General features: G+C 70.8%; 90 protein-coding genes and 1 pseudogene (2 of these 91 only partly in view). 49 read left to right on the forward strand and 42 right to left on the reverse strand.

What is annotated here, in order from left to right:
- From AB5J55_RS28985 to mce, 4 genes are all read right to left on the reverse strand, one after another.
- Positions 1–231 carry the beginning of an ATP-binding cassette domain-containing protein gene (locus AB5J55_RS28985; protein ID WP_369273439.1) on the reverse strand. It extends 732 nt beyond the left edge of the window, so 231 of the gene's 963 nt are visible here — the first part of the coding sequence; it begins with the start codon at positions 229–231; its stop codon lies beyond the left edge, outside the window.
- Positions 232–317: 86 nt separating this feature from the next.
- Positions 318–1,253, reverse strand: a complete 936-nt coding sequence (locus AB5J55_RS28990; protein WP_369273440.1) for a cellulose-binding protein — start codon at positions 1,251–1,253, stop codon at positions 318–320.
- A gap of 183 nt (positions 1,254–1,436) precedes the next feature.
- The gene (gene scy, locus AB5J55_RS28995) at positions 1,437–5,285 is read right to left on the reverse strand and encodes a polarized growth protein Scy (RefSeq protein ID WP_369273442.1); all 3,849 of its coding nucleotides are present in this window, start codon (positions 5,283–5,285) and stop codon (positions 1,437–1,439) included.
- 233 nt (positions 5,286–5,518) lie between these two features.
- Positions 5,519–5,959, reverse strand: coding sequence for a methylmalonyl-CoA epimerase (gene mce, locus AB5J55_RS29000; protein WP_234762212.1), 441 nt, complete (start codon positions 5,957–5,959; stop codon positions 5,519–5,521).
- A 147-nt stretch (positions 5,960–6,106) separates the two neighbouring features.
- Here mce and AB5J55_RS29005 point away from each other — a divergent pair, with 147 nt between their 5' ends.
- The 3 genes from AB5J55_RS29005 to AB5J55_RS29015 all read left to right on the forward strand — a co-directional run bounded on the left by AB5J55_RS29005 (position 6,107) and on the right by AB5J55_RS29015 (position 9,724).
- Entirely contained in the window at positions 6,107–7,309 is a 1,203-nt protein-coding gene (locus AB5J55_RS29005; RefSeq protein WP_369273444.1) for an acetyl-CoA C-acetyltransferase, read from the forward strand.
- Positions 7,310–7,343: 34 nt separating this feature from the next.
- On the forward strand, positions 7,344–8,300 hold the full coding sequence (meaB, locus tag AB5J55_RS29010) for a methylmalonyl Co-A mutase-associated GTPase MeaB (RefSeq protein WP_363046224.1): 957 nt from the start codon (positions 7,344–7,346) through the stop codon (positions 8,298–8,300).
- Positions 8,301–8,479: 179 nt separating this feature from the next.
- Positions 8,480–9,724 (forward strand): MFS transporter, encoded by a 1,245-nt coding sequence (locus AB5J55_RS29015; RefSeq protein ID WP_369273445.1) that lies wholly within the window; start codon positions 8,480–8,482, stop codon positions 9,722–9,724.
- 10 nt (positions 9,725–9,734) lie between these two features.
- Here AB5J55_RS29015 and AB5J55_RS29020 read toward each other — a convergent pair whose 3' ends face one another.
- Positions 9,735–10,454 (reverse strand): PepSY domain-containing protein, encoded by a 720-nt coding sequence (locus tag AB5J55_RS29020; RefSeq protein ID WP_369273446.1) that lies wholly within the window; start codon positions 10,452–10,454, stop codon positions 9,735–9,737.
- A gap of 161 nt (positions 10,455–10,615) precedes the next feature.
- Here AB5J55_RS29020 and AB5J55_RS29025 point away from each other — a divergent pair, with 161 nt between their 5' ends.
- Both AB5J55_RS29025 and AB5J55_RS29030 read left to right on the forward strand, forming a co-directional pair.
- The gene (locus tag AB5J55_RS29025; protein ID WP_369273448.1) at positions 10,616–11,335 is read left to right on the forward strand and encodes a response regulator transcription factor; all 720 of its coding nucleotides are present in this window, start codon (positions 10,616–10,618) and stop codon (positions 11,333–11,335) included.
- The gene (locus AB5J55_RS29030) at positions 11,332–12,789 is read left to right on the forward strand and encodes an ATP-binding protein (RefSeq protein ID WP_369273449.1); all 1,458 of its coding nucleotides are present in this window, start codon (positions 11,332–11,334) and stop codon (positions 12,787–12,789) included. Before AB5J55_RS29025 ends, AB5J55_RS29030 begins: the two co-directional genes overlap by 4 nt.
- A 249-nt stretch (positions 12,790–13,038) precedes the next feature.
- Here the strand turns inward: AB5J55_RS29030 and AB5J55_RS29035 are convergent, their stop codons facing one another.
- From AB5J55_RS29035 to AB5J55_RS29055, 5 genes are all read right to left on the reverse strand, one after another.
- Positions 13,039–13,515: a MarR family winged helix-turn-helix transcriptional regulator gene (locus tag AB5J55_RS29035; RefSeq protein ID WP_369273450.1), complete on the reverse strand. Its 477-nt coding sequence runs from the start codon at positions 13,513–13,515 to the stop codon at positions 13,039–13,041.
- Between the two features lie 101 nt (positions 13,516–13,616).
- On the reverse strand, positions 13,617–14,372 hold the full coding sequence (locus tag AB5J55_RS29040; protein ID WP_369276331.1) for an AIM24 family protein: 756 nt from the start codon (positions 14,370–14,372) through the stop codon (positions 13,617–13,619).
- Positions 14,373–14,416: 44 nt separating this feature from the next.
- The gene (locus AB5J55_RS29045; RefSeq protein ID WP_369276332.1) at positions 14,417–15,067 is read right to left on the reverse strand and encodes an AIM24 family protein; all 651 of its coding nucleotides are present in this window, start codon (positions 15,065–15,067) and stop codon (positions 14,417–14,419) included.
- A gap of 1 nt (position 15,068) precedes the next feature.
- Positions 15,069–15,701, reverse strand: coding sequence for an AIM24 family protein (locus AB5J55_RS29050; protein WP_369276333.1), 633 nt, complete (start codon positions 15,699–15,701; stop codon positions 15,069–15,071).
- A gap of 83 nt (positions 15,702–15,784) precedes the next feature.
- Positions 15,785–16,099 (reverse strand): DUF6191 domain-containing protein, encoded by a 315-nt coding sequence (locus AB5J55_RS29055; protein ID WP_369273451.1) that lies wholly within the window; start codon positions 16,097–16,099, stop codon positions 15,785–15,787.
- Between the two features lie 176 nt (positions 16,100–16,275).
- Here AB5J55_RS29055 and AB5J55_RS29060 point away from each other — a divergent pair, with 176 nt between their 5' ends.
- The 9 genes from AB5J55_RS29060 to AB5J55_RS29100 all read left to right on the forward strand — a co-directional run bounded on the left by AB5J55_RS29060 (position 16,276) and on the right by AB5J55_RS29100 (position 22,635).
- Complete coding sequence (locus AB5J55_RS29060) at positions 16,276–16,620, forward strand: DUF3817 domain-containing protein (RefSeq protein WP_369273452.1); 345 nt, start codon at positions 16,276–16,278, stop codon at positions 16,618–16,620.
- A complete protein-coding gene (locus tag AB5J55_RS29065; protein WP_369273453.1) occupies positions 16,617–16,910 on the forward strand; it encodes an MTH1187 family thiamine-binding protein in 294 nt (97 codons plus the stop codon). Before AB5J55_RS29060 ends, AB5J55_RS29065 begins: the two co-directional genes overlap by 4 nt.
- A 540-nt stretch (positions 16,911–17,450) precedes the next feature.
- On the forward strand, positions 17,451–18,563 hold the full coding sequence (locus AB5J55_RS29070) for a SchA/CurD-like domain-containing protein (protein ID WP_369273454.1): 1,113 nt from the start codon (positions 17,451–17,453) through the stop codon (positions 18,561–18,563).
- A 44-nt stretch (positions 18,564–18,607) separates the two neighbouring features.
- A complete protein-coding gene (locus AB5J55_RS29075) occupies positions 18,608–19,072 on the forward strand; it encodes a cupin domain-containing protein (protein WP_369273455.1) in 465 nt (154 codons plus the stop codon).
- Positions 19,069–20,340, forward strand: a complete 1,272-nt coding sequence (locus AB5J55_RS29080) for a beta-ketoacyl synthase (RefSeq protein ID WP_369273456.1) — start codon at positions 19,069–19,071, stop codon at positions 20,338–20,340. The genes AB5J55_RS29075 and AB5J55_RS29080 overlap by 4 nt, the downstream gene beginning before the upstream one ends.
- Positions 20,337–21,584, forward strand: a complete 1,248-nt coding sequence (locus tag AB5J55_RS29085) for a ketosynthase chain-length factor (RefSeq protein WP_369273457.1) — start codon at positions 20,337–20,339, stop codon at positions 21,582–21,584. The genes AB5J55_RS29080 and AB5J55_RS29085 overlap by 4 nt, the downstream gene beginning before the upstream one ends.
- A gap of 19 nt (positions 21,585–21,603) precedes the next feature.
- Complete coding sequence (locus AB5J55_RS29090; protein WP_369273458.1) at positions 21,604–21,870, forward strand: acyl carrier protein; 267 nt, start codon at positions 21,604–21,606, stop codon at positions 21,868–21,870.
- Between the two features lies 1 nt (position 21,871).
- Positions 21,872–22,327 (forward strand): SRPBCC family protein, encoded by a 456-nt coding sequence (locus AB5J55_RS29095; RefSeq protein ID WP_328879256.1) that lies wholly within the window; start codon positions 21,872–21,874, stop codon positions 22,325–22,327.
- Positions 22,312–22,635 (forward strand): TcmI family type II polyketide cyclase, encoded by a 324-nt coding sequence (locus tag AB5J55_RS29100; RefSeq protein ID WP_369273460.1) that lies wholly within the window; start codon positions 22,312–22,314, stop codon positions 22,633–22,635. The genes AB5J55_RS29095 and AB5J55_RS29100 overlap by 16 nt, the downstream gene beginning before the upstream one ends.
- Before the next feature lie 90 nt (positions 22,636–22,725).
- Here the strand turns inward: AB5J55_RS29100 and AB5J55_RS29105 are convergent, their stop codons facing one another.
- Positions 22,726–23,691, reverse strand: a complete 966-nt coding sequence (locus AB5J55_RS29105; protein WP_369273461.1) for an amidohydrolase family protein — start codon at positions 23,689–23,691, stop codon at positions 22,726–22,728.
- A gap of 40 nt (positions 23,692–23,731) precedes the next feature.
- On the reverse strand, positions 23,732–25,363 hold the full coding sequence (locus AB5J55_RS29110) for an FAD-dependent oxidoreductase (protein ID WP_369273462.1): 1,632 nt from the start codon (positions 25,361–25,363) through the stop codon (positions 23,732–23,734).
- A 157-nt stretch (positions 25,364–25,520) separates the two neighbouring features.
- Here AB5J55_RS29110 and AB5J55_RS29115 point away from each other — a divergent pair, with 157 nt between their 5' ends.
- The 5 genes from AB5J55_RS29115 to AB5J55_RS29135 all read left to right on the forward strand — a co-directional run bounded on the left by AB5J55_RS29115 (position 25,521) and on the right by AB5J55_RS29135 (position 29,838).
- Entirely contained in the window at positions 25,521–26,789 is a 1,269-nt protein-coding gene (locus AB5J55_RS29115; RefSeq protein WP_369273463.1) for a cytochrome P450, read from the forward strand.
- A gap of 10 nt (positions 26,790–26,799) precedes the next feature.
- A complete protein-coding gene (locus AB5J55_RS29120) occupies positions 26,800–27,105 on the forward strand; it encodes an antibiotic biosynthesis monooxygenase (RefSeq protein ID WP_369273464.1) in 306 nt (101 codons plus the stop codon).
- A 74-nt stretch (positions 27,106–27,179) separates the two neighbouring features.
- Positions 27,180–27,689 carry a MarR family winged helix-turn-helix transcriptional regulator gene (locus AB5J55_RS29125; RefSeq protein WP_369273465.1) on the forward strand — a complete coding sequence of 170 codons (510 nt, stop codon included), beginning with the start codon at positions 27,180–27,182 and terminating at the stop codon, positions 27,687–27,689.
- A gap of 43 nt (positions 27,690–27,732) precedes the next feature.
- Positions 27,733–28,065 (forward strand): DUF3817 domain-containing protein, encoded by a 333-nt coding sequence (locus AB5J55_RS29130; protein WP_369273466.1) that lies wholly within the window; start codon positions 27,733–27,735, stop codon positions 28,063–28,065.
- A gap of 72 nt (positions 28,066–28,137) precedes the next feature.
- Positions 28,138–29,838 (forward strand): methylmalonyl-CoA mutase, encoded by a 1,701-nt coding sequence (locus AB5J55_RS29135; RefSeq protein WP_369273467.1) that lies wholly within the window; start codon positions 28,138–28,140, stop codon positions 29,836–29,838.
- Positions 29,839–29,850: 12 nt separating this feature from the next.
- Here AB5J55_RS29135 and AB5J55_RS29140 read toward each other — a convergent pair whose 3' ends face one another.
- Entirely contained in the window at positions 29,851–30,471 is a 621-nt protein-coding gene (locus AB5J55_RS29140; RefSeq protein WP_369273469.1) for a TetR/AcrR family transcriptional regulator, read from the reverse strand.
- 210 nt (positions 30,472–30,681) lie between these two features.
- Between AB5J55_RS29140 and AB5J55_RS29145 the strand changes: the two genes are divergently transcribed.
- From AB5J55_RS29145 to AB5J55_RS29160, 4 genes are all read left to right on the forward strand, one after another.
- Positions 30,682–31,656, forward strand: a complete 975-nt coding sequence (locus AB5J55_RS29145; RefSeq protein WP_369273470.1) for a tetratricopeptide repeat protein — start codon at positions 30,682–30,684, stop codon at positions 31,654–31,656.
- A gap of 663 nt (positions 31,657–32,319) precedes the next feature.
- Positions 32,320–32,958: a DUF6230 family protein gene (locus AB5J55_RS29150; RefSeq protein WP_037886588.1), complete on the forward strand. Its 639-nt coding sequence runs from the start codon at positions 32,320–32,322 to the stop codon at positions 32,956–32,958.
- Positions 32,959–33,099: 141 nt separating this feature from the next.
- The gene (locus AB5J55_RS29155; protein WP_369273471.1) at positions 33,100–33,657 is read left to right on the forward strand and encodes a DUF6114 domain-containing protein; all 558 of its coding nucleotides are present in this window, start codon (positions 33,100–33,102) and stop codon (positions 33,655–33,657) included.
- Entirely contained in the window at positions 33,647–35,026 is a 1,380-nt protein-coding gene (locus AB5J55_RS29160) for a hypothetical protein (protein ID WP_369273472.1), read from the forward strand. Before AB5J55_RS29155 ends, AB5J55_RS29160 begins: the two co-directional genes overlap by 11 nt.
- Before the next feature lie 274 nt (positions 35,027–35,300).
- Here the strand turns inward: AB5J55_RS29160 and pyk are convergent, their stop codons facing one another.
- The 3 genes from pyk to pta form a co-directional block, all read right to left on the reverse strand.
- Entirely contained in the window at positions 35,301–36,731 is a 1,431-nt protein-coding gene (pyk, locus tag AB5J55_RS29165) for a pyruvate kinase (RefSeq protein WP_369273473.1), read from the reverse strand.
- An 82-nt stretch (positions 36,732–36,813) separates the two neighbouring features.
- Positions 36,814–38,043, reverse strand: coding sequence for an acetate kinase (locus AB5J55_RS29170; RefSeq protein ID WP_369273474.1), 1,230 nt, complete (start codon positions 38,041–38,043; stop codon positions 36,814–36,816).
- Positions 38,040–40,142: a phosphate acetyltransferase gene (pta, locus tag AB5J55_RS29175; protein WP_369273475.1), complete on the reverse strand. Its 2,103-nt coding sequence runs from the start codon at positions 40,140–40,142 to the stop codon at positions 38,040–38,042. The genes AB5J55_RS29170 and pta overlap by 4 nt, the downstream gene beginning before the upstream one ends.
- Positions 40,143–40,381: 239 nt before the next feature.
- Between pta and AB5J55_RS29180 the strand changes: the two genes are divergently transcribed.
- Entirely contained in the window at positions 40,382–41,407 is a 1,026-nt protein-coding gene (locus AB5J55_RS29180) for an ATP-dependent 6-phosphofructokinase (RefSeq protein ID WP_369273476.1), read from the forward strand.
- 192 nt (positions 41,408–41,599) lie between these two features.
- Here the strand turns inward: AB5J55_RS29180 and AB5J55_RS29185 are convergent, their stop codons facing one another.
- The 6 genes and pseudogenes from AB5J55_RS29185 to AB5J55_RS29210 form a co-directional block, all read right to left on the reverse strand.
- Positions 41,600–42,223, reverse strand: coding sequence for a helix-turn-helix domain-containing protein (locus tag AB5J55_RS29185; RefSeq protein ID WP_369276334.1), 624 nt, complete (start codon positions 42,221–42,223; stop codon positions 41,600–41,602).
- 487 nt (positions 42,224–42,710) lie between these two features.
- On the reverse strand, positions 42,711–43,550 hold the full coding sequence (locus tag AB5J55_RS29190) for a carbohydrate ABC transporter permease (protein ID WP_369273477.1): 840 nt from the start codon (positions 43,548–43,550) through the stop codon (positions 42,711–42,713).
- A gap of 6 nt (positions 43,551–43,556) precedes the next feature.
- Positions 43,557–44,492 (reverse strand): carbohydrate ABC transporter permease, encoded by a 936-nt coding sequence (locus tag AB5J55_RS29195; protein ID WP_369273478.1) that lies wholly within the window; start codon positions 44,490–44,492, stop codon positions 43,557–43,559.
- Between the two features lie 10 nt (positions 44,493–44,502).
- A complete protein-coding gene (locus AB5J55_RS29200; RefSeq protein WP_369273479.1) occupies positions 44,503–45,921 on the reverse strand; it encodes an extracellular solute-binding protein in 1,419 nt (472 codons plus the stop codon).
- A gap of 136 nt (positions 45,922–46,057) precedes the next feature.
- Positions 46,058–46,762 (reverse strand): response regulator, encoded by a 705-nt coding sequence (locus AB5J55_RS29205; protein ID WP_369273480.1) that lies wholly within the window; start codon positions 46,760–46,762, stop codon positions 46,058–46,060.
- A gap of 653 nt (positions 46,763–47,415) precedes the next feature.
- Positions 47,416–49,014 (reverse strand): annotated as a pseudogene (locus AB5J55_RS29210) (ATP-binding protein); the annotation flags it as partial.
- A 384-nt stretch (positions 49,015–49,398) separates the two neighbouring features.
- Between AB5J55_RS29210 and AB5J55_RS29215 the strand changes: the two are divergent.
- Positions 49,399–50,811 carry a cation:dicarboxylase symporter family transporter gene (locus tag AB5J55_RS29215; protein WP_369273481.1) on the forward strand — a complete coding sequence of 471 codons (1,413 nt, stop codon included), beginning with the start codon at positions 49,399–49,401 and terminating at the stop codon, positions 50,809–50,811.
- A gap of 260 nt (positions 50,812–51,071) precedes the next feature.
- Here the strand turns inward: AB5J55_RS29215 and AB5J55_RS29220 are convergent, their stop codons facing one another.
- Positions 51,072–51,956 (reverse strand): aldo/keto reductase, encoded by an 885-nt coding sequence (locus tag AB5J55_RS29220; protein ID WP_369273482.1) that lies wholly within the window; start codon positions 51,954–51,956, stop codon positions 51,072–51,074.
- A gap of 1 nt (position 51,957) precedes the next feature.
- Positions 51,958–52,872, reverse strand: a complete 915-nt coding sequence (locus tag AB5J55_RS29225) for an NAD-dependent epimerase/dehydratase family protein (protein WP_369273483.1) — start codon at positions 52,870–52,872, stop codon at positions 51,958–51,960.
- 45 nt (positions 52,873–52,917) lie between these two features.
- On the opposite strand from AB5J55_RS29225, the gene AB5J55_RS29230 reads away from it, so the two are divergent.
- The 4 genes from AB5J55_RS29230 to AB5J55_RS29245 all read left to right on the forward strand — a co-directional run bounded on the left by AB5J55_RS29230 (position 52,918) and on the right by AB5J55_RS29245 (position 56,589).
- On the forward strand, positions 52,918–53,436 hold the full coding sequence (locus tag AB5J55_RS29230) for an Lrp/AsnC family transcriptional regulator (protein ID WP_369273484.1): 519 nt from the start codon (positions 52,918–52,920) through the stop codon (positions 53,434–53,436).
- Positions 53,437–53,465: 29 nt separating this feature from the next.
- Entirely contained in the window at positions 53,466–53,852 is a 387-nt protein-coding gene (locus AB5J55_RS29235) for a MerR family transcriptional regulator (protein WP_369273485.1), read from the forward strand.
- 14 nt (positions 53,853–53,866) lie between these two features.
- Positions 53,867–54,190 (forward strand): thioredoxin family protein, encoded by a 324-nt coding sequence (locus tag AB5J55_RS29240; RefSeq protein WP_369276335.1) that lies wholly within the window; start codon positions 53,867–53,869, stop codon positions 54,188–54,190.
- A 167-nt stretch (positions 54,191–54,357) separates the two neighbouring features.
- On the forward strand, positions 54,358–56,589 hold the full coding sequence (locus tag AB5J55_RS29245) for a UvrD-helicase domain-containing protein (RefSeq protein ID WP_369273486.1): 2,232 nt from the start codon (positions 54,358–54,360) through the stop codon (positions 56,587–56,589).
- Between the two features lie 100 nt (positions 56,590–56,689).
- On the opposite strand, the gene glgB is transcribed toward AB5J55_RS29245, so the two are convergent.
- The 5 genes from glgB to AB5J55_RS29270 all read right to left on the reverse strand — a co-directional run bounded on the left by glgB (position 56,690) and on the right by AB5J55_RS29270 (position 66,164).
- Entirely contained in the window at positions 56,690–59,350 is a 2,661-nt protein-coding gene (gene glgB / locus AB5J55_RS29250) for a 1,4-alpha-glucan branching enzyme (protein ID WP_369273487.1), read from the reverse strand.
- Complete coding sequence (locus AB5J55_RS29255; RefSeq protein ID WP_369273488.1) at positions 59,347–60,828, reverse strand: maltokinase; 1,482 nt, start codon at positions 60,826–60,828, stop codon at positions 59,347–59,349. The genes glgB and AB5J55_RS29255 overlap by 4 nt, the downstream gene beginning before the upstream one ends.
- Positions 60,829–60,914: 86 nt before the next feature.
- Positions 60,915–62,615, reverse strand: coding sequence for a maltose alpha-D-glucosyltransferase (gene treS, locus AB5J55_RS29260; RefSeq protein WP_369273489.1), 1,701 nt, complete (start codon positions 62,613–62,615; stop codon positions 60,915–60,917).
- Positions 62,612–64,723, reverse strand: coding sequence for an alpha-1,4-glucan--maltose-1-phosphate maltosyltransferase (locus tag AB5J55_RS29265; protein ID WP_369273490.1), 2,112 nt, complete (start codon positions 64,721–64,723; stop codon positions 62,612–62,614). Before AB5J55_RS29265 ends, treS begins: the two co-directional genes overlap by 4 nt.
- Before the next feature lie 238 nt (positions 64,724–64,961).
- On the reverse strand, positions 64,962–66,164 hold the full coding sequence (locus AB5J55_RS29270; RefSeq protein WP_369273491.1) for a S8 family peptidase: 1,203 nt from the start codon (positions 66,162–66,164) through the stop codon (positions 64,962–64,964).
- Between the two features lie 321 nt (positions 66,165–66,485).
- Between AB5J55_RS29270 and AB5J55_RS29275 the strand changes: the two genes are divergently transcribed.
- The gene (locus AB5J55_RS29275) at positions 66,486–69,104 is read left to right on the forward strand and encodes a glycosyltransferase family 1 protein (protein WP_369273492.1); all 2,619 of its coding nucleotides are present in this window, start codon (positions 66,486–66,488) and stop codon (positions 69,102–69,104) included.
- A gap of 27 nt (positions 69,105–69,131) precedes the next feature.
- On the opposite strand, the gene AB5J55_RS29280 is transcribed toward AB5J55_RS29275, so the two are convergent.
- The 8 genes from AB5J55_RS29280 to AB5J55_RS29315 all read right to left on the reverse strand — a co-directional run bounded on the left by AB5J55_RS29280 (position 69,132) and on the right by AB5J55_RS29315 (position 83,344).
- Entirely contained in the window at positions 69,132–69,638 is a 507-nt protein-coding gene (locus AB5J55_RS29280; protein WP_369273493.1) for a DUF1990 family protein, read from the reverse strand.
- 70 nt (positions 69,639–69,708) lie between these two features.
- The gene (locus AB5J55_RS29285) at positions 69,709–71,373 is read right to left on the reverse strand and encodes a M4 family metallopeptidase (RefSeq protein ID WP_369273494.1); all 1,665 of its coding nucleotides are present in this window, start codon (positions 71,371–71,373) and stop codon (positions 69,709–69,711) included.
- Positions 71,374–71,584: 211 nt separating this feature from the next.
- Positions 71,585–73,642, reverse strand: coding sequence for a M4 family metallopeptidase (locus AB5J55_RS29290; RefSeq protein ID WP_369273495.1), 2,058 nt, complete (start codon positions 73,640–73,642; stop codon positions 71,585–71,587).
- A 272-nt stretch (positions 73,643–73,914) separates the two neighbouring features.
- On the reverse strand, positions 73,915–75,945 hold the full coding sequence (locus AB5J55_RS29295; protein WP_369273496.1) for an NAD(+) synthase: 2,031 nt from the start codon (positions 75,943–75,945) through the stop codon (positions 73,915–73,917).
- Positions 75,946–75,998: 53 nt separating this feature from the next.
- Complete coding sequence (locus tag AB5J55_RS29300) at positions 75,999–77,885, reverse strand: ABC transporter ATP-binding protein (RefSeq protein ID WP_369273497.1); 1,887 nt, start codon at positions 77,883–77,885, stop codon at positions 75,999–76,001.
- A complete protein-coding gene (locus AB5J55_RS29305) occupies positions 77,885–79,600 on the reverse strand; it encodes an ABC transporter ATP-binding protein (RefSeq protein ID WP_369273498.1) in 1,716 nt (571 codons plus the stop codon). Before AB5J55_RS29305 ends, AB5J55_RS29300 begins: the two co-directional genes overlap by 1 nt.
- 40 nt (positions 79,601–79,640) lie before the next feature.
- On the reverse strand, positions 79,641–81,518 hold the full coding sequence (locus AB5J55_RS29310; protein WP_369273499.1) for an ABC transporter ATP-binding protein: 1,878 nt from the start codon (positions 81,516–81,518) through the stop codon (positions 79,641–79,643).
- Complete coding sequence (locus AB5J55_RS29315; protein ID WP_369273500.1) at positions 81,515–83,344, reverse strand: ABC transporter ATP-binding protein; 1,830 nt, start codon at positions 83,342–83,344, stop codon at positions 81,515–81,517. The genes AB5J55_RS29310 and AB5J55_RS29315 overlap by 4 nt, the downstream gene beginning before the upstream one ends.
- 206 nt (positions 83,345–83,550) lie before the next feature.
- On the opposite strand from AB5J55_RS29315, the gene AB5J55_RS29320 reads away from it, so the two are divergent.
- The 4 genes from AB5J55_RS29320 to AB5J55_RS29335 are packed head-to-tail and all read left to right on the forward strand — an operon-like array spanning position 83,551 to position 87,125.
- Positions 83,551–84,486 carry an ABC transporter ATP-binding protein gene (locus AB5J55_RS29320; protein ID WP_369273501.1) on the forward strand — a complete coding sequence of 312 codons (936 nt, stop codon included), beginning with the start codon at positions 83,551–83,553 and terminating at the stop codon, positions 84,484–84,486.
- On the forward strand, positions 84,483–85,217 hold the full coding sequence (locus AB5J55_RS29325; protein WP_369273502.1) for an ABC transporter permease: 735 nt from the start codon (positions 84,483–84,485) through the stop codon (positions 85,215–85,217). The genes AB5J55_RS29320 and AB5J55_RS29325 overlap by 4 nt, the downstream gene beginning before the upstream one ends.
- Positions 85,218–85,240: 23 nt before the next feature.
- On the forward strand, positions 85,241–86,494 hold the full coding sequence (locus AB5J55_RS29330; RefSeq protein WP_369273503.1) for a sensor histidine kinase: 1,254 nt from the start codon (positions 85,241–85,243) through the stop codon (positions 86,492–86,494).
- Positions 86,487–87,125, forward strand: coding sequence for a response regulator (locus AB5J55_RS29335; protein ID WP_369273504.1), 639 nt, complete (start codon positions 86,487–86,489; stop codon positions 87,123–87,125). Before AB5J55_RS29330 ends, AB5J55_RS29335 begins: the two co-directional genes overlap by 8 nt.
- On the opposite strand, the gene AB5J55_RS29340 is transcribed toward AB5J55_RS29335, so the two are convergent.
- Positions 87,122–88,546, reverse strand: a complete 1,425-nt coding sequence (locus AB5J55_RS29340; RefSeq protein ID WP_369273505.1) for a sulfatase — start codon at positions 88,544–88,546, stop codon at positions 87,122–87,124. The two genes, AB5J55_RS29335 and AB5J55_RS29340, sit on opposite strands and share 4 nt — an antisense overlap.
- 89 nt (positions 88,547–88,635) lie before the next feature.
- Positions 88,636–90,891: a glycogen debranching protein GlgX gene (gene glgX, locus AB5J55_RS29345; RefSeq protein ID WP_369273506.1), complete on the reverse strand. Its 2,256-nt coding sequence runs from the start codon at positions 90,889–90,891 to the stop codon at positions 88,636–88,638.
- 159 nt (positions 90,892–91,050) lie between these two features.
- Between glgX and AB5J55_RS29350 the strand changes: the two genes are divergently transcribed.
- The 6 genes from AB5J55_RS29350 (at position 91,051) to AB5J55_RS29375 (ending at position 97,745) form a co-directional block, all read left to right on the forward strand.
- The gene (locus AB5J55_RS29350; RefSeq protein ID WP_369273507.1) at positions 91,051–92,292 is read left to right on the forward strand and encodes an Ig-like domain-containing protein; all 1,242 of its coding nucleotides are present in this window, start codon (positions 91,051–91,053) and stop codon (positions 92,290–92,292) included.
- Between the two features lie 170 nt (positions 92,293–92,462).
- Positions 92,463–93,704 (forward strand): Ig-like domain-containing protein, encoded by a 1,242-nt coding sequence (locus tag AB5J55_RS29355; RefSeq protein WP_369273508.1) that lies wholly within the window; start codon positions 92,463–92,465, stop codon positions 93,702–93,704.
- 92 nt (positions 93,705–93,796) lie between these two features.
- A complete protein-coding gene (locus AB5J55_RS29360) occupies positions 93,797–94,564 on the forward strand; it encodes an enoyl-CoA hydratase/isomerase family protein (protein ID WP_369273509.1) in 768 nt (255 codons plus the stop codon).
- Between the two features lie 296 nt (positions 94,565–94,860).
- Positions 94,861–95,364 (forward strand): ATP-binding protein, encoded by a 504-nt coding sequence (locus AB5J55_RS29365; RefSeq protein ID WP_369273510.1) that lies wholly within the window; start codon positions 94,861–94,863, stop codon positions 95,362–95,364.
- A 478-nt stretch (positions 95,365–95,842) separates the two neighbouring features.
- Positions 95,843–97,030, forward strand: coding sequence for a YncE family protein (locus AB5J55_RS29370; RefSeq protein ID WP_369273511.1), 1,188 nt, complete (start codon positions 95,843–95,845; stop codon positions 97,028–97,030).
- A gap of 91 nt (positions 97,031–97,121) precedes the next feature.
- Positions 97,122–97,745 carry an ADP-ribosyltransferase gene (locus AB5J55_RS29375; RefSeq protein ID WP_369273512.1) on the forward strand — a complete coding sequence of 208 codons (624 nt, stop codon included), beginning with the start codon at positions 97,122–97,124 and terminating at the stop codon, positions 97,743–97,745.
- A gap of 25 nt (positions 97,746–97,770) precedes the next feature.
- Here AB5J55_RS29375 and AB5J55_RS29380 read toward each other — a convergent pair whose 3' ends face one another.
- Complete coding sequence (locus tag AB5J55_RS29380; RefSeq protein WP_369273513.1) at positions 97,771–98,406, reverse strand: GNAT family N-acetyltransferase; 636 nt, start codon at positions 98,404–98,406, stop codon at positions 97,771–97,773.
- A gap of 204 nt (positions 98,407–98,610) precedes the next feature.
- Here AB5J55_RS29380 and AB5J55_RS29385 point away from each other — a divergent pair, with 204 nt between their 5' ends.
- Positions 98,611–98,829 (forward strand): EF-hand domain-containing protein, encoded by a 219-nt coding sequence (locus tag AB5J55_RS29385; protein ID WP_369273514.1) that lies wholly within the window; start codon positions 98,611–98,613, stop codon positions 98,827–98,829.
- 72 nt (positions 98,830–98,901) lie between these two features.
- On the opposite strand, the gene AB5J55_RS29390 is transcribed toward AB5J55_RS29385, so the two are convergent.
- A complete protein-coding gene (locus tag AB5J55_RS29390; protein ID WP_369273515.1) occupies positions 98,902–99,459 on the reverse strand; it encodes a glycoside hydrolase family 25 protein in 558 nt (185 codons plus the stop codon).
- 241 nt (positions 99,460–99,700) lie between these two features.
- The gene (locus AB5J55_RS29395; RefSeq protein WP_369273516.1) at positions 99,701–100,081 is read right to left on the reverse strand and encodes a hypothetical protein; all 381 of its coding nucleotides are present in this window, start codon (positions 100,079–100,081) and stop codon (positions 99,701–99,703) included.
- 580 nt (positions 100,082–100,661) lie between these two features.
- Between AB5J55_RS29395 and AB5J55_RS29400 the strand changes: the two genes are divergently transcribed.
- The 8 genes from AB5J55_RS29400 to AB5J55_RS29435 all read left to right on the forward strand — a co-directional run.
- Positions 100,662–101,384: a Crp/Fnr family transcriptional regulator gene (locus AB5J55_RS29400; RefSeq protein ID WP_369273517.1), complete on the forward strand. Its 723-nt coding sequence runs from the start codon at positions 100,662–100,664 to the stop codon at positions 101,382–101,384.
- A 234-nt stretch (positions 101,385–101,618) separates the two neighbouring features.
- Positions 101,619–102,512 carry a hypothetical protein gene (locus tag AB5J55_RS29405; RefSeq protein WP_369273518.1) on the forward strand — a complete coding sequence of 298 codons (894 nt, stop codon included), beginning with the start codon at positions 101,619–101,621 and terminating at the stop codon, positions 102,510–102,512.
- 5 nt (positions 102,513–102,517) lie between these two features.
- Positions 102,518–105,274, forward strand: coding sequence for a hypothetical protein (locus tag AB5J55_RS29410; protein WP_369273519.1), 2,757 nt, complete (start codon positions 102,518–102,520; stop codon positions 105,272–105,274).
- A complete protein-coding gene (locus AB5J55_RS29415) occupies positions 105,267–106,895 on the forward strand; it encodes a hypothetical protein (RefSeq protein WP_369273520.1) in 1,629 nt (542 codons plus the stop codon). Before AB5J55_RS29410 ends, AB5J55_RS29415 begins: the two co-directional genes overlap by 8 nt.
- Positions 106,892–107,443 carry a Pycsar system effector family protein gene (locus AB5J55_RS29420; RefSeq protein ID WP_369273521.1) on the forward strand — a complete coding sequence of 184 codons (552 nt, stop codon included), beginning with the start codon at positions 106,892–106,894 and terminating at the stop codon, positions 107,441–107,443. Before AB5J55_RS29415 ends, AB5J55_RS29420 begins: the two co-directional genes overlap by 4 nt.
- 144 nt (positions 107,444–107,587) lie before the next feature.
- The gene (locus tag AB5J55_RS29425) at positions 107,588–109,870 is read left to right on the forward strand and encodes a VWA domain-containing protein (protein WP_369273522.1); all 2,283 of its coding nucleotides are present in this window, start codon (positions 107,588–107,590) and stop codon (positions 109,868–109,870) included.
- 69 nt (positions 109,871–109,939) lie between these two features.
- On the forward strand, positions 109,940–113,617 hold the full coding sequence (locus AB5J55_RS29430; protein ID WP_369273523.1) for a tubulin-like doman-containing protein: 3,678 nt from the start codon (positions 109,940–109,942) through the stop codon (positions 113,615–113,617).
- Positions 113,614–115,343, forward strand: the 5' portion of a protein-coding gene (locus tag AB5J55_RS29435) for a hypothetical protein (RefSeq protein WP_369273524.1). 1,081 nt of this gene lie beyond the right edge of the window; the window shows 1,730 of its 2,811 coding nt (coding positions 1–1,730); it begins with the start codon at positions 113,614–113,616; the stop codon falls past the right edge of the window. The genes AB5J55_RS29430 and AB5J55_RS29435 overlap by 4 nt, the downstream gene beginning before the upstream one ends.

Consider the following 115,343-nt stretch of genomic DNA (forward strand, 5'->3'; position numbering starts at 1 on the left):
GGCGCCGATGTACGTCAGCGGGTCCTTGAGCTGGTCGTAGCGCTTGCCGTCGATACGGACGCCGCCGGCGGTGGGGTAGTCGAGGCCCAGGATCATCCGCATGGTCGTGGACTTCCCGGCGCCGTTGGGGCCGAGGAACCCGGTGACGATGCCGGGTCTGACGGTGAAGGTGAGGTTGTTGACCGCCACCTTCTCGCCGTACCGCTTCGTCAGCCCCTCGAGCTCGATCATGCCGACCACGCTAAAACGCCGCAAAGCCCCCTGCCACCCGAGTGGCAAGGGGCTTCACAGATGTTCAGACGACGTACGCCGAACGGTTACCGGGTCTGCTGCGCCGGAACACCGCGGGAGATCGGCTCGTCCTCGGCCGGGGTGCCGGCGGCGGCCACCGCGGCGCCCGTGAGGGTCGCCAGCATCTCGCGGACGTTCGTCAGCTGAGCGTTGATGCTGTCGCGGCGGTTGGTGAGGGCCGCGAGCTCGCGCTCGGATTCCGAACGGATGCGGTCGGCCTTGGCGTTGGCGTCGGCCACGATGTCCTCGGCCTGACGCTGAGCCGTCTCCACCGTCTGGCGGGCCCGGCGCTCGGCGTCCGTGCGCAGCTTCTCGGCCTCCAGACGCAGCTGCTCCGCGCGGTGCTCGATCTCCGCGAGGCGCTTCTCCGCCTTCTGCTGGCGGGACGCCAGGTCGCGCTCGGACTGCTCGCGGCGCTTGGCGAGGTTCGTCTCGAAGTCGGCGGCGGCCTGCGCGGCCTTGGCGCGGGTCTCCTCGAAGAGGGCGTCGGCCTCCTCGCGCTTGGACTGCGCGTCCTTCTGGGCCTCGGCACGCAGCTGCGAGGCGTCACTCTTGGCCTTCTCGACGATGCGGACGCCCTCGTCCTCCGCCTTGGACTTGCGCTCAGCAGCGAACGATTCTGCGTCGTTGCGGACCTGCTGGGCCGCCGACTCGGCGAGCTCGCGGTGCTGCTCGGCGGCGCGGCGCGCCTCCTCGCGCAGATCCTTGGCCTCTTCCTCGGCGAGGCGGAGGATCTTCTCGACACGCGCGCCGAGACCGGCGTACGACGGCTCGGCGTCGCTTACCTGGGCCTGGGCGTTCTGCGTCTCGAGGTGGAGCTCCTCGATGCGCTTTTCCAGAGCGGTGATGCGGGCCAGAGCGCTGTCGCGGTCGGAGACGAGCTTCGAGATGCGTTCGTCCACCTGCGCGCGGTCGTACCCACGCCGCACAAGCTCGAAGCCGTAGGGGGAAGTGTCGCTCATGGGGTTCCTGTCGAATGAGACCGGTGAGGTGATAAGTGGAATCCTAGGGGCCGAAGCGGTGTGTCATCGAGCGGATACGTGTTTGATCTGGAGAATGAGACCCCTTTTGAGTGGCTAACCGCCGGACGGCTTGCCAAAAACTTGGTCAAAGGCCCCAGGAGACACCGGAACCCGCTCGCCCCGCTAGCTGTCTGACGACTTGCCACCCGATCGAGGGGCGCCGACCGTCGCACCGGCCTTGACCCCGTTGTCCTTGCCGCCGCCCGGTGTCTCGAAGGACTCCAACGCCTCCAGGACGTCCTGGACGCGGGAGATTTCGGCGTTGATGTCCTCCCGGCGCCGGACGAGGACCTCCAGCTCGCGCTTGCCCTCCTCGACCGTGCGCTTGGCCTCGCGGATCGCCTCGGCCTTGAGCTCCTCGGCCTCCTTGATCAGCGACGACCGCTTCTGCTCGGCCTCCTTCAGCAGGCCCTCGGCCTTCTTCACGGCGGCGATGCGGACCTTGCCCGCCTCGGAGTTGGCCTCCGAGACCAGTTCCTTGGCCTTCGCCTGCGCCTTGGACAGCTGCTCCTCGGCGGCCTTGATGAGGGCGTCGCACCGGTCGCCGGTCGACTTCATCGTCTCGGAGGCCTCGCGGCGGGCCCGCTCGTGCAGCTCCTCGATCTCGTTCGTGATGCGGTCGCGCAGCTCCTCGGCGCGCTCCCTTATCGAGGTGGCGTCCCGGCGCGCGCCGACGAGCAGCTCGTCCGCGTCCGTACGGGACTTCTCCACCCGCGAGTTGCCCTCCACCGTCGCCTCGGAGACCAGCCGCTCGGCCTCCTTGCGGGCGGCGCCCACCATCGTGTCGGCCTGCGCCTCGGCGTCCGCGGTCGTCTTGTGCGCCTGCTGCTGCGCCTCGGTGAGCAGCTTGTCCGCCTCGGCGGTGGTCTCCGTGATGAGCTTGTCGACCTGCTCGGCCGCGTCCTGGCGCCGCTTGCCCGCGTCCTTGCGGGCCTCGTCGAGGGTGCGCTCGGCCTCCTCGCGGGCGGCGGACACGAGCCGCTCGGCCTCCGCGGCCGCCTCGGCCTTGACGCGCTCGGACTCGCTGCGGGTCCGCTCCGCGTGCTGCTGGGCCGACCCCACCGTCTCGGCGGCCTCGGCGCGCAGCCGCTCCGCGTCCGACGTGGCGTCGCCGACCAGCTTCTCGGCCTTGGCGAGCGCCTCGGTGCGCACCCGGTCGGCCTCCGCGACGGTTTCCGACTGGAGCCGCTCCGCCTCGGAACGCGCCTCCGTGATGAGGGTGTCCGCCTGCGTCGCCGCGTCCGAACGGATCCGGTTGGCGTCGTCGCGGGCGTCCGCCCGGGTGCGGGACGCGGCCTGCTCGGCCTCGGCGATCTTGTCGGAGGCCTCGGTGCGGATCCGCTGCGCGTGCTCGGCCGCGTCCGACCGCAGCCGCTCCGCCTCGGCGATGGCCTCCCCGACGGTTCGCTCGGCGAGGGACTTGGCGGCGGCCGCCTCCTCGTTCGCCTCGCGCCGGACGCGGCTCGCGTCCTCGCTGGCCCGTTCCCGCTCGGCGTAGGCGTCGGCGCGGACCCGGTCCGCCTCCTCCTCGGCCTCCCGGCGGGTACGGTCCGCCGCGTGCTCGGCGGCGCTGCGCAGGCCGCTGATCTCCTCCTGCGCCTGCTCGTGCAGCCCGGACACGGCGTCGCGGACCTGCTGGGCGTGCTGCTCGGCCGCGGAGACCATCTCGGTGGCGCGCCGGTCGGCCTCCTCGACCAGCCGCACCGCCTCGGTCTGTGCCTCCTCCACCCGGCCCCGCGCTACAGCCAGCAGCTCCTCGCTCTGCTCGCGGGCCCGCTCGCGCTCCTGGTCGGCCTCCTGGCGGGCGGAACCGAGGAGTTCCTCGGCCTCGCGGCGGCGCCGGGTCGCCTCCTCCTGGGCGGCGGCCAGCGTCTCGGACGCCTCGGTGCCGAGCCGCTCGGCGGCGGCCTGCGCCTCCGCACGGACCCGGTCGGCGGTGTCCTGCGCCTCCGACTTCAGCCGCTCGGCCTCGGCCGCGGCCTCCGACCTGAGGCGTACGGCGACGGCCTCGCCCTCGGCCCGGGACGCGGACGCGTCCGACGCGGCCTCGTTGCGCAGCCGGTCGGCCTCCTCTTCGGCCTGCTGCTGGAGCGTGCGGATCCGCTCCGCCGCCTCGGTGCGCAGCCGGTCGGTCTCCTCGCCGGCCTCGCGCCGGATGCGCGCGGCCTCCTCACGGGCGTCGGTGAGCGCCTCCTCGGCCGCCGCGAGCCGCTGCTCGGCGTCGGCGTGAAGGCGCGTCAGCTCCTCGGCGGCCTCGGCCCGGCGGGCCTCGACGCGGCGCTCGGTCTCCTCGCGCAGCTCACGGGCGGCCTGCTCGGCGTCGGCCTTGATTCCCTCGGCCTGCTCGACGACCTCGTCACGGTGCCGTTCGGCCTCCTGGCGGGTGCGCTGGAGGGTCTCCTCGGCCTGCCGGCGCAGCGTCGTCGCCCGCTCGATGGCCTCCGTGCGGACCTTCTCGCTGTCCGTGGTGGCCTTCTGGCGCAGCTCGTCCGCGTCCTGCCTGGCCTTGGACAGCAGCTCCTCGGCGGTCTTGGCCGCCTCCTCGATCTGCTGGACGGCCTCCTTGCGGGCCTCCGCGCGGATCTTCTCGCCCTCGGCGACCGCCTCGGAGCGCAGCTGCTCGGCCTCGCCGCGCAGCCGTCGGGCCTCCTCCTGGAGCTCGACGGTCTTGGCGCGGTACTCCTTGGTGTCGTCCTTCGCCGAGCCCTTGAGCTGCTCGGCGATGTCGTGCGCCTCGGCCCGCAGCCGGTCCGCCTCGGCCTCGGCCTCCGTGCGGATCCGCTCGGCCTCCTCGGCCGCGGCCTTGGTGGTGTTCTGAGCGTCCTCCTGCGCCTTGTTGAGGACGTCCTCGGCGGTCTTGGCCGCCTTCGACAGCTGGGTCGCACTCTCCTCGGCGGTGATCGTGCGGGCCTTCTCGACGGCCTCGGCGACGATCTTCTCGGCCTCGGCGCGGGCGTCGGCGACGACCTGCTCTGCGTCCGACTTGGTGCTCTCGGCCTCCTTGGTGGCCTCGCTGACCAGCCGGGCGACCTGCTCCTTGGCCGTACGCATGCGCTGTTCGTTGGCCGATTCGGCGCTCGACAGGGCCTTCTCGGCGGCCGTGGTGGCCTCGGCGACCAGCTTCTCGGCCTCGGACTGCGCCTTGCGCAGCGCCTCCTCGGCCTCCGCCATACGCTGCTCGGCGGCCCGGCTGAGCTCGATCGCCTGGCGGCGGGCACTGTCCGACTCGGACGCCGTGGAACTGCGCAGCTGCTCGGCGTGGTCGGTGGCCTCCTGAGCCTGAGTGGACGCGGCGTTCAGCAGCCGCTCGGCGTCCGTACGGGCCCGGAGCAGGATCTGCTCGGCCTCGGCGCGGGCTTCCTCGGCCGCGCCCGTGAGGCGCTGGCGGGCCTCGCTGGTGAGCCGCTCGGCCTCGGCACGCGCGGCCGACATGGCCTGCTCGGCCTCGGCACGCGACTCGTCCAGGAGCCGGCGGGCCTGGGACTCGCTGCGGGCGCGCAGCTGCTCCGCCCACGCCACGTTCTCGTTGACGTGCGACTCGACGGTCTGCCTGCGCTCGGCCAGCTCCTGGTCCAGCTGCTGGCGGCGCGTGACCGCCTCCTGGTGCAGCTCGGCCTGCAACCGTGCCGCGTTCTCCGCGTGCTCCTGGAGGATGCGCTGAGTCTGTGCCCGGGCCTGGCTGAGCTCCCGCTCGGCCTCCTGGCGCAGCTGGTCCGCCTGGACCTGGGCGTTGCGCAGCAACTGCTCGGCCTGATAGCCGATGTCCCCGCCGTCGAAGGCGGGCCGGGACATGATGGTCCGCCGCGCCTCGTGCAGCTTGGCGCGCAGCACCTCGACCTGGTAGCCGAGGTCCTCGGCGTGCTGGATCGCCTTTTCCCGCTCGGTCTTCAGCCGATCCATCTCGGCCTCGAACCGAGAGAGGTGGTCGACGTCAGCCGCCGGCTCTCGCTCCTGGCGTTCGTAGCCCCGCACTGCGCGGTCCCATCCGTCCCCTGGTCGCAAGTCTCTCCATACGAGCACCGTCCATCCGCCGAACGGGGCCCCCGGGGAATGGTGTCAGATCAACGGCGGAGCACGGGCTGTTGCCCCACCCTCGCCCCCCGAAACCCGGACCCCGGCTCGGTCCCGCCGTCAAAAGGCAGGGCCGGGTCGCCCTGGACTGAGCGGCGACCGCCCCCAACCCTACCGGCCCATATGTACGAGGGTCAGTGCTCAGGTGACTCAACAGGCGCCGAAGTGACCAGTTCTGTCAGTACGCCGTGGCAATCCTTCGGGTGCAGGAAGGTGATTCGTGACCCCATGGAGCCGCGCCGGGGCTCTTCGTACAGAACGCGTACGCCCTTGCCCTTGATGTCGGCGGCGTCGCCGTCCACATCCGCCGTACCGAAAGCGATGTGGTGGACACCCTCGCCGTTCTTGTCGAGCCACTTGGCGACGGTGGAGTCCGGGCGGGTGGGTTCGAGAAGCTGCAGGTAGGAGGCGCCGCCGTCGGAGGTGTCGTTGATCTTGAGCATGGCCTCGCGGACGCCCTGCTCCTCGTTGACCTCGGAGTGGAACACCTCGAAGCCGTAGGTGGCCCGGTAGAACTCCACGGTCTTGTCCAGGTCGAAACAGGCGATCCCGATGTGGTCGATTCGCGTCAGCATGGAATTCAGTGCAGCGCGACGGCGATGGTTACGCAACGTGCCAGCGATCACACCGACGGCCCGGTGACGGCACGGAGTGCCATCAGTACATTCGAAGTAAACCCTCGTTCACTCCTCGGCAGTGCAGCCGGAAGGGGATCGCACCTCATGTCTGGAACGAACAGCAGTACCTCGGTGATCGTCGCGGGCGCCCGTACGCCCATGGGGCGGTTGCTGGGCTCGCTGAAGTCCTTCTCGGGAGCCGACCTCGGTGGCTTCGCGATCAAGGCCGCCCTCGACCGTGCGGGGATCGGCGGCGACCAGGTGCAGTACGTGATCATGGGCCAGGTCCTGCAGGCCGGGGCGGGGCAGATCCCGGCGCGCCAGGCCGCGGTCAAGGCCGGCATCCCGATGAACGTCCCGGCTCTCACCATCAACAAGGTGTGCCTGTCGGGCCTCGACGCGATCGCGCTCGCGGACCAGCTGATCCGCGCCGGCGAGTTCGACGTGATCGTCGCGGGCGGTCAGGAGTCCATGACCAACGCCCCCCACCTGCTGCCGAAGTCCCGCGAGGGCTTCAAGTACGGCGCGATCGAGATGCTCGACTCGATGGCGTACGACGGTCTGACCGACTCCTTCGAGGGCATCGCCATGGGCGAGTCCACGGAGAAGCACAACACCCGCCTCGGCATCCAGCGCCCCGCGCAGGACGAGATCGCCGCCCAGTCCCACCAGCGCGCCGCCGCCGCGCAGAAGAACGGCCTGTTCGAGGCCGAGATCACCCCGGTCGAGATCCCGCAGCGCAAGGGCGACCCGGTCCTCTTCAGCAAGGACGAGGGCATCCGCGGCGACACCACGGCGGAGTCCCTGGGCAAACTGCGCCCCGCCTTCTCCAAGGACGGCACGATCACGGCGGGCTCGGCCTCGCAGATCTCCGACGGCGCCGCCGCGGTCGTCGTCATGAGCAAGGCCAAGGCACTGGAGCTCGGCCTGGACTGGATCGCCGAGATCGGCGCCCACGGCAATGTGGCGGGCCCGGACAACTCGCTCCAGTCCCAGCCCTCGAACGCCATCCAGCACGCCCTGAAGAAGGAGGGCCTGGAGGTCGCCGACCTCGACCTGATCGAGATCAACGAGGCCTTCGCCGCCGTTGCGGTGCAGTCAATGAAGGACCTCGGGGTGTCATCGGAAAGGGTGAACGTCAACGGCGGAGCCATCGCCCTGGGTCACCCGATCGGTATGTCGGGTGCGCGGCTCGTCCTGCACCTGGCCCTGGAGCTCAAGCGGCGGGGCGGCGGCGTCGGCGCGGCGGCCCTGTGCGGCGGTGGCGGCCAGGGTGACGCGCTGATCGTGCGGGTACCAAAGGCCTGAGACCTCGTACGTTTCCTTTCTGAACGGAGCAGTGATGCAGGACGTCTCCACACTCGTCGCCCAGGCGAGGGAGGGCCGGCCGCGGGCCGTGGCCCGGCTGATCTCCTTGGTGGAGGGGGCGTCCCCGCAACTCAGGGAGGTCATGGAGGCGCTGGCGCCGCTCACGGGCAACGCGTATGTCGTCGGTCTCACGGGTTCGCCCGGAGTCGGCAAGTCGACATCCACGTCGGCGCTCGTGACGGCGTACCGCAAGCAGGGCAAGCGGGTCGGCGTCCTGGCCGTCGACCCGTCCTCGCCCTTCTCGGGCGGCGCGCTGCTCGGCGACCGGGTCCGGATGTCGGACCACGCCTCCGACCCCGGCGTCTACATCCGCTCGATGGCGACGCGCGGCCACCTGGGCGGCCTCGCCTGGGCCGCCCCGCAGGCGATCCGCGTCCTGGACGCCGCGGGCTGCGACGTGGTGCTCGTCGAGACGGTCGGGGTCGGCCAGTCGGAGGTGGAGATCGCCTCCCAGGCGGACACGAGCGTCGTCCTGCTGGCCCCGGGCATGGGTGACGGCATCCAGGCGGCCAAGGCGGGCATCCTGGAGATCGGCGACGTGTACGTCGTCAACAAGGCCGACCGTGACGGCGCCGACGCCACCGCCCGCGAGCTCAACCACATGCTCGGCCTCGGCGAGTCCCGCGGCCCCGGCGACTGGCGCCCGCCGATCGTCAAGACGGTCGCCGCCCGCGCCGAGGGCATCGACGAGGTCGTGGAGGCCCTGGAGAAGCACCGCGCCTGGATGGAGGAGCGCGGGGTCCTCACCGAACGCCGCCGTGCTCGCGCGGCCCGCGAGGTCGAGACCATCGCCGTCACCGCCCTGCGCGAACGCATCGCGGACCTGCACGGCGACCGCAGGCTCGGGGCACTGGCGGAGAAGATCGTCGCCGGCGAGCTGGACCCGTACCGGGCGGCGGACGAACTGGTGGAGGGGCTGACGGGGGCCTGACCTCCGAAGCGCCCGAGAGCTTTCCCCGTGGTCAACTCCCGCCCCCCGCTGCTAGGTTGATGCGCATGTACCTCCTCTTGGCATAGGGCACGCCTGCCCGCGCACGGTGAACGACCGCTCGGTCGTGACCGGCGCGGCGATAAGGCGTCCCCTTTTCCGCCTCGAGTCGAGGAACTCCCGTGTCTTCCACGCACGTCGTGCGGCCTTCGTATGCCGCCGTTCTCCGGATCCCCCACGCCCGCCGTACCTTCGCCGCAGCCCTGATCGGCCGGCTGTCGTACGGCATCGCCCCGCTGTCCGTGATGCTCGCCGTGACCCGGGCCTCCGGGTCGTACGCGGTGGCGGGCGTGGTGATGGCGCTGTTCTCCGCGACCAGCGTCTTCCTGTCGCCCGCGAGGGCGGCACTCATCGACCGGTACGGGCCGCGCGGGGCGCTCGTGCCGATGGCCGCGGCCCACGCCGGGCTGCTCGGGCTGCTGGCGGCGCTCCTGTGGCGTCCCGGTGCCGCCTCGCCGTTCGTCCTCGCTGCCGGCGCCGCCCTCGCCGGTGCCTGCACTCCGCCGCTCGGGCCCACCATGCGGGCCGTGTGGGGGCGGCTGGCCCCGGACCGGGCGCTGATGCAGCGGGCGTACAGTCTCGATGCCGTCGCGGAGGAACTGCTCTTCGTCTCGGGGCCGTTGCTGGTGGGCCTGCTCGTCGGGTTCGCTCCGCCGGCGGCCGGCATCGTCGTGGGCGCGGCGCTGATGGTGGTGGGAACCGCCGGGTTCGTGTCGTCGCCCGCGGTGCGTGCCGTGCCGGCGGGCGGGCGCGCGCCGGGGCCGGACGCGGCCGGGCGGCGGGTGTTGCGCGGACTGGGCCGGCCGGTGATCGCCGCGGCGGCGGTCGGCCTGGCACTGGGCGTGGTCGACCTGCTGGTCGTGGCCTTCGCGGAGGGGAACGGCCACGGTGCCGGCAGCGCGGCCTGGGTGCTCGCCGCCCTGTCCGCCGGAAGCGCCGTCGGCGGGCTGCTCAACGGGGCCGTCGAGTGGCGGGCGGCCGCCGGGACACGGCTGTCCGTGCAGGCGGCCGGACTGGGGCTGGCGCTGTGCGGTGCCGGGCTGGCGCAGGGGCTCGGCACCCTGGCCGTGGCGGTCGCCGTCGCCGGTGTCTTCGTGTCCCCGCTGATCACCACCGCGTACCTCATCGCCGACGAGTCCGCCGCGCCCGAGGCTCGCGTCCAGGCCGGGGCCTGGGTCAACACGGCTGTCAACGCGGGCATCACGGGCGGTGCCGCGGCGGCCGGCGTGCTCGTCGGGTGGCTGCCGGCGGGGGTGTGCTTCGCGGCCACCGGTGCGGTGATGCTGGTGACGGCGGTGGCCGTGGCCCGGGGCTCGGCACGCGAAAAGGGGCACGGGACACCCCGTACCCCTCGTATGACGCGCTGACGTCCCGACGTCAGTCGTCGTCGCCGTCGCGGTCGTCCTGACCGTTGCCCTGGGCGGTGTCGTCGTCGTGGTCCTGGGTGACCTTGCCCGTCTTGAGGTCGACCTTCCACTCGCCCCTGGTGGTCTCCACGCTCCAGGCCGCGGGGCCGTCGTCGTCCAGGTCGACGTCGGTGACGGTGCCCTTCGCCGCGCCGGCCTCGGCGGCCTCGCGGGCGTCCACGCTCGCGCCCTTCAGCGCGGCGAGGTCCTCGCGGCCGTCGTTGTCATCGTCGTCGTCGCGCTGGGCGCCGACGACCTTGGCGGTGTCGGGGGAGACCTGGACGCTGTACTCGGTGCCGTCGCCCTTGACGACGTTCACGTCCCAGGCGCCGGCGCCGTCGTCGTCCCGGTCGGCGGAGACGGCCGTGCCCGGCGTGTTCTTCAGCGCGGAGGCGATCGCGTCGGCGGACGTGATCTTGGAGGCGCGGGCCTCGGTGGCATCGTCGCTCCGGTCGTCCGCGTCGTCGTTACGGTCGTCGGCCGCGTCGTCCCGGTCGTCCGCGGCGTCGTTCCGGTCGTCGGCCGCTTCATTGCGGTCATCGGCGGCGTCGTCCCGGTCGTCGGCGACCCGGACGTTCGTCTGACGCTGGGTGGGCGCGTTGCCGTCGTCAGCCGACGCGTAGGCCGCGACGGTGCCGCCGCCGATCAGAGCCGCGGCGGTGACGGTGGCGATGACGATGTTGCGCTTCATGGGGTTTCCCTCCCAGAGTGTTGCGTTTCATGACGATTCACGACGCTTGGTGTCGTTTCATGTCGCTTGGTTTCGACGGGAACCAATCTGCCGAACCGACGCTGAGGGGAACCTGAAGCCCCCTGAAGAGATCTTCAGCTTCGCTTTGCCAGGCTGTACGCATGCGCCCGCCCGTCACCCACCACCCTGCTCGAGACGCTTCGCGTCACCCCTTTCGATTCTTGATCGTGGAGGACGAAAAGCGGCTGGCCCTGTCGCTCGCCAAGGGCCTGACAGCCGAGGGATACGCCGTGGACGTCGTCCACGACGGCCGGGAAGGGCTGTACCGGGCCTCGGAGGGGTCGTACGACCTCGTGATCCTCGACATCATGCTGCCCGGCATGAACGGCTACCGCGTCTGCGCCGCCCTGCGCGGCGCCGGTCACGACGTGCCGATCCTGATGCTCACCGCCAAGGACGGCGAGTACGACGAGGCCGAGGGGCTGGACACCGGCGCCGACGACTACCTCACCAAGCCGTTCTCGTACGTCGTCCTCGTCGCCCGCGTCAAGGCGCTGCTGCGGCGCGGCGGACAGGGCGCCGGGGCCTCGCCCGTGCACGTCCACGGCGACCTCAAGGTCGACACCGCCGCCCGCCGGGTCTTCCTCGGCGACGACGAAGTGTCCCTCACCACCAAGGAGTTCTCGGTCCTGGAGCAGCTCGTGCTGCGGGCCGGGGAGGTGGTGTCCAAGGCCGAGATCCTGGAGCACGTCTGGGACTTCGCCTACGAGGGCGATCCGAACATCGTCGAGGTGTACGTCAGCACCCTGCGGCGCAAGCTGCGCCCGGGGCTCATCAAGACGGTCCGCGGCGCCGGGTACCGGCTGGAGGCGCAACGATGAGACGGCTCTTCGGCTCGGTTCGGTCACGGGCCACACTCGCCGCCACCCTCGTGGTGGCCGTGGCGCTGGTCGCGGCCGGCGCGGCGGTGCTGCTGTCGCTGCGGTCCAACCTGATCGACCAGGCGGGCAACGACGCGGAGCGCACGGCGCAGAACGTCGTCGCCCAGCTCACCGCCGGGAAGCCGTACGACCGGCTGGACATCGACGACGACAGCCCGGTCCAGGTCGTCGACGCGAAGGGCACGCTCGTCGCGGCCACCGAGGACCTGGAGCGGATCAGCGGCACGGGCACCGACGCCGTGAAGCCGCAGGCGCGCCAGGGCGCCACGGGGGGCACGGGCGACACCGCCGGTTCGGGCGGCGAGGACGCCGACGACGACACGGACGACGGCAAGGGTGACGATTCGGGCGACGACACCGCCCAGGACGCCGGGGAGATCGGCGAGGTGAGCGAGCTCACCGACGGCTCCGCGACGATCGACGGCGACACCGCCGACTACCGCTTTGCCGCCGTCCCGGTGGACACCGACGACCGGGGCACGCTCACCGTCTACTCAGGCGGCTCGCTGGAGGCCGAGCAGAGCGCCGTGAACACCGCGCTCACCGTCATGATGATCGGCTTCCCGCTGCTGCTCGGCGTCGTCGCGGCCGTGACCTGGCTGGTCACCCGGCGCGCACTGCGCCCGGTCGAGGGCATCCGGCGCGAGATGGCCGCGATCACCGCGTCCGAGGACCTCGCCCGGCGCGTGCCGGAGCCGGACACGCACGACGAGGTCGCCAGGCTCGCCCGCACCACCAACGAGACACTGGCCGCGCTGGAGACATCCGTGGAGCGCCAGCGCCGGTTCGTCGCCGACGCCTCGCACGAGCTGCGCAGCCCGATCGCGTCCCTGCGCACCCAGCTCGAAGTGGGCGTCGCCCATCCGGAGTTGCTGGACGTGCCGGGCGCGGTGGAGGACACCGTACGACTGCAGCGCCTCGCCGCCGACCTGTTGCTGCTCGCCCGCCTGGACGCGGGGGAGGGGCCCGGCGACAAACGGGTCGACCTGGGTGAGGTGGCGCGGCGGGAGGCGCGGGGCCGGGAGAACGTGACCGTCGAGGCGGACGTCGTGGAAGTGGCCGGGTCGCGAGGGCAGTTGGAGCGGGTCCTGGGCAACCTGCTGGACAACGCTCAGCGGCACGCCCGAGAGGCGGTCACCGTGTCCGTCGGGCGGGACGGGGGTTGGGCGGTGGCGGCTGTGGCCGATGACGGGGACGGGGTGGCCGAGGCCGACCGGGAGCGGATCTTCGAGCGGTTCGTACGGCTGGACGAGGCCCGCACCCGCGACGACGGCGGCGCCGGGCTCGGACTCGCCATCGCCCGGGACGTGGCCGCACGCCACGGCGGCACACTCACGGTCCGCGACGCCCCGGCAGGCGGCGCCCTGTTCGAACTCCGCCTGCCGCTCGCCTAGGCCCTGTCGTTTGGATCATCTCGGCGTCGCGGGCCCCGGCACGCACATCTGCCGCGTTGTCGTCGGTCGCCGACTCCCCCACTCCCGACATCGCTCTAGCGGGGGTACCCCCATCGCGTCGACTCCCTCCGCCGCCTTGCACCTGCACGCACCAGACCCCGCTCGGGTCCGCCAAGAGGAACCGACCCTCACAGCCGAGCTGATCCAAACGACAGGGCCTAGGTCCGTCAGTCCGGACCTACCCGGGTGTCACGGACGTCCGCGCTGCCCGCGCAGGTGCTCCGCGATCGGCTTCAGGCCCTTGTCGAGCTCCGCCAGGGCGTCGGTGGACAGCAGGTCGATGAAGTGCCTCCGCACGGACGCCACATGGTGCGGCGCGACCTTCTTCATCGTCTCCATGCCGTGTTCGGTGAGAACCGCGTAGAGCCCGCGGCGGTCGGACTCGCAGTTCTCACGGCGGACCAGGTTCGCGTTCTCCATGCGGGTGATCTGGTGGGAGAGGCGGCTCTTGGACTGGAGGGTGGCCGACGCGAGGTCGCTCATCCGCATCCGTACGTCCTCCGACTCGGACAGGTTCACCAGGATCTCGTAGTCGTTCATTGTCAGGCCGAACGGCTGCAGGTCTCTCTCGAGCTGGTACGTCAACAGCCTGTTGACCTCCAGGTGGGTGCGCCAGGCGCACTGCTCCGCATCGGTCAGCCAGCGGGTGGCCGTCTCGGTCTCCATGAATGAAGTCTACCTAAAAAGTTGAAAGGCGAACTAGTGAGGGTTTTCTGTGACACGACCGTGTGCGCACACGTTCGATGTCACACTCCGCAGACTACCGCTCACAGCCCGAAGCGACGCTGGAGGTCTCCCAGCTGTCCGGGAAGGCGCGGTGCCCCGGCCTGTTGTGAAGGGCCTGTGTGCGTCCCCCCGGAACCAGGCACTCCGGGCTCCGGAGGAACCGCCCCCGTGGCCTGCTCGGCCATGAGGGTCTCGCTCGACTGGAGCAGGACCGTACCGGCTCCGACGAACTCGAACTGATGCTCCTCTCCGGAGGCCCCGCCGAGGCCTGTCAGTGCACGTAGACCGCCCATCACGCCGGTCATGTAGCCATGGTCGTAGTGGTGGCACGGGGAGGGGCAGTCGGCCCAGCCGACGAGCGCCTGTGGGTCCACCCGGATCGGGGGTTCCATGAACACCACCGGACCGTTAGATGCGGCCACGAACTTTCCGGTTCCGATGAGTGTCAGAAAACCCGGCACGATCGATTGCTTGAGAGCAAGAGTTGGCTGAAAAGCGAGCAGGTTGCCGGAGCGAATGGTCAGATTGCCGTCTTCGAGGTCGTACGAGTTGACGTCGAAGGCCCGGTCGGCCAGCAGCATCTTGCCGTTGCCCTCCGCCACGACCCAGTCGCTCGCGTGCAGTGGCGAATGGAAGGACGTACGGACAAGTCGGTCGAGTCGGCCGTGCCCGACCCCGTTGAAGTCCATCGAGCCGTAGTAGGCGATCATCTTCCCCTTCTGCAGGAACCACTGGCTCCCCTTGAGCTCCACGCAGAAGGTGTAGGCGTTGACGTTGTCGTCGGACGGCAGCGTCATCGGGTCGAGGACCGCGGGGCCGCCGGGGGTTCCGTAGGGGGCACTCACAGTTTCTCCTCAGACGCCTGGACGTACACCGCACCATTGCCGCTGAGCTCCAGCTGGAAGGCCTCGCCGGAGCCGCGGCCCACCATGTCGCGCCAGCCCAGGGCCGTGGACAGCTTGTTGCGTACGTCGCCGTGGTGGGCGACGTAGGCCTGGGGGTCGACGTGGACGGGCCGCTGCGGGGTGATCGGGATCTCGAAGACGCCCCCGTGCGCCATGACGGCCACGGCCCCGTGCCCCTTGAGGGTGGTCGTGAACAGCCCCTGCCCGCTGATCTGCCCGCGGACCATGCCCATGACCCCGCCCTGCGAGCCCAGGAACATCGTGCCCTGCTGAAGGGTGCCCTCGAAGGCGAGGAGGCGGTCCGCCTCGACGCACAGGGTGTCGCCGGCGAGGTTGATCACCTGGACATGGTGGCCGCCGTGCCCGAAGAGCACCGTGCCGTTGCCCTCGACGGTCATCAGCGGAGTGTCCTCGTTCGCCACCCGGCGCCCGATCATCGACATGATCCCGCCCTGGCCGCCGGCCGTGTTGGGGGTGAAGGACACCTCGCCCTTGTAGGCGAGCATCGCCCCGCGCTGACTGAACAGCCGCTGCCCCGACATGACGGTCGCCTCGACCATCTTGGAGTTGATCTCACGGAAGGTCATCTCAGACATCCCCCGCGATCGTGTTCCGCTCGCTCGGCTGTACGTACACCAGCCCGTCCCCCTCGAACCGGATCTGGAAGGCCTCGCCACCGCCCTCGCCCATGAGGGTGCGGAAGGTCACACCGGACTGGAAGGACTGCCGCAGATTCCCCTGGTGGGCCACATAGGCCCCCGGATCGACGGTCAGCGGGTACTGCGAGCTGACCCGCAGCACGACGGCCGGCCCGTCCGACATGATCGCCGCCTGCCCGTGCCCCTCGACAGTGGTCGTGAAGAGCCCGTTGCCCTGCGAGGCGCCGCGCATCCCGGTGAAGGACGTGCCGGTCCGCAGCCCTCCGTCGGTCGCGAGCAGATTGCTCGACTCCACGTACAGCTTGTCTCCCTGGAGGTTCACGAGATTGATCTCGGAGGCCCGGTCCGCGAACCAGCACGTCCCATGCCCCTTCACCTCCATCACCGTCATCTGCTCACCGGTGAGCCGCCGGGTCACCATGCCCCGGATGCCCTCACCGCCGCCGCTCATCTTCTTGAAGGCCATCTGCCCGTCGTACGCGACCATCGAGCCGTTCTTCGCCTTCACGGCATCGCCGGTCATGTCGACGGCGAGCACCTTGCTGCCTTGCAGTCGGAACATCGCCACGCAGCGAAGGTAGCCGCCGGGGCCTGCCGCCAACAGATCCCAGAGACGGACTTCACCCCTGATGGCTCCCTGAGCGGTCAGCGGTCCCGCCGCAGCCGTATGGCCGCCGTCCCTCTCCCCGGATCGACGGTCGACCTCGGCGGCGCCCCGTCCTCCTCGTCGTCCCGCATCACCAGCGCGCTGCGCCGCTCCTCCAACTCGCTCTGCTTCCCCGGCGATAAGGACGCGTGCAACTGCTCGAAGCCGGTCGCGGAGATCTGCCCCTGCCGCGCGACGTTCCGCCAGGGCAGCCACCCGGCCCGCCCCGCCCGCAGCGCCAGCTGATCGAGGAAGGCGAGCACGGTGAGCACCAGCACGAGGCCCGGCAGAGTCATGAAGAAGAGAAACCGCACGCGAACCCCCTCGCCCGTCGACAGGGACCAGCCTCCCCGGCGGCGCAGACGTTGTCACCCACCCGATGCCGACCCGGTGGCCGGCGTTTGCCACAATGGGTGAAGTTTGTGCTTGTGTTCACAAGCTGATCCGAGCCGACCGACGTCTCTCCCACCGAACCCACCGAAGGTGACCCGTGGACATCAAGACCGCCACCGCCCTCCGCCGCCTCCGCCTCGTCTCGGCCCCCGAGGCGGTGTCGTTCCTGCTCCTGCTCGTCTGCTCGGTGCTGAAGCGGACCACGGACTTCAACGCGGTGCCCGTGATGGGCATGATCCACGGCGTTCTCTTCATCCTGTACGTGATCTTCTGGGCGGACGCCTGGAACCGCGCCAAGTGGTCGCTGAAGACCGCCGCGCTCTACTTCGTCCTCTCCGTCCTGCCGACCGGCGGCTTCTTCGCCGAGCGCAAGCTCAAGCGCGAGGCCGAGAGCGCGGTGATCGCCACCCGCGCCCGCAAGGAAGGAATCGTCAACGCATGATCGTCGCGTTTTCCGTGACGCCGCTCGGCGTCGGCGAGGACGTGGGGGAGTACGTCGCCGACGCCGTCCGCGTGGTCCGCGAGTCGGGCCTGCCCAATCGCACCGACGCGATGTTCACCTCGATCGAGGGCGACTGGGACGAGGTCATGGACGTCGTCAAGCGCGCCGTGGCGGCCGTGGAGGCACGGGCCCCGCGCGTATCGCTGGTCCTCAAGGCCGACATCAGGCCCACCGTGACGGACGGCCTCACCTCCAAGGTGGAAACGGTGGAACGCCACTTGGCCGACTAGCCGCGGGGGAAGCCCCCGCGGCGCCGCACCCGCGTACGGCGGCAAGGGGACGTGCCGGGGGGTTCCGCCCGCAGTGGCCGGCGTCAAGAAACGGCACCTCTCTGCCCGACCCCCAGCCGCCGGTCCGAGGACGGACACCCCCCGGCGCGGCCCCGACCCACCACACACCGCAGGCGACACGCGAACCCCCACTCAGCGCCACGGGCCGCCGCAGGCACCCCGGCCCAACCGCCACGGGTCGCGCAGGCACCCTGGCCCAACCGCCACGGGTCGCCGCAGGCACCCCGGCCCAACCGCCGGAGGCGAGCCGCGCCTCCACGAACTGCGCCCCCACACCCCCTTCTTGGCCCCCACCCCTGCCCCCGCCTGACGCAGCGTCGGCCGGCGGACACGCGCGCGCGGCCAGTTCCCCCCTTTGGCCCGCATGGCTCGCGGACCCCAGAGCCCTGACCCACGATGAAGGCTCAGGGCCGAAACCCGCGTTCGCGCTGGTGGACACGGACGGCCGCCGCTTGCTCCCGCGAAGGAAGGGTCTGCCGGATGACCACTTCGCCCTTTACATCCCAGTCGGCGTTCGACGGCTCCAGGATGCGAGTCCTCCTTCTCGTCGACCTCCACGAAGGTGCCGAGCAACAGTTCCTGGACGCCTACGAGCACATGCGCGACCGAGTCGCGTCGGTCCCCGGTCACCTCGGTGACCAGCTGTGCCAGTCCCTGGAGAACCCGTCCCAGTGGGTCATCACGAGCGAATGGGCCACCGCCCCGCCGTACCTCGCCTGGGTGAACAGCGATGAGCATCTCGAGACGGTCCGGCCCCTGCAGAGCTGCGTCCGTGAGCTCCGCTCGATGCGGTACGGCATCGTCCGCGAGACCGGCGGCGCCCGCCCGGAAAAGGCCGGCGGGCTCCAGACGGCCGTAAGGGTGGGCGACGGTGTGATCCGCCACGCTCTGACCTTCACCGTCAAGCCCGGCTCCGAGTCCAAGGTCGCGGAGATCCTCGCGGGATACGCACCGCCCGAGGCCCGCGTCGACGACACCACGCGGCTGCGCCGCACCACCCTCTTCATGCACGGCAACCGGGTCGTCCGCACAGTCGAGGTGGAGGGCGACCTGATGGCGGCCCTGCGTCACGTCTCGCGCCAGCCCGAGGTGCGGGCCGTCGAGGAGGCCCTCAACCCGCATCTGGAGCAGCACCGGGACCTGTCCGACCCCGAGTCGGCCCGGACGTTCTTCATCCGCGCCGCCATGCCGCCCGTCCACCACGTGGCCCGCGGCGGCCCGGAGCCGGACGACATCAAGCGGCACGCCCTGTACTACCCGGCACGCAAGGGCTGCGGAATGGCGCTGGCCCGGTTGCTCTCGAAGCAGGACGAGACCGCGGCGGCCGACCCGGCCGGCCCCGTGCACCGCAGCACCGTCTTCCAGCGCGAGGACATCGTCGTCCGTCTCATCGACGTACGGGGTGATCCCGAGACCGACCCGGTCATGGCGCTCGGCATCCATGGCCCGAGGAAGGCCGCCGTGCTGGCCCGGCTGCTCGACACCGACGCGCTCGGCGTGGCCGGTCCGTTCACCGGCCAACGCGAGGCGACCCGCCTCCTGACGCACGCCGACATGGCGCTGATCACCGACCGCAGGGCTGCGCAGTCCTGACCGCGCAGGGACCATCACCCCACCGAACGACCTGGAGACAGACCATGGACAAGATGCGCCCGCGCGTCGTGGACCTGAAAGAGATCGAGCCCAACCGCAAGCGCGGCGGCGACCTGCGCACCCTGCTCACCCCGGTCACGGTGGGTGCCACGAGCGGCTTCATGGGCCTGGCCATCATGCGGCCCGGCGAACGCATCAGCGAGCACTACCACCCGTATTCCGAGGAGTTCATCTACGTGGTAGAGGGGAGGCTGGAGGTCGACCTCGATGGAGAAACGTTTTCCCTCCGTTCCGACCAGGGCCTGATGATCCCCATCGACATGCGGCACCGCTTCCGCAACGTCGGTGACGAGGAGGCCCGCATGGTCTTCCATCTGGGCCCGCTCGCGCCGAACCCCAAGCTCGGCCACGTCGACACCGAGGCGCCGGAGATCAGCGACGACCTCAAGCCGTACCCGCTCGTCCAGGAGGAGGGCGGGCAGCCCGAGCGACCCGGAGTGCTCTCGTGACCCGGCGCGTGGCGGTCACCGGCATAGGTGTGGTCGCCCCCGGCGGGATCGGCGTCCCGGCGTTCTGGGACCTCCTCTCCAACGGCCGTACGGCGACCCGCGGCATCACCCTGTTCGACCCCGAGGGCCTGCGGTCCCGGATAGCCGCCGAGTGCGACTTCGAGCCCCTCGCGCACGGCCTCGAACCCGGTATCGCCGAACGCGCCGACCGGTACATACAGTTCGCCCTGGTCGCCGCACAGGAGGCCGTCACCGACAGCGGTGTCGACTTCGCCGCCGAGAACCCCTGGCGCGTGGCCGTGTCCCTGGGCAGCGCGGTGGGCGGCACGACCCGGCTGGAGCACGACTACGTCCTGGTCAGCGAGCACGGGCAGCGCTGGGACGTCGACCACCGCAACGCCGAGCCGCAGCTGCACCGGGCGTTCTCGCCCAGCACACTCGCGGCCGACGTCGCCGAACGGTTCGGCGCCCAGGGCCCGGTGCAGACCGTGTCCACCGGCTGCACCTCCGGACTCGACGCGGTGGGTTACGCCTTCCACACCGTCGAGGAGGGCCGCGCCGACATCTGCATAGCCGGGGCCTCGGATTCGCCGATCTCCCCGATCACCATGGCCTGCTTCGACGCCATCAAGGCCACGTCGCCCAACAACGACGACCCCGAGCACGCCTCCCGCCCCTTCGACGCCCACCGCGACGGATTCGTCATGGGCGAGGGCGCCGCCGTACTCGTCCTGGAGGAGCTGGAGCACGCCCGGGCGCGCGGCGCGCACATCTACTGCGAGATCGGCGGCTACGCCACCTTCGGCAACGCGTACCACATGACCGGACTCACCAGTGAGGGACTGGAGATGGCCCGCGCCATCGACGACACGCTCGACCACGCGCGCGTGAACCCCACCGAGATCGACTATGTCAACGCGCACGGCTCGGGCACCCGCCAGAACGACCGGCACGAGACCGCCGCGGTCAAGAAGTCGCTGGGCTCCCACGCCTACGACACCCCGATGAGCTCGATCAAGTCCATGGTGGGCCACTCGCTCGGCGCGATCGGCGCGATCGAGGTCGTCGCCTGTGTGCTCGCGCTGGCCCGGCAGGTGGTACCGCCGACGGCGAACTACGAGACCCCGGACCCCGAGTGCGACCTGGACTACGTCCCGCGCACCGCTCGCCCCCGCAGGCTCGACAACGTGCTCTCCGTGGGCAGCGGCTTCGGCGGGTTCCAGTCCGCGGTGCTCCTGACGGGGCCGACTGGGAGGAGACGACGATGAGTGGTCAACGCACCCGGCGCACAGCGGTCACCGGAGTCGGTGTGGTCGCGCCCAACGGCCTGAACGCGGACACCTACTGGAAGTCCGTCAAGGAGGGCGCGAGCGTTCTGGACCGGGTCACCCGGGAGGGCTGCGAGCACCTTCCGCTCCGCGTCGCCGGAGAGGTCCGCGGATTCGACCCGTCGGCGCTGATCGAGGAGACCTTCCTCGTCCAGACCGACAAGTTCACCCACTTCGCACTGGCCGCCGCCGACGCCGCCCTGCAGGACGCGGGGCTCAGCAGCAGCGCCGCCGACTCGCCGTACTCGGTCGGTGTGGTCACCGCGGCCGGGTCCGGCGGCGGCGAGTTCGGCCAGCGGGAACTGCAGAAACTGTGGGGCAAGGGCTCCCGGTTCGTCGGGCCCTACCAGTCCATCGCCTGGTTCTACGCCGCCAGCACGGGCCAGATCTCCATCCGCAAGGGCTTCAAGGGCCCCTGCGGGGTGGTGGCCAGCGACGAGGCGGGCGGCCTGGACGCCGTCGCGCACGCCGCGCGGGCGGTGCACCGGGGCACGGACGTGGTCGTGGTCGGCGCCGCCGAGGCGCCGCTCGCCCCGTACTCGGGGGTCTGCCAGCTCGGCTACCCCGAGCTCAGCACCGTCGAGGACCCGGCCCGCGCCTACCGTCCCTTCACCTCGGCGGCCTGCGGTTTCGTGCCCGCCGAGGGCGGTGCCGTACTCATCGTGGAGGACCTGGACCGGGCGCAGCGCCGGGAGGCGGCCGTCCGGGCCACCGTGGCGGGGCACGCGGCCACGTTCACAGGCGCCTCGCGCTGGAACCGGTCGCGGGAGGGCCTCGCGCAGGCCATCCGCGGCGCACTGGACGAGGCCGGCTGCGCGCCGGAGGAGATCGACGTGGTCTTCGCCGACGCGATGGGCGTGCCCGACGCGGACCGTGCGGAGGCGCTCGCCCTCGCCGACGCCCTCGGCCGGCACGGCACCCGAGTGCCGGTCACCGCCCCCAAGACCGGCATCGGGCGGTCGTACTGCGGCGCGCCCCTGCTGGACATCGTGGCCGCGGTGCAGGCCATGGAGCACGGGCAGATACCGCCGACGCCGGGCGTCTTCGACATCTGCCACGACATCGACCTGGTGACCGGCACGGCACGCCCGGCCGAGCTCCGCACGGCCCTGGTCCTCAGCCGGGGACTGATGGGCTCCAACGCGGCGCTGGTCCTTCGCCGGGGCCCCGAATCCTCCGCATAGAACGACAAGGAGAACCCTCATGACCACCGGAGTGACCCAAGTGACCGTCGCCGAGCTGGCCGCGCTGATGAAGCAGGCCGCCGGCGTGTCCGTCGAACCGCAGGACCTCGAAGCGCGGGCGGAGACGCCCTTCTCCGAGTTCGGGCTCGACTCGCTCGGCCTCCTCGGCATCGTGGGCGAGCTGGAGAACCGGCACGGCCAGGCGCTGCCCACCGACGCGGAGCGCTGCAAGAGCCCCCGCGCCTTCCTCGACCTCGTCAACGGCAGCCTCACGACAGGAGCCTGAAGTGGCCGGACACACCGAGAACGAAATCACCATCGCCGCTCCCGTCGACCTCGTCTGGGACATGACGAACGACCTGGAGCGATGGCCCCAGCTGTTCAGCGAGTACGCGTCCTGCGACGTGCTGTCCCGCGAGGGCGACACGGTGACCTTCCGCCTGACCATGCACCCCGACGAGAACGGCAAGGTGTGGAGCTGGGTGTCGGAGCGGGTCGCCGACCGCGAGAAGCTCGTCGTGCGCGCCCGCAGGGTCGAGACCGGCCCCTTCGAGTACATGAACATCGTGTGGGAGTACGAGGAGACCCCGGCCGGCACCCGGATGCACTGGACGCAGGACTTCGCCATGAAGCCCGACGCGCCGGTGGACGACGCCGGGATGACGGACATCATCAACCGCAACTCGCCCATCCAGATGGCGCTCATCCGCGACCGTGTGGAGGCCGCATGCACCACGCACTGATCGTCGCCAGGATGGCCCCGCAGTCCGCCTCGGACATCGCGGGCGTCTTCGCGGCCTCCGACCGCGGCGAACTCCCGCACCTCGTCGGGGTGACCCAGCGTTCGCTGTTCCAGTTCGGCGATGTGTACATGCACTTCATCGAGGCCGAGCAGGATCCCGGCCCCGCCATCGCGAAGGTGGCCGGGCACCCCGAGTTCGTCGACATCAGCAGGAAGCTCGAGGCGTTCGTCAGCCCGTACGACCCGCAGACCTGGCGGAGTCCGAAGGACGCGATGGCGCAGCGCTTCTACCACTGGTCGAAGGACTGAACGCCGAGGGACCGCACCTCGCGGACCTGAACGGGGAAAGCCGCCGCCCGCGCCGAACAGGCGCGGGCGGCGGCTTTGTGGTGCGGCCGGTCACCGACGGGCGAGCCCCGGCATCAGCCGCAGCGCGTTCTCCCGGTTGATGCCCTGGAGCTGCTGCTCCGAGAGGAAGGGGTCGCCGTCCAGCGCGGGTGTCACGCTGTCGGTGATGACATGGGCGGGGGTGGGCGGCCAGTCCGTGCCGAAGAGGATGCGGTCGGGGTTCACCGTCGCCAGCAGGGTGGGCGTGGCGGACGGCGACATGGGGCCCGCCGTGTCGAAGTAGAACCGGTGCAGGTAGTCACGGACCCGGCCGGGCTCGATCGGGGGATTGATGCGTCCGCCGAACAGGTCGAGACGGGTGGCCATGTAGGGGAGGAAGCCACCGCCGTGCGGCAGGACGAAGCTGAGGTTGGGGTAGCGGTCCAGGGTGCCGTTGCGGATGAGGTTGATCGCCGCGCGGGTGGTGTCCAGCAGGAAGTCGCACACGAAGGGCGGCATCCCCGGCAGCCCCGCCTCGCCGTCCTTGCCGGCCTGCACCTCCATCGGGTGCGTGCTGATGACCGCCGAGCGTTCGTTCAGCTCCTGCAGGAGCCGGTCGTGCGACTCGTCGCCCAGGAAGACGCCGTTCACGCTCGTGCGTGTGCTCACCCCGATGGCACCGAGCTCGTCGAGACCGTGGCGCACGCTCCACGAGGAGAGCTCCAGGTCGTCGAGGAAGACGGGCGTGAAGAAGGCGAAGCGGGCGGGGTTGGACTCGACGACGTCTGCCGCCGCCCGCAGCGCGACGCGTGCGCTCTCCTGGCGCTCGGCGCGCTCACGGAACCGGCCCAGCATCGCGACGGTCATGACGGAGGTGCCGATGCCGTTCTTGTCCATGACCTCCAGCGCCGCGTTGAGGTCCCAGCGGGTCCACCAGGGCAGCTTCTCGCGGCTGACGACACCCCGTTCCTCGGCCCAGTCCAGCCAGGCCGGGGCGGTGAAGTGGTGGTGGACGTCGATGCGTCCGGCAAGGGTCATAACAACGTCCTCGGGGTGGGTTGCACAGGGGGATGGGGGTTCAGTCGCGGCAGAGCAGGGTCTGCAGCACGTTCGTCAGGACACGGTCGGCGTCCGGCATCGCGGCGTCCGCCCGCCAGGCGACGAAGCCGTCCGGGCGTACGAGGACGGCGCCGTCCTCGGCCGTGCCGTGCAGTTCCGCCCAGTCGGCGTCCCTGTCGGGGACGAGGTCGTGGTCGGGTCCCGTGCCCACGAGGTACGCCTCGACCGGGACGCCCAGGTTCAGGGAGGCCTTCTCCACCGCGGTCCGCCACTTCTGTCCGCCGGAGCCGGCGAGCAGCACGAAGGAGCGCTCGTACAGATCGAGCGTGGAGATCCTGGCGCCGCCTCGCATGACCCACATGTGCGGCGCACGGCTGCCCGGTTCGCCGCCCAGCTGGAAGGTGTCGGGGACGATCGGCTGCTCCGGGTGGGCACCCACCACGGCGTTCGACGCGTACCGGTAGCACAGGGCGACGGTCATCAGGTCCGCCGGATCGTTGTTGCGGCCCGCGGCGGGGCTGAATCCAGGGTGCTGTTCGTCGGCCGCCTGGACGCATGCTCGGGTGCCGGTCGCGAGGGCGACGGGCCGCCGTTCCTGCTCGTAGGAGTCGAGCAACGGCAGGCCGGCCCAGCCGCGCAGCACCGAGGCCAGCTTCCAGGCGAGGTTGTGAGCGTCCTGGATTCCGGTGTTGGAGCCGAACGCCCCGGTGGGCGGCATCTCGTGGGCCGAGTCGCCGGCCAGGAAGACCCGGCCCTCGCCGTAGCTGTCCGCGACCCGCTTCGACGCGTGCCACGGCGCCTTGCCGGTGATCTCGACGTCGATGTCCGACGCGCCGACGGCGGCGCGGATGTGGGCCGCGAGCCTCTCGTCGGTGAAGTCCTCCAGCTCCTCACCCCGGTCGGGATACCAGGGAACGTGGATCACCCAGCGCTCCTTGTTGTCCACCGGCAGCAGGGCACCCTCCCCGTCGGGGTCGGTGACATAGCAGACGACGAATCGTTTCTCTCCGACGTACTTCTTCAGCGCCCTGCTGCGGAACGTGACGCTGACGTTGTGGAACAGCTCGCCCGGCCCCGACTGGCCGATCCCCAGGTGGTTGCGGATGGGGCTTCTGGGGCCGTCGGCGGCCACCAGGAAGTCGGCGTTCACGGTGTAGGTCTCACCGGTCTCGCGGTGCCTGATCCGGGCCTGCACTCCGTCCGCGTTCTCCGTGAAGGAGAGCAGCTCCGAGCTGAAGCGGATGTCGGAGCCCTGCCCGCGGGCGTAGCTCAACAGCACCGGCTCCAGGTCGTTCTGACTGCACAGGCACCAGTCCGCGGAACTGACCCGGGAGACGTCCATGCCGCCGGAGATGTCCCCGATGATCCAGCGGCGCTCCGTCCCGGTGAGCTTGTCCACCTGGAGGATGCCGTCGTTCCCGGCGAGAACACTGGCTGCCTTCCGAATGCGGGACTCCAGGCCTGCGGTCCGGAAAATCTCCATGGTGCGGAGATTATTGCCGCGACCGCGCGGGTGCGTCGATGTCCCGGCATGCCGCTCCACGAGCATGTGCTCAATTCCGAGGCGTCCCAGGAAAACCGAAGTGGAAAGACCCACAAGGGATCCGCCGACGATGAGAACTGGTACAGATTCCGCTTCGTGTCCGCTCACGTCGACGATGTTTACCAGTTCGGGCTCCGGTCCACACGTCCTCCGGCGAGCCGACCCATTTGGCGCAGTGCTGTTTGCGGCGCGGTGTCGCCCGGGAAACGGTGGCACTGACCGACGGAATCCGACCGCCGGAATCCACGCCTACCCGGGGACAGTCATGACGCAAGCGTTCGCATCCGAGGAATCCGGGGCACTGTCGCCCGAAGAAGCCGCGGCCGCGGCCTCGGCGTGCAGCCGGGACTTCCGCGCCAACCCGCATCCCGTGTACGCCACGCTGCGGGAATCGGCACCCGTCTGCCCGCTGTCGCCGCCGCACGGCGTCGAGACGTACCTCATCACGCGGTACGACGACGGGCGCGCCGCGCTGGCCGACCCCCGGCTGAGCAAGGACATGTACGGCGCCATCGACGCCTACCACCGCATCTTCGGTGACTCGTCGATCGCGCTGGACGACAACATGCTGTTCTCGGACCCGCCGAAGCACACGAGGCTGCGCAGGATCGTCGGCAGTACGTTCACTCCGAAAAGGGTGGAATCGCTGCGGACCCGGATCCAGGAGATCACCGACGGGCTGCTGGATCAATGCCCGACGTCGGGTCCGTTCAATCTGCTCCCGGAGTTCTGCTTCCCGCTGCCGCTGCAGGTGATCTGTGAACTCCTGGGCGTCCCGGAAAACGAGCGCAAACAGGCTCAGGAATGGTCGGCGACCGTCGCCCAGACCGGTTTCGGACCGGAGGCGAGAAAGGCGCTGCAAATCGCGGAGGGAAATCTCCGCGAGTATCTGGTGGACCTGTGCGCGCGAAAGCGGAAGGCGCCGGACTCGGGCCTGCTGAGCGCGCTCGTGACGGCCAAGGACCAGGAAGGCGCGCTCACCGACAGCGAACTCGTGTCGACGGCGTGGGTGCTCCTCTTCGCGGGCCACAAGACGACGGCGTACCAGATCGGCAACACCGTCTACCACCTGCTCAGCCGCCCGGAGCAGAAGCGGCTGGCACTGCGGGACGACGCCTCCCTGGCCGCGGCGATCGAGGAGATCTTCCGGTTCGAGAGCTCCGTGGAGAACTCCACCTTCCGCTGGGCGAAGGAGGACATCGTCATCCGCGACCAGCTCATCCCCAAGGGTGCGCTCGTCCAGATCTCGATCACCGGCGCCAACCGTGACCCGGAGGTGTTCGCCGACCCGAACGAGCTGGACGTCCAGCGCCCGAACGCCCAGGCCGCGCATCTCGCCTTCGGCTACGGCCCGCACTACTGCGCCGGCGCACCGCTGGCCCGGCTGGAGATCCAGCTCGCCCTCGCCACCTTGTTCCGGCGGCACCCGCACATGGCCCTGGCCGTGGCACCGGAGGAAGCGCGCTGGATGACCGTGCCGTTCCCCGCTTTCCGCGGACTCGCGGAACTGCCGGTCGTCCTCGACCCGTCCTGACGGGAGCACCATGGAACGAGTGCGGGTCATTCGCCTGCTCCATGTGCGCGAGGGCCGGGAAGCGGACTTCGTGGACTCCTATCAGGGCGTGCTCGAACGTGCCGCGCGTGCGCCCGGGCACCTCGGCGAACAGTTGTGCCGCTCCCTCGACGATCCCGCTCGATGGCTGCTGACCAGCGAGTGGGAGAGCATGGACTGCGTCAAGCGGTGGCGGACCGACCCCGACCACCAGACGCTGGTCGAGCCGATGAACGCCTGTCTGCACGACGACCGGTGGACGGGGGTCTTCCAGGTCCGGGACCTGGTGGCCGAGTAGAGCGGCGGCAGGGCAGGGGACCGAAGGGCGAGACGGGGCTGACCAGCATGTGACCGGCCGGTAAGGTCGGTGCCGTGCCGAAGCCGCTCAGTCTTCCCTTCGACCCCATCGCCCGCGCCGACGAACTCTGGAAGCAGCGCTGGGGAAACGTGCCGTCCATGGCCGCCATCACCTCGATCATGCGCGCACAGCAGATCCTGCTCGCCGAGGTGGACGCGGTGGTCAAGCCGTACGGGCTGACGTTCGCGCGGTACGAGGCACTGGTGCTGCTCAACTTCTCCAAGGCCGGGGAACTGCCGATGTCCAAGATCGGCGAGCGGCTCATGGTGCATCCCACATCCGTGACGAACACCGTCGACCGGCTGGTCAAGTCGGGTCTGGTCGACAAGCGGCCCAACCCCAACGACGGACGCGGCACCCTCGCCTCCATCACCGACAAGGGCCGGGAGGTCGTCGAGGCGGCCACCCGCGACCTGATGGCCATGGACTTCGGCCTCGGGGCGTACGACGCCGAGGAGTGCGCGGAGATCTTCGCGATGCTGCGCCCGCTCAGGATCGCGGCGCACGACTTCGACGAGAGCTGACCCCCGGCAAGATCTCCCGGAACGCCTGGTTACGCTCTTACGCATGAAGAAGAGCGTCCTGACCCGCTACCGGGTGATGGCCTACGTCACCGCCGTGATGCTGCTCGTGCTGTGCACCTGCATGGTGTTCAAGTACGGCTTCGACATGGGCGAGGACGTCACCTTCGCCGTCTCCCAGGTCCACGGCTTCCTCTACATCATCTACCTGGTCTTCGCCTTCGACCTCGGCTCCAAGGCCAAGTGGTCGTTCGGCAAGCTGCTGTGGGTGCTGCTCTCCGGGACGATTCCCCTCGCCGCCTTCTTCGTCGAGCGCAAGGTCAGCCGAGAGGTCGAACCCCTGGTCAGCGACCCGGCCCCGGCTGTCGCCAAGGCCTGACGCCACCGCCGTACGCATGCGTACGGCGGTCTGCCATCGACATTTACTTGGACGTCCTAGTAAATTCGAAGCATGGACGCTGACGCCATCGATGAGGGCCGCCGTCGCTGGCAGGCCCGGTACGACTCCGCGCGCAAGCGCGACGGTGACTTCACCACGCTCTCCGGGGATCCCGTGGAGCCGGTGTACGGGCCCAGGCCTGGGGACAGGTACGAGGGCTTCGAGCGGATCGGGTGGCCCGGGGAGTACCCCTTCACGCGCGGGCTGTATCCGACCGGCTACCGAGGGCGGACGTGGACCATCCGGCAGTTCGCCGGGTTCGGGAACGCCGAGCAGACCAACGAGCGCTACAAGATGATCCTCGGCAACGGCGGAGGCGGTCTCTCGGTCGCCTTCGACATGCCGACGCTCATGGGCCGCGACTCCGACGACCCGCGCTCGCTGGGCGAGGTCGGGCACTGCGGGGTCGCCATCGACTCGGCCGCCGACATGGAGGTCCTGTTCAAGGACATCCCGCTCGGCGACGTGACGACCTCCATGACCATCAGCGGTCCGGCCGTTCCCGTCTTCTGCATGTACCTGGTGGCGGCCGAGCGCCAGGGCGTCGACCCGGCCGTGCTCAACGGCACGCTGCAGACCGACATCTTCAAGGAGTACATCGCGCAGAAGGAGTGGCTCTTCCAGCCCGAGCCGCACCTGCGCCTCATCGGCGACCTCATGGAGCACTGCGCGGCCGGCATCCCCGCCTACAAGCCGCTGTCCGTCTCCGGCTACCACATCCGCGAGGCCGGAGCGACGGCCGCGCAGGAGCTGGCGTACACGCTGGCGGACGGCTTCGGGTACGTCGAGCTGGGGCTCTCGCGCGGGCTGGACGTCGACGTGTTCGCGCCCGGGCTGTCCTTCTTCTTCGACGCGCACCTCGACTTCTTCGAGGAGATCGCCAAGTTCCGCGCCGCCCGCCGCATCTGGGCGCGCTGGATGCGCGACGTGTACGGCGCGAAGAGCGACAAGGCTCAGTGGCTGCGCTTCCACACGCAGACCGCCGGTGTCTCGCTGACCGCCCAGCAGCCGTACAACAACGTCGTACGTACGGCCGTGGAAGCGCTCGCCGCCGTGCTCGGCGGGACGAACTCGCTGCACACCAACGCCCTCGACGAGACCCTCGCGCTGCCCTCCGAGCAGGCCGCCGAGATCGCCCTGCGCACCCAGCAGGTGCTCATGGAGGAGACCGGGGTCGCCAACGTGGCCGACCCGCTGGGCGGTGCGTGGTACGTCGAGCAGCTGACCGACCGCATCGAGGCCGACGCCGAGAAGATCTTCGAGCAGATAAGGGAGCGCGGGCTGCGGGCGCACCCCGACGGCCGGCATCCCATCGGGCCGATCACGTCCGGGATCCTGCGGGGCATCGAGGACGGCTGGTTCACCGGGGAGATCGCCGAGTCGGCGTTCCGGTACCAGCAGTCGCTGGAGAAGGGCGACAAGAGGGTCGTCGGGGTCAACGCGCACACCGGCTCCGTCACCGGCGACCTGGAGATCCTGCGGGTCAGCCACGAGGTGGAGCGCGAGCAGGTACGGGTGCTGGGCGCCCGCCGGGACGCCCGGGACGACGCCGCCGTACGCACCGCGCTCGACGCGATGATCGCCGCCGCCCGCGACGGGTCCAACATGATCGAGCCGATGCTGGACGCGGTAAGGGCCGAGGCGACGCTGGGCGAGATCTGCGGCGTGCTGCGGGACGAGTGGGGGGTGTACACGGAGCCGCCGGGGTTCTGACCCCGCACAGCTCTACGCGGCGCCGGTGAGGCCGAGGAGCAGCACGCGCGTGAAGCCGTGCACCCACTCCTCGTCGGCCGGCTCGGCGCTGACCAGGGTGCGGTGCACCACCGCACCCGCCACCACGTCGAAGATCAGGTCCACGGTGCGCGCGGCTTCCTCCGGATCATCCGTCTCCGGAGGGAGCTCGCCGCGTTCCTGGGCCCGGTAGCGCCCCTGCAGGACCAGGCCCTTCTGGCGCTCGACGATGGACTGGCGGATGCGCTCGCGCAGGGCGTCGTCGCGCGTCGACTCGGCGACCACCGCCATCAGCCCGCTCTTGGCCTCCGGGCGGGCCAGAATCGCCGCGAACTGCAGGACCACGCCCTCGATGTCGGCGGCCAGGGAGCCGCGGTCGGGGAGCTCCAGCTCGTCGAAGAGCTCGGCCACCGCGTCGACCACCAGCTCGTTCTTGCCGGACCAGCGGCGATAAAGCGTCGTTTTTGCAACCCCCGCGCGTGTTGCCACGTCTCCCAAGGTGAGCTTGGACCAGCCCAGTTCGACCAGAGCCTCGCGCGTCGCGGCCAGGATCGCGGTGTCCGCGGCGGCGCTGCGCGGGCGGCCGGGACGGGGGGCGGCGGTGCGGCTCTGCATCCCATGACCATATCCGGGCAGTTCCTGTGTGGTCGTGAGGGAGATCACGGGTTGGTGGTGTTCCGGAACCCCGCACTGCCATTACGCTACGAGTCGTAGCGAAAGCGATGACCACTGACGCCAGGTGGGGACCCGGCGTCGAACAGCAGCGGGCGGACCGGCTTTCGGACCGTTTTCACATGCGCGGGCGGAACGGGGGAGGATAGACGCATGCAGCCACGGAACATGTCCATGAGCGGAGTCGTCGACCTCGCCGCGGTGAAGGCGGCCCAGGAGGCCAAGGCGAAGGCGGAGCAGGCGCGTGCCGAGGCCGCCCGGCAGGGCGGGGGAGGGGCCGTGTCGCCGGCCGACCTCGTCATCGATGTGGATGAGGCGGGGTTCGAGCGGGACGTCCTGCAGCGGTCCGCCGAGGTGCCCGTCGTCATCGACTTCTGGGCCGAGTGGTGCGAGCCCTGCAAGCAGCTCAGCCCACTGCTGGAGCGCCTCGCCGTCGAGTACGCCGGCCGGTTCATGCTCGCCAAGATCGACGTCGACGCCAACCAGATGCTGATGCAGCAGTTCGGCGTGCAGGGGATTCCGGCCGTGTTCGCCGTCGTCGCCGGACAGGCGCTGCCGCTCTTCCAGGGCGCGGCCGGTGAGGCGCAGATCCGCGAGACGCTGGACCAGCTCGTCGCCGTCGCCGAGCAGCGCTTCGGCCTGACCGGCCTCACCGTCGACCCCGACGCGCAGCCCGGGAGCGCCCAGGCCGCTCCCGCCGCGCCGGCCGGTCCGTACGACGCGTTGCTGGAGGCCGCCGTACAGGCCCTGGACGCGGGCGACTTCGGCGGTGCCGTGCAGGCGTACAAGAACGTGCTGAGCGAGGACCCGGCCAACATGGAGGCCAAACTGGGTCTCGCGCAGGCCGAGTTGCTGCAGCGCGTGCAGGGTGTCGACCCCCAGCAGGTGCGCAAGGACGCCGCCGAGAAGCCGGCCGATGTGCAGGCACAGATCGCCGCCGCCGACCTGGACCTGGTGGGCGGCCATGTCGAGGACGCTTTCGGACGGCTCATCGAGACCGTGCAGCGCACGGTGGGTGACGACCGGGACACCGTACGGATCCGGCTGCTGGAGCTCTTCGAGGTCGTGGGCGGCGAGGACCCGCGCGTGGCGGCGGCCCGCAGGGCACTGGCGCGCGCCCTCTTCTGACCGGGGCTTCGAGCGGGGCGGTGGCCCCGCTCTGACCAGTAACTAAACGCGAGGGCGCGTGTTGCCCGAGTGAAGGGTTTTGCCGAGAAGGCATCAGAGCGGCCGCGCTTTACCAAATCTTGGTAATCGCGGCCGCAGTTACTGCGGGTAAGTCAGGGCCGTCGTTCTGTCGGTTTCTGTCCGGTGATTAATGGACTTGTCCGGCCGTCCGGAACCACCCTGCGTCGCTGTCCGAGACCGGCAGGTCGTTGTTCGGTTATCCGCCCGTTACTACCGAGTAACGAAGCCCCTTGTGCGGGCGGCGAGAATGCACCACGATCGGCCACGCTCGGTCCATTCCCGCACCCCGACAGCCGGTTGGGTCACGGGAGTTCCTGGGTCCCCACCGAGCAGAGTCGGCGGCAGTGGCGCCGACTCTTGGACAGGGGGGTCTTCGCCCACCCGGCGAAGCCTGTCCAGCAAGGTTGTGCGTGATGCGTGTCAGGCGCGACCAGTGGTTGTCGCTCGGGGGTGATCGCCGGTGATTCGGGCGCGGTTCGCGCCACCGAGTGCAGGCGCTCTCCTTCCCGAGGACGTAGCACTTCTCCCATCCCTGCCCGGCTGAGCCGTCGAGCCGACAGTGGCAGCCAGGGCCAGGAGATGTACGTCCGAGAAGGAGGAAATATGGAGTCCCAGGTGCGTGGCGGGACCAGATGGAAGCGGTTCGCTGTGGTCATGGTGCCCAGCGTCGCCGCCACGGCTGCGATAGGTGTCGCCCTCGCGCAGGGCGCTCTCGCCGCGTCGTTCAGTGTTTCGGGGCAGTCGTTCAAGGTCACGACCGACAAGCTGGTCGGCACGGGCTTCTCGCAGTACGGCGCTCTTGACGAGGGCTACACGCTCTCCGGCAAGAAGACGGTTCACCCCGTCGCCGTCTCGGGCTTCAAGTCCGCGACGATCAACAGCCTGTGCCAGTCCGTGGTCACCCCCGACGTCCCGATCCTCGGGAGCGTCAGCCTGATCCTGCGGGCCGGCCAGGACCCGAACAAGCCGGTCGAGGCCAAGAACCTCTACATCGACGTCGCTGATCTCGAGGCTGACGCCACGTTCGAGAACATCGACATCGGTGTGGCCGCCAAGGACGCCAGCAAGGGTCCGGGCATGAAGGGCGGCGGCGAGCAGGCCAACCCCTTCGGCTTCGCCCAGCAGGCCGACAAGGCCACGCTGGTCGGCGTGAAGCAGACGGCGTGGGCGACCACCGCCGGAACCTTCAAGCTCAGCGGTCTGAAGATGTCGCTGTCGACGGGTGTCAAGGAGTGCTACTAAGCACTCTCTGACGGGCGGGGGAGCCGATGGCGCCCCCGCCCGTCCACTCTCCGCCCGCTTTCTTCACAAGCGGTCACACGCACCACAACTCACCACCACCGCACCACCATCACAGCAAGCCGTAGCAGGGAGCTGTTTTCCATGAGCGCCGAGACTCCTGCCGTATCCGGCCAGTTCACCCTCCGCAGGACGCAGTTCCGCGCCTGGCGGGGCGCGCGGCCGTTCTGGGCCGGTCTGTTCGTCATGCTCGGCGGACTCCCCATCGCCTACTTCCCATACGCGAACCTCCAGATCGGCCACCTGACGCTGGCGATGCAGACCGCGGGGGGTTCCAGCTCCCTGATCATCGGTGTGCTGCTCGTCGTCCTGGGCTTCACTCTCTGGTTCCAGAAGCACGTCCGCACCTTCGCGGGCGTCGCGGCGATCCTGCTGGCGCTGGTGTCCATCCCGCTGTCCAACCTCGGCGGCTTCCTGATCGGCTTCCTCTTCGCCCTCATCGGCGGGGCCATGGCCGTGTCGTGGGTGCCGGGTCAGTCGGCCGAATCGGAGCCGGCGGAGCTGCAGATGACGGGAGCGGGGGACGCGCCCGAAGCTGCGGACCCCGACACCACGACCCTCAAGCCCGTGGTGGGCGAGCCGAACGATCTGTCAGGAACGAGCCCGGCGAACGGGGCGAACGGGAGGCACAGTGCCGGCTGACGAGGTGACCCACGGGACTGAGGTGGACAAGTCCCGTGTGAGAACCGGGCCGCGTCACGCGGCGCCCAAGAAGCCGTTGTTCACCAGGTTTCAGATGCCGGCCGGCAAGGCGATAGCCCTGGCGGCGATGCCGACGGCGGTCCTCATGGGCATGGGCTTCACGCCCACGCTCGCGCAGGCCGACAGCGACAACGCCACGAAGCCGACGTCCAACAGCCTTACCGCGGACGAGTACAAGGAGTGTGTGGCGGCACTGGAGGACGACGCCTCGGCGTCCGCGTCCCCCAGCGCCAGTGAGTCCACGGAGAAGGACGAGACGGCCGAGCCGACGCCGTCGGCCTCCTCCGGCCAGGACTCCTCGGACTCCTCGGGCTCCTCGGACAACTCCTCGGACACGTCGGGTTCTTCGGACTCCGCGGGCGACTCCTCCTCGTCGGATTCAGGTTCCGACGACGCGGCCGAGCCCACGCCGACCCCGTCGCCGAGCAAGGCGGGCGAGGCCCAGTCCGGCGACTCGGCCACGGCGTCCCCCTCGCCGTCCGAGAGCGGCGGCAACGTGCTGGAGGAGATCGGCGATGCCATCGAGGGCATCTTCACGGGCGGTTCGAAGGACGAGGAGTCCGCGAGCCCGACGCCGACGCCCTCCGCGAGCGCGAGCGAGGAGGCGTCCTCCGGATCCGCCGATTCCGGCACGTCCGGCGAGGACACCTCCGAGTCGTCCGACCCCGTCAAGGAGACCGCCGACAAGGCCACCGACGCGGTGAAGGACACCGTCGAGGGCGCCACCGACAAGGCGTCCGAGGCGGCCGAGGACACCACCGAGGCGGTCCAGGAGGAGGCCGACGAGGCCACCGCCACGCCGAGCCCGTCCGCGAGCTCCACCACGGACCCGGAGAACTGCCCGGCCGCCACGGACGAGGAGGGCGGCGTCGACAACCCCGTGCCGCTGCCCGACGACCCGTGGTTCCTGAACGCCAGCTCGCTGCTGCTGAAGGGCGCCGACTACCAGGGCATCGTCAAGGTGAAGACGGCCAACGGCACCACCAAGAAGGTGCTGAAGTACGTCATCTCCGACGGCACCGACATCGGCGACCTGCACCAGACGGTCAAGGACAAGCAGTCCGGCAAGACCTACCACGTGCAGGCGGCCGAGGGCTCGACGTCCACGATCCGCAACGGCAAGACGGTGATGTACACCGAGAGCATCTCCGGCAACCTGCTGGGTCTGATCCCGGTCACGTTCGACCCGGAGCACCCGCCGCCGCTGAACATCCCGCTGATCTACTTCACGAAGGTGAAGGTCACCCAGGCCGGCCAGTTCGGCGGCACCCTGCACGTGCCCGGACTGCACAACTTCGTGACCGACTGAGCCGGGCGCCTGAAGCAGACGCCCCCACAGACCCGTTCGGGAGCCGCACAACCGGCCGTGGCCCGGTCCTCCAAGCGAGGACCGGGCCACGGCTGTGCACCCCGTCAGGTGGCGGCGATGTACGAGGCGCTGAGTCCGCGCGATCGGGACCGCGGTGACACGGAGCTGACCCTGTTGGTCGGCGCGGGCCCCTGAGCACACATGGACGAGGGCGCCCCCTGCTCGCAGGGGGCGCCCTCGGTGACGTAGCAGGGCCTCACAGTGGCCCGTGCGGTCAGTCCCGCGGGCGGCCGCCGAGGTGGTGGACGCGGACCATGTTGGTGGTGCCGGGGACACCGGGCGGGGAGCCGGCGGTGATGACCACGATGTCGCCCTCGTTGAACAGGCCGAGCTTGACGATCTCCTGGTCCACCAGGTCGACCATCTCGTCGGTGCTGTTGACGAACGGCACGACGTGCGGCTCGACGCCCCAGCTGAGGGTCATCTGGTTGCGGGTGGACTCGTCCGTGGTGAACGCGATGATCTGCTGGGCCGCGCGGTAGCGGCACAGGCGGCGGGCGGTGTCGCCGGACTGGGTGAAGGCGACCAGGCCCTTGCCGCCGAGGAAGTCGGCGATCTCGCAGGCGGCACGGGCCACCGAACCACCCTGCGTACGGGGCTTCTTGCCCGGCACCAGCGGCTGCAGGCCCTTGGCCAGCAGCTCCTGCTCGGCGGCGGTGACGATCTTCGACATCGTCTTGACGGTCTCGATCGGGTACGCGCCCACGCTCGACTCCGCGGACAGCATGACCGCGTCGGCGCCGTCCAGGATCGCGTTGGCCACGTCGGAGGCCTCGGCGCGGGTCGGACGGGAGTTGGTGATCATCGACTCCATCATCTGGGTCGCCACGATCACCGGCTTGGCGTTGCGGCGGCACAGCTCGATGAGCCGCTTCTGCACCATCGGGACCTTCTCGAGCGGGTACTCGACGGCCAGGTCGCCACGCGCGACCATCACGGCGTCGAACGCCAGCACGACGTCCTCCATGTTCGCCACCGCCTGCGGCTTCTCCACCTTGGCGATGACCGGGACGCGGCGGCCGACCTCGTCCATGACCTTGTGCACGTCCTGCACGTCGTTGGCGTCCCGGACGAAGGACAGCGCGACCATGTCGCAGCCCATGCGCAGCGCGAACCGCAGGTCCTCGACGTCCTTCTCGGACAGCGCAGGCACGTTCACGGCCGCGCCGGGCAGGTTGATGCCCTTGTGGTCGGAGACGACGCCGCCCTCGATGACGATCGTCCGCACCTGCGGGCCCTCGACGTCCAGGACCTTCAGCTCGACGTTGCCGTCGTTGATGAGGATCTGGTCGCCGCGCGAGACGTCGCCCGGCAGGCCCTTGTAGGTGGTCCCGCAGATGGACTTGTCACCCGGGACGTCCTCGGTCGTGATGACGAACTCGTCACCGCGCTCCAGCTCGACCGGGCCCTCGGCGAAGGTCTCCAGGCGGATCTTGGGGCCCTGCAGGTCGGCGAGCACACCGATGGCACGCCCGGTCTCCTGGGCGGCGGCCCGGAGACGCTCGTACCGCCCCTGGTGGTCTTCGTGCGTGCCGTGGCTGAAGTTGAAGCGGGCCACATTCATGCCCGCCTCGATCAACGCGACGAGCTGTTCATGGGAGTCGACCGCGGGGCCGAGAGTACAGACGATTTTCGAACGGCGCATGGGACGATCCTATCGGTTTGTTTCGCCGCGGAATATTCCGTCTGGCGGAAGATACAAATGAGCTGCGTAATGCTCAGCCGTGTTACTCGGCCGTTGCTTCAACGGTGTTCTCCCCGACCAGTGCGTAGGTCTGCGTCGCGATCTCCAGTTCTTCATCCGTCGGCACCACCGCGACCGCCACCCGAGCGCCCGTGGGCGAGATCAGCCGCGGTTCGTCACCGCGCACGGCGTTCAGCTCGGCGTCCACCGCGAGGCCCAGCTGTTCCAGGCCCGCCACGGCGGCTTCCCGCACCGGTGCCGCGTTCTCGCCGACGCCGGCCGTGAACGCGATCGCGTCCACCCTGCCGAGCACCGCGTAATAGGCGCCGATGTACTTCTTCAGTCGGTGAATGTAGATGTCGAAGGCCAATTGGGCCCGCTCGTCACCTTCGTCGATCCGCCGGCGGATCTCCCGCATGTCGTTGTCGCCGCACAGGCCGATCAATCCGCTCTTCTTGTTGAGAAGAGTGTCGATTTCCGCAATGGACATTTCGCCAACACGCGCCAAATGGAAGATGACGGCGGGATCGGTGTCACCGGATCGCGTACCCATCACGAGTCCCTCCAAAGGCGTCAGCCCCATGGAGGTGTCCACGCACTTGCCGCCCCGTACGGCGGACGCGGACGCGCCGTTGCCGAGGTGCAGCACGATGACGTTCACGTCCTCGGGCGCCCTGCCCAGCAGCTTCGCCGTGGCCCGGGAGACATACGCGTGCGAGGTGCCGTGGAAGCCGTACCGGCGTATCCGGTGCCGGTCGGCGGTCTCCACGTCGATCGCGTAGCGGGCGGCCGACTCCGGCATCGTGGTGTGGAACGCGGTGTCGAAGACGGCGACCTGGGGCAGGTCGGGGCGCAGACCCATGGCCGTACGGATGCCGGTGAGGTTGGCCGGGTTGTGCAGCGGGGCCACCGGGATGAGCCGCTCGATCTCGGCGAGTACGGCGTCGTCGATGACGGTCGGCTCGGTGAACCGCTTGCCGCCGTGCACCACCCGGTGGCCGATCGCGGCCAGCTCGGGCGAGTCGAGCCCGAGGCCGTCCTTGGCGAGCTCCGCCGAGACGGCCTTCAGGGCGGCGTCGTGGTCGGCGATGGGCCCGGTCCACTCGCGGGTCTCGCCGCCGCTCGCCAGCGGGGTGTGCTTGAGCCGGGACGTCTCCTCGCCGATGCGTTCGACGAGGCCCAGGGCGAGCCGGCTGCTGTCGCGCATGTCGAGCAGCTGGTACTTCACCGACGAGGAGCCGGAGTTGAGGACGAGGACGCGGGTTGCGGTCACTGGGCGGTGGCCTTCTCGTTGGAGGACAGGGCGGAGGACTGGGCCTGGATGGCGGTGATCGCCACGGTGTTCACGATGTCCTGGACCAAGGCGCCCCTGGACAGGTCGTTGACCGGCTTGCGCAGACCCTGCAGCACCGGGCCCACCGCGATCGCGCCGGCCGAGCGCTGCACGGCCTTGTAGGTGTTGTTGCCCGTGTTGAGGTCCGGGAAGATCAACACGCTTGCCTGACCGGCGACTTCGGACTCCGGCAGCTTGGTGGCCGCGACCGACGGCTCGACCGCGGCGTCGTACTGGATCGGCCCCTCGATCTTCAGGTCGGGCCGCCGCTCGCGCACCAGCTCCGTCGCCTCGCGCACCTTGTCGACGTCCGCGCCCGAGCCGGACGTACCCGTCGAGTACGACAGCATCGCGATTCGCGGCTCCACACCGAACCGCTGGGCGGTGGCCGCCGACTGGATGGCGATGTCGGCCAGCTGCTCGGCGTTCGGGTCGGGGTTCACTGCGCAGTCGCCGTAGACGAGGACCCGGTCGGCGAGGCACATGAAGAACACGGACGAGACGATGTCGGCGTCGGGATTGGTCTTGATGATCTCGAAGCCGGGCCGGATCGTCGCGGCGGTCGAGTGCACGGACCCCGACACCATGCCGTCCGCGAGGCCCTCCTGCACCATCAGCGTGCCGAAGTAGTTCACATCGGAGACGACGTCGTACGCCAGCTCCACCGTGACGCCCTTGTGGGCGCGCAGCTGGGCGTACTGCTCGGCGAAGGTGTCGCGCAGCTCGCTGGTGGCCGGGTCGATCAGCTGGGTGTCGCCCAGGTCGATGCCGAGGTCGGCGGCCTGCTTGCGGATCCGGTCGACCGGCCCCAGGAGCGTGAGGTCGCAGACGTTGCGGCGCAGCAGCACTTCGGCGGCGTGCAGGACGCGTGGCTCGGTGCCCTCGGGCAGCACGATGCGACGCATGTCCGAGCGGGCCTGCTCCAGCAGCTTGTGCTCGAACATCATCGGCGTGAGCCGGTCGCTGCTCGGCGCCGAGACCCGCTTCAGCAGGTCGCCGGTGTCGACGTACCGCTCGAAGAGGCCGAGGGCGGTCTCCGCCTTGCGCGGGGTGGCCGCGTTCAACTTCCCCTCCATGGAGAAGAGCTGCTCGGCGGTGGGGAAGCTGTAACCGGGCACCGAGAGCACCGGGGTGCCCGGGGCGAGGCGGGCGGCGAGGGTGAGGATCTCGTCGCCGGGGCGCTCGTCCAGGGTGAGCAGGAGGCCGGCGATCGGCGGGGTGCCGGCGCTGTGCGCGGCCAGCGAGCCGACGACCAGGTCGGCGCGGTCGCCCGGGGTGACGACCAGGCAGCCCGGGGTCAGGGCCTTGAGGAAGTTCGGCAGCATCGCGCCGCCGAACACGAAGTCCAGGGCGTCGCGAGCGAGCCCCGAGTCGTCGCCGAGCAGGACCTTCGCCTCCAGGGCCTGGGCGATCTGCCAGACCGTCGGCGCGGCGAGGGCGGGCTCGTCCGGGACGACGTAACAGGGCACCGGCAGCCGCGACCGCAGCGACTGGGCGATCTCGTCCCGGTCGTCCCGGGCGACCCGGTTGGCGACCATGGCGAGCACGTCGCAGCCGAGGCTTTCGTATGCCCGGAAGGCGTTGCGCGTCTCGGCGAGCACCGACTCGGCGGCCTGCTTGCGTCCGCCGACGACGGGTATCACGGACGCGCCGAACTCGTTGGCGAGCCGGGCGTTGAGGGAGAGCTCGTCCGGGAGCTGGGTGTCGGCGTAGTCGGTGCCGAGGACGAGGACCACGTCGTAGTCGCGGGCGACGGCGTGGAAGCGGTCGACGAGCGTGGAGACCAGCTCGTCCGTGCCGCGCTCGGCCTGCAGGGCGGACGCCTCGTGGTAATCCATGCCGTAGACCGTCGCCGGGTCCTGGGAGAGGCGGTAGCGGGCGCGCAACAACTCGAACAGGCGGTCGGGGACGTGGTGGACCAGCGGCCGGAACACCCCCACCCGGTCGACCTGCCGGGTCAGGAGCTCCATCACTCCCAGTTCGACGATCTGGCGGCCGTCGCCGCGGTCGATGCCGGTCACGTACACGCTGCGCGTCACGCGTGCTCTCCGTTTCGTCTTCGTCGTCGTCTTCGTGCTTGTCTGCGTCTGTCGAGCGTCCGTCGGCGGTCTGGCGGAGCCTGCACAAAATCGCCCACCGGGGTGAGCGAAACCCTCTTGACAATACCCTTGCCGGTAGATAAGGCGCCCGTCAGGTTCGTGGGCCCGACATCCCCCTCGGGACATGAAACAATCGGACTGGCTCACCGGTATCAACAGCGAGCAGGAGACACAGCACGATGCGTATCGGAGTTCTCACCGCAGGCGGCGACTGCCCCGGCCTGAACGCCGTGATCCGGTCGGTCGTGCACCGTGCCGTCGCACAGTACGGCGACGAGGTGATCGGCTTCGAGGACGGGTACGCGGGCCTGCTGGACGGCCACTACCGCAGCCTCGACCTGGAGGCGGTCAGCGGCATCCTGGCCCGCGGCGGCACGATCCTGGGCTCGTCCCGGCTGGAGCGCGACCGGCTGCGCGAGGCATGCGAGAGCGCCCCCGACATCGCCCGCGACTTCGGCATCGACGCGCTGATCCCGATCGGCGGCGAGGGCACGCTGACGGCGGCCCGCATGCTGTCGGACGCGGGCCTGCCCGTGGTCGGCGTACCGAAGACCATCGACAACGACATCTCGTCCACGGACCGGACGTTCGGCTTCGACACGGCGGTCGGCGTCGCCACGGAGGCCATGGACCGCCTGAAGACCACGGCGGAGTCCCACCAGCGCGTGATGGTCGTCGAGGTCATGGGCCGCCACGCGGGCTGGATCGCGCTGGAGTCCGGCATGGCCGCCGGCGCCCACGGCATCTGCCTGCCCGAGCGGCCCTTCGACCCCGCCCTCCTCGTCAAGATGGTCGAGGAGCGCTTCGCGCGCGGCAAGAAGTTCGCGGTGATCTGTGTCGCCGAGGGCGCCCACCCGGCCGACGGCAGCATGGATTACGGCAAGGGCGAGATCGACCAGTTCGGCCACGAGCGCTTCCAGGGCATCGGCACGGCGCTGGCCTTCGAACTGGAGCGCCGCCTCGGCAAGGAGGCCAAGCCGGTCATCCTCGGCCACGTCCAGCGTGGCGGTGTGCCGACGGCGTACGACCGTGTCCTCGCCACCCGCTTCGGCTGGCACGCGGTGGAGGCGGCCCACCAGGGCCACTTCGGCAGGATGACCGCGCTGCGCGGGACCGACATCGTGATGGTGCCGCTGGCGGAGGCGGTCACCGAGCTGAAGACGGTGCCGAAGGACCGCATGGACGAGGCGGAGTCGGTGTTCTAGCACCGGGCTGCTGCTCGCACCGGGGACGACCTGAAGGCCGTGGCAGGCCAGGACAACCCACAGCTCGCCCAGCTGTGCCTCGCCGCCTCCGGGTTCACCGAGGCACAGCGGTCGGCCCTGCTGGACCTGGTCGGGCCTTCTCCTACCGGGTCCACAGCCCGGCCGTACCGATCGAGTACGACCACTGAGACCTCAGGGGGCATCCCCTTGGATGGTCCTCCAGAAGTGCTCCACGATCCGGTCCAGGAACTCACGGCCGGCCGCGCTGGAGTCACTGCCGCCCCCGCCCCAGCTGAGCGTGGCGGTCATCTGCCCCTGGTAGTTCTGGTGCAGCTCCTGAAGGGCGTCCTCCAGGACGCGCCGGTCCAGGGGCACCATCTTCCCGACGGGGCGTACGTACGCCTGCCAGCGCGTCGTCACCGCACTGCGCAGCAGGGCGGCGAGTTTCGCGTCACGGCCGGTGACGGTGATGAAGTCCGGGACCGTCAGGCCGAGGACGTCGGCGAGGGCGGCGGACTGACGGTCGGTGCCCTGCCAGTCGTCGCTCTCCTCCATGCGGAGGTAGGTGCCGATGTCGTGCCCGACGGTACGGGCCACGTCCTCGGGGGCGAGGCCACGGGCGATGCGGTGTTCGCGCAATGTCCGGGGCTTGCCGAGCAGTTCACTGGGCGAGCACCACAGCACGCCCGCCAGAGCGGTCAGCTCGCTGTTGTCCGGGGACGCGATCTCGCGTTCCCAGGCGATGACGAGGTCCTCGGTGACGTAGGGGAGTCCGTACGAGGTTCGCATGCTGTAGGCGACGTGCTCGGGCCGCATGTTGAGGGCGGCGCGCAGTCTGCGGGCGGCGGGGGCGTTGAACGGGGGAGTGGGCGGGGTACGGCGGCTGGAGCGGTTGTGGGGCTGGTTCGGTTGGGCTTGGGGTCGGCGCACGGGGCACAACGTAGGGCGGGCGGAGTGGGGTGACTACGGTCTGTTCGGCCAGGATCACGGATTGTAGGAAGCTACGGCTACTGGCGGGTTCGACGCCGAGCCGGGCCCGCCCGGAGGTGGGCGGGCGAGGGGCGGGTGATGGCTCCGGCGGGTGGTGGCATTCCACGAATGGCAACCTCGGTGGGCATATTCGCAGGCGCCGTGCGGTGCAGACCTCCGGACGCCCGGTGGCGGTGCGGCGGGAGGGCGGGGTGTGGGCGTCGGCCGTACGGGCGGGCGTCGAAGGTGCGTACGCCCGCCGGTGTGGGGATCGGCCGCGTGGCGATGGACGGCAGGCGGCTGATTCCCGACGCTCACCGCGCGGGTCGCTCACCTACCCCTTGACCGCCCCGCCCAGGGCGAACCCTCCGCCCAGCCGCCTCGCCACCAGCACATAGAGCAGAATCACCGGCGTCGAGTAGATGATCGAGAATGCCGCCAGCTGCCCGTACACCACCGTCCCCCGATTCCCGAAGAACTCATTGATGCTCACCGCGGCCGGCATCTGGTCCGGCGTGAGCAGCAGCATGAACGGGACGAAGAAGTTCCCCCACATCATCACGAACGAGAACACCGTCACCACCGCCACCCCGGGCCCCATCAGCGGCAGCACCACCCGCAGCAACGACTGGAGCGACGACGCCCCGTCCGTCCAGGCCGCCTCCTCCAGCTCCTTCGGCACCCCGTCCATGAAGTTCTTCATCAGCCAGATGGCGAACGGCAGTTGAGAGGCGGCGAAGAAGAAGATCGTCCCTTCCATGGTGTCGATGAGGTTCACCTGCACGAACAGGGCGTACACCGGCACCATGATCGCCGTGATCGGCAGGCTCGTCGCGAACAGGATCGTGAGCAGGAACGGGCGGTTGAAGCGCGACCGGAACCGCGACAGCGGGTAGGCGGCGAGCGCCGCGCACGCGACGGTCAGTGCCGTGCCCCCGCCGCACAGCAGCAGGCTGTTGAGCAGCGGTGTGAAGGTGATGTCCGCGGTGAGGACCGCGTCGAAGTTGTCCAGCGTGACGCCGTCCGGGACCTTCACCTGGAGGTTGGCGTTCGTGTCCAGCGAGGAGAGGAGCACCCACGCCAGCGGGAGCACGAAGGCCGCGGCCACCACCAGGAGCCCGGCGTCGGCGGCCAGACGGTGAGAGGCGCGTCGGGACGAGAGAGTGCGAGGCATAGGGCATCACACCTCCGTTCGCAGCAGACGCAGGTAGACCACGGAGAACAACGAGCCCACCACCAGCAGCAGGAGGGCGACCGCCGTGCCGTAACCGATCATGCTCTTCTGGAACGCCTCCTCGTACATGAACAGCGGCAGCGTCTGGCTCTTGCCGCCCGGGCCGCCCCTCGTCATCACCCAGATCAGGCCGAAGACGGACAGGGTCTGGAGGGTGATCAGCATCAGGTTGGTGCCGATGGAGCGGCGGATCATCGGGAGGGTGATGTGCCACATGCGGCGCCAGCCGCCGGCGCCGTCGACCTCCGCCGCCTCGGTGATCTCCTTGGGTATCTCGTTCAGTGCCGCCGAGTAGACCAGCATCGAGAACGCGGTGCCGCGCCAGACGTTCGCGAACGACACCGCCAGGATCGGGAGGGTGAACAGCCAGTTCTGGGTGGGGAGATGGAGCCAGTCCAGGACGGCGTTCAGGGTGCCCTCGCGGCGGAAGAAGGCGTAGAGCAGGAAGCCCGCGACGACCTCCGGCAGGACCCACGCCGTGATGACGATGGCGCCCACCAGGGTGCGTACGGGCTTCGACGCGCGCTGCATCAGCGCGGCCAGGGCCAGGCCCAGGGTGTTCTGGCCGAGCAGGGCGGAGATGACGGTGAAGACGAGGGTCAGCCAGACCGCGTTGCGGAACGCCTCGTCGTCGAACGCCGCACGGAAGTTGTCGAAACCGACGAACGAGTCCTCGGCCTGGCCGGTGAGCTGGAGGTCGGTGAAGGCGATGTAGGCGCAGTAGGCGATGGGGCCGGCGAGGAAGAGGACCAGGAGGACGACGGCGGGCGTGAGTGGCAGCGCCCGTAGGAACGGGACGTGCCGAGGGCGGGCGCCCGGCGTGGCCGGTGCGGGGGCCCGGCCCGGCCTCTTCGCGAGGCCGGGGCCGGTGGCGGTCTTCATGAGCGGTGACTCACTTCTCGATCACCTGGCCGTCCGTCGCCGATTTCAGCTCCTCGTCGTACGACTCGGCCGCGTCCTCGACCGAGGCGTCACCCGTCGTCACGCCCTCCATCGCCTCCTGGATCGCGGTGGACACCTTCGGGTACGCCGGGTAGGCGGGCCGGTAGTGCGTCGATGCGACCAGGTCGGTGAAGAACTTGATGCCGGGCTGGGCGTCGACGTACGCGGGATCGGCCGCGACGTCCTTGCGCACCGCGATGCCCGAGTTGGCGATGTACCACTTCTGGGCGTTCGCCTTGGTCTGCATCGTCTTGACGAACTCGAAGGCCAGGTCGGGGTTGCCCGCCTTGGCCGGGATGGACCAGGTCCAGCCGCCGGACATGCTCACCTTGCCGGGGGCCTGGCCGTTCTGGGTGGGCATGTGGGCGAGGCCCAGCTTCTGCGACCACTCGGGCCATTCGTGGCCGCTGCCCTCCAGCCAGTCCTGCGGGAGCCAGGAGCCGTCGAGGTCGATGCCGAGCTTGCCCTCGGGGAGCAGTTCACCACGCACGCGGGTACCGAAGTTGGGGTCGAGGGCGTCCGAGACGTCCGGGCCCAGCTTCTCCTTGTACACCGTCTCCACGAACGCGAGGGCGTCCTTGAACCCCTGGCTGCCGGCGATCCACTTCTTGGACGCCTTGTCATAGAGCGGGTCCGCGGTGCCGTCGTTCGTGCCGTAGAGCAGCATCTCGAAGCCCTGCATGGTCGCCGCCTCGCCGGCGGGCTTGCCGGTGTAGACGTTGAGAGGGGTGACACCCGGGACCTTCTTCTTGATCGCCCGGGCGGCGTCGAGGACCTCGTCCCAGGTCTTCGGTTGCCAGTCGGCGGGCAGGCCGGCCTTCTTGAAGATGTCCTTGCTGAACCACAGGCCCCGGGTGTCCGTCCCGTCCGGGACGCCGTACGTCTTCCCGTCCTCCCCCTTGGCCGCCGCCTTCGCCGTGTCGATGAACTGGCCCCAGTCCTTCCACTTGGCGAGGTAGGGGTCGAGCGGCTTCAAGTACCCGCTGGTGATGTCCGAGTTGATGAGGAACGTGTCCTCGTAGACCAGGTCCGGGGCGGTCTTGGGGGACCGGAGCATCTGTTGGAGCTTGGTGTAGTACTCCGAGTCCGGGGCCTTGATCGGCACGAACTCGACTTTCTTGCCCGGGTTCGCCTTCTCGAACTGCTTCTTGATGTCCGCGAGGTAGGTGTCCATCACCTTGATGGAGTTGTCCGTGGACTGCTTGAAGGAGACCTTGAGGGTGTCGGGGTCGCTGCCGGATCCCCCGCCACAGGCGGTGAGCGTGCCTGCGGCGGCGAGGGTGAGGGCGAGGAGTGCGGGGAGGGCGGGGCGAGTTGGGCGGGGGGCTCGGACGGGGCGGGCGGGGCGGGCGGTGGGGCGCACGGGCATGACCTCCTGGGGCCTACGTCGTTGTGGCCTGGGGTTGTCTGCCCGGTGAACCTAAGAGGAGTGGTCTAGTCAGGTCAATGAGTGTGCGTGGGATTGGACGGTGCTTCGGGAAGCCGCTTGCGCCGCGGTCACGCCTCTACCGGCCGGACCCCGCCCCCGGAACCCATCGATACACCAACTCCGGCCTCCCCACCTGCCCGTAGACCGGCGCCCGCTCGGTCCGCCCCGCCTCCACCAAGTGCTCCAGATACCGCCGAGCCGTGATCCGGGAAATCCCGACGGCCTCGGCGACCCCCGCCGCGGTGAGCCCCTCCTCGGCCTCCCGCACAGCCCCGGTGACCCGCTCCAACGTCGGCCCGCTCAACCCCTTCGGCAACGCCGCCGGCCCCGGCGCCCGCAGCGTGGCCAGGGCCCGGTCCACCTCGTCCTGTCCGCTGGCCTCGCCGACCGCCGCATGGAACTCGGCGTAGCGCACGAGGCGGTCCCGGAGCGTGGCGAAGGTGAACGGCTTCAGTACGTACTGCACGACTCCCAGCGACACCCCCTCCCGCACCACGGCGAGATCCCGAGCCGACGTCACCGCGATCACGTCCGCGTGGTGCCCCGCTGCTCGCAGGGACCTCGCCAGTTGCAGCCCGTGCACATCCGGCAGGTGAAGGTCCAGCAGCAGCAGATCCACCGGCGTACGCTCCAGCGCGCGCCGTGCCTCCGCACCGGTGTGCGCCTTGCCGACCGCCACGAAGCCCGGCACCCGGCCGACGTACATCACGTGCGCGTCCGCCGCGACCGGATCGTCCTCCACGACCAGGACGCGAATCGCCTGCTCGGCCGCCGCCGTCATACGTCACCTCTCGAAACCACCGCACCATCGGAACCCGGCCGGGGCTCGGACTGCTGGGATTGCTGAGATCGTCGGGGCTGATGGGGCTGATGGGGCTGGTGCGCAGGCTCGGCGTCCAGCTGGGGCTCGGCGCCTGGCCGGTGCCCGCCGTTCGGTTGGGGCTCCGCCCCCGACCGGGGCTCGGCGTCCCCGGTTGGCTCCGTCCCCGGCTGGGGCATGCCGCCCGGGAGCGGTTCGGCGTCCCCGAGTGTCTCCACGCCCGGCTGGGGCCTGCCGTCCGGTGGGGGCTCGGCGTCCAGCAGTGGCTCCGTTGCCGGCTGGGACCTGTCTGCCGGCTGGGGCTCCGCGCCCGGCAAGGTCTCGCCGCCCGGGAGCGGTTCGGCGTCCCCGAGTGTCTCCACGCCCGGCTGGGGCCTGCCGTCCGGTGGGGGCTCGGCGTCCAGCAGTGGCTCCGTTGCCGGCTGGGACCTGTCTGCCGGCTGGGGCTCCGCGCCCGGCAAGGTCTCGCCGCCCGGGAGCGGTTCGGCGTCCCCGAGTGTCTCCACGCCCGGCTGGGGCCTGCCGTCCAGTAGGGGCTCGGCGCCCGGCAGCAGCTCGGCGCCCGGCACCGGCTCCGCCCCATCTCCCGGCGCCCCCTCCCGCACGGGCCCCTCGCCCAGCGGCAACCGTGCCTCGAACTCTGCCCCACCCCCGGCAGCCTCCGCCACCGACAGGTCGCCGTCGTGCCGCTGCACCGCCTGACGTACCAGGGCCAGTCCCAGGCCCCGGCCGCCCGGCCCCGCCGGCTTCGTCGAGAAGCCGCGCTCGAACACCGCCTCCGCGTGGGCGGGGTCCACCCCGGCCCCCGTGTCGGACACGCGCAGGACCAGCTCTCCGCCCTGCGTGTACGCCGTCACCGTCACTCGCGCCCCCACGCTGCCCTGTGCGGCGTCCACCGCGTTGTCGATCAGGTTGCCGAGGATCGTCACCAGATCCCGGGCCGGAAGGGACGGCGGCAGCAGGCGGTCGTCCAGGCGGCTGTCCTGCGAGACGACGAGTTCGACGCCCCGCTCGTTGGCCTGTGCCGTCTTGCCCAGCAGCAGAGCCGCCAGCACCGGTTCGCTGACCGCCGCGACGACCTGGTCCGTCAGCGCCTGCGCCAGCTCCAGCTCGGCCGTCGCGAACTCCACCGCCTCCTCGGCGCGTCCCAGTTCGATCAGCGAGACCACCGTGTGCAGGCGGTTCGCCGCCTCGTGCGCCTGTGACCGCAGCGCCTGGGTGAAACCCCGCTCGGAGTCCAACTCGCCCATCAGGGACTGGAGTTCGGTGACATCGCGCAAGGTCACCACCGTGCCGCGGCGCTCACCGCCCGACACCGGCGACGTGTTCACCACCAGCACCCGTTCCGCCGCGAGGTGCACCTCGTCCACCCGCGGCTCGGACGCCAGCAGCGCCCCGGTCAGCGGGGCCGGCAGGCCGAGCTCCGCGACCGACTGCCCCACCACATCGCCGGCCACGCCGAGCAGCTCGCGCCCGCCGTCATTGATCAGCGCCACCCGGTACTGCCCGTCCAGCATCAGCAGCCCCTCACGCACCGCGTGCAGGGCGGCCTGGTGGTAGTCGTGCATATGGCTCAGCTCGGACGCGTTCATGCCGTGGGTGTGCCGGCGCAGCCGGGCGTTGATCACGTACGTACCGATCGCCCCCAGCGCCAGCGCACCCCCGGCCACCCCGAGCAGGGCCGTCAGCTGGTCCTGCACCCGCTTGCTGATCTCCTCGACCCGGATGCCCGCGCTCACCAGCCCGACGATCTGTGCGGGCCGGTTCCCCCCGTCGTAGATCGGTACGACCGCCCGGACGGACGGACCGAGCGTGCCGGTGTACGTCTCCGTGAAGGGCTCCCCGTGCAGGGCGCGCTCCGTGTGGCCGCGGAAGTGCTGCCCGATCTGCTTCGCGTCGGGGTGCGTCCAGCGGATGCCCTCGGGGTTCATGATCGTGACGAAGTCGACCTCGGCATCGCGCTGGACACGGAGCGCGTACGGCTGGAGCTCGGCCGTCGGATCGGCCGTACGAATCGCCTCCGCCACGGACGGGGCGTCGGCTATCGACTGCGCCACCGCCATGGCCTGCCGCCCCGCCGCGTCCTCGGCCTGCCCGCGGTCGCTGACGTACGTGAACACCGCATACCCGGCGACGAGCACCGCTATCAGCACGGCCTGCATGGCGAAGAGCTGGCCGGCCAGGCTGCGGGGTCGCGGGACGGGGAAGCGCATGTCGTCAGTCTGCCCCATGGCCGATTTTGGCCGACCTGCCTGTGGACAAGTGGTTCCCGCGGCCCGAATGCCGTGAGTCGATGTGCGTCACGTCACTCCACGGCGCCGTCTTCGGGTCAGTGCTTCCGTCGGCGTCGGCCCTTGCCTCCGTCGGCGTCCGCCCTGCGCCCGACCCCCGTGCGGAACCTGGCCGCGCGTCACCGGGACCGGTCCCGGTGAACTAAATGAACGGAAGGGTGACCGCCCTCACACGACGGGAGATAGTCACCGCATCGCTGAGTACGACCCCGTCCCCCTGGGGCTCGCCAGCCGATCAGCGAACCCCCCACCCCGGACGTGAGCCGCACGCCGGTGATACCGACGAAGACGTCAAGGAGGGCAGCCGTGGCCGCCGCCAGTTCCCCCGACAAGGCACCTGCCGCACCCGTCGCCAAAACCAAACGGGACCGCACGCACTACCTCTACATCGCGGTGATCATCGCGGTTGCCCTCGGTATCGCCGTGGGTCTGGCCGCGCCCGACTTCGCGGTCGAGCTGAAGCCCATCGGTACCGGCTTCGTGAACCTGATCAAGATGATGATCTCGCCGATCATCTTCTGCACGATCGTCCTGGGCATCGGCTCGGTACGGAAGGCGGCCAAGGTCGGCGCCGTCGGCGGTATCGCGCTCGTCTACTTCCTGGCGATGTCGCTGGTCGCCCTCGCCATCGGTCTGGTCGTCGGCAACATCCTGGAGCCCGGCACCGGACTCGCGGTCACCGACGCCATCAAGGACGCCGGTCACGCGCAGGTCGACGCCGAGGCCAAGGACACCACCGAGTTCCTGCTCGGCATCATCCCGACCACGATGGTGTCCGCCTTCACCTCGGAGTCGGTCCTTCAGACGCTGCTCATCGCGCTGCTCGCCGGTTTCGCGCTCCAGGCCATGGGTTCGGCCGGGGAGCCGATCCTTCGCGGCGTGCAGCACATCCAGCGGCTCGTCTTCCGCATCCTCGCCATGGTGATGTGGGCCGCGCCGATCGGTGCCTTCGGCGCCATCGCCGCCGTCACCGGTTCCGCCGGTGTGGACGCACTGAAGAGCCTCGCCGTGCTGATGCTCGGCTTCTACGTCACCTGCTTCCTGTTCGTCTTCATCGTGCTCGGCGCGCTGCTGCGGGTCGTCGCCGGCCTCAACATCTTCACGCTCTTCAAGTACCTGGGCCGTGAGTTCCTGCTGATCCTGTCGACCTCCTCCTCCGAGTCGGCGCTGCCGCGCCTCATCGCGAAGATGGAGCACCTCGGCATCAGCAAGCCGGTGGTCGGCATCACCGTCCCGACCGGCTACTCCTTCAACCTCGACGGCACCATGATCTACATGACCATGGCGTCCCTGTTCATCGCCGACGCCATGGGTACGCCGATGTCGATCGGCGAGCAGATCCCGCTGCTGCTCTTCCTGCTGGTCGCCTCCAAGGGCGCCGCGGGTGTCACCGGAGCCGGCCTCGCGACCCTGGCCGGTGGCCTCCAGTCGCACAAGCCGGCTCTGGTGGACGGCATCGGCCTCATCGTCGGCATCGACCGCTTCATGAGCGAGGCCCGCGCCCTGACGAACTTCGCGGGCAACGCGGTGGCGACGGTGCTGATCGGGACGTGGACGAAGGAGATCGACCGCGGGCGCGTCGACGAGGTGCTCGCCGGTCACATTCCGTTCGACGAGAAGACGCTCCTGGACGACGGGCACGGGGGGCCGGCGGATGCCGGCGCCGATGCCGAGGCTGTGCCGGGGCAGGGCGGGGAGAAGGAGCTCGCCAAGGCGTAAGCGCTCCGCCGGGCGCTCCACTGGGCGGGCCGATGTGAGCTCGGGGGTGCTGTTCTCGGCGGGCTGCAGGTTGTCTGCGGCTGGTCGCGCAGTTCCCCGCGCCCCTTGGGGCCTTCGGCCCCCGGGGGCCGAAGGCCCCAAGGGGGCCCGGCCTCCCCTCCGTTCTCCGGACGTCCGGCCCCGCCTGAACCGGGGCCGGGCGTCCGGCATCGCCGGGCGGCTGAGATGATCCCCCGTCTCTCAGCCGCCCGGTCCTGCTGTTACGGGGTGCCGTTCAGCCGCGCCAGGTCCTGAATGCTCAGGGCCAGGTCCGCCGCTGCGGCCGAGTCCCGGATCGTTTCCGGGCGGCTCGCGCCCGGGATCGGGATCACGGCCGGGGACCGTGCCAGGAGCCAGGCCAGGGCCACCTGCTGTGGGCTGACCCCGCGTTCGGCGGCGATGGCGTGGAAGGCACCCAGGTGGGCCTTGCCCTCGACCCGTGACGGACCGTCGAGCGAGCTGCGGGAGATGCCGCCCAGCGGGCTCCACGGCAGGAACGCCAGCCCCAGTTCCGCGCACAGGCGAAGCTCGGCCTCGCTGTCCCGGACGGCGGGCGAGTACCGGTTCTGCACCGAGACCAGACGGTCACCGAGGATCCGGTGGGCCGCGCGGATCTGGTCGACGTCCGTGTTGGAGATGCCGGCCAGGCGGATCGTGCCCTCGTCGAGAAGGTCGCGCAGCGCGCCGACCGACTCCTCGAACGGCACCGCCGGATCGGGCTTGTGCAGCTGGTAGAGCCCGATCGCCTCGACGCCGAGCCGCCGCAGCGAGGCCTCGGCGGCCGCCTTGAGGTGGCGGGGGTCGCCGTTCACCGTCCAGCTGCCGTCGGCCGGCCTGCCGCGGCCGCCCTTGGTGGCCACCAGCACGGCGTCCGTGTCGCCGCCGTACGCGGCCAGCGCGCGGGCCGCGAGGAGTTCGTTGTGACCGGGCCCGTCGCCCGGCAGATGGTACGAGTCGGCCGTGTCCAGCAGCGTCACCCCCGAGTCCAGGGCGGCGTGCACGGTCGCCACGGCGCGCTTCTCGTCGGGGTGGCCCTCGATGGACAGGGGCATCAGGCCGAGGCCGATCGCGCTCACGAGGTGGGAGCCGAGAGGGCGGTGGAGCATCTCAGTCGACGTCCTTTCCGAGGGTCTCGGCGACGGCCTCGGGAAGCCACTGCCGGGCGTGTGTGAAGCGGAAACCGAGCCGGGTGGCACGGGAGTTGTCCATGCCGTAGGCGCGGGTGAAGGAGAACGGGGAGACCTCGCCGACCTCGACCCGCTGGAAGACGGCCTCGCCGTTCGGGAGGTGCGCGGCGATGGCGTCGCACACCTCCTCGGTGGTCAGCAGACCGTGGGAGGCGGCGTTGACCGGGCCCGTGAAGTCCTGGCCCACCGCCCAGAACAGGAAGTCGGCGATCTCCTCGACATGGATGTACGTCGCCGGGTGATTCACCACCGGCACGGCGATCGGCGTGCCGGTGCGGATACGGCTCGCGTAGTGGGTCATACGGCCCGTGAAGTCGTCGTCCCCGCCCAGCACATGGGCGACGCGCACCGCCGCGTGGGGGAAGGCCGGGTCGGCGGCGAACACCGCTTCCGCCTGCCGCTTGCCCTCGCCGTAGTGGGCGTCGAGGAACTCCGGGTCGTCCCAGGGAAGTTCGAGGTCAACGGCCACACTCAGCGCGTCCACGTCGGGCTCGCGCACGGGGGCGATCGAGTCCTCGTACTCGTACACCTCGACCGTCGACGTCAGCACGTAGCGCCGGGTACGGCCGGTGAGGACCCGGCGGGCGATCTCCGCCTGGCGCGGCGTGTAGCAGACCTGGTCGACCACGGCGTCGAACGTCCGCGAACCCAGCGCCGCCGTCAGGGACTTCTCGTCGTTCCGGTCGGCGACGAGGTGAACCGCGCCCGGGGGCGGCGCCGACGAGCCCCGATTGAGAACCGTCACCCGGTCCCCGGCGGCCAGCAGCCGCGCGATCAGCCGCTTGCCGAAATAGCGGTTGCCACCGATGACCAGTACCTCTCGTGCCTGTCGCATGACCATAATTCTCCTGGCCTTGCACCGCGTCCTGAAGGGGAAGACATGGGAGATCAGGCGGCCACGCCGAAAGAACCACGGCATCTGCGCCCAGCCGCCAACGAAACATCGGTGGCCTTCGACGCCCTGGACCGGCAGATCCTCGAACTGCTCCAGACCGACGGCCGGATCAAGCTGAGCGAGCTGGGCCGCCGGGTGCGCCTCAGCCCGGCAGCCGTCACCGAGCGCGTACGGCGGCTGGAGGCGGCGGGGGCCATCACCGGGTACGGCGCCCATGTCGCCGCCGCCCGGCTCGGCTACGGCATCCAGGCCTTCATCCGGGTCAACCCGCACGGCGGTTACACGCTCAGACACCCCCGCACCCTGGAACTGCTGGACCGCCCGGAGATCACCGAGGTCCACCACGTCGTCGGCGAGGACTGCTGGATCCTCAAGGTCGCCGTCGAGGACACCGCCCACCTGGAGGAGATCCTCGAACAGACCTCGGCGCTGGGCCGTACGACGACGTCGATCGTGCTGTCCTCCCCGGTGCGCAGAAAGCCACTCCTGCCACGGTTGCCCTGACGTCGGCGTCAAGGATTACGTTCGTACGCATGCGAATCGGCGAGCTGGCCGCGCGGGCCGGGACCACGACGCGCACCTTGCGCTACTACGAGTCGCGGGGGCTGCTGCCCGCGCGACGGGGCGGCAACGGGTATCGGACGTACGACGAGAACGACCTGAAGCTGCTGCGGCAGATCAGGACGTTGCAGGACTTCGGGTTCGACCTGGAGGAGACCCGGCCCTTCGTGGAGTGTCTGCGGGCCGGGCACCCGGAGGGCGACTCGTGTCCCGCCTCGCTCGCGGTCTACCGGCGCAAGCTGGACGACCTCGACGCGCTGATCGGCGAGTTGCAGGCCGTGCGGGCCAAGATCGGGCTGCGGCTGGCGATGGCCGAGGGGGAACCACCGTTGTGCGAACTGGGAGGGCAGGAGCTGTGATCAAGGCGGCGGGCGTGGCCGAGGTGACGGACGCGGACTTCGAGGCGGAGGTGATCGGGGCGGAGCTGCCGGTGCTGGTGGAGTTCACCGCGGACTGGTGCCCGCCGTGCCGGCAGATGGGGCCGGTGCTGACGGCCCTCGCCCGAGAGGAGGGCGAGCGGCTGAAGGTGGTCCAGCTGGACGTGGACACCAACCCCGAGACCACCAACGCGTACAAGGTGCTGTCGATGCCGACGTTCATGGTCTTCCGGGGCGGCGAGCCCGTGAAGGCGATGGTGGGTGCCCGGCCCAAGCGGCGGCTGCTGGAGGAGCTGTCCGACGTGTTCGACGCGGACTGACCTCACGCAATACGAAAGAAATCCCCCGAGCAATTGCGCTCGGGGGATTTCTTTCGTATATTTAATGGTTCGCGACTTCAGTGGAATTGAGTCGCGGAGAAGTTCAGTGAGCACAGTATATCCGGGCGGGAGCTGAATTGTCAAACACCGAATTTCAAGACGGTGAAATGCGGCGGGAGCAGGAATTCATCGACAGCCTGTACGCGCGCGTGGACCTGCTGCGCGGCGAGACCGAGGACTCCGTCACGGACGCGCTCGGCCAGGGCAACACGCCGATGCAGGCCCGCCTGGAGCGGGACATCCTCGTCGCCGAGCGCTCGGGGCTGCTGGACGCGCTGAACGCCGTGGACGGTTCGCTCTGCTTCGGCCGGATCGACCTGGCCTCGGGCACCGCCCATCACATCGGCCGGATCGGCCTGCGCACCGACGACGCCGAGCGCACGCCGATCCTCATCGACTGGCGGGCCGACGTCGCCCGCCCCTTCTACCTGGCCACCGGCCACACCCCGATGGGGCTCAGGCGCCGACGGCACATCACCACCAGCGGCCGTACGGTGTCCGCCCTGCACGACGAGATCCTCGACCTGGGGGACCAGGAGCGGACCGGCCACGAGGACCCGACGGGCGACGCCGTCCTGCTCGCTGCGCTCAACACCGCGCGCACCGGCCGCATGAACGACATCGTGCAGACCATCCAGGCCGAACAGGACGAGATCATCCGGGCGCCGCACCGCGGGGTGCTGGTGGTGGAGGGCGGTCCGGGCACCGGCAAGACGGCGGTCGCCCTGCACCGCGCCGCCTATCTCCTCTACGAGCACCGCGAGCTGCTCGCCAAGCGCGCGGTCCTGATCGTCGGCCCCAACCCCGCGTTCCTCGGCTACATCGGCGAGGTCCTGCCCTCGCTGGGCGAGACGGGCGTACTGCTGGCCACCGTCGGTGAACTGTTCCCCGGCGTGAAGGCGACGGCGACCGACACCCGGGAGGCGGCCGCGGTGAAGGGGAGCGCCGGCATGGCGGACGTGCTCGCCGAGGTCGTACGGGACTGGCAGGCGCTGCCCGACCCGGTGATCGCGATCGAGCACGACCGCGAGATCCTGATGCTCGACGACGGCCTGGTGAAGGTGGCGCGCGAGAAGGCCCGCGCGGCGCGGCTGCCGCACAACGCGGCGCGGGAGCACTTCGAGGGCCACATCCTCAACACCCTCACCGAGCTGTACGCCGAGCGGGTCGGGACGGACCCCTTCGACGGTACGAATCTGCTGGACCCGAGCGACATCACACAGATCCGTGACGACATCGCCGAGAACCCGGAAGTCTGGGCCGCCATCGACCAGCTGTGGCCGCGGCTGACCCCGCAGCGACTGGTCGCGGACTTCCTCGCCGACCCCGTCGGCTACCTCCCCGACGAGGACGCGGCCGCGATCCGCCGGCCCGTGACCCGGGCGTGGACGGTCGCGGACGTGCCGCTGCTGGACGAGGCCGCCGAACTGCTCGGCGAGGACGACCGGGTGAAGCGGGCGCTGGCCGAGCGGGAGCGGGAGACGCAGGTCGCCTACGCACAGGGCGTGCTGGACGTCTCGTACGCCTCGCGCACCTACGAGTTCGAGGACAAGGACGAGGAGGACTCCGAGGTCCTGTCCGCGCACGACATCATCGACGCCGAGCGGTTCGCCGAGCGCCACGAGGAGGACGACCACCGCAGCGCCGCCGAACGCGCGGCGGCCGACCGGACCTGGGCGTTCGGACACATCATCGTCGACGAGGCGCAGGAGCTGTCGCCGATGGCCTGGCGGCTGCTGATGCGGCGCAGCCCGACCCGCTCGATGACCCTGGTCGGCGACCCGGCCCAGACGGCCGAGGCGGCGGGCGTCGGCTCGTGGCAGAAGATCCTCCAGCCCTACGTCGAGGACCGCTGGGACCACACCCGCCTCGGCGTCAACTACCGCACGCCCGCCGAGATCATGGACCTCGCGGCGGCCGTGGTCCGTGCCGAGAACCCCGGCTTCCAGCCGCCGAGTTCGGTCCGCTCCACAGGGGTACGGCCCTGGGTGCGCGCGACCGACGACCTGCCGGACGCCGTCGCCAAGGCGGTCGGGGAACTGACGCCCACCGAGGGCCGGCTCGCGGTCATCGCCCCCCGCCATCTGCACCGCAGGCTGGCGGCCCGCCTGGAGGGCGTGACGGCCGGCGCGGAGCCCGACCTCACACAGACCGTCGTACTCCTCGACCCGCGTCAGTCCAAGGGCCTGGAGTTCGACTCGGTACTGGTGGTGGAGCCGGGGCAGTACGGCACGAGCGACCTGTACGTGGCGCTCACCCGGGCCACGCAGCGGCTGGGGGTGCTGCACACGGGTTCGCTGCCGCTGGGCCTGGCCGAGGGCTTGTCGGCGTCGGGGTGACGGCGCTCGCTCGCGCCGTGGCCGCCGGGGTGGACTGCGCGACCAACCGCCGCCGAGGGCCGGTCGCGCAGTTCCCCGCGCCCCTTCGAGGCGCTGCCGCCTAGGCCGGCCGCAGCCACACCGTCGCCAGTGGCGGCAGCGTCAGCCGGATGCTGGCCGACCGCCCGTGCCAACCCTGCGGCTCGGGCTTGACCGGATCAGGGTTGATGACATCGCCACCGCCGTATCGAGCCGCGTCCGTGTTCAGCGCCTCGTGCCACGCAGGCACGTCGTCCGGCACCCCCAGCCTGTACTCGTGCCGCACGACAGGCGACAGGTTGGACACCGCCAGCAGCGGAGCCCCCTCCGCGTCGTAGCGCAGGAACGCGAGCACGTTGTCGTCGGCGGCGTCACCCACCACCCACTGGAACCCGGCCGGGTCGGTGTCCCGCTGCCACAGGGCCGGCGTGTGCCGGTAGACCGTGTTCAGGTCGCGGACCAGATCCCGCACCCCGCGGTGGTCGGGCTCCGCCCCGTACGCCGGATCCAGCAGCCACCAGTCCGGCCCGTGCGCCTCCGACCACTCCGCCCCCTGGGCGAACTCCTGCCCCATGAAGAGCAGTTGCTTGCCGGGATGGGCCCACATGAAGCCCAGGTAGGCGCGCTGGTTGGCCCGCTGCTGCCACCAGTCGCCCGGCATCTTCGACACCAGCGACCGCTTGCCGTGCACGACCTCGTCGTGGGAGATGGGCAGCACGTAGTTCTCGCTGTAGGCGTACACCATCGAGAACGTCATCTCGTTGTGGTGGTACTTGCGGTGGACGGGCTCCTTCGCCATGTACTCCAGCGAGTCGTGCATCCAGCCCATGTTCCACTTCAGCCCGAAGCCGAGACCCCCGAACCCGCCCGGGCCCGCCACGTGCGTCGGTCGCGTCACGCCGTCCCAGGCCGTGGACTCCTCCGCGATCGTCACGACCCCCGGCACCCGCCGGTAGACCGTCGCGTTCATCTCCTGCAGGAACGCCACCGCGTCCAGGTTCTCCCGCCCGCCGTGCTCGTTCGGGACCCACTGCCCCGGCTCACGCGAGTAGTCGAGGTAGAGCATGGAGGCGACGGCGTCCACCCGCAGCCCGTCGATGTGGAACTCCTCGCACCAGTAAATGGCGTTGGCGACCAGGAAGTTGCGCACCTCGCGACGGCCGAAGTCGAACTCCAGGGTGCCCCAGTCGGGGTGCGCGGACCGCAGCGGATCCTCGTGCTCGTACAGCGGACGCCCGTCGAACTCGGCGAGCGCCCAGTCGTCGCGCGGGAAGTGCGCCGGCACCCAGTCCATCAGGACACCGATGCCCGCCTGGTGCAGGCGGTCCACCAGATACTTGAAGTCGTCGGGGGTGCCGAGCCGGGCCGTCGGCGCGTAGAAGCCGGTGACCTGGTAGCCCCAGGAGCCGCCGAAGGGGTGCTCGGCGACCGGCATCAGCTCGACATGGGTGAAGCCCAGGTCCTTGACGTACGCGGGCAGCTGCTCGGCGAGTTGCCGGTACGTCAGCCCAGGACGCCAGGACGCCAGGTGGACCTCGTAGACCGAGAACGGTGCCTCGTGCGTCGGCACCGACCCGCGCCGTGCGAGCCACTGTGCGTCGCCCCACTCGTGCTGCGAGGCGTGCACGATCGACGACGTGTTGGGCGGGGCCTCCGTCCGGCGGGCCATGGGGTCGGCGCGCAGCGTCTTCGAGCCGTCGGGCCGGGTGATCTCGAACTTGTACAGCTCGCCCTCGCCGATGCCGGGCACGAACAGCTCCCAGACCCCGGTGCCGCCGAGCGAGCGCAACGGATAGCCCGTGCCGTCCCAGAAGTTGAAGGTGCCGGCCAACGACACGCCCAGGGCGTTCGGCGCCCACACCGTGAACCGCGTGCCGGTCACGCCCTGGTGCGTCATCGGCTCGGCGCCGAGCGCCTTCCACAGCTCTTCGTGCCGGCCCTCGCCGATCAGATGCAGGTCGAGCTCGCCCAGCGCGGGCAGGAAACGGTACGCGTCCTCGGTCTCCTGCACCGAGCCCTCGTATCCCACCAGGAACTGGTAGCCCGCCGGCACCTCCAGCAGCGGCAGCAACCCCGAGAAGAACCCCTCCCCGTCGTCGTGCAGCTCGGCCCGCAGGCTGCCCACGACGACCGTCACGGACAGGGCGTACGGCCGGAAGGCCCGGAAGGCGACACCGCCGGGCACCGGATGCGCGCCGAGGACGGAGTGCGGGGCGTGGTGGGTGCCGTTGAGGAGGCGGTCGCGGTCGGCCGCGTCGAGAGCGGGGGACACGGCCACGTCCGCGGGGGCGGCCGGGAGTTCGACCGGGACCGCTTTTTGGGCCGGGATCTTCTTGGGCGCCGTCTTCTGGGCGGGAATCTTCTTGGCGGAGGCCTTCTTCGCGGCCGTCTTCTTCGAGGTGTCCGTGCCCTTCGCGGCGGTGGTCTTCGCGCCCGCCTTCTTGGCCACGGCCTTCTTGGCGGCGGCCTTCTCTGCCGGAGCCTTCTTCGCAGCCGCCTTCTTCGCCGGAGCCTTCTTCGCGGTGGCCTTCTTCGCCGCGTCCGCCTTGGTCGCGGCGGCCTTCTTCGTCGTCCCCTTCCTCATGGCGTCCGCGGCCTTCTCGGCGGCCTTGGCCGTCTTCGCGGTGGCCTTCTTCGCGACGCTCGTCTTCTCGGCGGGCTGCTCCTGGGCCTTCTCCACGGCCGGCTTCTCAGCCGTCTTCGGCGAATCCGAACCGCTGGAGGGAGTGGTGCGGGGGGTCACGGGCGGGGCCTCCTAGGCGCAGGTGGGGATGAGGGGATGGAGGGGGTGGAGGGCAGGGCGGGGGACGAGGTGGCGGCGCCCGCGGCCAGTCGGCTTATGGCGGACAGCGGTACCGGGAGCCAGTCGGGGCGGTGGCGGGCCTCGTAGACGACCTCGTAGATCGCCTTGTCGGTCTCGTACGCACGCAGCAGCACCGGATCGGTCCGCGGATCGGCTCCGCTGACCTGTGCGTATCCGGAGCAGTAGGCGGCCCGGCAGGTGTCGGCCCAGCCCGGTGGCGGCGGGTCGGCCGAGTGGGCCGCGTAGTCGAAGGAACGCAGCATGCCCGCGACGTCCCGCACCGGCGGCTGTGGCATCCGCCGTTCGGCCAGCGGCTTCGACGGCTCGCCCTCGAAGTCGATCAGCCACCACTGCCCGCCGGCTGAGCGCAGGCACTGCCCGAGGTGCAGGTCGCCGTGGATGCGCTGGGCGGTCCAGGTGCAGCCCTCGGCGGCGAGGCCGGCCAGCGCCTCGAAGGCGGAGCGCAGGCCGGGCGCGTACGGCCGCAGCGCCGGCACCGCCTGCGCGGCCGCGTCGAGCCGCTCGACCATGCCGTCGACCAGCTGCTGCACCTGTGTGTGCCCGAGGGTGACGGTCGGCAGCGTGCGGGCCAGTGCGGTGTGCACCTCGGCGGTCGCACGCCCGAGCGCCCGTGCCGCGGACGCGAAGTCCTCGCCCTTGGCCAGCTCGCGCAGCGCCAGCTCCCAGCCGTCCGCGGCGCCCTGCACGAAGGGCTGCAGCACACCCAGCACATACGCCTCGTCCGCCGCTGCCCCGGCGGGCGTCAGCTCCGCCCGGATCCACGCCGTCGGCGCGGGCACCCGGTCGCAGCCCTCGCGGGCCAGAGCCAAGGGAAGCTCCAGGTCGGGGTTGACGCCGGGCACCACCCGGCGCAGCAGCTTCAGGATGAACGTATCGCCGTATACGACCGACGAGTTCGACTGTTCGGAGTTGACCAGGCGCGGCACCAGACCGGACCGGATCTCCTGGCTGTCGTCCCGCTCGAAGCGCAGGCCGCCGATCCGGGCGCCGGTGCGCAGCGCCTCGAGGAGCAGTTCGGTGGGACGGGTGTCGTACAGGGCGTCGTACACCGTGCGTCCGGCGAGCGGGCCGTCGGCCACGTGTCCGATCAGCGCGGGCGCCAGCCGGGGCGGCAGGGCCTCGCGCTCGCCTATCAACAGCTGGTAGCAGTCGGCGGGCTGCTCGGGCGCGCCAGGTACCGGCGCGATGGCCTGATGAGCGCGCACGAGCAGGTGGTACAGGCCCAGCTTGCCGCCGGGCGGAAGCAGTTCGGTGGCCGCCACCAGCGAGAACCCGGTGACTGGACGGCCCTTGCCCGCGAACCAGCGCTGCCGTGGCAGCCACTCGCGCAGCAGGGGATCCAGCGAGGCGAGGAGACCTGGTGAGGTCGTGAGGGTGCGGGTGACGGCTTTCGACATGGCGTCACGTCCTTTCCCCGGGCCGGGCGGGGTGGTTACTGATGCGTGCCCCGGGCGGGGCGGGAGAAACCGCCCCGCCCGGGCTCTCAGGCGGCGTCCTTGCGCAACCGGAACCAGTAGAAGCCGTGGCCTCCGAGAGTCAGCAAGTACGGCAGTTCACCGATGGCCGGGAATCGCACCCCGCCGAACAGCTCGACCGGATGCCGCCCGTTGAACCTGCGCAGATCCAGCTCCGTCGGCTGCGCGAACCGCGAGAAGTTGTTCACGCACAGCACGAGATCGTCCTCGTATTCGCGCAGGAAGGCGATCACGGCCGGATTCGACGACTGGAGTTCCGTGTAGGAGCCGAGTCCGAAGGCCGGATTCTGCTTGCGGATCTCGATCATGCGACGGGTCCAGTGCAGGAGAGAGGACGGCGAGGACATGGACGCCTCGACATTCGTCACCTGGTAGCCGTGGACCGGGTCCATGATGGTCGGCAGATACAGCCGCCCCGGGTCGCACGAGGAGAAGCCGGCGTTGCGGTCCGGCGTCCACTGCATGGGAGTGCGGACGGCGTCGCGGTCGCCGAGCCAGATGTTGTCGCCCATGCCGATCTCGTCGCCGTAGTAGAGGATCGGCGAGCCGGGGAGCGACAGCAGCAGGGCGGTGAACAGCTCGATCTGGTTGCGGTCGTTGTCGAGGAGCGGGGCGAGCCGCCTGCGGATGCCGATGTTGGCGCGCATGCGGGGGTCCTTGGCGTATTCCGCCCACATGTAGTCGCGTTCTTCGTCGGTGACCATTTCCAGGGTCAGCTCGTCGTGGTTGCGCAGGAAGATGCCCCACTGGCAGCCGGACGGGATGGCTGGGGTCTTGGCGAGGATTTCCGAGACCGGGTACCTCGACTCCCTTCGCACCGCCATGAAGATCCGCGGCATCACCGGGAAATGGAAGGCCATGTGGCACTCGTCGCCACCGCCGGCGTAGTCGCCGAAGTAGTCGACCACGTCCTCCGGCCACTGGTTCGCCTCCGCGAGCAGCACCGTGTCCGGGTAGTGGGCGTCGATCTCCTTGCGCACCCGCTTGAGGAGCTCGTGCGTCGCGGGGAGGTTCTCGCAGTTCGTGCCCTCCTCCGCGTAGAGATACGGCACCGCGTCCAGCCGGAATCCGTCGATTCCCAGGTCCAGCCAGAATTTCAGCGCCGAGAGGATCTCCTCCTGCACGGCCGGGTTCTCGTAGTTCAGGTCCGGCTGGTGGGAGAAGAAGCGGTGGAAGAAGTACTGCTTGCGGACCGGGTCGAAGGTCCAGTTGGAGGCCTCGGTGTCGACGAAGATGATGCGGGCGTCGGCGTACTGCTTGTCGTCGTCGGCCCACATGTAGTAGTCGCCGTAGGGCCCGTCGGGGTCTTTTCTCGATTCCTGGAACCACGGGTGCTGGTCGCTGGTGTGGTTCATGACGAAGTCGATGATGACCCGCATGCCGCGCTGGTGGGCGGAGTCGACGAATTCGACGAAGTCGGCGAGGTCTCCGAATTCGGGCAGGACGGAGGTGTAGTCGGATACGTCGTATCCGCCGTCCCGCAGGGGTGATTTGAAGAAGGGCGGCAGCCACAGGCAGTCGACGCCGAGCCATTGCAGGTAGTCGAGTTTGGCGGTGAGGCCTTTGAGGTCGCCGACGCCGTCGCCGTTGCTGTCCTGGAAGGAACGGACCAGTACCTCGTAGAAGACGGCGCGCTTGAACCAATCCGGGTCACGATCCTTGGCAGGAGTGTCCTCGAAGGTGTCCTGAACGGGCTCGTTGACGATCATTTTGTGGGTGACCCTCCGATCTGCGGGGTGGACGGTCGCAGGACGGTGAGGATGTGCGCGGGACGAGTGCCCGGTTCGAGACGCACGTAATTCGCCCTGCCCCAGTGATAGGTCTCGCCGGTGAGCTCGTCGCGCACCGGCACCGACTCGTGCCAGTCCAGGCCGAGTTGCGGCATGTCCAACGAGACCGTGGCCTCCTGGGTGTGGTGCGGGTCGAGGTTGGCGACCACCAGAACCGTGTTCGATCCGCTGCGCTTCGAGTACGCGATCACCGCTTCCTGGTCCGCGTGGTGGAAGTGGAGGTCGCGCAACTGCCGCAGGGCCGGATTCGCCCGCCGGACGGCGTTGAGCTGAGTGATCAGGGGGGTGATGGTGCGGCCCGCGCGCTCGGCCGCTTCCCAGTCGCGGGGGCGGAGCTGGTACTTCTCCGAGTCGAGGTACTCCTCGCTGCCCTTGCGCAGGGGAGTGTTCTCGCAGAGCTCGTAGCCGCTGTAGATGCCCCAGGTGGGGGAGAGGGTGGCGGCCAGGACGGCGCGCACCTCGAACGCCGGCCGGCCCCCCTCCTGAAGGAACTCATGGAGGATGTCGGGGGTGTTGGCGAAGAAGTTGGGCCGCATGTAGGCGGCTGCCTCGCCGGACAGTTCGGTGAGGTAGTCGGTGAGTTCCTGTTTGCCGTTGCGCCAGGTGAAGTACGTGTAGGACTGCTGGAAGCCGATCTGGGCGAGGGTGTGCATCATCGCGGGGCGGGTGAAGGCCTCGGCGAGGAAGATGACGTCCGGGTCGGTGCGGCCGATGTCGGCGATGACCTTCTGCCAGAAGACGACCGGTTTGGTGTGCGGGTTGTCGACGCGGAAGATGCGCACGCCGTGGGCCATCCAGTGGCGCAGGATGCGCAGGGTTTCCTCGACCAGTCCGTCCATGTCGGCGTCGAAGGCGATGGGGTAGATGTCCTGGTACTTCTTCGGCGGGTTCTCGGCGTGGGCGATGGTGCCGTCGGGGCGGTGGTGGAACCACTCGGGGTGCTTGTCGACCCAGGGGTGGTCGGGGGAGCACTGCAGGGCGAAGTCGAGGGCGACTTCCAGGCCGAGTTCGCCGGCCCGGGCGACGAACCAGTCGAAGTCCTCCAGGGTGCCCAGGTCGGGGTGGACGGCGTCGTGGCCGCCCTCGGGGGAGCCGATGGCCCAGGGCACGCCGACGTCGTCGGTGCCCGCGGACAGGGTGTTGTTGGGGCCCTTGCGGAAGGTGGTGCCGATCGGGTGGATCGGCGGGAGGTAGACCACGTCGAAGCCCATCGCGGCGATCGCGGGCAGCCGGCGCGCGGCGGTGCGGAAGGTGCCGTGGGGCTGCTCGGGGGTGCCCTCGGAGCGGGGGAAGAACTCGTACCAGGAGCCGAACAGGGCCCGCTCCCGTTCCACCAGCAGGGGCAGCGGGTCCGAGGCGGTGACCAGGTCCCGCAGCGGATACCGACCCAACACCGCGTCCACCTCGGGCGTCAACGCGGCCGCCAGCCGCCAGGCGGCCGGACGGTTCTCGTCCCGCAGCGCCTCGACGGCCGCGAGGATCACCGACCGCCCCTCGCTCTCGGGGATCTCGGCGGCCGCACGTCCGTACAGCCGCGCGCCCTCCTCCAGAACCAGTTCCGTGTCCATCCCGGCCGGGATCTTGATCTGCGCGTGGTGCCGCCAGGTGGCCACCGGATCGCCCCAGGCCTCGACCCGGTAGGTCCAGTGGCCAGGCTCGCCGGCGGTGACGGTGGCGCCCCAGCGGTCGGTGCCCGGGGCGAGTTCGCGCATCGGCGTCCAGGGGCCGGGCCGGCCGTCCGGGTCGGTCAGTACGGCATTGGCGGCGACGGCGTCATGGCCCTCGCGGAACACGGTCGCCGAGATCTCGAAGGTCTCGCCGGTGACGGCCTTCGCGGGCCTGCGCCCGTGCTGGACGACCGGGCGGACGTCGAGAACGGGTATGCGTCCGACACCACTCGCCGGGTCGTTCGCGGAGGGTCGCTCCGGAGCCGGTGGTCCGGGGTCGGCGGTGACGGTGCGGGGGGCTGGGGGTGCTTCGGTGCGCGACGTCGGGGGTGAGGACGACTGGTGGTGCATGGCGGGCATGACCGCTCCTGTCCGCGTCATCTTGGGTGGGCGGATGGCTGTGGGGAGGTGGGTCCTGCGTGGTTCGTTCCGGCGCGCGCCCGGGGGCGCACGGGTGGGGTTACCGCTGGAGCCTTCCCACCCTATTCGGGTACGCAATCCGGCACTTTGTTAACTACTCACGCGTATGTCTACACACAAGACCGGCCCCGTTCCTCAAGAACGGGGCCGGTGCCGGTAATTCGGCGTGAAGGGGCCGCTATGAGCCCGGTACCTGCAGGAGTTTGTTCGGCGAGCCGAGCCCCCGCCCGGAGACCTTGCCGGAGGCGGCCTGCGCCACCAGCGCCTTGGACACCTGTGCGGGTTTCGCCTTGGGATGGTCGGCGAGATAGAGCGCGGCCACACCCGCCGTGTGCGGCGCCGCCATCGACGTACCGGAGTAGGTCGCCTTGCCGGTGTCATTTGCGTACGACGCGGAGGTGATGGAGACGCCCGGCGCGAATACGTCCAGAGCAGAACCGAAGTTGGAGAAGCTCGCCCGCGCGTCCTTTCTGTCGGTGGCGCCCACGGTGATCGCCTCCCGGACGGCCGCCGGGGAGTACAGGCCGGCCGGCCGGCCGTCGTTGCCGGCCGCGACCGTGTAGGTGACGCCGGACGCGATGGAGTTGCGTACGGCGGCGTCCAGTTGCGAGTTGCGGTAGCCGCCGAGGCTGACGTTGGCGACCGCCGGCTTCCTGGCGTGCCTGGTCACCCAGTCGATACCGGCGATGACGTCGGCCGTGCTGCCGCCGCCGGCGTTGTCGAGGACCCGCACGGCGACGACCTCGGCGTTCTTGGCGACGCCGTACTGCTTGCCCGCGATGGTGCCGGCGACGTGGGTGCCGTGACCGTTGCCGTCGCTCGCGGTCCTGTCGTCGCCGACGAAGTCCCACCCGTAGCTCGCGCGGCCGCCGAAGTCCTTGTGCGAGATGCGGATGCCGGTGTCGATCACGTACACCGTCACTTTGCCGCCCGCAGACTCCGGCCAGGTGTAGCTCCTGTCCAGCGGCAGGTTCCGCTGGTCTATGCGGTCCAGCCCCCAGGACGGCGGGTTCTTCCGCGTGTGGTCCAGGGTCACCCGGGTGTCCTGGACGACCGACGCGACCCGGGAGTCCGCCGCGAGCCGCCTGGCCTGTCTCTCGTCGGCCTGGACGGCGTAGCCGTTGAGGACCGTGCCGTAGGTATGGCTTATTTTCGCCCCGTACTTCTCGGCGAGGCTCTTTCCGGCAGCCGACGGTGCTTTCGTTCCCCCCTTGAGCGTCACCAGGTAGCTGCCAGTGACGGAGCCGGGGTCCCCGGCGCCGTGTATCTGTCCCTCAGGTGCGGCGTGCGCGGGCATGGTGGTGGCCGAAAGTGCGACGACACAGGTCACCGCGGTCAGACCACCGGCCCGGCGCAGACGCCGTGTGCGCGTCCGTGCCATGGTGTGAGTTCCCCTCCTCAACTCGGCGCACTACGGCCCTGGAACACGGGGTGCACCCCGCTCGGGCCGGTGCGCCACCAGTCAGCCTCTCGTGGTGTGAGAAGTCGCCACAAGGAGGCCTACGGGGGCGGAATCGGCCATACCGGGCATGAGGGGTCCGCAAAGGTTGCGGCGTTTTCCGGACGGACGTGCACTGGTCCTCGCGCTTGACACCCACAAAACGCACGGTGGTTGCGAACCCCCGCATACCGATACTGTCGGTGGCGATGACGGGACCCACACCGCCGTGTGTCCCCTGCCACGCGCTGCCCGAGGTGGAATGTGAAGGCGATCCGTCGATTCACCGTCCGTCCAGTGCTCCCCGAACCCCTCCGGCCCCTGAGCGATCTGGCGCGCAATCTGCGCTGGTCCTGGCATGCGGAGACCCGCGATCTCTTCCAGTCCGTCGACCCCGAGTGCTGGGCCGCCTCGGGCAACGACCCCGTACGGCTGCTGGGCAGCGTGTCGCCCGGGCGGCTCGCGGAACTGGCCGAGGACCGCCGCTTCCTGCGCCGGCTGGCCGCGGTCGCCGGTGACCTGAACGACTACGTCACGGGTGAGCGCTGGTACCAGGACCAGTCCGCCGAACGGCCCACCGCCGTCGCCTACTTCTCACCCGAGTTCGGCATCACGGCCGCCCTGCCCCAGTACTCCGGCGGCCTCGGCATCCTCGCCGGCGACCACCTCAAGGCGGCCAGCGACCTCGGCGTACCCCTCATCGGGGTCGGCCTGCTGTACCGGCACGGCTACTTCCGGCAGACCCTGTCCCGCGACGGCTGGCAGCAGGAGCACTACCCGGTCCTGGACCCCAACGAGCTGCCGGTCACGCTCCTGAAGGAACCCGACGGCACCCCCGCCCAGGTCTCCATCGCCCTGCCCGGCGGCAGGCAGCTGCACGCGCGCGTCTGGCTCGCCCAGGTCGGCCGCGTCCCGCTGCTGATGCTCGACTCGGACGTCGAGGAGAACGACCTCGGCGAACGCGGCGTGACCGACCGCCTCTACGGCGGCGGCAGCGAGCACCGGCTGCTGCAGGAGATGCTGCTGGGCATAGGAGGAGTGCGGGCGGTCCGGACGTACTGCCGCCTGACCGGCCACCCCGAACCCGAGGTCTTCCACACCAACGAGGGGCACGCCGGCTTCCTCGGCCTGGAACGCATCGCCGAACTCTGCGCCGCGGGCATGGACTTCGACCCGGCGCTGGAAGCCGTGCGCGCCGGCACGGTCTTCACCACCCACACGCCCGTCCCGGCCGGGATCGACCGCTTCGACCGTGAGCTGGTCGCCCACCACTTCGGCCCCGACGCCGAGCTCCCGGGCATCGATGTCGGGCGGATCCTCCAGCTCGGCATGGAGACCTACCCGGGCGGCGAGCCCAACCTGTTCAACATGGCGGTGATGGGCCTGCGCCTGGGCCAGCGCGCGAACGGCGTCTCGCTGCTCCACGGCAACGTCAGCCGCGAGATGTTCTCGGGCCTGTGGCCGGGGTTCGACCCCGACGAGGTGCCGATCACCTCCGTGACCAACGGAGTCCACGCCCCGACCTGGGTCGCCCCCGAGGTCTTCCGCCTCGGCGCCCGCCAGATCGGCGCCCAGCGCACCGAGGACGCCATGACCGTCGGCGGCTCGGACCGCTGGGACGCGGTCGCGGAGATCCCCGACCAGGACGTCTGGGAGCTGCGCCGCAACCTGCGCGAGCAGCTGGTGACGGAGGTACGGGACCGCCTGCGCACCTCCTGGCGGCAGCGCGGCGCCGGGACGGCCGAGTTGGGCTGGATCGACGGCGTCCTCGACCCCGACGTCCTGACGATCGGATTCGCGCGGCGGGTCCCGTCGTACAAGCGGCTGACGCTGATGCTGAGGGACCGCGACCGGCTGATGGAGCTGCTGCTGCACCCCGAGCGGCCCATCCAGATCGTGGTGGCGGGCAAGGCGCACCCGGCGGACGACGGCGGCAAGCGCCTGGTCCAGGAGCTGGTGAGGTTCGCCGACGACCCGCGGGTCAGGCATCGGATCGTCTTCCTCCCGGACTACGGCATGGCGATGGCCCAGAAGCTCTACCCGGGCTGCGACATCTGGCTCAACAACCCGCTGCGCCCCCTGGAGGCCTGCGGCACCTCCGGCATGAAGGCGGCGCTGAACGGCTGCCTCAACCTCTCCGTCCTGGACGGCTGGTGGGACGAATGGTTCCAGCCCGACTTCGGCTGGGCCATCCCCACGGCGGACGGCACCGGCACGGACCCGGACCACCGGGACGACATAGAGGCGGCGGCGCTGTACGACCTGCTCGAGCAGCGGGTGACCCCGCGCTTCTACGAGCAGGGCCAGGGCGGCCTGCCGGACCGCTGGATCGAGATGGTCCGCCAGACCCTGACCCTGCTCGGCCCGAAGGTCCTGGCGGGCAGGATGGTCCGCGAGTACGTGGAGCGTCTGTACACCCCGGCCGCCCACGCCCACCGCGCGATGACGCCGGACGCGGCGCGTGAGCTCGCGGGCTGGAAGGCGCGGGTGCGTGCGGCCTGGCACGGCGTCACGGTCGACCACGTCGAGACGTCGGCGGCGACACCCACCGCGGAACTCGGCTCGACGCTCAGCCTCCGGGTCCGCGTGGGCCTCGGCGACCTCGGGCCGGAGGACGTCGAGGTCCAGGCGGTCTCGGGCCGCGTCGACTCGCAGGACCGCATCGCGGACGCCTCGACGGTTCCACTGAAGCCGACGGGGAGCCCGGACCCGGAGGGCCGCTGGGTGTACGAGGGCCCGCTGTCCCTGGACCGGACGGGGCCGTACGGCTACACCGTCCGGATCCTGCCGGCGCATCGGCTACTGGCGTCGAGCGCGGAGCTGGGGTTGGTGGCGGTGCCTTCCGAGGACGTGGGGGAGGGGGCCGGGGTCCTGCTGCGGTGACGTCGTAGAGGGGGGCTGCGGTGTCCCTCAGTCCCCCTCGGACCCGCACAGCTGCCGCAGCACATTGCCGCACCGTCGCGCGTACGCGTGCTGCAACCCCCGCGTCGCAGGTCCCCCCGCCCGCGCGTACCACTTGGCCGCGCGGCTGAAGGCCTGCACGGTCAGCCACACCGTCCCGTCCCCCGTGCGGTCCACGAGGAAGGCCTCCTCGCCGCATTCAGGATGGCCGGAAAGCGTGCCGTAGGCCCAGCCCACCCGGCGGTACTCCTCCGCCGTCCAGACCACCCGGCACGGGGCCTTGATCAGCCCGGCGAGGGTGACCGTCACGTCGACCTCGGGGGCCGCGCGGTCGGCCGAGGCTTCGATGCCGACGCCCATCGAGCGGTGCATCTCCCAGGTCATGACCGCTTCGGAGGCTCTGCGGAAGACCTCCTCGCCCTCGCCTATGCGGGTGCGCACGTGCAGGGGGTGGAAGCCGGGCGGGCAGAAGCCGTTCTCCCGGGTCGCGCCGACGTCGTCGTACGTGAAGGACATGGGCCCAAGCGTAGGGCGGCACCCGGGGATGCCTTCCTCCCGGGTGCCGCCCCCTGCAACCACGTGTGCGTCAGCTGACGTTGATGGCCGACCAGGCGGCGGCCACCGTCTTGTACTCGGTGCTGGTGGAGCCGTACAGGGCGGACGCCGCGCTCAGGGTCGCCGTGCGGGCGGCCTTGTAGTTCGTCGTCGACGTCATGTACTCGGTCAGGGCCTTGTACCAGATCGCGGCGGCCTTGGAGCGGCCGATGCCCGTGACCGTCGAGCCGTTGGACGTCGGGGAGTCGTAGCTCACCCCGTTGATCGTCTTCGCGCCGCTGCCCTCCGACAGGAGGTAGAAGAAGTGGTTCGCGGGGCCCGACGAGTAGTGCACGTCCAGGCCGCCCAGCGAGGACGACCAGCTGTCCTTGGACGCGCCGTCCTTGCTCGGCTTGTCCATGTAGCGCAGCGGGGTGCCGTCGCCGTTGATGTCGATCTCCTCGCCGATGAGGTAGTCACCGACGTCGGCGGAGTTGTTGGCGAAGAACTCCACCGCCGTGCCGAAGATGTCGGAGGTGGCCTCGTTCAGGCCGCCCGACTCGCCGGAGTAGTTCAGGCCCGCGGTGTTGGAGGTGACACCGTGGGTCATCTCGTGGCCGGCCACGTCCAGCGACGTCAGCGGGTTGGTGTTGCCCTCGCCGTCGCCGTACGTCATGCAGAAGCAGCTGTCGTCCCAGAACGCGTTGACGTACGCGTTGCCGTAGTGGACGCGGGAGTAGGCGGCCTTGCCGTCGTTCTTGATGCCGCTGCGGCCGAAGGTCTCCTTGTAGAAGTCCCAGGTCTCCTGTGCGCCGTAGGCCGCGTCGACGGCGGCCGTCTGGTCGGTGGAGGAGCTGGAGGCCGTGCCGGTGCCCCATGTGTCGTCCGCGTCGGTGAACAGCGTTCCGGCGGAGGAACTGGTGCTGCGGGCCTTGTTGTACGTCTTGTGGCCGCCGCGCGTGGTGTCGTAGAGCTGGTACGTCGAGCCCGACTTGGTCGTGCCGAGCGTGACCGTGCCCGAGTACAGGCTCTTGCCGCTGCCGGTCTCGATGCCCTGGTACTCGAACAGCTTCTTGCCGGTGGCGGCGTCGGTGATGACGTGCAGCTCGTTCGGGGTGCCGTCGTCCTGGAGGCCGCCGACGACCGTCTCGTAGGCGAGCGTCGGCTTGCCGTTCGCGGCCCAGATCACCTTGCGGGGCGCCTGGTCGGCCTCGGTCTTCTCCGAGCCGGCCGCCTTGGCCAGCTTCACGGCCTGGCTCTCGGCCTTGTCCGCGGTGACCGCCGGCTTGAGCGAGGCGACCTTGATGGTGGCCTTCGTCGCCTTGGTCACGCCCTTTCTCGCGCCTGACGCCGACTCGTGGACGACCAGGTCGCCGCCGAGGACCGGCAGGCCCGCGTAGGTGCGCTCGTAGCGGGTGTGGACCGAGCCGTCGGCGTCCTTGACGACGTCCTTGACGACCAGCTTCTCCTGGGCGCCGAGGCCTATCTCGTCGGCGGTGTCGGCCGCCTTGGCCTGCTGGTCCTTGATGAGGGTGGTGCGGGCCGCGGGGGCGAGCGCGACCGGTACGGCGAGCGGGGCGGCCTTGGTGCCGGCTCCCGCGGGGGCCGCTGCGGCCGAACCACCGGTGGTCAGCGCGGTGGTGAGGAGGGCCCCGGCGGCCACGGTGGTGGCGATGGCCAGGGTCGTGCGCTTGCGACGCGCGTAGAGGGGGGTCACACGAGCTCCTTTTGTGGGGGAAGTGCATTGGTGCTGGTGCGGCGGGTGGGGGAAGCGTGACACCTGGGGCGCGTACATGTCAGGAGTGAACGGTGATGTTGGCCAAGATTTGACTGTTGGGTGAATGTTTCAGAAACGTGAACGGGCGCCGTCCCGGCGGGAGTTGAACCCACCGAGACGACGCCCTGTCCTGGGCAGGCCGTCAACGGGCCTACGGGAAGGTGAGCTTCCAGCTGTTGATGTAACCGGTGTCGATGGCCGCGTTGTCCTGGACGCGCAACTGCCAGACACCGTTGGCGACCTCGGAGGACGCGTTCACGGTGTACGTGGCGTTGAGGTTGTCCGCGCTGCCGCCGGTGCCGTAGCCCTTCAGCGTGTACGCCGTGCCGTCGGGGGCGACCAGATCCACCTTGAGGTCACCGATGTAGGTGTGGACGATGTCCACGGCGACCTGGAGGTTGGACGGCGCGTTGCCGGTCCGCCCGGAGACGGTGATCGGCGACGTGACCGCCGCGCCCCGGTCCGGGATCGCCACGTCGGTTCCGCTCTCGAAGGACGTGCCGCCGCCTCCGCCGCCGGGCCGGGGGCCGACGTTGATGCCCGCCCACGCGTCCTGGACCGCCTTGTACTCGGCGCCGTCGGTGCCGTAGAGCTCACCGGTGGCCGCGAGGGTGCCGGTGCGGGCGCCCGCGTAGTTGGTCGTGGACGTGAACTTCGTGGTGAGCGCGCGGAACCAGATCTTCTCCGCCTTGTCCCGGCCGATGCCGGTGACCGGAAGGCCGTCCGACGTGGCCGAGTTGTACGTGACACCGTTGATGGTCTTGGTGCCGCTGCCCTCGCTCAGCAGGTAGAAGAAGTGGTTCGCGGGGCCCGACGAGTAGTGCACGTCGATCGAGCCGATGCCCGAGTACCAGCTGTCCTTGGACGCGCCGTCCTTGCTCGGCTTGTCCATGTAGCGCAGCGGGGTGCCGTCGCCGTTGATGTCGATCTCCTCGCCGATGAGGTAGTCACCCACGTCGGAGGAGTTGTTGGCGAAGAACTCGACGGTCGAACCGAAGATGTCGGAGGTGGCCTCGTTCAGGCCGCCGGACTCGCCGCTGTAGATGAGGCCGGCCGTGTTCGAGGTGAGCCCGTGGGTCATCTCGTGCGCGGCCACGTCGATCGACGTCAGCGGGTTGGCGTTGCCCGAGCCGTCGCCGTACGTCATGCAGAAGCAGCTGTCGGACCAGAAGGCGTTGACGTAGTTGTTGCCGTAGTGGACCCGGGAGTACGCGCCCACGCCGTCGCCGCGGATGCCGCTGCGCCCGTGCACGTTCTTGTAGTAGTCCCAGGTCAGCGCGGCACCGTAGTGCGCGTCCGCGCCGGCCGACTCCAGGTTGGACGGGCTGCCGTTGCCCCAGACGTCGTCGGGGCCGGAGAAGAGGGTGCCGGTTCCGGAGGTGCCGCGGTTCAGGTTGTACGTCTTGTGTCCGCCGCGTGCGCCGTCCGTGAGGTTGTACGTCGACCCGGACTGGGTCGTCGTGAGGTCGACCGTACCGCTGTAGACCGTGTTGCCGGTGCCGGTCTCGATGGCCTCCCACTCGTACAGCTTCGCGCCGGTGGTGGCGTCGGTGACGACATGCAGTTCCTGCGGGGTGCCGTCGTGCTGGAAGCCGCCGACGACCGTCTCGTACGCCACGGTCGGCTTGCCGTTCGCGGCCCAGATCACCTTGCGGGGCGCCTTGTTGACGTCCGGGCTCTTGGCCTTCTCCGCCTTCGCCGCGGCCAGCGCCTGCTTCTCCGCCTTGGCGGCGGGGACGGCGGCGGTCGTGGTGGCCGGCTTGATGGCGGCCCGGGTCGCCTTGACGACGGCCTCGGTCGCGCCCGACTTCGCCGTCTCGACGACGAGGTCGCCGCCGAGGACGGGCAGGCCGTCGTACGTCCGCTCGTAGCGGGTGTGGACCGTGCCGTTGCCGTCCTTGAGGACGTCACGGACGACCAGCTTCTCCTTGGCGCCGAGGCCCAGGTCCTTCGCGGTGTCCGCCTTGCCCGCGTTGGCCTCGCGTATCAGCTCGGCGCGCTGGGCGGGGGACAGCTTGACCGACTCGGCGCCCGGTATGACCTTGCCCGCGGCCGACGGTGCCTTCTCCGGGGCGGCGGTGGCGGCGCCCGACTGGACGGCCGCCGCGATCAGGGCGGAGACGCCGACCAGGGCGACGGCGGCGGCGCGGCGGTGCGTGGTGTGACGCGTCGTGTGGGAGGTGCGTCTGTGGGAGGAACTGTCTCTCAACACTGACTCCTTCTGCGCGGCCGCGGATCACGCGGCCAGGGGAGACCGGTCGGCGGGTGGGCCGTCCGGGCAGAGCAAGTGGTACGCAGAACGACGTGCGCGTGCGGGAGCTCGGCCGCGGGCACCGCAGTGTGACGGTGCTGTGGGGTTGCTGTGTCGCGGCCGTGGGAAGAGTGGCAGGTGGTTGCGGTTTCTGTCAGGACCGCGTCAGAAAGTTGGCCGGAAATCGTTCGTTGTCCGGGAGTTCACGTTCGATAAACGGAGCAGACGCATCAATCGTCGAAGCGCGCGAGATCGCGCAGCCACGCGGCCGCGTTGCCGTCCGACGGCGCCCGCCAGTCGCCGCGCGGGGACAGCGAACCGCCGGCCGAGACCTTCGGCCCGTTCGGCATCGCCGAGCGCTTGAACTGTGCGAACGCGAAGAAGCGACGGCAGAAGACCTCCAGCCAGCGCCTGATCTCCGCCAGGTCGTACGCCACCCGCTTGGCCTCGGGGAAGCCGGGCGGCCACGCGCCGGCGTCCGGGTCGTGCCAGGCGTGCCAGGCCAGGAAGGCGATCTTCGACGGCCGGAAGCCGTACCGCAGTACCTGGAAGAGCGTGAAGTCGTGCAGCGCGTACGGGCCGATCTTCGACTCGGTGGACTGCATCTCCTCGCCCGGCACCAGCTCCGGGCTGATCTCCGTGTCCAGGATCGCGGCCAGCGTCCGGCCGGTCTCCTCGTCGAACTGGCCGCTGGTGATGACCCAGCGGATCAGATGCTGGATCAGCGTCTTCGGCACCCCGCCGTTGACGTTGTAGTGGCTCATCTGGTCGCCCACGCCGTACGTGGACCAGCCCAGCGCCAGCTCCGACAGATCACCCGTGCCGAGCACGATGCCGCCGCGCTGGTTGGCGAGGCGGAACAGGTAGTCGGTGCGCAGGCCGGCCTGCACGTTCTCGAAGGTGACGTCGTACATCGGCTCGCCGGACGCGAACGGGTGGCCCATCTCCTGAAGCATCAGCCGCGCCGTCGGCGTGATGTCCAACTCGGCCGCGGTGACGCCGAGCGAGTTCATCAGCTTGTGGGCGTTGCCCTTGGTGTGGTCGCTGGTCGCGAAGCCCGGCAGGGTGAACGCCAGGATGTCGCTGCGCGGGCGGCCCGCGCGGTCCATCGCCCGGGCGGCGACGATCAGCGCGTGCGTGGAGTCCAGCCCGCCGGACACCCCGATGACCACCTTCGGGCCGCCGATCGCGCCCAGCCGCTGCTGGAGGCCCGCGACCTGGATGTTGTACGCCTCGTAGCAGTCCAGGGCGAGGCGCTCGGCGTCGGCCGGCACGAACGGGAAACGCTCGACCCGGCGCTTGAGGCCCAGGTCCGCCGTCGGCGGGTCGAGCCGGAAGTCCACCCGCCGGAAGTCACCGGTGCGCCCGGCGTGGGTGCGCCGGTTGTCGTCGAACGTGCCCATCCGCTGCCGCTCCTGCCGCAGCAGGTCGAGGTCGACGTCGGCGACCGCGTACTGCTCGTCCTGCGAGAACCGGTCCGTCTCCGCCAGCAGGGCGCCGTTCTCGTAGATCATGGTCTGCCCGTCCCAGGACAGGTCGGTGGTCGACTCGCCCAGACCGGCCGCCGAGTACACGTACGCCGCGAGACAGCGCGAGGACGCCGAGCGGCACAGCAGCCGCCGGTCCTCCGCCCGCCCGACCGTGATCGGGCTGCCCGAGAGGTTGGCCAGTACGGTCGCACCGGCCAGGGCGGCCTCCGCGCTCGGCGGCACCGGCACCCACATGTCCTCGCAGATCTCCGCGTGCAGCACGAGACCGGGGACGTCCTGCGCCTCGAAGAGCAGGTCAACGCCGAACGGCACCTGAACGCCGCCGACCCGGATCGTCCCGCCGCGCTCGTCGCCGCCCGACGCGATCTGCCGCTGCTCGTAGAACTCCCGGTAGTTCGGCGGGTACGACTTGGGCGCGACGCCGAGGATCCGGCCGCGGTGCACGATCACCGCGCAGTTGTAGATCCGGTGGCGGTGGCGCAGCGGGGCGCCCACGACCAGCACCGGAAGCAGGTCCGCCGACCCGGCCACGACCGACTGGAGTGCCTGCTCCACCTCGTCGAGCACCGCGTCCTGGAGCAGCAGGTCCTCGATCGAGTACCCGGTCAGGCCCAGCTCGGGGAAGACGGCGACGGCGACGCCCTCCTGCGCGCACCGGCGGGCCTGCCGCAGAACCGCTTCCGCGTTGGCGTGCGGGTCGGCGATGACGGTGTGGCCGGTGCACGCGGCGACGCGCGCGAAGCCGTGCTGGTAGAGCGACCAGAAGTTCAACGGACTTCCCCAGGAGAAGCGGACAGTGCTGGCATCGAGCATAGATCGCCTGATCAGGCCTGCGCCGTTCCGGGCGAGGTGGGCCGCTCCCCGTGCCAGGACCGCCACAGCGCCGCGTACGCCCCGTCCGCCCCGACCAACTCGTCGTGGGTGCCGAGCTCGGAGAGGCGGCCGTTCTCCATCACGGCCACGCGGTCCGCGTCGTGCGCGGTGTGCAGGCGGTGGGCGATGGCGATGACGGTACGGCCCTGCAGTACGGCGGCCAGGGCGCGCTCGGTGTGCCGGGCGGTCGTCGGGTCGAGCAGGGCTGTCGCCTCGTCGAGGATCAGGGTGTGCGGGTCGGCCAGCACCACGCGGGCGAGGGCCAGCTGCTGGGCCTGTGAGCCGTCCGTGCCGTGGCCGCCGTCGCCCAGCGCCGTGTCGAGGCCGTCGGGCAGCCGCCGTACCCAGGCGTCCGCGCCGACCGCGGTGAGCGCGGCCCACACCTCCTCGTCCGTGGCGGACGGCTCGGCGATACGGAGGTTGTCGCGGACCGTGCCGAGGAAGACGTGGTGCTCCTGGGTGACCAGGACGACCTGACGGCGCAGCTGTTCCGGGCCGAGCGCGACGACGGGAACGCCGCCGACCGTCACCGAGCCGGCGGTCGGCGCGTCGACGCCGGCGAGCAGCCGGCTCAGCGTCGTCTTGCCCGCACCGGACGGGCCGACCACCGCCAGCCGTTCCCCCGGCCGTACGGTCAGGTCGACGTCGCTGAGGACCTCGCCGCCGCGGTCGTAGGCGTAGCGCACGCCGGTCACGTCGATGCAGTCGTCCGTGGGGGCGGGGGAGTCGGTGTCCGTGGCCTGGGGGGCGCGGGCCAGGCCCTCCACACGGGCGAACGAGGCGCCGCCGCTCTGGAGTTGCTCGACCCGCATCAAGATCTCGTCCAGCGGGCCGACCATCTGCTGCAGATACAGCGCCGCCGCGACCACCGTGCCCAGGCTGATCGTGCCCCGCGCGTGCAGTGCCCCGCCTACGAGCAGGACCGTCGCCACGGGGACGAGATAGGCGATCTCGACCGACGGGAAGAACACCGTGCGCAGGAACAGGGTGTGCAGGCGGGTCCGGCGGGACTCCTCCAGCGCGTCCCGGCTCGCCGTCACCCGCCGCTGCTCCAGGCGCAGCGCCTCCACCGTACGGGCGCCGGACGCGGTCGCCGCGAGGATCTCCGCGACGTCCGAGGTGGCCGCACCCTCGGCGAGGTAGCCGGTGCGGGCGCGGCGCAGATACCAGCGCAGCACCGGCCACAGGACGCCCAGGCCGAGCAGACCGCAGACGCCGAGCAGGGGATCCAGCGCGAACACCGCGCCCAGCAGGAACAGGACCTGCACGGAGTTGATGAGCAGCTCGGGCCCGGCGTCGCGCAGGGTGGTGCCGACGGCCGCCACGTCGGCGGTACCGCGCGCGGTCAGGTCGCCGCTGCCGGCCCGCTCCACGACCGACGCGGGCAGCGCGAGCGTGCGGTTCACGAACTCCTCGCGGACGCGGGCGAGGGTGCGTTCGCCGAAGCGGTGGCCTACGTAGCGGGCCCAGCGGGCCAGCAGCAGCTGGGCTGTTGCCGCTATCAGGATGGCCAGGGCGAGTTTGTCCACGGTCGTGACGCCTGCGCCGCGTCTGACTTCGTCGATGATGCGGCCCACCAGCCAGGGGGCGGCCAGGCCGGCGAGCGCTGCGAGGGAGTTCAGGGCGAGTACGGCTGTGAAGGAGCGGGCGTCGGCTCGGATCAGGCGGGTGGTGGCTTGGCGTACGTCTTGCCGTTCGGCGATGGGGAGGGCTGTGCGGCTACGAGTTCGGGACGTGGGGTTGTCAGCCGCGTGCGGGTGCTTTGTGGCTGGTCGCGCCCCGCGGCGGAGCCGCCTAAGGACACGGTCCCGCGCCCCTTGAGGGCGTTTGGCTTCCATCACCTGGCAAGCTCCTCGGCGTCCTCGTCCCGTGCCACCAGTGCTCGGTATCCCGGTTCGGTGTTCATGAGTTCTCGGTGGGTGCCTGTCGCCGCCACCTTGCCGTCGACCAGGTAGTGGACCGTGTCCGCTCGGTCCAGGACCAAGGGGGACGTCGTCGTCACCAGCGTCGTACGGCCCCGTCTCGTCGCGTGCAGGCGTTCGGCGACACGTGCCTCGGTGTGGGCGTCCAGTGCCGACGTCGGCTCGATCGCCAGCAGCACCTCCGGGTCCGCCAGCAGTGTGCGGACCAGGCGGACGCGCTGGCGTTGGCCGCCGGAGAGGTTGCGGCCCTGGGCGTCGATCGGGGTGTCGAGGCCGTCGGGGAGGCCGCGGACGATGTCCTCGGCGACCGCCGTGTGCACCGCTCGCGTGATCGCCCGCTCGTCCCGGTCCGCGGACCCGGCGGCCACCAGCTCGCGCAGCGTGCCCGCGAACAGGTCGGCCTCGTGGTCGGCGACCAGGATGCGCTCCCGGACCTGCGGTAACGCGATCTCGCCCAGGGGCACTTCGCCCCAGGTCGCCGCCGATGGCACGTAGCGGCCGAGGCGGTCGACGACGGCCGTGGCGTCGGCCGGCAGCTCGGCGGCCAGTGCGGTGAGCCGGCCGGGCGGCACCCGCACCCCGGACGCGGGGTCGTGCAGTGCCGCCGGCTCCGCGGGCGCGTCCCGCGTGCCGGTGTCCGCCATGGGCTCCAGCCGCAGGAACCGTACGACCCGCCGCGCCGCCACCACCCCACGGCTGACCTGGTAACCGCACTCGATGAAGAACGCCACCGGCCCCACCAGCACCGCGACATAGCCGTACACCGCCACCAACTCGCCCACGGTGATGCCGCCCTGGGCGGCCAGCCGCGCCGCGAGCCAGGTCACCACGGCAAGGAACAGCGTGGGCAGCCCCACGCCGAGCGCCTGCACCCAGCTGGTCACCGCCCCGACCCGGTAGCCCTGGGCCCGCAGCCGCTGGGAGTCGCGGTGGAAGGCGTCGGCGACCAGGCCCTTGCCGCCGAGGCCGTTGAGGACGCGCAGGCCGCCCGCGAGGTCGGCGATCCGTGCGGTCAGGACGCCCTGCCGCTCCCGGTACTCCGTCTCCGTGCCCTGCAACCGCCCCAGCAGCGGCCCGACGAGCACGCCGACCAGCGGCATCCCGAGCAGCACCACGACGGCGATCGGCACCGACACCGACACCAGCAGACCGGCGACCACCAGATAGGCGACGACAGCACCGACACCCGGGCCCACGACGGTCAGGGACTGGCTGATGGTCTGGACGTCGCCCACGCCGATCGTGACGACCTCCCCGGCCCCGATCCGGCGTGGCAGCGTGGCGCCCAGTCGTACCGCGTGGTCGATGAGCACCTTGACCGTGCGGAAGTTGCTGTCCATCCGCACCCGCGTCATCGTGCGGTGCCGCATGATGCTCAGCCAGGCGTTGAACGCCCCCACCGCGACCAGCGCGGCCGTCCACGCCGCCAACGCGCCCTGGTCACCGGCCGCCAGCCCGTCGTCGACGGCACGGGACATCAGGTACGGGGTCGCCGCCAGCAGCACCATCCACACGCTGGAGATCAGCGCTCCCATGGCCGAGCGCACCGGCTGGCGCATGACGAGCCACCACAGATAGCGCCATCCGCCACGACAGTCGGGTGTCCCCGGATCCTCGTACGCGTCGATCATCGTTCCCCGTGCCCCGTTCGTCGTCCCTCGTGCCGCCCGACTACGCCAGACTGTCCCGCCACGCCCGATGCAGATCCGCGAACCTGCCGGTCCCAGCGACGAGTTCGGCCGGTGTGCCGTCCTCGACGATCTGCCCGTGCTCCATGACCAGCACGCGGTCCGCGATCTCGACCGTGGACAGCCGGTGCGCGATGACGACTGCCGTGCGCCCGTGCAGCACCGTCGACATCGCGCGCTGCACGGCCCGTTCGCCGGGGATGTCGAGGGAGCTGGTCGCCTCGTCGAGGATCAGCACGGCCGGATCGGCGAGCAACGCCCGGGCGAACGCGACGAGTTGGCGCTGACCGGCGGAGATGCGGCCGCCCCGCTTGCGTACGTCGGTGTCGTATCCGTCGGGGAGCGAGCTGATGAAGTCGTGCGCGCCGATGGCCTTCGCCGCCTGCTCGATCTCCTCGCGGGTGGCGTCGGGGCGGCCGATGGCGATGTTCTCGGCGACCGTGCCGGAGAACAGGAACGCCTCCTGCGTCACCATCACCACCCCGCGCCGCAGTTCCGGCACGGCGAGCTCGCGCAGGTCGACGCCGTCGAGGAGGACCCGGCCGTCCGAGGGGTCGTAGAAGCGGGCGAGCAGCTTGGCCAGCGTCGACTTGCCGGCGCCCGTGGAGCCGACGACCGCGACCGTCTGGCCGGCCGGGAACGTGAGGTCGAAGCGGGGCAGCACCTCGCCGCCGGTGCGGTAGCCGAACCGGACGCCGTCGAAGACGACCTCGCGGCCTGGGTGCTCCGACTCGAGGGCCGGCAGCTGCCGGGGCGCCTGCGGCTCGGGCACGGACGGGGTCTGGGCGAGCAGTCCGGCGATCTTCTCCAGGGAGGCCGCCGCCGACTGGTACGAGTTGAGGAACATGCCGAGCCGGTCGATCGGGTCGTACAGCCGCCGCAGATACAGCACGGCCGCCGCCAGCACACCCAGGGCGAGCGTGCCGCCCGCGACCCGGTAGGCACCCCACAGCACGATCCCCGCGACCGCCGTGTTGGCGACGAGCCGGGAGCCGACGACGTAACGGGCCATCTCCAGCAGCGCGTCGCCGTTCGTCCGCTCGTGCCGGGTGTTGAGGACCCGGAAGTCGGCGTCGTTGACGGCCTCGCGGCGGAAGGCGCGCACCGGGCGGATGCCGTTCATCGTCTCGACGAACTTCACGATCACGGCCGCGATCGCGGTGGAGCGCACGGTGTACACGCGCGCCGCGCGCCGCCGGTAGCGCCGTACGAGGAGGTACAGCGGCGCGAAGGAGGCCACGGCGACCGCACCGAGACCGAGGTCGAGCCAGAGCAGCATCGCCGAGATGTAGACGAAGGAGAGGATGACGGTGACGAGCTCCTGCAGGCCCTCGTCGAGCAGCTCCCGAAGGGACTCCACGTCCGTCGTGGAGCGCGAGATGAGCCGCCCGGACGTGTAGCGCTCATGGAAGTCGAGGCTCAGGGCCTGGGCGTGGCGGAAGATACGGCCGCGCAGGTCGAGCAGCACGTCCTGGTTGACGCGGGCGGAGAGCAGGATGAACGCGTACTGCAGCACGCCCGACGCCACCGCGCACAGCAGATAGCCGGCCCCGACCGCGACCAGCGGCCCGAGATCGTCGCGGCGGAACGCCGGTACGGCCGTGTCGATCGCGTACGCCACCAGCAGCGGGCCCGCCTGCACCGCCGCCTGCTGGAGCAGCAGGAGCAGCGTGGTGACGGCGACCCGCGCCTTCATCGGGGCGAGCAGGGAGCGCAGCAGGGCGGCGGTGGCGCCCGGCGGAGTGGGCAGGACGTCGTGGTCGAAGGGGTCGTCGGGCCGGGGGGATCGGGCCCCTTTCTCGGCCGGCTCCTCCCTGTCCGGCTCTTCCCTGTCCGGTGCGGTGGCGGTCGTCGCCGTCATCGGTCGGCCTCCTCGGTCCCGGCCATGAGGTGGGCGTATTCGGCGTTCGTGCGCAGCAGTTCTTGATGGGTGCCGACGGCGGCGATACGGCCGCCGGAGAGCAGGGCGACGCGGTCCGCCAGGAGCACGGTGGACGGGCGGTGGGCGACGATCAGGGCGGTCGTCTCCGCGAGCACGTCCCGCAGGGCGGCCTCGACGGCGGCCTCGGTGTGCACGTCGAGGGCGGACAAGGGGTCGTCCAGCACCAGGAAGCGAGGCCTACCGACCACCGCCCGCGCGAGCGCCAGTCGCTGCCGCTGGCCGCCGGAGAGGCTGAGGCCCTGCTCGCCGACCTGGGTGCCGGTGCCGTGCGGCAGGGCGTGCGCGAAGTCGGCCTGCGCGACGGCGAGCGCCCGCTCCAACTCGGGTTCTCCCGCGCCGGCCGAGGTCCCCATCAGCACGTTCTCCGCGACGCTGGCCGAGAAGAGGGTGGGCTCCTCGAAGGCGACGGCGACGAGTTCGCGCAGCGTGTCTCTGGGTAGCTCGGCGATGTCCTTGCCGTCGAGGGTGATGTGGCCGGATGCCACCTCGTGGAGGCGGGGGACCAGGGCGGTGAGGGTGGTCTTGCCGCTGCCCGTCGCGCCGACCAGGGCCATCGACTCGCCCGGGTGGATGTGGAGGTCGATGTGGGCGAGGACGGGTGGGGAGTCGGTGGGGGCGTCGGGGTAGCGGAACGAGACGTCGTGGAAGCGGAGTCCCTTGTCCCCGAGCTCCGTTGAGCCGGTAGCGGTGACGGTCGGCGCAGCGGTACCAGCCGCGGTCGGCTTCTCCTGCTCGGCGTCCATCACCTCGAAGTACCGCTCCGTCGCCGTGGCCGCCTCCTGGCTCATCGCCAGCAGGAAGCCGATCGAGTCGACGGGCCAGCGGAGCGCGAGTGCCGTCGACAGGAACGCCACCAGCGTGCCCGCCGACAGCTGACCGTCCGCCACTTGGATCGTGCCCAGCACCAGTGCCGCCCCGATGGCCACCTCGGGCAGCGTCACGATGACGCCCCAGATCGTGGCGAGGAGCCGGGCCTTGCGCAGTTCCGTGCCACGCAGGGTCCGCGACAGTTCGCGGAACGCGCGGGCCTGGCTGCGGTGCCGGCCGAACCCCTTGATGATCCGGATGCCGAGCACGCTCTCCTCGACGACCGTCGTCAGATCGCCGACCTGGTCCTGCGCGCGGCGGGCCACCGTGGCGTACCGCTTCTCGAAGATCACGCAGGTGATCATCACGGGCACCGCCGGGATCAGGATCACCAAGCCCAGCGTCCAGTCCTGGAGCAGCATGATGATCACGCCGACGAGGATCGTCACGGCATTGACCAGCAGGAACGTCAGCGGGAACGCGAGGAACATCCGCAGCAGCATCAGGTCGGTCGTGCCCCGCGACAGCAACTGGCCCGACGCCCACCGGTCGTGGAAGGCCACCGGCAGCCGCTGCAGATGCCGGTACAGATCCGCCCGCATCCCCGCCTCGACCCCGGCCAGCGGTCGGGCCACCAGCCACCGCCGCAGCCCGAACAGCAACGCCTCCGCGACCCCGAGCAGCAGCAGATACAGCGCCCCGAGCCAGACCCCGGCCGGATCCCGGTCCGCGACGGGCCCGTCCACCATCCACTTCAGGACGAGCGGAATGACCAGCGACAGGCAGGAGGCGAGGATCGCCACGAACGCCGCGGTGAACAACCGCACCCGCACGGGCCGCACGTACGGCCACAGACGCAACAGCGTCCGCACGGCGGAACGGTCGGATCGGTCGGAACGGTCAGGGCTGTCCTCGGCGGTTGCACGTGTCGTCACCATCAGCAGCGAGCCTACGGATCGGCACTGACACTGCCCACCGAGTTTTGGCCGGTCCGCGATCGGTCGCTGGTCCTACGACCTGCGCGTTCGAGGGGTCGTACAGACCGAGGACGTGGGGTCGTACGGCGGCATCAACCGATCGGCCGATGCCGCTTCGAGCGCGACGGCCGATGTGGCGCACCCCGCCCCGCCGCGACCCTGATGCCATGTCCGTCATCGAAGTCACCGACCTGCGCAAGTCCTACGGCGGCCGAACCGTCGTCGACGGCGTCTCCTTCACCGTCGAGGAGGGCGAGATCTTCGGCATCCTCGGCCCGAACGGCGCCGGAAAGACCACCACCGTCGAGTGCGTCGAGGGCCTGCGCGTCCCCGACGCGGGCCGCGTCCGTGTCACCGGCCTCGACCCCGTCGCCGACCACGACCGCGTCACGCACGTTCTCGGCGCCCAGCTCCAGGAGGGCCGCCTCCAGGAGAAGCTCACCGTGCGCGAGGCGCTCCAGCTGTACGCGGCCTTCTACCCGAACCCCGCCGACTGGCGCCCGCTCGCCGAGCGTCTGGGCCTGACCGACCGGCTAGGCGCCCGGTTCGGCAAGCTGTCCGGCGGCCAGAAGCAGCGGCTGTTCATCGCGCTCGCCCTCGTCGGCAACCCCCGGATCGTGGTCCTCGACGAGCTGACCACCGGCCTCGATCCACGGGCCCGCCGGGACACCTGGCAGCTCATCGAGGAGGTGCGGGACAGCGGGGTGACCGTCCTGCTGGTCACCCACTTCATGGAGGAGGCGCAGCGGCTCTGCGACCGGATCGCCGTGATCGACAAAGGGCGGATCGCCGCCCTGGACAGCCCGGCCGGGCTGATCCGCCGCTCCGCCGGCGCCACGGTGATCACCTTCACGCCGTCCGTGCCGCTGGACGAACAGGAGCTGAGCGCCCTGCCCGCGCTGGCCTCCGTCGCGTACAAGGACGGCCGGGTCACCCTGGCCGGCAGCGACGACACGGTCAACGCCGTGATCACCCTGCTCGCCCGCCACCGGATCACCGCCCACCAGCTGCGCGTCAGCGACGCCACGCTGGACGACGCCTTCCTGGACCTGACGGAGACGGACCTGACGAAGACGGACGACCTCACGGAGACCACGCCATGAACACCGCCGTACTGCGCACCGAGGCCCGCCTGCTCGCCCGCGAACCGGGCAGCCTCTTCTGGATCCTCGTCTTCCCGCCCGCGCTGCTGGCCGTCCTGGGCGCCGTCCCCGCGTTCCGCGAGCCCCAGGACGGTCTCGACGGTCTGCGCATCGTCGACACGTATGTCCCCGTGACCGTGCTGGTCGGCATGATCGTCGCCGGTGTGCAGTCGATGCCGGCGGGCATCACCGGCTACCGGGAGCACGGCATCCTGCGCCGGATGTCCACCACTCCGGTCCGGCCGTCGGCGCTGCTGTCCGCGCAGATGCTGGTCCACGCCCTGGCCGCCGTCCTCTCGGCGCTGCTGGCGCTCGCGGTCGGGCGGCTCGCCTACGACGTACGACTGCCCGGACAGCCGTACGGCTATCTGCTCGCGCTCGTGCTGGCGGTCCTCGCCGCGCTGGCGCTGGGATCGGTGATCTCGGCGGTGTCCCGGACCGTGAAGATCGCGGGTGCCGTCGGGACTGCCGTGTTCTTCCCGATGCTGTTCTGCGCGGGGGTGTGGCTGCCGGTGCAGGCCATGCCCGACGTGATGGCCGACGTCGTCGGGCTGACGCCGTTCGGCGCCGCCGCGCAGGCCCTCAACGAGGCCACGGCAGGGGTCTGGCCCGGCTGGGGCCACCTCGGCGTCATGGCCGCCTGGACGGCCGTGCTGTCGCTGGCGGCCGCGCGCTGGTTCCGCTGGGAGTAGGGGAGCCCGTGCAGACTGGTGGCATGACCGCGGTGGACACCGACATCGAGCGGCGCTGGGAGCTGATCCGCAGCAAGGGTCCCTACGGGCTGCTCGCGTTCGCCACGCTGCTGGCGGTCGCCACCGCCGAGCTGACGCCGGGCGCGGCGGAACGGATCGCGGTCGCGGGGCTGGTCGCCGCGGGTTTCGCACTCCAGCTGTGGTGGGTCCGGGCGAGCCGCACCCGTCCCGGCCCCTCCACCGCCGGCGCCGTGTACTACACCGTGCGCTGGGCCCTCGGCTTCGCACTCACCTGGCTGAATCCGTTCTTCGCCTTCTACGCGGTCACCGGCTACTTCGACTCCGAGGAGCTGTTGCGCGGGCGGCGCCTGCCGTGGATCGGCCCGTTCGCCTGCTCCATCGCCGTCTCGGGCGCGCAGGCCGGGGGGCTGCCGTTCAAGGAGCCCGTGCAGTGGGTGGTGTTCGGCGCGCTCGTGGTGGTCAACAACGTCATCCTGAGCGTGGTCGGCCACCTCACCTCGCAGCAGGAGGAACGCTCCCGCGCCCGCGCCGAGACCATCGCCGAACTCGAACGCACCAATACGGCGTTGCAGCAGGCGCTGGACGAGAACGCCGCCCTGCACGCCCAACTCCTCGTCCAGGCCCGGGAGGCGGGCGTCGCCGACGAGCGCCGGCGTCTGGCCGCCGAGATCCACGACACCATCGCCCAAGGCCTGACCGGCATCATCGCCCAGCTCCAGGTCGTCGCGAACGCCCCCGACCTGCCCACCGCCCGCACCCACCTCGACCGCGCGTCCGCCCTCGCCCGCCACAGCCTCGGCGAGGCCCGCCGCTCGGTGCACAACCTCGCCCCCGTCGCCCTGGAGAACGACGGACTGCCCGAGGCCCTGAAGAGCACCGTTGCCGAATGGGCCGAACGGACCGGCGTACGCGCCGGGTTCACGGTCACCGGCACCACGGAACAACTCCACGACGAACTCTCGGCGACGCTGCTGAGGATCGCCCAGGAGGCCCTCTCCAACACCTCCCGGCACGCCCGCGCGACCCGGGTGGGCGTCACCCTGTCCTTCCTCGGGGACGAGGTGATCCTCGACATCCGCGACGACGGCCGGGGCTTCGACCCGCTCGCCCTGCCCGAGCGCAGCCACGCAGGCGGCTTCGGCCTCGCCGGCATGCGCGCCCGCGCCGAACGAATGGCCGGTTCCCTCACCGTCGAGTCCGAGCCGGGGCACGGCACGGCCGTGTCGGCTCGCGTACCGTTGGTGCGCCATGAGTAGTGACGAGGCGTCCATCTCCCTGCTGATCGTCGACGACCATCCCGTCGTACGGGACGGCCTGCGCGGCATGTTCGAGTCCGCGCCCGGCTTCCGCGTCCTCGGCGAGGCCGCCGACGGGGTGGCGGCGGTCGAGAAGGCCGCCGTCCTCGACCCCGACGTGATCCTGATGGACCTGCGCATGCCGGGCGGCGGTGGGGTCGACGCGATCGCCGAGCTGACCCGGCGCGGCGCCCGCGCCAAGGTCCTCGTACTGACCACGTACGACACGGACACCGACACCCTCCCGGCGATCGAGGCGGGCGCGACCGGCTACCTCCTCAAGGACGCCCCGCGCGACGACCTGTTCACGGCCGTACGCGCCGCAGCCGAAGGCCGCACCGTCCTCTCCCCGGCCGTCGCCTCCCGCCTCGTCTCCGCGGTCCGCGCCTCCGGCAACGAGCCGCTGTCCGCGCGCGAGCGCGAGGTACTGGCCCTGGTCGCCAAGGGCACGTCCAACCGCGACATCGCCCGCGAACTCTTCATCAGCGAGGCGACCGTGAAGACCCACCTCACCCACCTGTACGCCAAGCTGGGCGTCAAGGACCGGGCGGCGGCGGTGGCCACGGCGTACCAGCGCGGGATTCTGGGCTAGCCCGGGTAGGGGAGGAGACCGGAGGCGATCCGCTCCCAGGACGCCTTCAGCTCCGCCAGCAGTTCCGGCTCGTCGGGCGCCAGGTCGGCCTGCTCCCGCTGGTCGGCGCCGAGGTCGTAGAGGTGGTCGGCCCCCTTGTCGTCCCGGTAGTACTTCCAGTCGCCGCGCCGCAGGGCCCGGTTGGCCCGCACCCGCCAGAACAGGTCCCGCTCCGGCAGCTCCTCGCCGCGCAGCAGGTAGTCCGCGAGGCTGGTGCCGTCCAGCGGATACGCCGGGTCGGGCCGTGCACCGCCCAGCTCCAGCAGGGTCGCCGTCCAGTCGGGGGAGAAGACCGGCTCGTCGCTGACCTGCCGGCCGTCGATGCGGGCGGGCCAGCGCAGGATGGACGGAACCCGGATGCCGCCCTCCAGCAGCACGAACTTCTCCCCACTGAGCGGCCAGTTGTAGGAGTAGCGCTCACCGCCGTTGTCGCTGGCGAACAGCACGACGGTGTTCTGCTCCTGTCCCGACCGGCGCAGCGCGTCGAGCACCTCGCCGACGGCCGCGTCGAGGCTCTCCACCATCTGCGCGTACTTCTCGACCGAGCCGCCGTCGTAGTGGTTCAGCGCCCGGCTGACCTCCGCCTGGCTCTTCGCCGCGCGGATCTTCGCCTCGATCTCGGCACCGGTCTCCTCGTCGCCCTCCGCGAGCCAGGGCCAGTGCGGGGTGGTGAAGTTGAGATTGAGCAGCCACGGGGTGCCGTCGTGGTCCCGGCTCACGTACTCGACGGCCCGCTCGGTCAGCACGGTCGTGTAGTACCGCAGGTCCTTGTACTCCGCGTCGCCCTCGTAGAGGTCGTACGTACCCAGCTGGCCGAGCTTGGAGAAGTACTCCAGGACGCCCCCGAAGTTCCCGAAGAACTCGTCCCAGCCGGACTTGGTGGGGCTGTAGTCCGGCAGCCAGCCGCAGTGCCACTTGCCGATCAGCGCGGTGGCGTAGCCGGCCCTCTTCAGCAGCGAGGCCAGGGTGGGGTGGTTGGGGTCCAGCCCCTGCGCCCTGTTGGCGATCGGCTCGGCGAGCCCGCCCGGCGTACGGCCCGGATAGCGCCCGGTGTAGAGGCTGAACCGGGTCGGCGAGCAGGTCGCGGACCCGGAGTACGCGTTCGTGAACCGCACCCCCTGCCGGGCCAGCCGGTCCAGGTTCGGGGTCCTGATGTGCGGGGCACCGTACGAGGACAGGTCGGCCCAGCCGAGGTCGTCGCCGAGGATGACCAGGATGTTGGGGCGCCTGCCGGACGCGCTCTGGCGGCGGGCCCTGAACGGGCGCTCGGCGGGGGCGGCTTCGACGGCATCGGCTGCTGCGGCGGTGGTCGTGGCGGCGACGGCGGACACGGCGCCACCGCCGACGAGACCACCGAAGGCACGGCGGGAGATCTCGGGCATGCCGCTCAGTCGATCAGCGGGCCGAGCCCCGTGACCAGGCAACCGGCGCGTAGTTCACGCGACTGCAACGCCACCTCAGTAATGCGCTCTCAGTCGAGCACCCGCAGCAGCAGCACGGCCCGCGCCGGCACCGTGATCGCCGCTCCCGACCGGTGCTCCACGCCAGGCGCCTGACCCTGCTCCTCCCGTGAGGTGTCGACGACCACCTCGTACCGCTCCGCCCACGGCGGCCCCGGCAGCACGAAGGTCACCGGACGGTCGCCGGCGTGCAGGACGGCCAGAAAGCTGTCGTCGAGGATCGGCGCACCCCGCTCGTCGCGGCCCGGGATGTCCCGGCCGGAGAGGTACATGCCCAGCGTGGCAGCGGGGGCGTACCAGTCGCGTTCCGTCATCTCCGTCCCGCGCAGGGTGAACCAGGCCAGGTCCCGCAGACCGTCGGCCGAATGGGCCCGCCCGGAGAAGAAGGCCCGACGGCGCAGCACGGGATGCCGGTGGCGCAGCTCGATCAGCCGGGCCGTCAGGTCGAACAGGGCCTTCCAGTCCGGGTCCTCCAGCAGCCCCCAGTCCAGCCAGCTGATCTCGTTGTCCTGGCAGTAGGCGTTGTTGTTGCCCCGCTGCGTGCGCCCCAGCTCGTCGCCCGCGACCAGCATCGGCACACCCGTCGACAGCAACAGGGTCGTCAGCAGGTTCCGCAACTGCCGGCGCCGCAGCGCGCGTACGTTCTCGTCGTCGGTCTCGCCCTCGGCCCCGCAGTTCCAGGACCGGTTGTCGTTCGAGCCGTCCCGGTTGCCCTCGCCGTTCGCCTCGTTGTGCTTGCGCTCGTAGGACACCATGTCCCGCAGCGTGAAGCCGTCGTGCGCCGTCACGAAGTTGACCGAGGCGTACGGCCGCCGCCCGCCCCACGCGTACAGGTCACTCGACCCCGACAGGCGGTACCCCAGGTCCCGTACGTCCGGCAACGCTCCTCGCCAGAAGTCCCGTACGGCATTGCGGTAGCGGTCGTTCCACTCCGTCCACAGGGGTGGGAAGGCGCCCACCTGGTAGCCGCCCGAGCCCACGTCCCACGGCTCGGCGATCAGCTTCACCCGCCGCAGCACCGGATCCTGCGCGATCACGGCGAGGAACGGCGAGAGCATGTCGACGTCGTGCATGGAACGGGCCAGTGCCGCCGCCAGGTCGAAGCGGAAGCCGTCCACGCCCATCTCCGTCACCCAGTAGCGCAGGGAGTCGGTGATGAGGCGGAGTACGTGCGGCTGTACGACGTGCAGCGTGTTGCCGCAGCCCGTGTAGTCGGCGTACCTGCGGGCGTCCGACTGCAACCGGTAGTACCCGCGGTTGTCGATGCCCTTCAGCGACAGCATCGGGCCCAGCTCGCCCGCCTCCGCGGTGTGGTTGTAGACCACGTCGAGGATGACCTCGATCCCGGCCGCGTGCAAGGCGTGCACCATCCGCTTGAACTCTCCGACCTGCTGACCGGTCGTACCGGAGGCGGCGTAGGCGGCGTGCGGGGCGAAGTAGCCGATGGAGTTGTAGCCCCAGTAGTTGCGCAGGCCCTTGCGCAGCAGATGGTCCTCGTGCGCGAACTGGTGCACCGGCAGCAGCTCCACCGCCGTCACACCCAGCTTCACCAGGTGCTCGATCGCCGCCGGGTGCGCGAGACCGGCGTAGGTGCCCCGCAGCTCCCGCGGTATCCCCGGATGCAACTCGGTGAAGCCCCGGACATGCACCTCGTAGATCACCGAGTCCGCCCACGGCGTCTTCGGCCGCCGGTCGTCCATCCACTCGTCGTCGGGGGCGTCGTCGTGGACGACCACGCCCTTCGGGACGTACGGCGCCGAGTCCCGGTCGTCGCGCACGGTGTCGGCGACATGCTGCTGCGGCCAGTCGCGGACATGCCCGTACACCTCGGGCGGCAGACTGAAGTCGCCGTCCACCGCCCGGGCGTACGGGTCGAGAAGCAGCTTCGCCGGGTTCCAGCGGCCCCCGGTCCACGGGTCCCAGCGGCCGTGCACCCGGTAGCCGTAGCGCTGACCCGGCATGACACCCGGCACGAAGCCGTGCCAGATCTCGTGCGTCAGCTCGGTGAGCCGGGCCCGGGTCTCCTTGCCCTGCGCGTCGAACAGACACAGCTCGACGGCCTCCGCTCCCCCCGCCCACAGCGCGAAGTTGGTGCCCGCCACCCCGTCCGGGCCGACCCGGAAGCGGGCGCCGAGCGGCATCGGCGCGCCCGGCCACACCGGCACGGCCGGAGCCTTGCGCTGCGCCCCGTTCACGACGGCGGCCGGGCGCCCCTCCTCAGCGGCGACCGTCCCGGCCACCGCCTCCTGCTCGGCTGCGCTCGACACCTGTCGGCCTCCCACGGCTCATGGACCCCACGCACAGGGAAAGAGAGCCCACGGTGTCCCGGTCCGCGGCTCCCCATCGCGTCGTCCTCCCCACTGTTCTTCCCACCGCCGGGCTCGCACTCACGTTTCCCCAGGGCCACCCCGGTCGTTGGGGTCTTCGTGAGGCACGTACAAGGGCGCGCGCGGCGCGCGGGGGCCGTGTTGGCCGCCGTACTGACATGGGCAGGACTGCTGGCCGGTGCTGCCGGCTGCACTTCGGACGGCGATGGCATGGACCGGACGCTGGGCAAACCCCGGGCGCCCGAGGACGTCATCCGGGTGACACCCGACGACGAGACCAAGGGCGCACGCCCCGACGACCCGCTGCTGGTCCGCGTGCTCAGCGGGCGCCTGGAGTCGGTGAAGGTCGTCAAGTCCCAGGACGCCCAGGACACCCCGGTGCCCGGGCAGATCTCCGGGGACGGCCGGCGCTGGGAGCCCGAGGACCCCAGGCTCGCGCTGGCCGCCAAGTACACGATCGACGCGGTGGCCGTCGACGGCCACGGACGCCGCAGCGCACGGCACACGACCTTCACCACGTACGTCCCCGAGGAGCGGTTCATCGGATACGTCGCCCCGGAGAACCGCTCCACCGTCGGCACCGGAATGATCGTCTCGCTGGACTTCAACCGGGAGATCCAGAACCGCGCCGCCGTCGAACGCGCCGTCCAGGTCACCGCAGAGCCCCCCGTGGAGATCCGCCCGCACTGGTTCGGCAGCGGCCGCCTCGACTTCCGTCCCGAGCACTACTGGAAGCCCGGCACCCAGGTGACCGTCGCGCTGCGGCTGCGGGACGTCGAAGGGGCGCCCGGGGTGTACGGGCAGCAGTACAAGACCTTCTCCTTCACCGTCGGCCGCCACCAGGTCTCCGTCGTCGACGCGGCCAAGCACACCATGGAGGTCCGGCGCGACGGCGAGCTGCTGACGACCGTGCCGATCACGGCCGGCTCCCCGAAGACCACCACCTACAACGGCAAGATGGTGGTCACCGAGATGCTGGAGCTGACCCGGATGAACGGCGCCACGGTCGGCTTCAAGAAGGCCAACGGCAAGGGCGAGTACGACATCCCGGACGTCCCGCACGCCATGCGCCTGACCAACTCCGGCACCTTCCTGCACGGCAACTACTGGGCGGACGCCTCCATCTTCGGACGGAGCAATGTCAGCCACGGGTGCGTGGGCCTCAGGGACGTCAAGGGCGGCGGCTCGGAGACGCCGGCGGGCTGGTTCTTCGACCGCAGCCTGGTCGGGGACGTCGTCGAGGTCGTCCGCAGCAATGACAAAAAGGTCGCTCCTGACAATGGCCTCGGAGGATGGAATATGGGCTGGAAGGAGTGGAAGGCGGGGAGTGCGGTGAAGTAACAGGACAGGGGGGTTGGTGGCTCTACCGGCCGGCCGTCAGTCGATGTTGGAACGGAACGGTGACAAACGCGCGGCGTCGGCGCCCTGGCCTTGTGGTTAATATGCGCCGATGCGCGTGGCAAATGCGCGGGCGCGCGGGCCTGACCAGGCCCGGGGGAGGGGAGAAGGACTTGAACGTGCGGCCGATATCGGGGGCGTCGGTTGACGCGCGCGGGAGGCGTGGGCGCAAGGGGCTGGCGGCGATGGCCGGAGTGCTGCTGCTCGCCGTCACCGCGTGCGGTGGGAGCGGCGGATCGGACTCCGGGGCCGGTGACGGCAAGGGCGGCGACTCCTCCACGGCGGAGGCCAAGAAGTCGCAGGCCGTGGTGACCATAGCCCCGGGCGACGGCGCCAAGTCCGTCGAGACCAGCGGGGCACTGAAGGTGACCGCGGCCAAAGGCCGGCTGACGGACGTCGAGGTCAAGGACGCCAAGGGCAACGCGATAGCCGGGAAGATATCCGGCGACGGCGCCACCTGGACGCCGTCCACGCACCTCGCCGCCTCCACGAAGTACTCGGTGCACGCGGTCGCCAAGGACTCCGACGGCGTGGAGGCCGCCAAGGAGGCCGACTTCACCACCCTGACCCCGAAGAACACCTTCCTCGGCCGGTTCACCCCCGAGGACGGCTCCAAGGTCGGCGTCGGAATGCCGTTCTCGATCCGCTTCGACCGGGGCATCACCAGCCCCGAGGACGTCGAGAAGGCCATCACCATCAAGACCGAGCCGGCCGTCGAGGTCGAGGGCCACTGGTTCGGCAACGACCGCCTCGACTTCCGGCCCGAGAAGTACTGGAAGGAAGGCACGAAGGTCACGGTCGACCTCAACCTCGACGGCGTCGAGGGCCGCGACGGGGTCTACGGCGAGCAGGACAAGAAGGTCACCTTCACCATCGGCCGCAACCAGGTCTCGATCGTCGACGCCAAGGCCAAGAAGATGAAGGTCATGCAGGACGGCAAGGTCGTGAAGACCATCCCCGTCACCACCGGCGCGCCCGGGTACGAGACCTGGAACGGCCAGATGGTCATGACCGAGAAGTTCGTGCAGACCCGTATGAACGGCGACACGGTCGGCTACGAGGGCGAGTACGACATCAAGGACGTGCCGCACGCCATCCGCCTGACCGATTCCGGCACCTTCATCCACGGCAACTACTGGGCCGGCGGCGCCTTCGGCAACACCAACGCCAGCCACGGCTGCGTCGGCCTGCGCGACGTCAAGGGCGCGTGGAGCAAGGACACCCCGGCGGCGTGGTTCTACAACCACTCGATGATCGGCGACGTGGTGGTCGTGAAGAACTCCGCGGACGGGACGGTGGCTCCGGAGAACGGCCTCAACGGCTGGAACATGTCGTGGGAGAAGTGGAAGGCGTAACTCCCGCATGACGGCGCACGGCCCCGGTGCACGACCTCGATGTGAGGTACGGCACCGGGGCCGACGGCGTTAGTCCCCGTTAACCTGCCTCCATGACCGTGAATCTCGAAGTCGCCGAAGGTGTCGGTACGCTCCGTCTCGACCGACCGCCCATGAACGCGCTGGACGTCGCCACCCAGGACCGGCTCAAGGAACTCGCCGAGGAGGCGGGCCGTCGTGACGACGTGCGGGCCGTGGTGATCTACGGCGGGGAGAAGGTGTTCGCGGCGGGCGCGGACATCAAGGAGATGCAGGCCATGGACCACGCGGCGATGGTCCTGCGCGCCCGGGCCCTGCAGGAGTCGTTCACGGCGGTGGCCCGCATCCCGAAGCCGGTGGTGGCGGCCGTGACGGGCTACGCGCTCGGCGGCGGCTGCGAGTTGGCGCTGTGCGCGGACTACCGCATCGCCGGGGACAACGCCAAGCTGGGCCAGCCGGAGATCCTGCTCGGACTGATCCCGGGCGCCGGCGGCACCCAGCGGCTGGCCAGGCTGATCGGCCCTTCGAAGGCGAAGGACCTGATCTTCACGGGCCGTATGGTGAAGGCGGACGAGGCGCGGGAGTTGGGCCTCGTGGACCGCGTGGTGGCGCCGGACCAGGTCTACGCCGAGGCGCACGCCTGGGCGGCGAAGCTGGCGCAGGGTCCGGCGATCGCGCTGCGTGCGGCGAAGGAGTCGATCGACACCGGTCTGGAGACGGACATCGACACGGGCCTTGCGGTGGAACGGGGCTGGTTCGCGGGCCTGTTCGCCACGGAGGACCGGGAGCGGGGGATGCGGAGCTTCGTGGAGGAGGGGCCGGGCAAGGCCAAGTTCCTCTGAGCACCGGGAAAATCCCGGTCTGAAACTCCGTCGAACCACTTGCAATTGACGGGGTGTCTGATCCGGGTCCCTCGATGGGGCGGTTTATGGCAGCCTTAAGGCAGCCTTAAGCGTGCCTTGTCGAGGGAGCCTGCCGCTTGCCTTCGACAGGCCCTCCGTCGCAGCTCAGGTGGGTTGTGCACGGCTCCGAACTGCCCCCGTCATATGCCAATCGATCCCTGCGGAATGACCGCTTCCGGGGGATGTATTCCTGCGGAACGGCCCCGGCGGGTCCCGCGGGCGGCCATGATGGGGGCATGGCGGGGCTGGAGGGTATCGAACAGCCGCGGGGACACGGCCGTGCTACCGCGGCGCGCTGGTCGCCGGCGGTCGAGGACGAAGCTGCTGCGAAGGCGCTGGAGCTGTTCGGCAATCCCACGGAGGCGGAGGTTCCGCTCCCGTCCCGTCCGGAGTCCGCGGCCACGGCGCGGCGACTGGCGCAGGTCGTGGTCCTGCGCCAGTGGGGCCTGACTCCGAAAATGACGGAGGACGCGGTCCTGCTCGTCTCGGAACTGGTCGGCAACGCGGTCCGCCACACCGGCGCCCGCGTCTTCGGTCTCCGCATGCGCCGCCGCCGCGGCTGGATCCGCATCGAGGTCCGCGACCCGTCCCGGGGTCTGCCCTGCCTGATGCCGGTGCAGGAGATGGACATCAGCGGCCGGGGCCTGTTCCTGGTCGACAAACTCTCCGACCGCTGGGGCGTGGACCTGCTGCCGCGCGGCAAGACGACGTGGTTCGAGATGCGGGTGGCGGACCGCTGACGGTTGCCTCCGGCGGCTGAGCCGAGCACGGCGGCGCGCCCCCAATTCCCGGCGCCGGTCCAGGTGTTCCAGCCCGTCCGGCGTTTGAGGGTGAGGTCGTTGCCGTCCCTGGCCCCAACCGTCCGTTGGGGGCGGCGCGAGAGTGGCGATGGCACAGCCCGTCCGGCGTTTGAGGACGGGCTGTGCCATCCCTAGCCCCCACCCACCGCTGGGGGTTGTGCGCCTGCGGGTGGTGCTTCTCGACGCGGGCCCAGGTATGTCAGCCCGTCCGGCGTTTGAGGACGAGGTCCTTCAGGCCGACAGCGGGGGTCTGGGGGCGGCAGCCCCCAGGTACGGGACGGGTAGGGGCGGCGGGGCGAAACAACTGGTCGGTGGCGACCCGCGTAAACCTTCCATTGGGTAAATAACACGTTTTCCCACCCAATGCTCATTAAATAGTCGCAGTCGCCGCCCTCCCAGCCCCCCGGAAGACCTGCCGATGAACCTCACCCACCGCACCCTCCTCGCCGGCATAGGCCTCCTGGCCCTCGCCGCCTGCGGCACCGAGCCCCCCAAGGACAAGAGCCGCCACGCCACAGACCCCCACCACGGCACCCAGGCCGCCATCCCCGCCCCGGCGAAGAAGGACAGCGTCCAGGGTCTGCCCGGCATGCCCCCCGTCCTCGACCCGAAGGACGTCTACGCAGCCGACCGCCCCAACAAGCTCTCCCCCGTCGTCAAGGACTTCCCGTCCCGCGTCTACGTCCCGAACACCGAGTCCGACACCGTCTCCGTCATCGACCCCAAGACGTACGAGATCGTCGAGACCATCCCCGTCGGCCGCCAGCCCCAGCACGTCGTCCCGTCCTGGGACCTGAAGACCCTCTGGGTCAACAACAACCGCGGCCACACCCTCACCCCCATCGACCCGAAGACCGGAAAGGCGGGCAAGGAGGTCGAGGTCCACGACCCGTACAACCTCTACTTCACGCCCAACGGCAAGTACGCCATCGTCATGGCCTCCCTCGACCGCGAACTCGTCTTCCGTGACCCGCACACCATGAAGCGACTCAGGACCGAGCCGGTCACCTGCTACGGCGTCAACCACGCCGACTTCTCCCTGGACGGGAGGTACTTCATCGTGTCCTGCGAGTTCAGCGGTGAGCTGCTGAAGGTCGACACCGAGAAGATGAAGGTCGTCGGACAGCAGAAACTGCCCTTCGACGGGGCGATGCCGCAGGACGTCAAGGTCTCACCGGACGGCAAGCGGTTCTACATCGCCGACATGATGGCCCACGGCATGTGGGTCCTGGACGGCGACAAGTTCACCGAGCCCACGCTCCTGCCCACCGGCAAGGGCTGCCACGGCCTCTACGTCAGCCGCGACTCCCGCGAGATGTACGTCTCCAACCGCGGCGAGGGCACCGTCTCCGTCTTCGACTTCACCAGGAACGAGATCACCAAGAAGTGGCACCTCCCCGACGGCGGCAGCCCCGACATGGGCGGCGTCTCCGCGGACGGCAAGGTGCTGTGGCTGTCGGGGCGTTACGACTCCGAGGTGTACGCCATCGACACCCGCACCGGCGAACAGCTCGCCCGTATCTCCGTCGGAAGCGGCCCGCACGGCCTCGCCGTCTACCCGCAGCCGGGCCGCTACTCCCTCGGCCACACCGGCATCTTCCGCTAGCGGGCGGTCAGTTGACCGGCGGTCAGCGGACACGCCGCCGTACGGGTGACGATGCGCGGCGCGCCGTCACGGGCCCGGGATCGTGCTTCCCATGATCACAACTCGCCTGCGGCGGCGGGCCGCCGCCGCCGTCCTGTCCCTCTCGGCCATCCTCGCCACCACGGCCGCCACGGCTCCGCAGTCCCCCGCCCCCGCTCGCCCGGCCGCCGTCAGGGTCGCCGCGCCGGCCGCCTGCCCCGTCCAGTACGACGACAGGATCAAGGCCGCCGCCGACCGCCGGGTCGACGTCGACCGGATCACCCCCGACCCGGCCTGGCGCACCGGCTGCGGCACGCTCTACCGGGCCGACGGCCGCGGCCCGGACATCGTCTTCGAGGACGGCTTCCGGCCCAGGGACGCCGTCGACGGCCAGTACGACCTGGAGCAGTACGTCCTGGTCAACCAGCCCTCCCCGTACGTCTCCACGACCTATGACCACGACCTGTACAAGAAGTGGTGGAAGTCGGGCTGGAACTACTACATCGACGCCCCCGGCGGCATCGATGTCAACAAGACCATCGGCGACACCCACAAATGGGCCGACCAGGTGGAGGTCGCCTTCCCCGGTGGCATCGACCGGAAGTACGTCATCGGCGCCTGCCCGGTGGACAAGACCACCAAGGTCGAGATCATGAGCGACTGCCGGAGCAACCCGCACTTCGAGGCCTGGCACTGACGGCCTGGCATTAGTCGGCCTGCCCCTACCAGGCGTGCAGCAGCAGCTCCGCGCCGACCGGCCGGTAGCCGGCCGCCTGGAACGCCCGCGCGCTGCGGGCGTTCCCCGGCGCGACCTGCGCCCACAGCGGCTCCGCGACGAGATGCCGGGCCGCGCTCGCCAGCAGCCGCCCCAGCCCCCGGTGCCGTACGCCCTCGTTCACCTCGACCGAGACCTCCAGGCGGCCCGCGACCCCGCGTCCCGTCACCAGCACGCCGCCCTCCGTCGTCCACGCGCGTACGTCGTCCCGCCGGCGTCGGGCATAGACGACCCGGGGGTGCTCGGCGTCCTCGATCTCCTTCAGCGCGAGCGGCGGCCCACCCGGCAGCGGGGTGCCGACCAGGACCGCGTCGATGGTCTCCGACGCCCGCCCCGTCCGCTCCATGAGCGCCGCCAGGAAGCGCGGATTCATCGCCGCGGCCAGCGCGTCGCAGCCGACGTCGCGCAGGGCGGCGTACACCCAGTCCGGATCCTCGTCCGTGAAGACGACGGAGTGCGCCGTGAAGGCAAGGACGCCCGCGTTCCGGGCCGAGGGCTGGGGCACCACCGTCGTACTGCCGTCCTCGGGCGGGAAGACACCCCGCGCCACCGCCTCCAGAATCTCCCGCAAGGTCTCCGCCACGGCCGCCCCCCGTCCCGCTCCCTGAGTCGTCACCCACTGCAGGGCCCACACTCCCAGACATCACCGACGCCGGCACCGGGCACCGCCTGGAGTCCGGTGGGTGGTCGCCGGGCTGGAGGCGCGGACGGACGGTTAATCTGACCTGCGGCAGCAAGCCAGCACAACACGACGGACGCGAGCAAACGCGAGTAAAGGGGCGGACCGGTGACGCACATCGACATCGAGGAAGCACGCAAGCAGTTCGAGCGCATCGATGCGGACGGGGACGGCACCATCACCGCCGCCGAATTCAAGTCCGCCCTGGCTCAGGGCGGCGACTGGAACGTGACCGAGGCGGTCGCCGAGGCGATCATCAAGAGCCGTGACCTCAACGGCGACAAGCTGCTGTCGTTCGACGAGTTCTGGTCCTACCTGAACAAGTGACGTGTGGAAGGGGTGCCCTCCGCCCGAGCGGCGGAGGGCACCCCTTCGCCAATTCCGCGGCCGGAACTGTCGTCAGGCGTTCTCGGCCCACTCGCGCAGGGCCGCCTTGCTCGCGAAGTTCGCGACGTTCTTGTCCAGCGGGTCGTCGGTGTACTGGTGGAAGCGCCACTTCGCCTGGATGCGGGGCTTGCCTGCGGTCACGTAGTCGGCGATCCAGAGGCCGTCTCCGGCGTAGGAGGTGGTGTCCACATTGAGCCAGTAATTGCGGTTACAGTACAAAATGACAGGGTTGTTCGGTCGCTTCTCCTTCACCTTTCTGATGAACAGGTCCTTCTCCGCGTTGCTCGCATGTGTCCCCTCGCTCGTCGTCTCCCAGTCGACGGCGAGGATGTCGCCCGCTTTCTCGGGGGCCTTGCTGACGAAGTAGTCGGCCTGGGCGGAGAGGTTGCCGGGCCAGAGGAAGTGGTAGAAGCCGACGACCAGGCCGGCGTCGCGGGCGCGTTTGGTCTGGGCGGTGAGTTTGGGGTTGATGTAGGAGCGGCCCTCCGTCGCCTTGATGAAGACGAAAGAGAGGCCGTCCGTGTCGTAGGACGAGGACTGGTACGCGCTTACATCGATGCCGCGGAGCATGGGGGGAAGGCTCCTTCAAGTGTCAGTGGGGGGTAGGAGTTGGAATTGGTGTATGCCCCTGCTCCGTGGGGGCGGAACATCACCATTCGTGTCGCCGGCTCCGTGACCGTCCTGAGGAGGTCCGCGGGGGGTTGGGCCAGGTCGACGGTGTGGGTCGTGACCGTGAAGCCGGCTCGGCGGATGGTGTGGTGCGTGGGGGTGCTCGGGGCGCCTTGGGGCGCGGCCGCCGCTGCACGTCGAGTCACTCGTCCCGCAGTGCCCACGGGTCGTTCAGCAGTGCCTCCTGCTCCGGGAGGGGCCTCGCGGCGATCCGCTCCACCAGCAGGACCAGGATCTGGAACCGTGCCCACCGGTGGTTCAGGAAGCCCTGCCCGCCGTGCAGGAAGCCTGTCAGCGAGGTCTCCAGGTCGACGTCGATCGTCGCCGCATCCAGGCCGGCCCAGGACAGGACCTCGTCCAGGATCTGGAGCTTCTTCCTGATTCCGATCTGCTCGGGCACCAGCGGCGCCATGTTCACGAGGAGCAGCTCGGCCGCGAGGGCGATCGGGGCCGCCGGCGCGCCGTCGAGCTGGCGCCGCAGCTTGACGAGGAAGGTGTCCGACGATGAGTCCGGCTGGTCCACGAAACGGGCCCGTAGGTCGGAGGCGGTCGCCGCGGTCCACGACTCCAGCTCCTGGGCGATGGCCGAATGCCCGCTCGGCAGCCCGTTCCCGGAAGATCCGCTGCACCGCCGCCACAACCCCGGCGGCGCTCTCCGGCCGTCCTGCCATGCCGCTCACCCCTCGTGCTCGAAGTGCCCAGCCCAGGAGGGGCCTTGGGTGGGCGTCCCGGGATCGGTCGACTCACCGTCCGCTCACATCGCCCTCACCTCGCCACCAAGGCATCCGCGCCACAAACCCGAGTTTTCGCCAACTCCTCCTCGGTCGGCCGATTATCGGCCCCGAGGTTGGACGATCATTCGTGCGCCGGGTTTGACCTCAAGGTCGTTCCCAAAGGCGCAGACAGGGGGCGCACGCCTTGTGATGTGCGCCCCCTGAGCGTGGTGGGGCAGGGATGCCGAGGGCAGGGTGATCTACCTGGCATTCCTCAAGTACCGGTCAGTACCCCCGGTGTGGCGCAATTCACTCGAGCCGGAACATCGCTCTGCCAGCATCTACACCCATCGAAAATCCAGGCGTCCGGAATGCGGCGGGGGGCCGGCCATGGGACTGCTCGGCAATGAGCTGGCATTCGCTCAGGCTCTGACTGCTCAGGAGCGCGAGAGCGTCATGGCCCTCGGCAGCCGGAAGGGCTTCCCGGCCGACGCCCACCTCCTCACGGAGGGCGACCGGTCCAGTCATGTCGTGATCATCATTCGGGGGTGGGTGACGGTGTCCGTGGTGACGGACCGTGGGGCCACCCGGCTGATACTCGGCCTGCGCGGCCCGGGTGAACTCCTCGGGGAGATGGCCGCGTTGGACCCGCACCCCCGCAGCGCCACCGTGCGTGCGCTGGGCGCCATAGAGGCCCAGGTCATATCCGGGGATGCGTTTCGCCGTTTTCTCGCCCTGCACCCCAGGGTCAGCGGCCTGGTGATACGTCAGCTCACCTTCCGCCTCCGCAGCGCCGACCAGGAGCGGTCCGCGCTCGCCTCGCTCACCGTGCTCCAGCGCCTGGCCAGCCGGCTCATCGAACTCTCGGGAGCCGAACGCGCCGGCCCGTACACCCCCTCCGGAGCGGGTCCCTCGAGCGACCCCTCGGCCTCCGGCCCCGTCGTGCACCTGGCCCAGGACGAGCTGGCCGCCACCATAGGCGCCACCCGGGAAGCCGTCGCCAAGGCGCTACGCCTCCTGCGCACGCAGCACATCGTCCGTACCGGCAACCGCATGGTCGAGATCCTCGACCCCGCCCTGCTGGCCCTTCTCGCGGACGGTCATCAGGAGTAAACCCACGCCCCGCCGTGTGTAAACGGCTACAGACGCCACTCTTCCCCGGCCCGACGCTGAAGGGACGGAGCGTTTCTCCGGCAGGACGGACGACGCCTTCGCCGGGACGAACCACTTCCCGGCGGGACGAACGACCTCTTCGCCGGGGGGAACGACCTCCCTTCGGCACCACGAACCACTTCTTCGGCACCACGAACCACTCTTCGGCTAGGACGGAACATGCAGGGGGCACGGGTGAACCACGACGCTCTGGACATCACCGAAGCGCACTACGAGTTGGTGATCAGCGTCGACGCCAGACGGTCCGGCGCCTACGACGACGTCGACAAGGTGCGGATGCGCGAGCGCATCTACCGCGTGCTGGAGACGGCGTTCACCCACGCCAAGATGGCCCGGGACGCCGTACACCTGGAGGACCGCGGCGACGGCGTGCTGCTGTCGGTGCCGGGCCGGATCGCGGCGAGCCGGCTGCTGGGCCTGTGGCTGATCGAGGTGCACGAGAAGCTGCGGGACGAGAACCGTGGCCTGGCCGTGCCCCTCGGGCTGCGCATCGGCATGCATGTCGGTCCCGTCCGACACGACGGCCGGGGCATCAGCGGACGCGCCGTCGACCTCGCCTGCCGGCTGGCCGACTCCTCCGTCGCCCGCGGACTGCTCGACGCCGAGAAGGCCGACCTGGTGCTGGTGACGTCCCAGTCCCTGTACGACGACGTGGTCGGCGCCGGCGGCAAGTTCATCGAGCCCGCGCACTACTCGCCGGCCCGGCTGGAGCTGAAGGAGGGCGAGGTGACCGCCTGGTTCCATCTGCCCGGGCGGACCGCTCCGGTGATCCCGCAACCTGAGCCTGCACCGCCGGCGCCTGCGCCTTCATCGTCACCCACACCGTCGTCACCCGCCGCCGGCGGCCCCCTGCACGCCGTAGACGGTGGCGAGTTCGACGGCGAGGGCTTCGACGACAGCGACGAGTTCGAGGTCGTCGGCGACGGCATGTCCGGTCATCGGCCCGGTGGCGTCGGCATTCATTACAACGTCATCGGCGACATGTCCCATCACCACCACAACGACTACCAGGGCAACGTGCACATCGGCCGGAACACCGACCGCGACGCCGAGCAGGGGAGGGGCTGAGCCGGGTGAGCGACGACGAGCAGGCGGGCGGCGCGGCCGACGAAGCCTCCGAGAAGCCGGCCGGCGGCCGGTCGTCCGACGCCGACGACAAGAAGGCCGACGACAGGAAAGCGGGGGACAGGAAGGCCGGCGACGACAAGAAGCCGGCCAAGGACGGAAAGAAGCAGGCCCGGGACGACAAGGCCCGGGACGACGAGGGCGAGGACGACGACGAGAAGTCCGCCGAGGACGAGGCGGACGACGAGGAGGACGAGCGGGAGAAGGAACGGGAGCGCGCCGCAGGGCGGTTCAAGGCGTACACCCGCGATCCCCTCGCCGAGGACCAGGGCGAGGACGGACCCACCGACCTCGCCGCCGCCGCACGCACCCGCCGGGCCACCCGGCTGCTGTTCGACGTCGGCCGGGACCTGCACCGTTTCGACCGCTCGTACTTCAACAACGCCCACATCGGCGACATCAACCTGCGGCTCGGCGCCCGCCGGTTCGGCGCGGGCATGCGCAGCGGACCCGTGCCCGAGGACGAACTGCGCAGGCTCCGCCGGGCCCACGTCGAGCCCGAGGGGTACGTCCAGCTGCGCACCGCGCTCCGCGCCCAGCGGCTGCTGGTCCTCGGTGCCGCGCCCGGTACCGGACGTACCAGTACCGCGCTCTCGCTCCTCGACGAGGTCACCACCTCGGCGGCGAACGGCAACGGCACCGGCCCGGACGCGGAGCCAGCCGGCTCCCGGGTGCTCAGGGTCGATCCGGACGGCGGCGTACGGCAGTTGGCCGCGTCGCTGGACGAGTCGCGGGGCGGTGAGGGCGAGGAGGCGCGGCCCGGCGTCGGGTATCTGCTGGAGCTGTCCCTCACCCGGCCCGGAGCGCTGCCCCCGGACGAGATGGACCTCGACGAGCTCGCCGCCGCCCTGTCCCGCTGCGAGGCCTTCGCGGTGATCGTCGTGACGGTCGGGTCGGCGGCGAATCCGCTGCTGGCCGGGCGGTACGGCATGATCTGCCCGCCCGCGCCGACCGAGGAACTCCTGGCAACCCGGCTGCGCGAGCGGCTGGAGGAGCACGCCGCCGGAGCCGCGGAGGACGACACCCCGCCCGCCGACCTGCTGGCCCGCGCCGAGCGGCTCGCCGACCGGGAGGAGGTCAAGGACGCCGTCGGGCTGAAGGATCTGCGCCCCGCCGAAGCCGAGTTGCTCGCATCGCTGCTGGCCGGGCATGTGCTGGGGGACATCTCCCGCGACGCGTTGCTGGACGGGTGCCGGAGCCTGGCCGCCGTACAGGCCCAGGAGTGGTTCGCCGGCGTGGACCGGGCGCTGACGGCCCGGCCGGCCGAGGCGGAGCGCGGGGACCGGAACCCGGGACGGTCGGGCACGGCGACGCTGTTCCACCCGGTGGCGTTCCGGATCGCGCTCGCCGTCCTCGGCGGGGCCTCGCACAGCGCCGTGGCCGCCGCCGCGCACCTGCTGACCTGGGAACTGTCCGTGCAGTCGGACCCGGACAGCACGCCGGCCCGCCCGCTGTTCTGCGACGACCCGGAAGCCGACCGGGCGCTCTCGCGCGCCGAACTCACCGAAGGCAAGGTCGAGGTGGACGGGCACGAGGTGCCGGCCCGGCTGATCTGGTACCGGGGTTCCGCCCTGCCGTCCGCGGTGCTCACCGAGCTGTGGGACCGGCACTTCCCGGTCCGGGCGCCGGTGGTGCGCTGGCTGCGGCTGCTGGCGGACGATCCGCGCGACCAGGTGTGGATGCGCGCCGCGGTCGCCGCCGGAGAGCTGTGCGTACGGGACTTCGACCACGGCTACACGGAACTGATCCGCCCGCTCGCCGAGGCGACCACGAACCGCCGGCTGATCTTCGCGGCCACCACGCTGGACCAGGCGGCCGGCCACGCCTCGCACCGCAAGGCCGTGCACCGGCTGATCGGCGACTGGAGCAAGAAGGGCACCCCGTCGCAGCGCTGGAGCGCGGCCTGGGCGCTCGGCTACGGCAACGCCGCGGCCAGCACGGACGACATCCTGGACGCCCTGGCCCGCATCGGGGTCCGTGACGAGGGGGAACTGGTCACGGTCGCCTCCCACAACGTCGTACGACTGCTGGTGCTGCCGGACGCCGCCGAGGTGCTGGCGCGGATGGCCGAGTGGACCCACCACAAGCGCGAGCCGTACCAGGACCTGGGGCTCGCGGCCACCGTCCGGCTGGCGCTGACGACGGTGGACGAGCTGCTGATGGACCCCGACTCCCTGGGGGACGACAGCGATTCCCCCTGGGCGGACCGCGGGGACTGGCCGGTCGCGCTCGCCCTCGCCGCCATCCGGCCCGAACTCGTCGAGCCGATGGCCGACTTGATGTGGACCGCGCTGAACACGGCGCGGTCGAAGGACGTGGCGATGGACGCGCTGGAGGAACTGCTGCGGTCGGCCGTGCGCAAGGACGGCACCGAGTGGACCCGGCCCGGGCTGGCGGAGCTGCTGCCCGCGCTGGCGACCGAGGAGCACGACCGGCGGCGGCTGGACTGGCTGCTGCGCCGAATGATGAGCGACCCGGAGAAGCCGCTCCCCGACGCGGACGCACGCGACCTGTGGTGGCTCGCCGTCGCGCCGGAGGAGAGGGCGAGGCAGGACGGGCCGCGCCGGGACCGGCGGCGTCAGGAGTGGCCGGGTCCGCACCGGCCGGGCCCGGACCGGCCGAGCCCGGACAGGCCGCGTCAGGAGTGGCCGCGACAGGACCGGCTGCGCCGGGAGAGGACCCGCGAGGAGGAGCGGTATGGCTGAGAACGAGGACGAGGCGCGCGACGGGGACGAGGCGGTCGGCCCCGACCCCGCCGGGCCCGCGGGACCGTTCCTTCGGGACTTCAACACGCTGACGGACGGGTTCCCCAAGGTGAGCCCCAGGTCGGCGCTGGTGCAGTTCTACCGGAACGGCGGCTACACGGTGAAAAGGGCCTCCGGGGTCCAGCATGTCGACAGGCCGGTGCTGGCCCGGACGCACAGCATGTGCGAGATCGCGCTGGGCACCTATGTGACGCCGCTTCAGATGGAACTGCCGGCCGCCGGCGGCACCACCTTCTTCAAGGCCGAGGTGGACATCCAGTGGGCCGTGACCGACCCGCACCTGGCCGCCCTGGAAGTCGTCACCGACGTCGCCAACCGGCTCACCTCCCCGGTGCTGGAACGGCTGCGGGAGGTCACCACCACCTACCGGGTGACCGAGGCCGAGCAGGCCAACCGCGCCATCACACGCGAGTGCGCGGGCGGCCGCTGGGCCGACCTGGGCTCGGAACTCGGCCTGCGGGTACGGCTGTACGTCCGGCTGCGGGTGGACGACCGGACCATCGAGCACGCCGACGAGGAACGGGACGCGCACGCCCAGGCCAAGGTGATCCGGCTGCGGCAGGAGTCGTACCGGCGCATGTTGCAGGGCGGGGAGCTGGAGCAGCTCAGCTTCATGCTCGCGGCCGACCCCGAGGGGGCCAAGGACTTCCTGGAGAAGATCCGCCAGGAGGGCAGGCAGGACGAGAAGGACCGGGTCGCCCGGCTGTTCGCCATGGCCCAGCGGGGCGAACTCGCCACCGTGGACGTGGAGACGCAGGTCCTGAACCTTCTGAACCAGGGCGACGGACGGCCCATGGTGGGCCCCATCGGAACCGTGCCGGCCCGTCGGCCCCGGGAGCTGGAGACGTCATCCAGCCGCCCGTTCAACCCGGACTGGGCGTCGGACGAACCGCCCCGACGGCGCCCTCAGCGGGCCGAGCCCTCCCGGGGCGAGCCCGACCGGCGATCCGACGGCCGAGGCGCCGACCGACGGGGGCCCGACCGGCGAGGCCCCGACCGGACGGAGCCGTACCGGGGAGGCGTGGCCGACTACGACGCCGACTACGACACCGAGTACGAGCCACGGGGCACCCGCAGCGCGCGCGCGAGCCACCGGTCGGACCCCTACCCGGCCGACGATCGCGTTCACGACGACGGGCGCGACCCGGTCCAGCGCCGGACTCACCGGCCGGACCCCTACCCGGCCGACGACCGCGACCACGACGACCGGCGCGTCCCGGCGCGGCGTCCGTCGTACCAGCCCGAGCCGTACTCCCCGCGCGACGACGCCGACTACGACGACCCGCGCGTGCCGGCCCGGCAGCGGACCTACCGGCCCGAGCCGTACCCGGGAGCGGACCCCCAGGACGACGACCCGCGCTCCCGCACGCCCCGGCAGACCTACCGGCCGGAGCCCTACTACCCGCAGGACGAACCCGGATACGACGACCCGCGCACCCGGGCCGCCCGGCGCCAGATCCACCGGCCCGAGCTCTACCCGGTGGACGACGACCGGGAGCCGCCGCGCCGACGCCGACGTGCCGAGGACGACGGCTGGTCCTGGGCGGAAGAGGACCGATGAGCGCCGACGGGGCGGCACGCACCTCCCCCGACCCGGTCGTGCCCGTGCCGGACGGGGGTCGGCACTGCCACGACCGGGCGGGGGAGCACATCGCGGAACGGCTGCTGAACACCGTCCGGGAGGACGTCGGCCGGGCCGACTCCAAGGCGGCCGTGCTGCTCTCGGGGACGCTCGCGCTGCCCGCGTTCCTGCTCGGCTGGCACGGCACCCCCAGGTGGGACGGCTTCGCCGACGTGACGCTGATCCTCTCCGGGGTGCTCTGGGCTGTCGCGGTGTCCGCGCTGGTCGGGGCACTGATGCCGCGCACCGGCACGGTCCGCGGCCGGGACGAGGTGACGTACTTCGGCGATCTGGTGGCCGCCCGCGACCTCGCGGAGCTGTCCGCCCGGGTCGCCGAGGCCGGGCGCGACCCGGCCGCGTGGCTGCTCGTCCAGGCCGTGGACGTCAGCTCGATCCTCACCGCCAAGTACCGCGCCATCCGCTGGGGAGTGGGCTCGCTCGCCCCCTCGGCGGCACTGGCCGTGGTCTGGGGGCTGACCGCGCGCTGACGCGCGACCGGCCGGCACAAGGCAAGCAACGCAAGCAACGCAAGCACCCCAAGCAACCGACGCAACGCAGAGCAGAGACTCTCCGAGAATCAGGGGACGGCCGTGGAAAGAGTCACGGGAAGACGGCAATCACGAAGGGGCCGGGTGCGCCGCGCCGCGGTCTCGGTGCTGGGCGGCACCGCGGTGTTCGCGTCCCTGCTGGCACCGGCCGGTCAGGATCCGGTGCCCGCGGCGGGGGCCGAACCGGCGTTCCCGGCGGTCAACTACGCCGTGGCCGTGGACGAGTCGGCCAGCCTCGCGCCCGAGGACATGAAGGCCGAGAAGGCCGCCGCCGCGCGCATCGCGCTGGGCGACGTGTCCTCGTCCTCGCACGTCACGGTCTTCGGCTTCGCCGCCGCCGAGAACGCCGACCAGCGCGCGGTGGACCCGGTTTGCCCGCGCACCGCGCTGGACGCGGCGGGCCGCGAGACGATCGGCAGTTGCGTCGGCAAGCTGCGCAGCCGCAAGGAGAGCGAGGGCACCGGCACCGACCTCCCGAGCGCCATCCGGCAGGGTGTGCACGACCTGACCGACGGCTCCGACGCCTCGGAACCCCGGGTGCTGTTCCTGCTGACCGACGGGAAGATGGACGTCGAGGACAGCCCCAAGTACGGCGATCCCGCGCACCGCCAGGCCGAGGGCGAACGGCAGTTGAAGCAGGCGCTGAAGGACGCCGCCGCGCAGAACGTCCAGATCTGGCCGCTGGGCTTCGGCCCCGACCCGGACAAGGCGCAGCTCGACCAGATCGCCGCCGGCGGTTACCAGAAGGGCTGCGTCGAACTGCCCTCCGCCACCCCGAAGGCCCACAAGGTCAACGGGGCCAAGGACGTCGGCCCCACGCTGGAGCGGATCTTCGCCGCGGCCCACTGCCTGCGCCACGAGGAGGGCCCCAGCAAACGGCCCCCGGCCACCCTGGAGATCGGCATCTCCCCGCTGGCGACCGTGGGCAGCATCGTCGTCGACAAGGGCGACCCCGAGGTCAAGATCAGCTACATCGACCCCAGCGGCGACAAGGTCCCCACCTCAGGGACGTACAAGAAGTCCCGCTTCGAGCTGGCCGGCGGCACCGGACCCGTCGAGGCGCTGAAGATCGTCGACCCGCTGCCCGGCACCTGGAAGGTCAAGGCCGAGGCACCGGAGGGACATCGCTCGCTGCCCGTCGCCGTCAGCGTGCTGTGGCAGGGCGAGCTGCGCGGCGCCATCACCATGGACCCGCCCTCGCCGCAGGCCGGCGAGAAGGTCACCGTGACCATGCGGCTGCAGACGCGTGAGGGCTACGAGATCAAGGACCCGCGCGACTACGAAGGGCTGCGCGTACGCAGCGAGCTGACCGGGGACGGCTTCTCCCCGCTGGCACTCGACCTCGCCGACGGCGGCAAGGGAACTGACCCGAAGGCGAGCGACGGCTCCTTCACCGGCACCGTGACGATCCCGAAGGACGCCGACGGAGCGCTGAAGGTGAGCGCCACCCTGACGGCCTCCGGGCTCAGCGCCGACACCCGCAGCGAGGGCAGCACGGTCGCGCCCGGCGAGCTGCCCGTCACCGCCGCCCTCGAACTGCCCGCCGCCGACACCCACCCCGGCGCCACGGTCACCGGCACCCTCGCCGTCCACAACACCACCGACACCCCGCACACCCTGCGGCTGTCCGTGGCCGACCTCCGGTCCGGGCTGCTCACCGTCAAGCCCGCCGAGATCACGCTGAAGCCCGGCGAGTCCGGCACCCGCGAGGTGCAGGTCGAGGTCGCCCCCGCGGACGTTTTCGGCGACCGCCTCGGCGACGACGGGCTGAAGCTCGCCGGCACCGTCACCGCCGTCGACACCACCGACGGCGACCGCACCCTCGTACGGTCACCGCTGTCGGTGCGGGTCGTGCCGGAGCCGGGGATCTGGGAGAAGTACTGGTGGGCGTTCGTGTCGGCCGCCGTCCTGATCGCCCTCGCCGTCGCGGCCCTGGTCGCCTGGCGGCAGCTGCGCAACCGGCGCAAGGACCCCTACGGCCTGATGCTGCAACTGGTGTCGGAGGACGGCCGGGTCCTCAACGAGCACCCGGCGGGGCACGGCAACAGCAAGCACTGGTACGAGTTCGCCGTCGTCGAGGCCCATCGCAGCCCGCGCATCGAGCGGCGCCCGCACGGCCAGTACGCCGTGCAACGCAGCCGTGAGGGCGGAGCGGTGCTGCGCACCAAGGGCGCCGGCCGCACCGCGCTGACCACCGGCGGCCAGGTCCAGCTGACCGACACGCTGAGCCTCGCCCTGGGCGAGGACACCCGGCCGGGCCGCGGCAACCGCCGCAGGCCGACCACCGCGGGGGCCACCGTCGGCGCCGGCTCCTCGACCGGCCCCGGCGACGGCGGCAACGACAGCCCCTTCACCTCGTACCTGTGACCCGCACATCCACGGACGTACCCAGCACGAACCTGCGGCCGCGTCGGCCGTAGAGCGGGGAGGAAACCCATGAAGATCTTCCAGCCGATGCTCTTCGTCGGCCTGGGCGGCACCGGGGGCCTGGTCGGCGCCGAACTGGAACGTAGACTGCGCGCCGAGTTGTGCGGTCCCGACGGCATGGCGCTCAGCAGGCAGAGCGGCCATGCGCCGTTCCAACTGCCGGACTGCCTGCAGTTCGTGTACGCCGACTACAGCGAGAGCGACCTCCATCGGCTGCCGCAGTTCAATGTGGACCCGTCCCTGCGGGCGGCGTACGCCCGTACCTCCCGGGCCACCCACAACCTGCTGCCGAACTTCGACGCCTCACCCGAAGTCACCAAGATGCTCCGGGCCGTTCTGCGCGACGAGGTCGCCGACTGGCTGCCGCCGCGCATCGACGAACCGAAGGTCACCCCGCTGCACGCGGGTGCGGGCCAGCTGCCCACCGTGGGCCGCGCCGCCCTGTTCGCCACCTTGAGGCACAGCCTCGCACCGGTCCTGGAGCCGCTGCTACAGGCGATCGACTCGATGGCCAGGGCGGCGGGCGAGCTGAGCGAGCTCGGCGGCGGCAAGGTCAACGGCTGCGACGTCTTCGTCGCCTTCTCGGTGGCCGGCGGCACCGGCGCCGGGATCTTCCTGGACTATCTGCACCTGATCAACCACGCCTTCCAGCTGCGCCGCTTCGACGGCGTGAAGATCTACCCGCTGGTCGTGATGCCGTCGTCGTTCTCCGCCGCCACCGGTGGCGGAAGGGAGGCCGAGCTCAACGCGGCCCGGGCGCTGGTCGACCTGTTCCGGCTGGTCGACACGCAGAACGCGCCGTCGGAGGGCGCCGAGATCGGCGATCTCGACCACGAGGTCGGCCTCGGCATCCGCTACCCGGGCATGATGCCGATCCGGCTGCGCACCGGCATCCTGCCCACGGCGTTCCTGTTCAGCCCGACCGCCGGCATCCGCGCCGACGACCTGCGCCGCTCCATCGTCTCCCTGGTGATGTCGCTGATCGGCACCGAACTGGGCGACGGCCGCGTCCAGGGCCGCAAGCAGGCCTCCGACGACGACTTCACGACCTTCGCCGCGAGCTTCATCAACCGGGGCGTGCAGCGCAGCGCCGTGTCCCCGACCGGCATCGGCCGGCAGGGCGTCTCCACCAGTCTGGTGGCGTCCATGACCGCGCCGATGGACCAGCTCGCCGACCTGGTGGCCGGGCGGCTGCTGCGGCTCGCGGTCACCGATCTCGTGGCCCGGCCGCGGGCCGTGCTGCGGGACGGGGCGGTGCCGATGATCCGGGAGCTGTTCGCCGACTCCCACCTCGAAGAGCTGTGGGAACGCAGGCAGTTGCCGGTGCCCGAGCCCGATCCGCTGCCGCGCGGCGGCAGGAACATCGAGCAGGCGCTGGGCGAGCGCGTCGCGGACATGCAGCGGCTGCTGTCCGACCTGCGGGCCGAGGCCGACCGCGCGGCCACCGCCATGGCCGACCGGTTCGCGCCGCGCCCCGCCATCGACAAGCTGCTGCAGAGCGTGGACCCCTTCCTCGCCGAACGCGTCGTCAGGGGCGTCCCCGACAGCGACGAGCCGATCGCCCGGCTCGGCTTCCTCGGCATGCTGGACAACCGCGCCCGCACCCCGCAGCGCCCGCCCGGCGTGAAGGAGCAGCCGCCCAAGATCCCCCGGATCAAGGGCCAGTTGGGCGGCCTGGCGCCGGCCCGCTGGGGCGACGACGACGTCCAGGCGGCCATCCAGGAGCAGGACGCCTGGTACCAGTGGCGCTGCCGCACGGTGTGGCACGAGGCCTGGCGGGAGCAGCAACAGCACTGGCAGCCCCACGCGGACGCGGCGGGCGCCGACATCGTGCGCCTGGTGAACGCCTTCCGCACGCACAGCGACCAGGAGCGCAAGACCGCCGAGCAGAAGGGCCGCGAACTGTACGAGGACCGCACCGGGATCTCGTATCTGCTGCCGCCGCAGCGCACCCTGAACCACTTCTACGAGGACGTCGTCACCCGGCTCATCCGCCGGGAGGGGCTGCGGGAGAACGACGACGAGGCCGCGCTGCTGCTCAAGCTGGTCGACGGCGACACCTGGCGTCAGGTCCACACGCTCAGCCGGCGCGACCCGGAGGGCGCGGTGGCGCGGGTCAAGGGGCAGTTGGAGGCCCGGATCACCCGGCTGTTCGCCGAGAGCGGCGCGCACCTGGAGGAGCGGCCGCTGCTGCCGTCGATGGGCATGCTGCTGGCCGCCGCGGCGGGCGACGCGGACGCCACCGAGCAGGTCAGCAAGGAGGCCCTCGACCTGTTCGGCCGCAAGCTCGCCGGGCTGCTGCCGGTCGGGTTCACCCCGGAGGGCACCGGACTGCTGCGGGTGCTGGTGACCCATCCGCGGGTGCAGGCCGTGGAAGAGGTGCAGGAATACCTCGGCAAGACGCTGCGACTGCCCACGGACGCGAAGAACTCCGTGGAGTACCGGGGCGTGGAGAGCGACTCCGTGACCGTGGTCCTCTTCCGCAGCGAGATGAGCCTCACCCAGGTGCCCGAGGCCCGCAAGGTGCTGCGCCAGTGGGCCCGCGCGAAGGACTCCGAGCAGGCCCAGGACGTCCTGCGGTGGCGGCAGCGGCTCGGCTTCCGGGACAGCTGGATGGTGAGCAGCGAGGAGGACCGGCGCGTCATCATGCACCGGCTGCTGTGCTGCATGTGGAACGGCCAGGTCGACGTGGTGGACGGCGACCCCGCGTCCCCGGAGCGGGTGCGGCTGCGGCTGTTCCCCGACAAGGGCGCCCATGTCCCGGGCGTGCGGCTGCGGCTGGGGGACTACCCCGGCGGTGTGTCCAGCTGGGCCGAGCTGCTGCGCGCGTACGAACGCTGGACGGTCCTCGACGACGAGCGCACCGTCGAGGACTACTGCCGTGAGCTGATGGGGGCCCAGCCGTCGGGCCTGGCCCGGACCGGCAGCGAACCGCACCCCCTCTTCGTCGACCTCGTCGAGAAGATCGCCCCGCGCCAGCTTGAGCTGCTGGCGGACCGCCGGGAACAGGGCGGCGAGCGGGTCGAAGGCTGGGTGCGGCCGCTGTGGGAGTTCTGGGCGGAGACCCTCCCGGCCGCCCTGGACACCGAGTTCGGCGACCAGCGCGCTGTCCAGCCGACCCTGCGCACCCTGCTGGAACACGTCCGAGGCGGCACCCCGGCCCGTCCCCGCACTCCGGAGGGACTCGCGGAACCCCGCCGCCCCCACGACGACGACTTCGGCACCGCCCCGGTCGACTCCTTCGACTCCCTCGGCACCCACCGACGCGATCAGGGCGACCGGGACGGTACCGCCGACGAGCGGGGCTCGCGGGGTGAGGGGCGCTACGGCGACCACGACGGGCCGTACGGCGGCGAACGCGGCGACAGCCGTCACGAGGGCTACGACGACTACGACCGGCCCGGCAGCGGGCGCCGTCGTGAAGGACCGGGCGAGGAGCGGGACTTCTGGGGTGAGCCTCGTGACGGTGGCGGCGGGGGCCGTCGCGGCGCACGTGGCGACTACGACGAGACCGGCGACGACCGGCCGGACGACGAGGACCGCGACGGACCGGCTGCTCGGCGGCGGGAGCGTGCCGAGGAGTACGGCACCCGGACCACTGCCCGGGAGCGCGACGACCTGCCTCCGGCGCCGTGGGACGACGACCCCGCCAGGCGCGGCGGCTCCTGGGACGGTGACGTGCTGTGAGCGTGCAGGACTTCGGTGCCGTCATCCATCTCGACCTGCGGGCCGGGGCGGCCGCGCTGCACAGCCCGTCGGCGCTGCGGGCCAGGGTCGCCCAGGAGTTGGGCCGGGCCGGGCTGCCCGAACCCGACGATCCGCTGTTCCTGGTCGTGGACACCCCGGCCGGGCTGACCGATCACCGGCCGCAGTACGAACTCATCACCGGCTACCGGGCCGTGGGCGAGGTCCGGCTCCTGGTGCTGCTGGTCGGCAGCGCACCGGGCTCGTTCGCGGGCGAGGAAGGCGGCTTCCAGCCCGACCGCCGGCTGCTGCGCCCCTCGGTGCTGCGGGCGCCGGGCAGCGGGCTGCTGTGGGCCGGCGATCTGCGCTCCGCCCGCACCGCGCTGGAGCAGCCGACGGCCGACGACCCGGACGCGCTGGCGGTCCTGGTCGACGTGCTGTCGGTCCCGGACGTCTACCTCAGCGTGCTGCACGGCATCCAGTCGCTGCCCGAGGCCGTCGCCGCGCCCGGCGTACGGCTGCTGGAGCAGGACCTGCCGCCGGAGGTGCGCGACCGGGCCTGGCGCGACGCGCTCACCCGGTTCGCCGGTGAGGACACCGAACTCGCCCCGGACGTCCTGCTGACCGCCTCCTCCGGCGCCGATCTGCCGGAGCCGCTGCGCCGCCTGGTGGTGGGCCGGGGCGGCCAGGACCTGGGACACCGGGAGCCCGGCGGAGTGGCGGACGACGCCCACCGCGTCTGCGCGGACGCCCTCGACCATGCCGAGGACGCGCTGGCCGGGCTGCGGACCCTGCCCGGGCTGCTGCGTGCCTCGCGCCGGGAGGCCTTCGAGGCGGATGTCGACCAGGCACGCCAGGCGCTGGACAACTACCGGGATCTCGTCGCCACGGCCCTGCGCAGCGGCGGCGGCACGGCGGCGTCCGCCGCCGAGTCGGCGACCCGGCTGGCGGCCCTCGGACTGCGGGTGCCGTCGGCCGAGGGCATGGGCGAGCGGATCGGCGAGGGGCTCAAGGAGTTCGCCCAGAAACTGCTCGGCCAGGGGCTCGCCCTGCGGTCGGTGGCGCAGCGCTTCACCGGCCTGGCCGGGCGCGCCGAGCCACTGCCGGGTACGGCGCTGCTGCCGAGGCTCGCGCCGTACTCCGCCGAGGCGGTGGCCCGGCAGACGGGGACGGCGGACGCCGCGGCAGCCGGCCTCCCGGTGGCCGGGCCGTTGGCGGCGGCCTGGGCGGGCCTGCTCGGTGCGCTGTGGTGGGGGCCGTTGCTCGCGCTGGCGGTCGTCGTGCCGCTGCTGTTCGTCGGCATGGCGATCCTCGGGTCGGCCCGGCTGCGCGGTGCGGGACGCCCCGGCCGCTGGGCCGTCGCACCCAGGGTCGCGGCGGTCGGCGGCGCGGCTGTCGGAGCCGGGGTGTCGTACGCCGCCGAACCCCCGGTCTGGCTCGGCACGATCGGGCTGCTGCTCGGCCTCGGCGTCGCGCTGGAGACGGTACGCCGGCTCTGGCGGGCGGCGGCCGCCGACTGGGCGCCGGGCCACACGACCGCCGTACTGCGCCGGGCCCTTGACGGGCTCGACGCCCTGCTGGCCGAGGCGGTCCGGGAGCACTGGGCCGTCGAGGAGCGCCTGTACTGCGCCGACGCCGCCCGTTCCGTCGCCGGCATGCTGCGGGCGACGGCGGCAGCGGCGGAGGCCGAGGCGGTGCCCGAGCCGGCGCGGCTCGCGGCGGCCGGGGC

The sequence above is a fragment of the Streptomyces sp. R11 genome, from assembly GCF_041051905.1.
Taxonomy (GTDB): domain Bacteria; phylum Actinomycetota; class Actinomycetes; order Streptomycetales; family Streptomycetaceae; genus Streptomyces.

Excerpts from the sequence above, each read along its gene's own strand:
- AB5J55_RS28990 (WP_369273440.1), bottom strand. The coding sequence starts at position 1,253 with ATGAGCGACACTTCCCCCTACGGCTTCGAGCTTGTGCGGCGTGGGTAC.
- mce (WP_234762212.1), bottom strand. The coding sequence starts at position 5,959 with ATGCTGACGCGAATCGACCACATCGGGATCGCCTGTTTCGACCTGGAC.
- AB5J55_RS29005 (WP_369273444.1), top strand. The coding sequence starts at position 6,107 with ATGTCTGGAACGAACAGCAGTACCTCGGTGATCGTCGCGGGCGCCCGT.
- meaB (WP_363046224.1), top strand. The coding sequence starts at position 7,344 with ATGCAGGACGTCTCCACACTCGTCGCCCAGGCGAGGGAGGGCCGGCCG.
- AB5J55_RS29020 (WP_369273446.1), bottom strand. The coding sequence starts at position 10,454 with ATGAAGCGCAACATCGTCATCGCCACCGTCACCGCCGCGGCTCTGATC.
- AB5J55_RS29025 (WP_369273448.1), top strand. The coding sequence starts at position 10,616 with ATGCGCCCGCCCGTCACCCACCACCCTGCTCGAGACGCTTCGCGTCAC.
- AB5J55_RS29030 (WP_369273449.1), top strand. The coding sequence starts at position 11,332 with ATGAGACGGCTCTTCGGCTCGGTTCGGTCACGGGCCACACTCGCCGCC.
- AB5J55_RS29035 (WP_369273450.1), bottom strand. The coding sequence starts at position 13,515 with ATGGAGACCGAGACGGCCACCCGCTGGCTGACCGATGCGGAGCAGTGC.
- AB5J55_RS29040 (WP_369276331.1), bottom strand. The coding sequence starts at position 14,372 with ATGACGCTGCCGTCCGACGACAACGTCAACGCCTACACCTTCTGCGTG.
- AB5J55_RS29045 (WP_369276332.1), bottom strand. The coding sequence starts at position 15,067 with ATGACCTTCCGTGAGATCAACTCCAAGATGGTCGAGGCGACCGTCATG.
- AB5J55_RS29050 (WP_369276333.1), bottom strand. The coding sequence starts at position 15,701 with ATGTTCCGACTGCAAGGCAGCAAGGTGCTCGCCGTCGACATGACCGGC.
- AB5J55_RS29065 (WP_369273453.1), top strand. The coding sequence starts at position 16,617 with ATGATCGTCGCGTTTTCCGTGACGCCGCTCGGCGTCGGCGAGGACGTG.
- AB5J55_RS29070 (WP_369273454.1), top strand. The coding sequence starts at position 17,451 with ATGACCACTTCGCCCTTTACATCCCAGTCGGCGTTCGACGGCTCCAGG.
- AB5J55_RS29075 (WP_369273455.1), top strand. The coding sequence starts at position 18,608 with ATGGACAAGATGCGCCCGCGCGTCGTGGACCTGAAAGAGATCGAGCCC.
- AB5J55_RS29085 (WP_369273457.1), top strand. The coding sequence starts at position 20,337 with ATGAGTGGTCAACGCACCCGGCGCACAGCGGTCACCGGAGTCGGTGTG.
- AB5J55_RS29090 (WP_369273458.1), top strand. The coding sequence starts at position 21,604 with ATGACCACCGGAGTGACCCAAGTGACCGTCGCCGAGCTGGCCGCGCTG.
- AB5J55_RS29100 (WP_369273460.1), top strand. The coding sequence starts at position 22,312 with ATGCACCACGCACTGATCGTCGCCAGGATGGCCCCGCAGTCCGCCTCG.
- AB5J55_RS29105 (WP_369273461.1), bottom strand. The coding sequence starts at position 23,691 with ATGACCCTTGCCGGACGCATCGACGTCCACCACCACTTCACCGCCCCG.
- AB5J55_RS29115 (WP_369273463.1), top strand. The coding sequence starts at position 25,521 with ATGACGCAAGCGTTCGCATCCGAGGAATCCGGGGCACTGTCGCCCGAA.
- AB5J55_RS29120 (WP_369273464.1), top strand. The coding sequence starts at position 26,800 with ATGGAACGAGTGCGGGTCATTCGCCTGCTCCATGTGCGCGAGGGCCGG.
- AB5J55_RS29130 (WP_369273466.1), top strand. The coding sequence starts at position 27,733 with ATGAAGAAGAGCGTCCTGACCCGCTACCGGGTGATGGCCTACGTCACC.
- AB5J55_RS29135 (WP_369273467.1), top strand. The coding sequence starts at position 28,138 with ATGGACGCTGACGCCATCGATGAGGGCCGCCGTCGCTGGCAGGCCCGG.
- AB5J55_RS29140 (WP_369273469.1), bottom strand. The coding sequence starts at position 30,471 with ATGCAGAGCCGCACCGCCGCCCCCCGTCCCGGCCGCCCGCGCAGCGCC.
- AB5J55_RS29145 (WP_369273470.1), top strand. The coding sequence starts at position 30,682 with ATGCAGCCACGGAACATGTCCATGAGCGGAGTCGTCGACCTCGCCGCG.
- AB5J55_RS29150 (WP_037886588.1), top strand. The coding sequence starts at position 32,320 with ATGGAGTCCCAGGTGCGTGGCGGGACCAGATGGAAGCGGTTCGCTGTG.
- AB5J55_RS29155 (WP_369273471.1), top strand. The coding sequence starts at position 33,100 with ATGAGCGCCGAGACTCCTGCCGTATCCGGCCAGTTCACCCTCCGCAGG.
- pyk (WP_369273473.1), bottom strand. The coding sequence starts at position 36,731 with ATGCGCCGTTCGAAAATCGTCTGTACTCTCGGCCCCGCGGTCGACTCC.
- AB5J55_RS29180 (WP_369273476.1), top strand. The coding sequence starts at position 40,382 with ATGCGTATCGGAGTTCTCACCGCAGGCGGCGACTGCCCCGGCCTGAAC.
- AB5J55_RS29185 (WP_369276334.1), bottom strand. The coding sequence starts at position 42,223 with ATGCGGCCCGAGCACGTCGCCTACAGCATGCGAACCTCGTACGGACTC.
- AB5J55_RS29190 (WP_369273477.1), bottom strand. The coding sequence starts at position 43,550 with ATGCCTCGCACTCTCTCGTCCCGACGCGCCTCTCACCGTCTGGCCGCC.
- AB5J55_RS29195 (WP_369273478.1), bottom strand. The coding sequence starts at position 44,492 with ATGAAGACCGCCACCGGCCCCGGCCTCGCGAAGAGGCCGGGCCGGGCC.
- AB5J55_RS29200 (WP_369273479.1), bottom strand. The coding sequence starts at position 45,921 with ATGCCCGTGCGCCCCACCGCCCGCCCCGCCCGCCCCGTCCGAGCCCCC.
- AB5J55_RS29205 (WP_369273480.1), bottom strand. The coding sequence starts at position 46,762 with ATGACGGCGGCGGCCGAGCAGGCGATTCGCGTCCTGGTCGTGGAGGAC.
- AB5J55_RS29220 (WP_369273482.1), bottom strand. The coding sequence starts at position 51,956 with ATGCTCCACCGCCCTCTCGGCTCCCACCTCGTGAGCGCGATCGGCCTC.
- AB5J55_RS29225 (WP_369273483.1), bottom strand. The coding sequence starts at position 52,872 with ATGCGACAGGCACGAGAGGTACTGGTCATCGGTGGCAACCGCTATTTC.
- AB5J55_RS29230 (WP_369273484.1), top strand. The coding sequence starts at position 52,918 with ATGGGAGATCAGGCGGCCACGCCGAAAGAACCACGGCATCTGCGCCCA.
- AB5J55_RS29235 (WP_369273485.1), top strand. The coding sequence starts at position 53,466 with ATGCGAATCGGCGAGCTGGCCGCGCGGGCCGGGACCACGACGCGCACC.
- AB5J55_RS29245 (WP_369273486.1), top strand. The coding sequence starts at position 54,358 with ATGCGGCGGGAGCAGGAATTCATCGACAGCCTGTACGCGCGCGTGGAC.
- AB5J55_RS29255 (WP_369273488.1), bottom strand. The coding sequence starts at position 60,828 with ATGTCGAAAGCCGTCACCCGCACCCTCACGACCTCACCAGGTCTCCTC.
- treS (WP_369273489.1), bottom strand. The coding sequence starts at position 62,615 with ATGATCGTCAACGAGCCCGTTCAGGACACCTTCGAGGACACTCCTGCC.
- AB5J55_RS29265 (WP_369273490.1), bottom strand. The coding sequence starts at position 64,723 with ATGCCCGCCATGCACCACCAGTCGTCCTCACCCCCGACGTCGCGCACC.
- AB5J55_RS29270 (WP_369273491.1), bottom strand. The coding sequence starts at position 66,164 with ATGGCACGGACGCGCACACGGCGTCTGCGCCGGGCCGGTGGTCTGACC.
- AB5J55_RS29280 (WP_369273493.1), bottom strand. The coding sequence starts at position 69,638 with ATGTCCTTCACGTACGACGACGTCGGCGCGACCCGGGAGAACGGCTTC.
- AB5J55_RS29300 (WP_369273497.1), bottom strand. The coding sequence starts at position 77,885 with ATGGAAGCCAAACGCCCTCAAGGGGCGCGGGACCGTGTCCTTAGGCGG.
- AB5J55_RS29305 (WP_369273498.1), bottom strand. The coding sequence starts at position 79,600 with ATGATCGACGCGTACGAGGATCCGGGGACACCCGACTGTCGTGGCGGA.
- AB5J55_RS29310 (WP_369273499.1), bottom strand. The coding sequence starts at position 81,518 with ATGACGGCGACGACCGCCACCGCACCGGACAGGGAAGAGCCGGACAGG.
- AB5J55_RS29315 (WP_369273500.1), bottom strand. The coding sequence starts at position 83,344 with ATGGTGACGACACGTGCAACCGCCGAGGACAGCCCTGACCGTTCCGAC.
- AB5J55_RS29320 (WP_369273501.1), top strand. The coding sequence starts at position 83,551 with ATGTCCGTCATCGAAGTCACCGACCTGCGCAAGTCCTACGGCGGCCGA.
- AB5J55_RS29325 (WP_369273502.1), top strand. The coding sequence starts at position 84,483 with ATGAACACCGCCGTACTGCGCACCGAGGCCCGCCTGCTCGCCCGCGAA.
- AB5J55_RS29330 (WP_369273503.1), top strand. The coding sequence starts at position 85,241 with ATGACCGCGGTGGACACCGACATCGAGCGGCGCTGGGAGCTGATCCGC.
- AB5J55_RS29335 (WP_369273504.1), top strand. The coding sequence starts at position 86,487 with ATGAGTAGTGACGAGGCGTCCATCTCCCTGCTGATCGTCGACGACCAT.
- AB5J55_RS29340 (WP_369273505.1), bottom strand. The coding sequence starts at position 88,546 with ATGCCCGAGATCTCCCGCCGTGCCTTCGGTGGTCTCGTCGGCGGTGGC.
- AB5J55_RS29360 (WP_369273509.1), top strand. The coding sequence starts at position 93,797 with ATGACCGTGAATCTCGAAGTCGCCGAAGGTGTCGGTACGCTCCGTCTC.
- AB5J55_RS29365 (WP_369273510.1), top strand. The coding sequence starts at position 94,861 with ATGGCGGGGCTGGAGGGTATCGAACAGCCGCGGGGACACGGCCGTGCT.
- AB5J55_RS29370 (WP_369273511.1), top strand. The coding sequence starts at position 95,843 with ATGAACCTCACCCACCGCACCCTCCTCGCCGGCATAGGCCTCCTGGCC.
- AB5J55_RS29375 (WP_369273512.1), top strand. The coding sequence starts at position 97,122 with ATGATCACAACTCGCCTGCGGCGGCGGGCCGCCGCCGCCGTCCTGTCC.
- AB5J55_RS29390 (WP_369273515.1), bottom strand. The coding sequence starts at position 99,459 with ATGCTCCGCGGCATCGATGTAAGCGCGTACCAGTCCTCGTCCTACGAC.
- AB5J55_RS29400 (WP_369273517.1), top strand. The coding sequence starts at position 100,662 with ATGGGACTGCTCGGCAATGAGCTGGCATTCGCTCAGGCTCTGACTGCT.
- AB5J55_RS29415 (WP_369273520.1), top strand. The coding sequence starts at position 105,267 with ATGGCTGAGAACGAGGACGAGGCGCGCGACGGGGACGAGGCGGTCGGC.
- AB5J55_RS29420 (WP_369273521.1), top strand. The coding sequence starts at position 106,892 with ATGAGCGCCGACGGGGCGGCACGCACCTCCCCCGACCCGGTCGTGCCC.
- AB5J55_RS29430 (WP_369273523.1), top strand. The coding sequence starts at position 109,940 with ATGAAGATCTTCCAGCCGATGCTCTTCGTCGGCCTGGGCGGCACCGGG.